106 protein-coding genes, 3 tRNA genes and 1 riboswitch (2 of these 110 only partly in view) are annotated in these 114,083 nt (G+C 64.3%); of the genes, 33 read left to right on the top strand and 76 right to left on the bottom strand.

The features are described from left to right. Window positions 1-1,122, top strand: the 3' portion of a protein-coding gene (locus QGV54_RS05910) for a mandelate racemase/muconate lactonizing enzyme family protein (RefSeq protein WP_281017767.1). The gene continues 78 nt to the left of window position 1, outside the view; the window shows 1,122 of its 1,200 coding nt (coding positions 79-1,200); the start codon falls outside the window, past its left edge; its stop codon occupies window positions 1,120-1,122. A 94-nt stretch (window positions 1,123-1,216) separates the two neighbouring features. Continuing rightward, window positions 1,217-2,461: a hypothetical protein gene (locus QGV54_RS05905; protein ID WP_281017768.1), complete on the top strand. Its 1,245-nt coding sequence runs from the start codon at window positions 1,217-1,219 to the stop codon at window positions 2,459-2,461. 3 nt (window positions 2,462-2,464) lie between these two features. Here QGV54_RS05905 and QGV54_RS05900 read toward each other — a convergent pair whose 3' ends face one another. The 7 genes from QGV54_RS05900 to QGV54_RS05870 form a co-directional block, all read right to left on the bottom strand. After that, a complete protein-coding gene (locus QGV54_RS05900) occupies window positions 2,465-3,514 on the bottom strand; it encodes a hypothetical protein (RefSeq protein ID WP_281017769.1) in 1,050 nt (349 codons plus the stop codon). Then, window positions 3,511-4,140, bottom strand: a complete 630-nt coding sequence (locus QGV54_RS05895) for a DJ-1/PfpI family protein (RefSeq protein ID WP_281017770.1) — start codon at window positions 4,138-4,140, stop codon at window positions 3,511-3,513. The genes QGV54_RS05900 and QGV54_RS05895 overlap by 4 nt, the downstream gene beginning before the upstream one ends. Window positions 4,141-4,183: 43 nt before the next feature. After that, entirely contained in the window at window positions 4,184-4,471 is a 288-nt protein-coding gene (locus tag QGV54_RS05890) for a DUF1971 domain-containing protein (protein WP_281017771.1), read from the bottom strand. Continuing rightward, window positions 4,455-4,904: a group III truncated hemoglobin gene (locus tag QGV54_RS05885; RefSeq protein WP_281017772.1), complete on the bottom strand. Its 450-nt coding sequence runs from the start codon at window positions 4,902-4,904 to the stop codon at window positions 4,455-4,457. Before QGV54_RS05885 ends, QGV54_RS05890 begins: the two co-directional genes overlap by 17 nt. 2 nt (window positions 4,905-4,906) lie before the next feature. Then, window positions 4,907-5,365: a hypothetical protein gene (locus QGV54_RS05880; RefSeq protein ID WP_281017773.1), complete on the bottom strand. Its 459-nt coding sequence runs from the start codon at window positions 5,363-5,365 to the stop codon at window positions 4,907-4,909. Between the two features lie 63 nt (window positions 5,366-5,428). Continuing rightward, entirely contained in the window at window positions 5,429-5,869 is a 441-nt protein-coding gene (locus QGV54_RS05875; protein WP_281017774.1) for a MarR family transcriptional regulator, read from the bottom strand. A 62-nt stretch (window positions 5,870-5,931) separates the two neighbouring features. Beyond that, window positions 5,932-7,095 carry a hypothetical protein gene (locus tag QGV54_RS05870; protein ID WP_281017775.1) on the bottom strand — a complete coding sequence of 388 codons (1,164 nt, stop codon included), beginning with the start codon at window positions 7,093-7,095 and terminating at the stop codon, window positions 5,932-5,934. 138 nt (window positions 7,096-7,233) lie between these two features. Between QGV54_RS05870 and QGV54_RS05865 the strand changes: the two genes are divergently transcribed. Beyond that, the gene (locus QGV54_RS05865) at window positions 7,234-7,680 is read left to right on the top strand and encodes a GNAT family N-acetyltransferase (RefSeq protein WP_281017776.1); all 447 of its coding nucleotides are present in this window, start codon (window positions 7,234-7,236) and stop codon (window positions 7,678-7,680) included. Window positions 7,681-7,695: 15 nt separating this feature from the next. Here the strand turns inward: QGV54_RS05865 and QGV54_RS05860 are convergent, their stop codons facing one another. Genes QGV54_RS05860 through QGV54_RS05850 form a run of 3 tightly spaced genes read right to left on the bottom strand, consistent with a single transcriptional unit; the run spans window position 7,696 to window position 9,592 of the window. Continuing rightward, window positions 7,696-8,160, bottom strand: coding sequence for a hypothetical protein (locus QGV54_RS05860; protein WP_281017777.1), 465 nt, complete (start codon window positions 8,158-8,160; stop codon window positions 7,696-7,698). After that, window positions 8,160-8,468: a rod-binding protein gene (locus QGV54_RS05855; protein ID WP_281017778.1), complete on the bottom strand. Its 309-nt coding sequence runs from the start codon at window positions 8,466-8,468 to the stop codon at window positions 8,160-8,162. The genes QGV54_RS05860 and QGV54_RS05855 overlap by 1 nt, the downstream gene beginning before the upstream one ends. Beyond that, on the bottom strand, window positions 8,468-9,592 hold the full coding sequence (locus tag QGV54_RS05850) for a flagellar basal body P-ring protein FlgI (RefSeq protein ID WP_281017779.1): 1,125 nt from the start codon (window positions 9,590-9,592) through the stop codon (window positions 8,468-8,470). Before QGV54_RS05850 ends, QGV54_RS05855 begins: the two co-directional genes overlap by 1 nt. A 207-nt stretch (window positions 9,593-9,799) precedes the next feature. Between QGV54_RS05850 and QGV54_RS05845 the strand changes: the two genes are divergently transcribed. After that, entirely contained in the window at window positions 9,800-10,216 is a 417-nt protein-coding gene (locus tag QGV54_RS05845) for a flagellar assembly protein FliX (RefSeq protein ID WP_281017780.1), read from the top strand. 119 nt (window positions 10,217-10,335) lie between these two features. Further along, window positions 10,336-10,752 carry an RNA polymerase-binding protein DksA gene (gene dksA, locus QGV54_RS05840; protein WP_348637628.1) on the top strand — a complete coding sequence of 139 codons (417 nt, stop codon included), beginning with the start codon at window positions 10,336-10,338 and terminating at the stop codon, window positions 10,750-10,752. Between the two features lie 50 nt (window positions 10,753-10,802). On the opposite strand, the gene QGV54_RS05835 is transcribed toward dksA, so the two are convergent. Further along, on the bottom strand, window positions 10,803-13,268 hold the full coding sequence (locus QGV54_RS05835; RefSeq protein ID WP_281017782.1) for a penicillin-binding protein 1A: 2,466 nt from the start codon (window positions 13,266-13,268) through the stop codon (window positions 10,803-10,805). A gap of 139 nt (window positions 13,269-13,407) precedes the next feature. After that, window positions 13,408-14,583, bottom strand: a complete 1,176-nt coding sequence (locus QGV54_RS05830; protein WP_281017783.1) for an N-acetylmuramoyl-L-alanine amidase — start codon at window positions 14,581-14,583, stop codon at window positions 13,408-13,410. A gap of 615 nt (window positions 14,584-15,198) precedes the next feature. Here QGV54_RS05830 and QGV54_RS05825 point away from each other — a divergent pair. Further along, the gene (locus tag QGV54_RS05825) at window positions 15,199-17,991 is read left to right on the top strand and encodes a ribonuclease E/G (RefSeq protein WP_281020082.1); all 2,793 of its coding nucleotides are present in this window, start codon (window positions 15,199-15,201) and stop codon (window positions 17,989-17,991) included. A 187-nt stretch (window positions 17,992-18,178) separates the two neighbouring features. Here the strand turns inward: QGV54_RS05825 and QGV54_RS05820 are convergent, their stop codons facing one another. The 4 genes from QGV54_RS05820 to QGV54_RS05805 form a co-directional block, all read right to left on the bottom strand. Then, window positions 18,179-19,201 carry an aspartate-semialdehyde dehydrogenase gene (locus tag QGV54_RS05820; protein WP_281017785.1) on the bottom strand — a complete coding sequence of 341 codons (1,023 nt, stop codon included), beginning with the start codon at window positions 19,199-19,201 and terminating at the stop codon, window positions 18,179-18,181. Window positions 19,202-19,345: 144 nt separating this feature from the next. Further along, entirely contained in the window at window positions 19,346-19,744 is a 399-nt protein-coding gene (locus QGV54_RS05815) for a nuclear transport factor 2 family protein (RefSeq protein ID WP_348638772.1), read from the bottom strand. Between the two features lie 25 nt (window positions 19,745-19,769). Continuing rightward, on the bottom strand, window positions 19,770-20,534 hold the full coding sequence (locus QGV54_RS05810) for an SDR family NAD(P)-dependent oxidoreductase (protein WP_281017787.1): 765 nt from the start codon (window positions 20,532-20,534) through the stop codon (window positions 19,770-19,772). Beyond that, entirely contained in the window at window positions 20,531-21,205 is a 675-nt protein-coding gene (locus QGV54_RS05805; RefSeq protein ID WP_348637629.1) for a DUF6134 family protein, read from the bottom strand. Before QGV54_RS05805 ends, QGV54_RS05810 begins: the two co-directional genes overlap by 4 nt. A gap of 140 nt (window positions 21,206-21,345) precedes the next feature. Between QGV54_RS05805 and QGV54_RS05800 the strand changes: the two genes are divergently transcribed. Then, window positions 21,346-22,314: an alpha/beta fold hydrolase gene (locus QGV54_RS05800; RefSeq protein WP_281017789.1), complete on the top strand. Its 969-nt coding sequence runs from the start codon at window positions 21,346-21,348 to the stop codon at window positions 22,312-22,314. Here QGV54_RS05800 and QGV54_RS05795 read toward each other — a convergent pair. From QGV54_RS05795 to QGV54_RS05760, 8 genes are all read right to left on the bottom strand, one after another. Further along, window positions 22,275-23,183, bottom strand: coding sequence for an alpha/beta hydrolase (locus QGV54_RS05795; protein WP_281017790.1), 909 nt, complete (start codon window positions 23,181-23,183; stop codon window positions 22,275-22,277). The genes QGV54_RS05800 and QGV54_RS05795 overlap by 40 nt on opposite strands. Window positions 23,184-23,187: 4 nt before the next feature. Further along, window positions 23,188-23,589 carry a DUF1330 domain-containing protein gene (locus QGV54_RS05790; protein WP_281017791.1) on the bottom strand — a complete coding sequence of 134 codons (402 nt, stop codon included), beginning with the start codon at window positions 23,587-23,589 and terminating at the stop codon, window positions 23,188-23,190. Between the two features lie 112 nt (window positions 23,590-23,701). Continuing rightward, complete coding sequence (locus QGV54_RS05785; RefSeq protein WP_281017792.1) at window positions 23,702-24,874, bottom strand: ABC transporter substrate-binding protein; 1,173 nt, start codon at window positions 24,872-24,874, stop codon at window positions 23,702-23,704. 107 nt (window positions 24,875-24,981) lie between these two features. After that, entirely contained in the window at window positions 24,982-26,856 is a 1,875-nt protein-coding gene (locus QGV54_RS05780; protein ID WP_281017793.1) for an AMP-dependent synthetase/ligase, read from the bottom strand. Between the two features lie 73 nt (window positions 26,857-26,929). After that, complete coding sequence (locus tag QGV54_RS05775) at window positions 26,930-27,703, bottom strand: ABC transporter ATP-binding protein (RefSeq protein ID WP_281017794.1); 774 nt, start codon at window positions 27,701-27,703, stop codon at window positions 26,930-26,932. Window positions 27,704-27,706: 3 nt separating this feature from the next. After that, the gene (locus QGV54_RS05770) at window positions 27,707-28,465 is read right to left on the bottom strand and encodes an ABC transporter ATP-binding protein (RefSeq protein ID WP_281017795.1); all 759 of its coding nucleotides are present in this window, start codon (window positions 28,463-28,465) and stop codon (window positions 27,707-27,709) included. Then, complete coding sequence (locus tag QGV54_RS05765; RefSeq protein ID WP_281017796.1) at window positions 28,462-29,637, bottom strand: branched-chain amino acid ABC transporter permease; 1,176 nt, start codon at window positions 29,635-29,637, stop codon at window positions 28,462-28,464. The genes QGV54_RS05770 and QGV54_RS05765 overlap by 4 nt, the downstream gene beginning before the upstream one ends. A 4-nt stretch (window positions 29,638-29,641) precedes the next feature. Beyond that, window positions 29,642-30,526 carry a branched-chain amino acid ABC transporter permease gene (locus tag QGV54_RS05760; RefSeq protein ID WP_281017797.1) on the bottom strand — a complete coding sequence of 295 codons (885 nt, stop codon included), beginning with the start codon at window positions 30,524-30,526 and terminating at the stop codon, window positions 29,642-29,644. A gap of 181 nt (window positions 30,527-30,707) precedes the next feature. Between QGV54_RS05760 and QGV54_RS05755 the strand changes: the two genes are divergently transcribed. The 5 genes from QGV54_RS05755 to QGV54_RS05735 are packed head-to-tail and all read left to right on the top strand — an operon-like array spanning window position 30,708 to window position 35,092. Continuing rightward, window positions 30,708-31,604 (top strand): MBL fold metallo-hydrolase, encoded by an 897-nt coding sequence (locus tag QGV54_RS05755; protein WP_281017798.1) that lies wholly within the window; start codon window positions 30,708-30,710, stop codon window positions 31,602-31,604. An 11-nt stretch (window positions 31,605-31,615) separates the two neighbouring features. Beyond that, complete coding sequence (locus tag QGV54_RS05750) at window positions 31,616-32,662, top strand: hypothetical protein (RefSeq protein ID WP_281017799.1); 1,047 nt, start codon at window positions 31,616-31,618, stop codon at window positions 32,660-32,662. Beyond that, window positions 32,659-33,435 carry an alpha/beta fold hydrolase gene (locus QGV54_RS05745; RefSeq protein WP_281017800.1) on the top strand — a complete coding sequence of 259 codons (777 nt, stop codon included), beginning with the start codon at window positions 32,659-32,661 and terminating at the stop codon, window positions 33,433-33,435. The genes QGV54_RS05750 and QGV54_RS05745 overlap by 4 nt, the downstream gene beginning before the upstream one ends. After that, complete coding sequence (locus tag QGV54_RS05740; RefSeq protein ID WP_281017801.1) at window positions 33,432-34,655, top strand: acyl-CoA dehydrogenase family protein; 1,224 nt, start codon at window positions 33,432-33,434, stop codon at window positions 34,653-34,655. The genes QGV54_RS05745 and QGV54_RS05740 overlap by 4 nt, the downstream gene beginning before the upstream one ends. Further along, window positions 34,655-35,092 (top strand): DUF3429 domain-containing protein, encoded by a 438-nt coding sequence (locus QGV54_RS05735; protein ID WP_281017802.1) that lies wholly within the window; start codon window positions 34,655-34,657, stop codon window positions 35,090-35,092. Before QGV54_RS05740 ends, QGV54_RS05735 begins: the two co-directional genes overlap by 1 nt. Before the next feature lie 10 nt (window positions 35,093-35,102). On the opposite strand, the gene QGV54_RS05730 is transcribed toward QGV54_RS05735, so the two are convergent. The 3 genes from QGV54_RS05730 to QGV54_RS05720 all read right to left on the bottom strand — a co-directional run bounded on the left by QGV54_RS05730 (window position 35,103) and on the right by QGV54_RS05720 (window position 39,234). Beyond that, a complete protein-coding gene (locus QGV54_RS05730) occupies window positions 35,103-36,581 on the bottom strand; it encodes a M81 family metallopeptidase (RefSeq protein WP_281017803.1) in 1,479 nt (492 codons plus the stop codon). Window positions 36,582-36,685: 104 nt separating this feature from the next. After that, a complete protein-coding gene (locus tag QGV54_RS05725) occupies window positions 36,686-37,408 on the bottom strand; it encodes a Bax inhibitor-1/YccA family protein (protein ID WP_281017804.1) in 723 nt (240 codons plus the stop codon). Window positions 37,409-37,641: 233 nt separating this feature from the next. Next, entirely contained in the window at window positions 37,642-39,234 is a 1,593-nt protein-coding gene (locus QGV54_RS05720) for a trimethylamine methyltransferase family protein (RefSeq protein WP_281017805.1), read from the bottom strand. A gap of 263 nt (window positions 39,235-39,497) precedes the next feature. Between QGV54_RS05720 and QGV54_RS05715 the strand changes: the two genes are divergently transcribed. Together QGV54_RS05715 and QGV54_RS05710 are read left to right on the top strand one after the other, a co-directional pair. Next, window positions 39,498-40,205 carry a B12-binding domain-containing protein gene (locus QGV54_RS05715; RefSeq protein WP_281017806.1) on the top strand — a complete coding sequence of 236 codons (708 nt, stop codon included), beginning with the start codon at window positions 39,498-39,500 and terminating at the stop codon, window positions 40,203-40,205. Between the two features lie 163 nt (window positions 40,206-40,368). Beyond that, window positions 40,369-41,022: a DUF1638 domain-containing protein gene (locus tag QGV54_RS05710; RefSeq protein ID WP_281017807.1), complete on the top strand. Its 654-nt coding sequence runs from the start codon at window positions 40,369-40,371 to the stop codon at window positions 41,020-41,022. Here QGV54_RS05710 and QGV54_RS05705 read toward each other — a convergent pair. Then, a complete protein-coding gene (locus QGV54_RS05705) occupies window positions 41,006-41,914 on the bottom strand; it encodes an alpha/beta hydrolase (RefSeq protein WP_281017808.1) in 909 nt (302 codons plus the stop codon). The genes QGV54_RS05710 and QGV54_RS05705 overlap by 17 nt on opposite strands. Window positions 41,915-41,918: 4 nt before the next feature. Beyond that, on the bottom strand, window positions 41,919-43,178 hold the full coding sequence (locus QGV54_RS05700; protein WP_281017809.1) for an LLM class flavin-dependent oxidoreductase: 1,260 nt from the start codon (window positions 43,176-43,178) through the stop codon (window positions 41,919-41,921). 80 nt (window positions 43,179-43,258) lie between these two features. On the opposite strand from QGV54_RS05700, the gene QGV54_RS05695 reads away from it, so the two are divergent. Then, the gene (locus QGV54_RS05695) at window positions 43,259-43,966 is read left to right on the top strand and encodes a haloacid dehalogenase type II (protein ID WP_281017810.1); all 708 of its coding nucleotides are present in this window, start codon (window positions 43,259-43,261) and stop codon (window positions 43,964-43,966) included. A 128-nt stretch (window positions 43,967-44,094) separates the two neighbouring features. Here the strand turns inward: QGV54_RS05695 and QGV54_RS05690 are convergent, their stop codons facing one another. Continuing rightward, on the bottom strand, window positions 44,095-44,694 hold the full coding sequence (locus QGV54_RS05690) for a PAS domain-containing protein (RefSeq protein ID WP_281017811.1): 600 nt from the start codon (window positions 44,692-44,694) through the stop codon (window positions 44,095-44,097). Window positions 44,695-44,962: 268 nt separating this feature from the next. Here QGV54_RS05690 and QGV54_RS05685 point away from each other — a divergent pair, with 268 nt between their 5' ends. Further along, window positions 44,963-45,202, top strand: coding sequence for a hypothetical protein (locus QGV54_RS05685; protein ID WP_281017812.1), 240 nt, complete (start codon window positions 44,963-44,965; stop codon window positions 45,200-45,202). A gap of 215 nt (window positions 45,203-45,417) precedes the next feature. Next, window positions 45,418-45,909, top strand: a complete 492-nt coding sequence (locus QGV54_RS05680; RefSeq protein WP_281017813.1) for a glycine zipper 2TM domain-containing protein — start codon at window positions 45,418-45,420, stop codon at window positions 45,907-45,909. Window positions 45,910-45,928: 19 nt separating this feature from the next. Here QGV54_RS05680 and cofD read toward each other — a convergent pair whose 3' ends face one another. From cofD to QGV54_RS05650, 6 genes are all read right to left on the bottom strand, one after another. Beyond that, window positions 45,929-46,870 (bottom strand): 2-phospho-L-lactate transferase, encoded by a 942-nt coding sequence (gene cofD / locus QGV54_RS05675; protein ID WP_281017814.1) that lies wholly within the window; start codon window positions 46,868-46,870, stop codon window positions 45,929-45,931. After that, window positions 46,867-47,634 carry a coenzyme F420-0:L-glutamate ligase gene (gene cofE, locus QGV54_RS05670; protein WP_281017815.1) on the bottom strand — a complete coding sequence of 256 codons (768 nt, stop codon included), beginning with the start codon at window positions 47,632-47,634 and terminating at the stop codon, window positions 46,867-46,869. The genes cofD and cofE overlap by 4 nt, the downstream gene beginning before the upstream one ends. Before the next feature lie 28 nt (window positions 47,635-47,662). Further along, a complete protein-coding gene (npdG, locus tag QGV54_RS05665; RefSeq protein ID WP_281017816.1) occupies window positions 47,663-48,337 on the bottom strand; it encodes an NADPH-dependent F420 reductase in 675 nt (224 codons plus the stop codon). Window positions 48,338-48,395: 58 nt separating this feature from the next. Beyond that, on the bottom strand, window positions 48,396-49,496 hold the full coding sequence (locus QGV54_RS05660) for a TIGR03032 family protein (RefSeq protein ID WP_281017817.1): 1,101 nt from the start codon (window positions 49,494-49,496) through the stop codon (window positions 48,396-48,398). A gap of 114 nt (window positions 49,497-49,610) precedes the next feature. Beyond that, window positions 49,611-51,995 (bottom strand): DUF2309 domain-containing protein, encoded by a 2,385-nt coding sequence (locus tag QGV54_RS05655; protein ID WP_281017818.1) that lies wholly within the window; start codon window positions 51,993-51,995, stop codon window positions 49,611-49,613. Between the two features lie 16 nt (window positions 51,996-52,011). Beyond that, the gene (locus QGV54_RS05650) at window positions 52,012-53,577 is read right to left on the bottom strand and encodes a proton-conducting transporter membrane subunit (RefSeq protein ID WP_281017819.1); all 1,566 of its coding nucleotides are present in this window, start codon (window positions 53,575-53,577) and stop codon (window positions 52,012-52,014) included. Between the two features lie 98 nt (window positions 53,578-53,675). Between QGV54_RS05650 and QGV54_RS05645 the strand changes: the two genes are divergently transcribed. After that, window positions 53,676-54,557 (top strand): LysR family transcriptional regulator, encoded by an 882-nt coding sequence (locus QGV54_RS05645; RefSeq protein ID WP_281017820.1) that lies wholly within the window; start codon window positions 53,676-53,678, stop codon window positions 54,555-54,557. 113 nt (window positions 54,558-54,670) lie between these two features. After that, window positions 54,671-55,231 carry a hypothetical protein gene (locus QGV54_RS05640; RefSeq protein ID WP_281017821.1) on the top strand — a complete coding sequence of 187 codons (561 nt, stop codon included), beginning with the start codon at window positions 54,671-54,673 and terminating at the stop codon, window positions 55,229-55,231. Window positions 55,232-55,234: 3 nt separating this feature from the next. Here QGV54_RS05640 and QGV54_RS05635 read toward each other — a convergent pair whose 3' ends face one another. The 12 genes from QGV54_RS05635 to ccoN all read right to left on the bottom strand — a co-directional run bounded on the left by QGV54_RS05635 (window position 55,235) and on the right by ccoN (window position 66,447). Beyond that, window positions 55,235-56,641, bottom strand: a complete 1,407-nt coding sequence (locus tag QGV54_RS05635) for an amidase (protein WP_281020081.1) — start codon at window positions 56,639-56,641, stop codon at window positions 55,235-55,237. Next, complete coding sequence (locus QGV54_RS05630) at window positions 56,634-56,843, bottom strand: hypothetical protein (RefSeq protein WP_281017823.1); 210 nt, start codon at window positions 56,841-56,843, stop codon at window positions 56,634-56,636. Before QGV54_RS05630 ends, QGV54_RS05635 begins: the two co-directional genes overlap by 8 nt. Window positions 56,844-56,885: 42 nt before the next feature. Beyond that, window positions 56,886-58,061 carry an NADH:flavin oxidoreductase/NADH oxidase gene (locus tag QGV54_RS05625; RefSeq protein WP_281017824.1) on the bottom strand — a complete coding sequence of 392 codons (1,176 nt, stop codon included), beginning with the start codon at window positions 58,059-58,061 and terminating at the stop codon, window positions 56,886-56,888. Between the two features lie 5 nt (window positions 58,062-58,066). Next, complete coding sequence (locus QGV54_RS05620) at window positions 58,067-58,543, bottom strand: nuclear transport factor 2 family protein (protein ID WP_281017825.1); 477 nt, start codon at window positions 58,541-58,543, stop codon at window positions 58,067-58,069. A 126-nt stretch (window positions 58,544-58,669) separates the two neighbouring features. Further along, on the bottom strand, window positions 58,670-58,810 hold the full coding sequence (ccoS, locus tag QGV54_RS05615) for a cbb3-type cytochrome oxidase assembly protein CcoS (RefSeq protein WP_281017826.1): 141 nt from the start codon (window positions 58,808-58,810) through the stop codon (window positions 58,670-58,672). After that, window positions 58,807-61,053 carry a heavy metal translocating P-type ATPase gene (locus tag QGV54_RS05610; RefSeq protein ID WP_281017827.1) on the bottom strand — a complete coding sequence of 749 codons (2,247 nt, stop codon included), beginning with the start codon at window positions 61,051-61,053 and terminating at the stop codon, window positions 58,807-58,809. The genes ccoS and QGV54_RS05610 overlap by 4 nt, the downstream gene beginning before the upstream one ends. Further along, window positions 61,053-61,538: a FixH family protein gene (locus QGV54_RS05605; protein WP_281017828.1), complete on the bottom strand. Its 486-nt coding sequence runs from the start codon at window positions 61,536-61,538 to the stop codon at window positions 61,053-61,055. The genes QGV54_RS05610 and QGV54_RS05605 overlap by 1 nt, the downstream gene beginning before the upstream one ends. Before the next feature lie 4 nt (window positions 61,539-61,542). Next, the gene (ccoG, locus tag QGV54_RS05600) at window positions 61,543-63,036 is read right to left on the bottom strand and encodes a cytochrome c oxidase accessory protein CcoG (protein ID WP_281017829.1); all 1,494 of its coding nucleotides are present in this window, start codon (window positions 63,034-63,036) and stop codon (window positions 61,543-61,545) included. A gap of 6 nt (window positions 63,037-63,042) precedes the next feature. After that, a complete protein-coding gene (gene ccoP / locus QGV54_RS05595) occupies window positions 63,043-63,912 on the bottom strand; it encodes a cytochrome-c oxidase, cbb3-type subunit III (protein WP_281017830.1) in 870 nt (289 codons plus the stop codon). Next, the gene (locus QGV54_RS05590; protein ID WP_281017831.1) at window positions 63,909-64,088 is read right to left on the bottom strand and encodes a cbb3-type cytochrome c oxidase subunit 3; all 180 of its coding nucleotides are present in this window, start codon (window positions 64,086-64,088) and stop codon (window positions 63,909-63,911) included. Before QGV54_RS05590 ends, ccoP begins: the two co-directional genes overlap by 4 nt. Window positions 64,089-64,093: 5 nt before the next feature. After that, window positions 64,094-64,819 carry a cytochrome-c oxidase, cbb3-type subunit II gene (ccoO, locus tag QGV54_RS05585; protein ID WP_281017832.1) on the bottom strand — a complete coding sequence of 242 codons (726 nt, stop codon included), beginning with the start codon at window positions 64,817-64,819 and terminating at the stop codon, window positions 64,094-64,096. A gap of 11 nt (window positions 64,820-64,830) precedes the next feature. Further along, window positions 64,831-66,447 (bottom strand): cytochrome-c oxidase, cbb3-type subunit I, encoded by a 1,617-nt coding sequence (gene ccoN / locus QGV54_RS05580; protein WP_281017833.1) that lies wholly within the window; start codon window positions 66,445-66,447, stop codon window positions 64,831-64,833. Window positions 66,448-66,656: 209 nt separating this feature from the next. Between ccoN and QGV54_RS05575 the strand changes: the two genes are divergently transcribed. After that, entirely contained in the window at window positions 66,657-67,112 is a 456-nt protein-coding gene (locus QGV54_RS05575; protein WP_281020080.1) for a hemerythrin domain-containing protein, read from the top strand. Here QGV54_RS05575 and QGV54_RS05570 read toward each other — a convergent pair. Both QGV54_RS05570 and QGV54_RS05565 read right to left on the bottom strand, forming a co-directional pair. Continuing rightward, a complete protein-coding gene (locus QGV54_RS05570) occupies window positions 67,099-67,827 on the bottom strand; it encodes a Crp/Fnr family transcriptional regulator (protein ID WP_281017835.1) in 729 nt (242 codons plus the stop codon). The two genes, QGV54_RS05575 and QGV54_RS05570, sit on opposite strands and share 14 nt — an antisense overlap. Before the next feature lie 116 nt (window positions 67,828-67,943). Beyond that, the gene (locus QGV54_RS05565; protein ID WP_281017836.1) at window positions 67,944-68,969 is read right to left on the bottom strand and encodes a proline racemase family protein; all 1,026 of its coding nucleotides are present in this window, start codon (window positions 68,967-68,969) and stop codon (window positions 67,944-67,946) included. A 123-nt stretch (window positions 68,970-69,092) separates the two neighbouring features. Between QGV54_RS05565 and QGV54_RS05560 the strand changes: the two genes are divergently transcribed. Both QGV54_RS05560 and QGV54_RS05555 read left to right on the top strand, forming a co-directional pair. After that, entirely contained in the window at window positions 69,093-69,863 is a 771-nt protein-coding gene (locus tag QGV54_RS05560; RefSeq protein ID WP_281017837.1) for an enoyl-CoA hydratase/isomerase family protein, read from the top strand. A gap of 79 nt (window positions 69,864-69,942) precedes the next feature. After that, a complete protein-coding gene (locus tag QGV54_RS05555) occupies window positions 69,943-71,076 on the top strand; it encodes an aromatic ring-hydroxylating dioxygenase subunit alpha (protein WP_281017838.1) in 1,134 nt (377 codons plus the stop codon). Window positions 71,077-71,250: 174 nt separating this feature from the next. Here the strand turns inward: QGV54_RS05555 and QGV54_RS05550 are convergent, their stop codons facing one another. The 21 genes from QGV54_RS05550 to QGV54_RS05450 all read right to left on the bottom strand — a co-directional run bounded on the left by QGV54_RS05550 (window position 71,251) and on the right by QGV54_RS05450 (window position 95,105). After that, window positions 71,251-71,928: a dimethylsulfonioproprionate lyase family protein gene (locus tag QGV54_RS05550; protein ID WP_281017840.1), complete on the bottom strand. Its 678-nt coding sequence runs from the start codon at window positions 71,926-71,928 to the stop codon at window positions 71,251-71,253. Between the two features lie 108 nt (window positions 71,929-72,036). After that, window positions 72,037-73,545: an AAA family ATPase gene (locus QGV54_RS05545; protein WP_281017841.1), complete on the bottom strand. Its 1,509-nt coding sequence runs from the start codon at window positions 73,543-73,545 to the stop codon at window positions 72,037-72,039. After that, complete coding sequence (locus QGV54_RS05540; RefSeq protein ID WP_281017842.1) at window positions 73,532-74,539, bottom strand: zinc-dependent alcohol dehydrogenase family protein; 1,008 nt, start codon at window positions 74,537-74,539, stop codon at window positions 73,532-73,534. The genes QGV54_RS05545 and QGV54_RS05540 overlap by 14 nt, the downstream gene beginning before the upstream one ends. Before the next feature lie 133 nt (window positions 74,540-74,672). Next, window positions 74,673-75,308: a glutathione S-transferase family protein gene (locus tag QGV54_RS05535; RefSeq protein WP_281017843.1), complete on the bottom strand. Its 636-nt coding sequence runs from the start codon at window positions 75,306-75,308 to the stop codon at window positions 74,673-74,675. A 399-nt stretch (window positions 75,309-75,707) separates the two neighbouring features. Continuing rightward, window positions 75,708-76,922 (bottom strand): hypothetical protein, encoded by a 1,215-nt coding sequence (locus QGV54_RS05530; RefSeq protein ID WP_281017844.1) that lies wholly within the window; start codon window positions 76,920-76,922, stop codon window positions 75,708-75,710. Window positions 76,923-76,972: 50 nt separating this feature from the next. Then, complete coding sequence (locus tag QGV54_RS05525; RefSeq protein WP_281017845.1) at window positions 76,973-77,356, bottom strand: hypothetical protein; 384 nt, start codon at window positions 77,354-77,356, stop codon at window positions 76,973-76,975. Between the two features lie 206 nt (window positions 77,357-77,562). Further along, window positions 77,563-77,638: transfer RNA gene (locus QGV54_RS05520), tRNA-Lys, on the bottom strand. A 136-nt stretch (window positions 77,639-77,774) separates the two neighbouring features. Beyond that, complete coding sequence (gene tgt / locus QGV54_RS05515; protein WP_281017846.1) at window positions 77,775-78,911, bottom strand: tRNA guanosine(34) transglycosylase Tgt; 1,137 nt, start codon at window positions 78,909-78,911, stop codon at window positions 77,775-77,777. Then, window positions 78,908-79,945, bottom strand: a complete 1,038-nt coding sequence (gene queA / locus QGV54_RS05510; RefSeq protein WP_281017847.1) for a tRNA preQ1(34) S-adenosylmethionine ribosyltransferase-isomerase QueA — start codon at window positions 79,943-79,945, stop codon at window positions 78,908-78,910. The genes tgt and queA overlap by 4 nt, the downstream gene beginning before the upstream one ends. Continuing rightward, window positions 79,942-80,445 (bottom strand): pantetheine-phosphate adenylyltransferase, encoded by a 504-nt coding sequence (coaD, locus tag QGV54_RS05505; RefSeq protein ID WP_281017848.1) that lies wholly within the window; start codon window positions 80,443-80,445, stop codon window positions 79,942-79,944. The genes queA and coaD overlap by 4 nt, the downstream gene beginning before the upstream one ends. A 41-nt stretch (window positions 80,446-80,486) precedes the next feature. Further along, window positions 80,487-83,255: a DNA gyrase subunit A gene (gene gyrA / locus QGV54_RS05500; protein ID WP_281017849.1), complete on the bottom strand. Its 2,769-nt coding sequence runs from the start codon at window positions 83,253-83,255 to the stop codon at window positions 80,487-80,489. Window positions 83,256-83,464: 209 nt separating this feature from the next. Further along, window positions 83,465-83,540 (bottom strand) — tRNA-Val (locus QGV54_RS05495). Between the two features lie 162 nt (window positions 83,541-83,702). Further along, window positions 83,703-83,975, bottom strand: a complete 273-nt coding sequence (locus QGV54_RS05490; protein WP_281017850.1) for an HU family DNA-binding protein — start codon at window positions 83,973-83,975, stop codon at window positions 83,703-83,705. Window positions 83,976-84,179: 204 nt separating this feature from the next. Further along, a complete protein-coding gene (gene lon / locus QGV54_RS05485) occupies window positions 84,180-86,591 on the bottom strand; it encodes an endopeptidase La (protein WP_281017851.1) in 2,412 nt (803 codons plus the stop codon). Window positions 86,592-86,717: 126 nt separating this feature from the next. Beyond that, window positions 86,718-87,983 (bottom strand): ATP-dependent Clp protease ATP-binding subunit ClpX, encoded by a 1,266-nt coding sequence (clpX, locus tag QGV54_RS05480; protein WP_281017852.1) that lies wholly within the window; start codon window positions 87,981-87,983, stop codon window positions 86,718-86,720. A gap of 179 nt (window positions 87,984-88,162) precedes the next feature. Further along, window positions 88,163-88,798, bottom strand: a complete 636-nt coding sequence (gene clpP, locus QGV54_RS05475) for an ATP-dependent Clp endopeptidase proteolytic subunit ClpP (protein WP_348637630.1) — start codon at window positions 88,796-88,798, stop codon at window positions 88,163-88,165. A 137-nt stretch (window positions 88,799-88,935) separates the two neighbouring features. Then, window positions 88,936-90,351, bottom strand: a complete 1,416-nt coding sequence (gene tig / locus QGV54_RS05470) for a trigger factor (protein WP_281020079.1) — start codon at window positions 90,349-90,351, stop codon at window positions 88,936-88,938. Between the two features lie 165 nt (window positions 90,352-90,516). Continuing rightward, a tRNA-Leu gene (locus QGV54_RS05465) sits at window positions 90,517-90,601 on the bottom strand. A 181-nt stretch (window positions 90,602-90,782) separates the two neighbouring features. Further along, window positions 90,783-92,186 (bottom strand): malonyl-CoA decarboxylase, encoded by a 1,404-nt coding sequence (locus QGV54_RS05460; RefSeq protein ID WP_281017856.1) that lies wholly within the window; start codon window positions 92,184-92,186, stop codon window positions 90,783-90,785. A gap of 41 nt (window positions 92,187-92,227) precedes the next feature. Then, window positions 92,228-93,697, bottom strand: a complete 1,470-nt coding sequence (locus QGV54_RS05455) for an NAD(P)H-hydrate dehydratase (protein WP_281020078.1) — start codon at window positions 93,695-93,697, stop codon at window positions 92,228-92,230. A gap of 1 nt (window position 93,698) precedes the next feature. Then, a complete protein-coding gene (locus tag QGV54_RS05450) occupies window positions 93,699-95,105 on the bottom strand; it encodes an amidase (protein ID WP_281017858.1) in 1,407 nt (468 codons plus the stop codon). A gap of 100 nt (window positions 95,106-95,205) precedes the next feature. Between QGV54_RS05450 and QGV54_RS05445 the strand changes: the two genes are divergently transcribed. From QGV54_RS05445 to QGV54_RS05430, 4 genes are all read left to right on the top strand, one after another. Further along, entirely contained in the window at window positions 95,206-96,351 is a 1,146-nt protein-coding gene (locus QGV54_RS05445) for an FAD-dependent oxidoreductase (protein ID WP_281017859.1), read from the top strand. Beyond that, complete coding sequence (locus tag QGV54_RS05440) at window positions 96,348-97,385, top strand: cyclase family protein (RefSeq protein WP_281017860.1); 1,038 nt, start codon at window positions 96,348-96,350, stop codon at window positions 97,383-97,385. Before QGV54_RS05445 ends, QGV54_RS05440 begins: the two co-directional genes overlap by 4 nt. A gap of 101 nt (window positions 97,386-97,486) precedes the next feature. Then, window positions 97,487-98,713, top strand: a complete 1,227-nt coding sequence (locus QGV54_RS05435; RefSeq protein WP_281017861.1) for an MFS transporter — start codon at window positions 97,487-97,489, stop codon at window positions 98,711-98,713. Window positions 98,714-98,940: 227 nt separating this feature from the next. Beyond that, the gene (locus QGV54_RS05430) at window positions 98,941-101,037 is read left to right on the top strand and encodes a sodium-translocating pyrophosphatase (protein WP_281017862.1); all 2,097 of its coding nucleotides are present in this window, start codon (window positions 98,941-98,943) and stop codon (window positions 101,035-101,037) included. A gap of 195 nt (window positions 101,038-101,232) precedes the next feature. Here QGV54_RS05430 and QGV54_RS05425 read toward each other — a convergent pair whose 3' ends face one another. The 3 genes from QGV54_RS05425 to QGV54_RS05415 form a co-directional block, all read right to left on the bottom strand. Beyond that, window positions 101,233-101,982 carry a YebC/PmpR family DNA-binding transcriptional regulator gene (locus tag QGV54_RS05425; protein WP_281017863.1) on the bottom strand — a complete coding sequence of 250 codons (750 nt, stop codon included), beginning with the start codon at window positions 101,980-101,982 and terminating at the stop codon, window positions 101,233-101,235. Window positions 101,983-102,133: 151 nt separating this feature from the next. Next, window positions 102,134-103,699: a cisplatin damage response ATP-dependent DNA ligase gene (locus tag QGV54_RS05420; RefSeq protein WP_281019887.1), complete on the bottom strand. Its 1,566-nt coding sequence runs from the start codon at window positions 103,697-103,699 to the stop codon at window positions 102,134-102,136. After that, complete coding sequence (locus QGV54_RS05415) at window positions 103,699-104,742, bottom strand: ligase-associated DNA damage response exonuclease (RefSeq protein ID WP_281017864.1); 1,044 nt, start codon at window positions 104,740-104,742, stop codon at window positions 103,699-103,701. The genes QGV54_RS05420 and QGV54_RS05415 overlap by 1 nt, the downstream gene beginning before the upstream one ends. An 85-nt stretch (window positions 104,743-104,827) precedes the next feature. Between QGV54_RS05415 and QGV54_RS05410 the strand changes: the two genes are divergently transcribed. The 4 genes from QGV54_RS05410 (at window position 104,828) to QGV54_RS05395 (ending at window position 109,785) form a co-directional block, all read left to right on the top strand. Then, entirely contained in the window at window positions 104,828-105,880 is a 1,053-nt protein-coding gene (locus tag QGV54_RS05410) for a 3-carboxy-cis,cis-muconate cycloisomerase (protein ID WP_281017865.1), read from the top strand. Between the two features lie 162 nt (window positions 105,881-106,042). Further along, the gene (gene ggt, locus QGV54_RS05405; protein ID WP_281017866.1) at window positions 106,043-107,659 is read left to right on the top strand and encodes a gamma-glutamyltransferase; all 1,617 of its coding nucleotides are present in this window, start codon (window positions 106,043-106,045) and stop codon (window positions 107,657-107,659) included. Between the two features lie 142 nt (window positions 107,660-107,801). Continuing rightward, entirely contained in the window at window positions 107,802-108,329 is a 528-nt protein-coding gene (locus tag QGV54_RS05400) for a PAS domain-containing protein (RefSeq protein WP_281017867.1), read from the top strand. Window positions 108,330-108,360: 31 nt separating this feature from the next. Next, a riboswitch (SAM riboswitch) is annotated at window positions 108,361-108,438 on the top strand. Between the two features lie 54 nt (window positions 108,439-108,492). Beyond that, window positions 108,493-109,785, top strand: a complete 1,293-nt coding sequence (locus tag QGV54_RS05395; protein ID WP_281017868.1) for a PLP-dependent transferase — start codon at window positions 108,493-108,495, stop codon at window positions 109,783-109,785. A gap of 60 nt (window positions 109,786-109,845) precedes the next feature. Here QGV54_RS05395 and QGV54_RS05390 read toward each other — a convergent pair whose 3' ends face one another. Beyond that, on the bottom strand, window positions 109,846-110,793 hold the full coding sequence (locus QGV54_RS05390; protein ID WP_281017869.1) for a LysR family transcriptional regulator: 948 nt from the start codon (window positions 110,791-110,793) through the stop codon (window positions 109,846-109,848). Window positions 110,794-111,049: 256 nt separating this feature from the next. On the opposite strand from QGV54_RS05390, the gene QGV54_RS05380 reads away from it, so the two are divergent. The 3 genes from QGV54_RS05380 to QGV54_RS05370 are packed head-to-tail and all read left to right on the top strand — an operon-like array spanning window position 111,050 to window position 113,349. Then, window positions 111,050-111,565 (top strand): glutathione S-transferase family protein, encoded by a 516-nt coding sequence (locus tag QGV54_RS05380; RefSeq protein ID WP_348638771.1) that lies wholly within the window; start codon window positions 111,050-111,052, stop codon window positions 111,563-111,565. Window positions 111,566-111,612: 47 nt separating this feature from the next. Beyond that, window positions 111,613-112,602 (top strand): CmcJ/NvfI family oxidoreductase, encoded by a 990-nt coding sequence (locus QGV54_RS05375; protein ID WP_281017870.1) that lies wholly within the window; start codon window positions 111,613-111,615, stop codon window positions 112,600-112,602. Between the two features lie 33 nt (window positions 112,603-112,635). Then, window positions 112,636-113,349 carry an SDR family NAD(P)-dependent oxidoreductase gene (locus QGV54_RS05370; protein ID WP_281017871.1) on the top strand — a complete coding sequence of 238 codons (714 nt, stop codon included), beginning with the start codon at window positions 112,636-112,638 and terminating at the stop codon, window positions 113,347-113,349. A 30-nt stretch (window positions 113,350-113,379) separates the two neighbouring features. Here the strand turns inward: QGV54_RS05370 and polA are convergent, their stop codons facing one another. Beyond that, window positions 113,380-114,083, bottom strand: the final stretch of a protein-coding gene (gene polA, locus QGV54_RS05365) for a DNA polymerase I (RefSeq protein WP_281017872.1). 2,089 nt of this gene lie beyond the right edge of the window; 704 of the gene's 2,793 nt are visible here — the last part of the coding sequence; its start codon lies beyond the right edge, outside the window; its stop codon occupies window positions 113,380-113,382.

Raw genomic sequence — 114,083 nt, 5'->3', positions numbered from 1 at the left:
GGCACGGAAGGCGTCGGCGAGATATTCTATGGTGCCCGCGCTGCCGCTGCCTATGTTCATGAGACAGCCGCAGAAGTGCTGCTCGGGCGCGACCCGCGCCAGATCAACGGCCTGTTCCAGGCGCTGCAGCCCTATGTCGGCTACTCCGGATCGGGGGCGGAGACCCGCGGCCGCTCCGCCATTGATCTGGCGCTGCACGACCTTGCCGGACGGGCCGGCGGACTGCCGATCCACCAGTTGCTCGGCGGCCTCAGCCGTCCCTGCATCCGCGTCTACAACACCTGCGCCGGCTATCGCTATGTCCGCAGCACACCGCGGCAGGAGACCGGCAACTGGGGCATCGGCGGCGATGCGGAGGGACCGTACGAGGACCTGGAAGGCTTTCTGCACAACGCCGGTGCCCTGGCCGAGAGCCTGCTGTCGGAGGGGATCACCGGCATGAAGATCTGGCCCTTCGACTTTGCCGCCGAGCGCACGGGCGGGTACGACATCAATACTGCCGAACTGGATCGCGCCATCGATCCGTTCCGCAAGATCCGCGCGGCCGTGGGCGACCGGATCGACATCATGTGCGAACTGCACGGCCTGTTCAGCCCACCGACCGCCGCACGCATCGCGCAGGCCCTGGAACCCTATCGCCCCTACTGGATTGAGGATCCCGTCCGCGCCGACAACCTGTCCGGCTACGCAGCGGTGCGCCGTGCCACCAGTTCCATGATCACGGCCTCCGAGACCGTCGGGGGCCTGCGCGACTGGTCGCGTCTGATTGCCACCGGCGACATCTCCGTCGTCATGCCCGACCTCGGCTGGTGTGGCGGACTGACGGAGGCGCGGCGGATCGCGGCGCTGGCAGACGCCGCCGGTCTGCCCATCGCGCCGCACGACTGCACCGGGCCGCTGCAGTTCGCGGCCTCCGTGCATCTTGTGCTGTCACAGCCGAACGCGCTGATTCAGGAGTTCGTCCGCGCCTTCTACACGGGCTGGTACAACGAGATCGCGGAGAACCTGCCCGAAGTGCGCAATGGCATCGTGCATCCGCCCTCCGGCCCCGGCCTCGGCACCCGACTGAAACCCGGCACCTTCGCGCGTCCCGACGCCAACGTGCAGACATCCGCGCTCTGACCCCTGCCCCCGGGAATGTGACCGTTGCGCCAGCGCCGGGCATCCAGCCATGGCAGACTCGATTTCACCCATGTACCGGTCGGGAGAATAGCACGTGACCCTGTTTCGCAGCCTGTTGCTGCCTGCCCTCGCCCTGCTGTTTCTGGCTGGCACCGCCCAGGCCTATCAGGCCCGCACCTTCGACAGGAACGCGGATGCGGTGATCAAGCATCTGATGACCCTGCCGGTCTTCGAGGGCGCGCGCATCCGCGAGGCGCAGGTGCCCTGGGACCCGACAACCCTCCGGGTCCAGATCGGGCCGGAGAACGGGGAGACCGTCGGCGCCGTGCTGTTCAGCCGCGACGGCGCGCTGGCCGGGCTGCGCATGGAGATTCCGCTGCTGCCGTCCGCCGATCCCGGCCTCTACGCCTTTGCCGACATCGCCGCGCTGCTGGAGCCGCAACTTGCCGGGCTGGATCACGCGCGGGAGGTCTCGGCGCGCGAAGCGGTGAAACGCTGGGCCGGGGAACTGGGCCTGGAGAGCTGGATGCGGCCGCGCTTCGGGGCCTACCGGATCGAGCGGCGCGTCGGCGCGACCATGTTCGTGTTCGAGGGCGTGCCGCTGAACCGGTTCTGGGTCTCCGTCACCCCTGTCGGGCCGGCACACCCGGTGGCCGACGATCTGCTCCCCTACATCCCCGAAGCGGCCAGGGGCAGCGCCATGCCGATCCTGACGGCTATCGAGCGTGGGGAATACAAGCTGGCTGAACGGCTGGTGATCCCCCATGCCGAGGCCGGAGCCCCCTGGGCCCTGCTGATCCAGGCCGACTATGGCCGCCCCGAAGGGGATCGCCAGCAGATGTCCAGGCTGATCAACGGCAAGCTGGAACGGGCTGCGGAAGGCGGCTTCGTGCCGGCGCAATATGTCCTCGGCACACCGGACTCCAGGGTGGCTGAGGCCTGGCTCACCCGCGCCGCCAATGCCGGCTATGGCCATGCCATAGCGCTGAAGGCCCGCCGCCTTTACAGCACCGGTCGCGCTGACGACCCCGGCGCGCGCTGCGACGAGCTGGCGGCGCTGCAGGGCAATGCCATGGCCCAGTTGCGCACGCTCTACCGCTATGCGGAGGGGGGCGGCGACACGGACACCGCCTACTTCTGGTCCCGTGTGGCGCTGGAGACCTTCGGCGAGAGCGCCAGCTACACCTCGGAGCGCTATATCCTCAATACCCTCGGCGTGCTGCGCAGCCGTCTGGATGCGAACCAGCGCGAAACGCTGGAGGATGACGCCGCCAACTGGACGCCGAGCAGCTTCGAGACACTGAAGCCCCGCTACGACGAACTCGGCTGCCTGAAATAGCCCTCAGACGAAGGTCAGCAGGCGCCTCGGCGTCTCGACGATGATGCGGTCGATCTCGGCCTCCGAGAAGCCGCGACGGCGCATGATCGGGACCACGTTCTGGAAGATGTGGCCATAGCCGTGACCGCCGAACTGGCTGAGGCGGGTGCGGTAGCAGATGTCGTGGGAGATCACGATCTGATCCAGGTGCCCCCGGTCGATCAGCCGCCGCATCCAGCGCAGCCGTTCCGCATCGTTGGGCAGGTCGATCCTCGGATTGAGGTTGTAGTAGGACTGTTCCTGCCCGAACAGGTCCAGTTCGATGATGCAGCCTGTGTCGGCCAGCCGGAACAGCCGCTCGTCATCGAAGATTGTGCGGTCGATATGGCTGATGATCAGGCGGCTCATGTCACCACCACGCGCGGCAACGAACTCCGCGACCTCCTGCGGCTGGTCCGGGTCGCGTCCGGGATGCACGTTCAGCGCCGCGCCGGTCTCACCCTGGGCGATCAGCGCGCCCTGCATCACCCGCTTCTCCAGCTCCGTCCAGGGTGACTGGCAGCCGATTTCCCCGATGATCCCGGCGCGGATATCCGTGCCCCAGGCACCCAGCGTGACCTGATCGACCATCTCCGCGGCGAAATCATCGATGCTGCGGTCCCGGTTCGCCGGATCCTGATACTCGTCGACATAGTGGCCGCAGCCCATGACGATATGGGTGTCGGTATCCTGCGCGATGCCGACCAGCCCCTCCGGTTCCGGTTTCAGACCGCCAACCGTCAGTTCCACGATGCTGCGCCCGCCTGCCTGGCGCATGGCCCGGACTTCCGTCGTTGCCACTTCCCGGTCGAAGAAGACGTAGTTGCCGGGGGCTTTCTTGTTGCCGTAGTTGATCTGCCAGCAGTTGCACAGGCTGATCTCCGGCCCCTGATCCGGGTCGGACTTCATCGTCGGAGTGCGAATGTCCCACAGCAGATGCTCATGCATCAGGGTCGGGCCAAGCTCGGCCGGGTCGATCAGGCCAAGCACCGTCTGGGCCTTGCCCCTCAGTTCATCGCGCGAAAGCCGGCTCATACCGCGTTCTCCAGTCCCGAATTGCTGGCATTGTCACCATAGATGCGACCGTCAGGATAATATTCGGCATTGTGCTGGACGGAACCCGCCGCCGCCTCCCCGTCGATCTCGGCGATGAAGCCCAGGGTGAGGTCCATGCCGGCCGAGACACCCGCCGATGTCCAGATGGTGCCGTCGCGCACCCAGCGCTGCGTCACCACATCCACCCCGAGGTCCCGCAATCCATCCATGCCCTTCCAGTGGGTCGTTGCCTGTCGCCCGGACAGCAGACCGGCGGCCTGCAGGATGAAGGCCCCGGTACAGACGGACAGAACGTGCTGGCAGGTCTGCGCCTGCGCCCGCACCCAGTCCACCAGCACCTGGTTCTTCATCTCGTCGAAGGCCGAGAAGCCGCCGGGCACAAGCAGGTAATCCAGCGGCGGGCAGTTGGCGAAGGAATGTTCCGCAGCCGTGGCAAGGCCCTTGGCGCAGGTCACCGGGCCGCCGTTCTGGCTGACCGTCAGGCAGGATGGACCGCCCGCATAGTCGCGCCACATGGTGGCCATTTCCCAGGGTCCGATCAGGTCCAGTTCCTCGTACCTGTCGAACATCAGGAAACCGAAACGTCGTCCGTCGCCCTCAGCCATCGTCACCACCTCCCCAAGTGTGTGCAGACAGGATAGTCGCAGATCAGTCCTGAGGCATGGAAAGAAACTCGACACGGAACCGCACGGGACCGCAAAGCCCGACCCGGTGCGGCACCGTCGGTTCGATCACGCCGAATTCTCCGGCGCTGATCCGTTCGACGTGCTCAGGGGGGCCGGGGATGATGTAATCCAGCGCCCCCTGCTCCACCACCAGCCGTCCCCAGACGCCCGGTTTGGTGTCGTGCAGGCCGAGCAGCTTCGCCGGAACCGAAGTCTCGTCGAAGACCCGGGTCTCCCCATGCTTGCGCAGACCTTCAGGCAGAATGGTCATGCAGGGGGCCGCCGAATCCGGGCACGCCGAACAGCACCAGCTTCAGGCTCTTCGCGATGCGGTTGGCCCTTACCATGAAGTGCTCGACGGCTTCAGGGGTGGGCGCGGTGTCATCCAGTGTCTCGCGGAACAGGCCGAGCCAGACGTCGAAGTGCCGTGCCTCGATCTCCGGGTGCCTGGCATGGGCGGGCACCGGCTGCCCGAAATAGCGCCCCGCGCCCCAGGCGACGGAGGCCCAGAAATCCTTCAGCTTGGCCAGGTGGTGGTCCCAGTTGTCGCCAATCGCATTCTCGAAGATCGGCCCGATCTCCGGGTTCTGCCGCACCCGCGCGTAGAATGTGTCCACCAGCAGGGAGACATAGTCATCGTCGATCCCCATCGCCTGGATCGGGTCAGGCACGGGTCCGGGGTCAAGTCGTGAGCGGGCAGCCATTCCTAGAGCGCCTCCGGCAGTTCGCCGGGCTTGCAGCTCTGTGGTGCAAAGCGGTGGGAGCGGGCGAACATCCAGGGGCGCTGTCCGAAATCGTCCCTGCCGGAGCGGTAGAAGATGCTGCGGGCGTCGAAACGCGCCGTGCAACTGCAACTGTGCTGGGCATCCGGCTCGGTGCCGCGATAGAGCGTCACCGGCATGACCGCATCCACCGCGTTCCGGCGATAGAGGTACGCCGGATCAAAGCGCCACTCCGCCGTGCCGCGACCGACCTGGTCGCCATTGGCGGCAAAGACGCGGCAGTCGAGCCGCATCGCGTTGATGTTCAGGGCATGGCTGCGGTAATCCAGATGGATTGCAAGCGGAAAGGCCGTCGCCTTCTCCAGCGGTTTCGCCGAAGCCGCTCCGGTGGCCAGCGCCAGGGCACCCAGCAGTGCGAGGAATGTCATCAGCGTGCGTTGCATCAGCACCTCCTGTACTGCCTCATCATCTGGTGGCGGGGCCGGTTGAGGCAAGGTCGCTGCCGATCACTTCTTTGCGGCATCCGGCTGGCCCGGGGCCTTCGTGTGGCGGTTGTTGTCCAGCCAGTGCTTCAGGCGGAACAGGGGCGCCTTCAGCTCTTCCAGATCGTCATCGCTCCAGTCGCCGAAGATCAGGTGGGTGTCCGGGCGCAGCCGGACCAGCGCCGCCATGTGTGCCGCCCTGCCCGCATCCGTGACCGACAGCAGTTTGCGGCGGCCATCCTCCGGATCGTCCTCCGCCGCAAGGAACCCCTTCGCGATCAGCTTCTGCGCCGTCTTGGTGATCCCCGGCTGCGGCGCCTGGAAGGCCTGCGCCATCTGTCCGACGGTTTTCACGGGCGGCGGCACACCGACGAAATGGTTCAGCATGGTGAACTGTGGCGGGGGCAGATCCTCCCCCAGCGCCTCCGTCGCGCGGGTGCCGAGCAACTGGGCGCAGATGCCCACTGACGTGAGCAGCCCCCAAAGGAGCCGCTCACGTTCAGTCAGACTGTCCGGGCCGGAATCACTCATGCGGCAACGATAGCATGAACCGGCCGACGGGGACTCGGACCGGGACGCTCGGCGTGGCCGAAGCGGACCAGCATCTGCACGTGCTGCGGGGCCTCGACGCCGACCGTGCGGTAGAAGTCGCGTTGCAGGTCCGTCATCTCCGGATATTCCTGAAGCAACTGGCTCATCGGATGCATCGCGACCCCGGCTGCCGTGGCCGCCAGGTTGAGCCACAGATACCGCATTCCCGCAACCAGCTGGGACTGCCGCGAGTTGTCGGGTGTCACCAGCCAGCCGAAGGCCATCGCTGACTGGGCCTGGTCACGGGCCATGTCCAGTCCGACCTGAAACGACTGGGTGCCGGGGGTCAGGATATCTTCCTTCGAGACGAAGCCGAGCCGGGTGCCCCACCACATCATGGGGCCGAGCAGGTCGATGCCATCGGGGTTCGCGGCAACCTCCGCCGGGCCGATCCGCATCCGGTCAACACTCTCCTTCAGGGTCCGGGGGGTCTCGATCTCGGTCACAAGCGCCTGCTGGGTGAGGTCACGCAGCACCTGTCGCCGGGCCGGATCGCCGGTGGTCCGGAACCGGAACCCGTCGCCGGCTTCCGCCGCAACGACAGCAAGCTTGCTGTCTTCGACCGGACGCGTGGTATCGAAGGTTTCCTTGACGCTGCGGCGCGCACGATGATGCGCGAACAGGGGATCCGGTCGCAGGGCGGAATCGCGGATCAGGCGGATGTCAGCCACCGGCCGGTCATCCAGCCGATCCTGCGGGAATGCGCCGTTCGGCAGCAGGTTCATGTCCGCCCGCCAGCCTTCCGCCGCCGCCGCCATGCGGAACAGTTCCAGAAACGTCCCCTGCCCGATCAGGATCTGCCGCCCGTACGGGTCCGTGTCCGGCAGCAGGCGGTCCAGGTCCACATGCAGGCTCAGCCGGTCATCGCCATGCAGGCGGATCGACCAGGACTGCATGTTGTGCGGGTTCGGGGCCAGCATGGCCGTCGCCGCCGCACGCAGGCGCGGATCGGTCAGGGCCTCCGTCGGTCCCTGCCAGGGGGCAATGGCCGAATCCGGCATGCCACCACGGCTGCCGGCCCAGGTGATACCGCCTGCCCCAAGGGCCGCCACCGCACCGCCGATACCGAAGATGCGGATGAACTGTCGTCTGGTCGCCATGATGCTGCTCCATTTGAATTCCTGGGAATGTAAATAACATTCCTTGGAATTTATTCAAGCATGCGACGGCAGAAATCTTTGCCAGCCCGAAACCGGCGCACTACCGTCCCCTTTTTCCGGAAGGTGGAGGGCAGTCCCATGTCAGAGGTTCGGGCCATAAGACGAGAGGACGAGACTGCCTGGCGCGCGCTCTGGGCGGGTTATCTGGCGTTCTATGAAACGGAACTGGATCCGGCGATCACGGATCACACCTGGTCGCGCCTGTTCGACCCGGATTCGCCTCTGACGGCCCTCGTCATCACACAGGATGAAACCGTTCGCGGATTCGCCATGCTGGTCCCGCATGAGGGCACCTGGACCCGCAGCCCGATCTGCTATCTGGAAGATCTCTATGTCGAGGATGGGCAGCGTGGCGGCGGTCTGGGGAGAAAGCTGCTCGACGGCTGCCTCGACCTCGCGCGCGAACGCGGCTGGTCACGCTTCTACTGGCATACCAACGCCGACAACCACCGGGCACGAAGGCTCTATGACAGCTATCTGCCGGCCGACGACAATGTGCGGTACCGCATCACCCTGATCGAGTGACCGGCTGGCGTCGCCTCAGATGGTGCGGTTCACGCTCAGCGCGGTCGGGCGCTGGTAGGCATTGCGCGCCATGGTGACGGTGGCACCGCGCCCGCTCGCGCCATAGCCGTCCACCTGTTTCTGGCCCCGGTTGGCCTGTTCGGAGATCGACTGCACCAGTCCCTCCGTGATCGACTTCAGCCGCACGACACGCCGCGCATGCCCGGCCATCGACCTCTCGAGGCGCTTGCCGACATCCTGCAGCGCCTCCCTGTCCTGGGGCGAGAGCTGTTCGCCCGCGGCCCGCGCCTGCTTCAGCGCCGTCACCTTGATGCGATAGTCACTCACCAGACCTTCCTTGCGGGCTTCGGTCTCCGACAGGCGTTCGGGATGCCGGGCGTCCAGGAACCCGTTCTCCCTGTCGATCAGTTCGATCAGTTCCGATGCCGTATTGAACAGGGCGGAGAGCCGGGGGTCCTTCAGTCGCTTGCGTTCCTGCATCATCCTGCCTCCTGCGCTTTCAGGATTTCCTTGTAGATGGCGTCTGCGATGCCGATGCCGCCCATCTCCGTCATGGCCTTGCCGTACTGTTCGGCGACCATGGATTGGTAGGCTGCTTCGCCGTGGCCACCGCCCATGACGCTGTCCGGATCGATACCCATCTTCATGCTGGAAAGCATGGTGGAGAGGAACATGGCCTCGAACGTCTCGGCGGTCTCGCGCGCCTGCGCCTGCCGGTGGGCCTGCATCTCGCCATGTGTCTGAAGCTTCGGGCCTGTCGTCGGCTGGATACTACTGATCGGATCCATCACATCACCTCGATTTCGGCCTGCAGGGCGCCTGCGGTCTTGATGGTCTGCAGGATGGAGATCATGTCGCGCGGGCCAATGCCCAGCGCATTCAGCCCATCCACCAGTTCCTGCAGGCTGACGCCCGGGTTCAGCACGGTCAGCTTGGAGTCCTCGCCTTCGTCGATGGTGATGGAGGTACGGTCCACGGTCTCCGTCTCGCCCTGGGTGGAGAAGGCGTTCGGCTGGCTGACCTGCGGCGCCTCGGTCACGGAGACGGTCAGGTTGCCCTGGGCGATGGCCACTTCATCGACACGCACATCCTTGCCCATGACGATCACCCCGGCCTTCTCGTCGATGACGATCTTGGCAGTGGTATCGGTCTCGATGCGCACCTGTTCGATCTCCGCCAGCAGGCCAACCATGTTGGCGCGCTGCTCCTGACGGATGCCCAGAACAATGGTCGTCGGGTCGATGGCCTTCGCCTGGGTCCGGCCAAGCTGGGCGTTGATCGCCTTCTCGATGCGCAGTGCGGTCGTCAGGTCGGGGTTCCGCAGGCTGAGACGCATCTGCTTCATCTGCACCAGTTCGAAACCGGTCTCGCGCTCCACGATGCCGCCGCTGGAGATGCGCCCGACGGTGGGGATGTTCTTGGTGATGGTCTGGGCGTTGCCCGTCGCCGTGAAGCCGCCCACCACGATCGGCCCCTGGGAGACCGCATAGACTTCGCCGTCCGCACCGAGCAGCGGCGTCACCAGCAGCGTGCCACCGAGCAGGCTTTCCGCATCACCCAGCGAGTTGACCACGACATCGATGCGGGAGCCCTGGCGGGCGAAGGCGGGCAGGTCGGCAGTGACCATGACCGCCGCGACATTCTCCGTATTGATGTTCTGGTCCCGGGTATTGACGCCCAGCCGTTCCAGCATGGCCTCCAGGCTCTGCTGCGTGAACGGAGAGTTGCCCAGGGTGTCGCCCGTGCCCTGCAGACCGACGACAAGGCCGTAGCCGACCAGCGGGTTGTCGCGAATCCCCTCGAACTCCACGACATCCTTCAGCCGCACATTGGCGGCATTGGCCGGAACCATCAGGACACTTGCGGCGATCACCAGGATCAGCAGGCGCAGGATCGTGTGTCGAAGGGGCATCTGTTTCATTCCTCACATTCTGCAGGTGGGTCCCTGAAAGCGAGCATCATGCCAGTTCCGATGTGTTTGTTTTCAGTGACTTGGACTGGGAAGACCGTGCCTGCAGGCCAAATCTGCCGGGTCAGGTGGGCAGCAATTACCGGTCGCAAGACTTTGTTTACCCTGAGCGCGCAGAGTGCAGTGCATGAACCGGATCAGGACCAAGCCATGAAGATCGAGCGCAAGAGCCCCGCAGGCCCCTCATCGGTCGCGCGCGCACCGCGTCGGGGATCGACAGGCACGGAAACCTTTCAGGTACCGCAGACTGCCGGTGGCAGTTCGGAGACGGCGGCCATGACCGGCCTGTCCGGCGCCACCGCGCCCGGGGCCGTGGTCATGGCACAGGTCGACGACGCCCCTGATCGGCGGCGTCAGCACAATGCGAATCGCGCCGGCGACATGCTGGATCGGCTGGACGAGCTGCGTCTCGGACTGCTGGAGGGGCGTCTGTCATCGGGCGTGCTGAACCGCCTGTCCGAACAGCTCGCCAGCCATCGCGAGCAGGAGAATGACCCCCAGGCCGCAGAAATGCTGGACGCGATCGATTTGCGCGTTGCCGTCGAGCTCGCGAAATTGCGCCGCTAGATCAGCTTGTTGCCCGAAATCCCTGTCATCTGACTGACATATGAAAAGGGGCTTGTGGCCGAATGTCACTGCCCCCTATATTGCGCCCGCTTCGGCCAGTTCAGCAGTTGAGGACGGACATGGGGATCCAGATACCCGACAATTACCGACCGAGCCCGCAGGAACCGTTCATGAATCCGGTTCAGAAGGAGTACTTCCGCAAGAAGCTCCTTCGCTGGCGGGAAGACATCCTGAAGGACTCTCAGGAAACAATCCGGACGCTGCAGTCGGAGACACAGCCCGTCTCCGATCTGAACGACCGGGCATCAACCGAATCCGACCGGTCGCTGGAGCTCAGAACCCGTGACCGGCAGCGCAAGTTGATCTCGAAGATCGACGCGGCACTGCTGCGGATCGAGAATGATACCTACGGCTATTGTGACGACACCGGCGAACCCATCAGCCTGAAACGGCTGGAGGCCCGGCCCATCGCCACCCTGTCGCTTGAGGCGCAGGAGCGTCACGAACGTCGCGAGAAGTCCTACCGCGACGAATAGGTGACCCGGTCTGCCCGTGCTGAGCCTTGCAGCCAGTCGGGCAGGACCGTTCAGTACACCCCGTCGGTCGCTTTCGAACCGACGGCCCGCCGTTCCGGAATCGGCAACGCCGTGTCGTCCGTGATGTTGTCGGTCGCCGTTTCGGGCTGGATCGTTGCGCCGGTCAGCGCAGGCGCGTTGCGCGGATTGGGCTCCATTCCCGGCGCGAAGGCTTCCCAGATGATCTGTTCATCGCCAACGCGGGCCGGTTCGCCTGTCCGCGCATTGATGCGGATCAGGCGGACATTCTCGGGTACCCGGAAGGGCAGCCCCGGCTGATCGGCCAGTGCCTCCGCCATGATCGTCTGGAAGATCGGCGCGGCGACGCTTGAGCCGGTTTCCTGTCGGCCCAGAGGCTCCGGATTGTCGAAGCCCGTGAAGACACCGACGGCAAGATCGGGCGAGAAACCGATGAACCAGGCATCCCTGCTCTCGTTCGAGGTGCCGGTCTTGCCGGCCAGTGGCTTGCCGACCTGCGCGATGCGGGCGCCGGTCCCGCGGCGCACGACGCCTTCCAGCATCGACACCATCTGATAGGCGGTCTCCGCCCCGACGACGCGCGGCCTCTCGTCGGGCAGCAGGGGCTCGGGCTGGTGCTGCCACTCACGCACCAGGCAGGTATGGCAGTCCCGGGTCTCGTGCCGGAAGATCGTCCGGCCGGTGCGATCCTGTACCCGGTCGATGATCGTGGGCCGGATACCGCGTCCCCCATTGACCAGCATCCCGTAGGCTGCAGTGAGCTTCAGCAGCGTGACCTCACTGGAACCCAGCGCGTTCGCCAGGGTCCGGGGCAGGTCATCGTAGATGCGGAACCGTTCCGAATAGTCACTGACCACGTCCATCCCGACCTTCTGCGCCAGCCGGACGGTCATCAGGTTGCGCGATTTCTCGATGCCGAGGCGCAATGTGCTCGGCCCGTAGAACCGGTTGGAATAGTTCGACGGCTTCCACTTGCCCTGCCCGCCGCCCTGATCGATGACGAAGGGCGCATCGAGCACCAGCGATGCCGGGGTGAACCCATGCTCCAGCGCCGCCGCATAGACGAAGGGCTTGAAGGCGGAACCGGGCTGGCGCGCGGCCTGTGTCGCGCGGTTGAACTGGCTGCGCTCATAGGCGAAGCCACCGACCAGCGCCAGCACCCGCCCCGTGTGCGGGTCGAGCGCGACGACACCACCGTCGATGCGCGGCATCTGGCGCATCTGCGGCTTGTCCGGATCTTCCGTGTCCGGCCCGATCAGCACCACATCGCGGACGGCGAGCACATCGCTTGCGGCCTCCGGCGAGGCGCCGACCAGGCCGTTGCGCAGGGGCTTGCGGGCCCATTTCAGACGTTCAAGCGGCAGGTCCACGCGGGTCTTGTCGATCAGACCCAGCTCGGCCCCGTCACGGTCGACCGCCAGCACGACGGCAAGTTGCCAGTCCTCGGGCATCCCCGCAGGGGGACTGACAGCCGCCAGCCGGGTCGGCCAGTTGTCCATCGCTTCCAGCTGTGTCAGCGGGCCACGATAGCCATGGCGGCGGTCATAGAGGATCAACCCCTCCCGCAGGGCATCACGGGCGATCTCCTGCAGCCGCGGGTCCATGGTGGTCTGGACCGACAGGCCGCCGTCATACAGACCGTCCTCGCCAAAGCGGTCGGCCAGTTCCCTGCGCACCTCCTCCGCGAACCAGTCGGCCTTGACGAAGTTCACGTCGCGGCCACGGCGGGCCTCCAGCGGTTCGGCCAGGGCCTCCCGCGCCGTCTCTTCGGAGATCATGTCCTGCACCACCATGCGCCCGATGACCCAGTCCCGACGGGCAACGGCGCGCTTGTGATGGCGATAGGGGTCGTAGTTGCTGGGGGCCTTGGGCAATGCGGCCAGGAAGGCGGCCTCCGCCACCGTCAGCTCGTTCAGCGGCTTGTCGAAGTAGGTCAGCGCCGCAGAGGCAACGCCATAGGACCCCTGCCCCAGGTAGATCTCGTTCAGATAGAGTTCCAGAATGTGGTTCTTGTCGAACGCCTTCTCGATCCGCATCGCCAGGATCGCTTCCTTGATCTTGCGCTCGTAGGAGACCTCGTTCGTCAGCAGGAAGTTCTTGGCCACCTGCTGCGTGATCGTGGAGGCACCGACGGGACGGCGTCCGGTACCGAGATTGCGTAGGTTCTGCACGATGGCCCGGGCCACGGCGCGAAAATCAACGCCGATGTGATTGTAGAAATCACCGTCCTCTGCCGCCAGAAAGGCATTGATGACGCGGCGCGGCGTCGACTGGATCGGCACGAACAGCCTGCGTTCGCGTGCATATTCAGCCAGCAGCTGACCGTCACCGGCATGCACCCGGGTGACGACAGCGGGCGAATATTCGGCCAGCTTCTCATGCTCCGGCAATTCCCGACCGAAGTGCCAGAAGGCATAGGCAACGAAGCCGGTCACCGCCAGCGCACCAAGTACGCCGAGCGCTGTCAGCCAGAGAAAGATCTTCCAAACAATACGCATGAACTCAGCTTGGTCCGGTACCCGATTGATGTTTCATCCGGTTGATACAGCAAACACTAGGCCAGAATCATGGCCCTGCGAAGGCAATCGGACCGTGGCCGGATCCCTGATGGGAACAGCCGGTGAAACATCAGGCGATCTAGCGCCTGAAATAGGCGTCGATGGCGTCTGCCAGACCATCGGCGATCCGCTGGCGGGTGCGGGACGATTTCAGTTGCGCCTCTTCCTGACGGTTGGTCAGGAATCCGACCTCCACCAGCACCGAGGGCACGTCCGGTGCCTTCAGCACCCTGAACCCGGCGAAACGGTGCGGATTGGAACGCATTGTGATGCGTTGCCCCAGTTCGACGACGACGGTCTGGGCCAGGGTCGCGGACTGATTCATGGTCTCGCGCTGGGCCAGGTCGATCAGGATCGAGGTCACATCGTCCGCCTCGTCACTCAGGTCCACACCGGCAATGATGTCTGAACGGTTCTCTCGTCGCGCCAGCGCCGCTGCCTCCCGGTCGGAGGATTTCTCGGAAAGCGTGTAGACCCCTGCCCCGCGTGCCGTCCGACCAGCGGCGGCATCGGCGTGCAGCGAAACGAACAGGTCCGCGTTCGCCCGGCGTGCAATCCGCACACGGTCACCCAGGCGCACGAACCTGTCCCCGTCGCGTGTCATCACGACCCGGTAGTTGCCTCGGGCGCGCAGGGCATCCCGCAGCGCCAGGCCCAGACTCAGGACAATATCCTTCTCCCGCGTGCCCCCTGCGCCGATCGCGCCCGGATCAACGCCACCATGCCCCGGATCGATGACGACCACACGACCGGCGCCGGGTCGCCGTGGCGGCAGCGGCGGCACCCCGCTGGGCCAGAAGGCCACGTCCTGTTTTTCCGCCACCGGCTTGGCGGCCGCACTCTCCTGCTTCGCGGCGGCAAAGGCCGCCCCGTCGGCAGCCCGCAGGTCGATGACCAGCCGCCACTGCTGCCCGGCCTGCGGCGGCAGGGCAAAGACCCTGTGTGCAACCACTGGCTGGTCCGCATCCATCACCAGCCGGCCCGTATTGGCCCGGAACTGACCGAAGCGCAGGTCGCGGATCAGGCCACGGGGCGGATCGGGGCGCCCCTCCAGCGCCCAGTCCGTGTCGGCAAGGTCGACAACAATCCGGAACGGATCCTCCAGCAGGAACAGATTCCACTCCGGCTTTGCACTCAGATCCAGGACCACGCGTGTGGTTGCAGCATTCTCCCCGGTGCGAATCGCGGTGATGGCGGTGGCGTATGCTGCGGACAGCGGCGCGCAAAGCAGCACGAACAGCACCGGCAGCAACATGACAGGCCAGAAGCCTGCGTACCCGGGAAAGTGCCTCCGAAGGCCGCTTCCGCTCACCTTTCGTCCCATCTTCATCAGTGGCAAAGGAGCCTTGCGTCAGGGGTTGCGGCGCACCGACCAGGTTCTTTCCGTAAGGTAGTGCACAATGCTTGCTGCAACATGCTGCAATTTGCTAGTGTCGCCATGCGAGTTTCCAGTGCCGCCGTGTTGTCCGGTTCCGACCGGCCCTGCGGCGCGGTAGGGATGAGCTCCGACGAAAGGTAATCCGGGTCAGTATCTCTGGCCACTCCCTTGTTCAATCGACCGCCCGGACGACAGGACGGTCAGGGGGTGACATGGGACCCGGTGACCAGATCGTCCCAGCCCATCCGGTCACCAAAATGATGACCGCCGCCCAGGGCATCTGGAGAGATTATTGAAACTCGGGATTTGTCTGCGCACCCGTTGGGTGGCGACGGCAGGGACTGACGGACCGCATCATGGCGAGCCGAAGGGGTTTAACCTTTTTCGGCGCCGTTCGATGTCTGGGCCCGACCTTGCAGATCCTGACATAACATATGGATGGCCCAGTACCACTGACTCGCCGGTACCGCTGCCATCCCGGAGATATGGCTAATGGCCACTCGTATGCTGGTCGATGCGGCACATCCGGAGGAAACCCGGGTTGTGATCGTGAAGGGCAATCGCCTTGATGAATTTGATTTCGAGGTCGACAGCCGCAAACCCCTGAAGGGCAACATCTATCTGGCCAAGGTCACCCGTGTGGAACCTTCGCTGCAGGCGGCCTTCGTCGAATTCGGCGGCAACCGCCACGGCTTCCTGGCCTTCAACGAAATCCACCCCGACTACTACCAGATCCCCGTCGCGGATCGCGAGGCACTGATCGCCGAGCAGCAGCGCGAGGTCGCCCGTGTGGCGGAGGCTGAAGAGGCCGAGATCGAGGAAGAGGGTGAAGGCGAGGACGATCAGTCCTCCGAGGACGGTGACGACGAGAGCCGTTCGTCCGGCAATGGCCGCAACCGGCGTGGACGCGGTCGTGGCCGCAACCGTCGGCGTGGCAGCGGCCCGACCTCCGACGAGGACTCGGATCTGGGCGTCGAGGACGTTGGTGGTGATGAGCTGGAGGAGGACATCGCGCCGCGCCGTCCGTCACAGCACAGCCGTCCCTACAAGATCCAGGAAGTCATCAAGCGTCGCCAGATCCTGCTGGTGCAGGCGGTCAAGGAAGAACGAGGCAACAAGGGCGCGGCCCTGACCACCTACCTGTCGCTCGCCGGTCGTTACTGCGTGCTGATGCCGAACACGGCACGGGGCGGCGGCATCAGCCGCAAGATCGCCAATGTCGCCGACCGCAAGAAGCTGAAATCCGCCGTGAAGGAACTGGACGTGCCGGAGGGCACGGGCGTCATCGTCCGCACCGCCGGGGCCAAGCGCACCAAGTCCGAGATCAAGCGCGACTTCGAGTTCCTGCTGCGCCTCTGGGACGACATCCGCGACCTGACCCTGCGGTCCACCGCGCCGACCCTGGTCTATGAGGAAGCATCGCTGATCACCCGCGCGATCCGCGACTTCTATTCCAAGGACATCGACGAGGTCCTGGTGGAAGGCGAGGACGGTTACCGCGTCGCCAAGGACTTCATGAAGCGGATCATGCCGTCGCACGCGAAGAAGGTTCAGCCCTATCGCGACCGCATTCCCCTGTTCCACCGCTACCAGGTGGAACAGCAGCTCGACAGCATGTACGGCAATGAGGTCACCCTGCCGTCCGGCGGCTATATCGTCATCAACTCGGCGGAGGCGCTGGTCGCCATCGACGTGAACTCGGGCAAGTCCACCAAGGGCCGGTCCATCGAGGAAACGGCGACCAAGACCAATCTGGAGGCCGCAGAGGAGGTCGCGCGCCAGTTGCGGCTGCGCGATCTGGCCGGTCTGGTGGTCATCGACTTCATCGACATGGACGAGTCCCGCAACAACCGGGCAGTCGAGCGCAAGCTGAAGGACTGCCTGCGCGTGGACCGTGCCCGCATCCAGATCGGGCGGATCAGCCACTTCGGGCTGCTGGAAATGTCGCGCCAGCGCCTGCGCCCCGGCGTGCAGGACGTCAACATGATGCCCTGCAGCCATTGCCATGGCCTCGGCGTCGTCCGTTCCATCGATTCGACGGCGCTGCACCTGCTGCGCTCCATCGAGGAAGAGGGCATCCGCGAGCGTTCAGCCGGTATCCGCATCCACATGCCGGCGGAGGTCGCGATCTACATCGTGAACCACAAGCGCCGTGCCCTGGCTGAGATCGAGGAACGCTACGGCTTCGCCGTGGAGATCGCCGCAGACATGGAACTGGTGTCCCCGGATCACCGGATCGAGCGCATCGCCGCCTCCGAGATCAGTGAGGAGATCGAGCGCCCGCAGCGGGAGACCACTGCTCCGGCGATCGAGCACGAAGATGATGAGGATGCGGCGGATCAGACCAACGCCCACAGCGACGATGACGAAGACGAGGCCGAGCAGCGGGGGTCGGATGACGATGGTGGCCGCCCGCGCAGCCGTCGCAGGCGCCGCCGGCGCGGCGGTGCCTCCTCCGATCAGGATTCGAACGGCGACAGCAGCGGCCAGGAGGCTTCTCAGGGTGATGATGCCGATGGCGGCAAGTCCGAGGAAGCCGCGTCGGGTGGCGACGATGATGACGACGGCGAGGGCAAGAACCGCCGCCGTCGCGGTCGCCGTGGCGGCCGGCGCAGGCGTGGCCGGAAGGACGACTACCAGTCGTCGAATCAGCAGAACGGCAGCAGCGATGTCGCACCGCTGGGCGATGGCGAGGTCAATGAGGAAGGTATCCAGTCTCCGTTCCTGATGGCCGCCGCAGTGCCGCCGTCCCAGGTCCAGGCCGAGATCGTTGCCGAACAGAGCAGCCCCGACGACGAGCCTGCTGACGGCACGACGCCCGACCAGGCATCGCCCGATCACGCTTCGGATGAGACCGGCAACGGTGAAGCGGAAGCAGAAGCGGGCAGTGACGACACCGTCGAACCGTCCGGTTCCGGGGACGTCGCCGATGCATCGAATGACGATGCGCCGGAAGCCTCTGCCGAGCAGGCCGAGGAAGAAGGCCAGCCCGCTGACGATGATGCCGTGCCGGAGCGGGCGCCCGAGGCTGAGGCCGAGGCCGGGACAGAGACCGAAACGGAAGTAGAGGCTCCTGCGGCGGCAGAGGCTGAGGCAGAAGTCGAGGTTGCAGTCGAGACCGAGGTGACATCGGACGCTGAGCCGGAGCCGGTCGCCGCATCTGCGGAAGAGCCGGAGACCACTTCGGCGGCAGAACCGGCACCCGAACTGGAGCCGGTCGCCGACGCCGCGCCAAAGGCCCCGGCCAAGCGCGGCTGGTGGTCACGCAAGCGCCGCGACGACTGACCCTGACAGCGAGCGGGCGCTCACGCGCCCATTCGACTGGTCGAACAGGCACCATCCTCCAATGCGTTGGGGGATGGTGTTTTTCGTTCCGGTCGCGGCCTTCAGGGTCGGCAAAGAAAAAGCCACCCCGACCTGTTGAAGGGTCGGGGTGGCTTCATGTTCCGGCCAGAGCTGGCGAGGACGCCGGTCAGGCAGCCTTCTTCAGGAAGCGGGCGCCCAGTGTCTCGGCGATCTGGACCGTGTTCAGTGCGGCACCCTTGCGCAGGTTGTCCGACACCACCCAGAGGTTCAGGCCATTGTCGATGGTCGAGTCCGCACGGATCCGGCTGATGAACGTGGCGTAATCGCCAACGCACTCGACCGGTGTGATGTACTGCTCCTCTTCCGGGTTATCGATGACCATGCAGCCCGGGGCCTCGCGCAGCAAATCGCGCGCTTCGTCCGCGGACAGCGGCTCCTCCAGTTCCAGATTTACCGCCTCGGCATGGCCGACGAAGGTCGGCACCCGCACGCAGGTCGCGGTCAGGCGGATCTTCGGGTCAAGAATCTTCTTGGTCTCGACCATCATCTTCCACTCTTCCTTCGTGTCGCCGCCATCCAGGAACACGTCGATGTGCGGGATGACGTTGAAGGCGATCTGCTTCGTGAACTTGCTCGGCTCCGCCGCCTGGTTGACGAAGATACCCTTGGTCTGGCTGAACAGCTCGTCCATCCCCTCACGCCCGGCACCGGACGTCGACTGATAGGTGGAAACCACCACACGACGGATGCGGGCGCGGTCGTGGATCGGCTTCAGCGCCACCACAAGCTGCGCCGTGGAACAGTTCGGATTGGCGATGATGTTGCGCCTGGCAAACCCGGCCAGGGCGTCGGAATTCACCTCCGGCACCACCAGCGGCACATCCGGATCCATGCGGAACGCGGAACTGTTGTCGATCACGACACAGCCCTGGGCCGCGGCCTTCGGCGCATACTCCCGGGCAATGTCGCCACCGGCGGAGAACAGCGCGATGTCGTAGCCCGTGAAATCGAAATCATCGAGGGCTTTCGTTTTCAGGGTCCTGTCGCCGAACGTGACTTCCGTACCGAGCGAGCGGCGGCTGGCAACAGCCGTCACCTCATCGGCGGGGAACATGCGTTCCTCCAGAATGTTCAACATTTCGCGGCCCACATTGCCCGTGGCACCGACGACGGCGACGCGATAGCCCATCTCCCTCGTCCTTTCGATCAGAGAATTCTGCCGCACCCGACTGATGCGGAAGTGGGCGGAGAGATACGCCTTGCCCAGGCAACAGGCAAGTGCTGCACGGCTGAAATATCCTAAGGTGCGGTCAAGCGACCGGGCAGGATCAGCCTATCCTGCCGCCGAATGGGCAGCGAAGCGCCCCCGGATCTTGCCCAGGATCCAGCCGAGCACAGGCAGTCGTTCGTACATCTGGCTGGCCGCATCCCAATAGTCGATATGCTCCGTCACACGACCGTCCGCATCGAAGACGACGACGCTGGTGCCGGTGACAATCCACTTCTCCTTGCCCAACGCGCTGACGTAACCGCTCATGGTCCAGCGCAGCCATCCTGTCTGCCCGTCCAGGCACCGCGCATCGACCACCAGGGCGTAGTCGCGGACATCGCGCAGCATCGCGGTGAACATGCGCTGCAGACGCTCATGGCCACGAAAGTCGCTGAACGGGTCCTTGAAGCGGGCATCGGCTGCATAGACATCCGGCACCCGCTCAATGTCAGCCGTCGTCATGCCCTCAAAGAAGGCGACGTAGTACTCAAGAGGATCGGCTGCGCGTTGTCCATCGGACGAGGGGGAAGTAGAGGGCATAGGGCAGACACCTCACCATTTTCAGGATCGTCGTGAAGACAAAAGGGAACCTGACCTCGAACCCGCGACCGATCACACCATCGACCAGCCGCTCCGCCGCCTGTTCGACCGGCATCAGAAACGGCATCGGGTGATCGTTGCGGTCGGTCAGCGGGGTCTTCACGAACCCCGGATTGACCACGCCCATATGGACGCCCAGCGGTTTCAGTTCGCAGTGCAGGGCCTCTGCCATGTTGATCAGCGCCGCCTTCGAAGCGCCATAGCTTGCGGCGCGCGGCAGGCCGCGATACCCGGCGACAGAGGAAACGACAAAGATGCGACCGGCCCCGCGCTCGATCATGCGCGGCAGCAGGGGCTCGAGACAGCGCGACGCGCCGACGACATTCAGGTCCAGCGTGGCGCGCATCGCCTCCGCCGTGAACGTCTGGGCTGTCGTCGGGGTATAGCTGCCGGCACACAGGACAGCCGATCCGATGGGACCAAGCTCATCCTCGATCCGCGCGACGACCGCCGCGATAGCTTCCGCATCGGTGATGTCACCGGGGAAGGCCGTGATGTCGCCCAACTGGCCCGCCGCCTCTTGCGCCAGCCTGTTCAGTTCGTCCTCGCGTCGCGCGGTCGCCGCCACGCGATAGCCGCGCCGCGCGAACTCCAGCGCCGAAGCGCGGCCAATCCCCGAACTGGCTCCGGTTATCCAGACTATTCCACTCATTCTGTACGCTCCGCCAATCCCTCGGCGGCCCTGCACTTCTCGCAGCGATACTCGATCCGTTCGCCACCCTTCGTCAGGAACCGCAGTTTCACCCACCGGCCCGCAGCGTCGTACCAGACGTCCACATCGTGCAGGTCACCCGTGTAGAGATAGCGATCCGCCATGACATATCCATGTGCGGTTTCGACCCGCTCCTGACCCTTGGCGTTGATTGAAACGCTGGCCAGATGCCCGGTCAGCGTATTGAGCACCCGCGTCTGGCCGATGATTCCCGGATGCCAGTGATTGGACGGGAACAGCGCTCCCTCCACCCGACGAAGGCCACCCGATCCATCGACCACCACTTCCCCGCCGAACCGCCGGGCGGAAACCTCCGCCTGCGTGCCGTCATCGTTCACGGACGCGTCCAGCGACTGCAGCGCGGCCCCATCCCAGACGGAACTTGACCCATATTCGAAGCGATAGGCCGTGATCCCGAGGAATTTCACGCGGGCACGGAAGTCGATCTGGACGTCGACCAGATCACCATCGCGCCGGAACTGCACGGTGTGCGTACCGATCTGGCGATCCTTGCGCCAGACACTGAACCGGATATCGGAGCCATACATGACCAGGGGGTCGAAGGCGGACCCATGCGCGGTCGCCGCACGGGCAGCACGGTCGACTGTCATCAGGACGAGAAGAACCGCGAGCAGGATCGCGGTTGCAGGCCATGAAGATGGATTTCGGCGTGGGGTCATGATTGATAAGCTACGCCGCGACCTGCGGATCGGATCATGCCCCGGGGCAAGAATGCTGGACATCTGCTGAAATGACCATTGCGCTGATCATCATCGGACTGCTGATTGTGGCGTTTCTGCTGGGCCCGCGGGCGCGGGTGCGGGATCGTGTCAGCTATGAGCGGGGGGAACTGGGTCAGGATCCGGTGGAGACCCTGGCGCGCCGGGAAGCCCGGTTCAGCGATATCCGCCCGGGACTGGACAGGGAGATCGTCTGGCGCGATCCGGCAGCCCGTGACAGACGCCCATGGGCCGTGGTCAACATCCACGGCTTCTCGGCCAGCAAGCAGGAGCTTCGCCCGCTGCCTGACATCGTGGCTGAGGGTCTGGACGCCAACCTCTACTTCACGCGTCTCGCCGGTCACGGCAGGACGGCATCGGCCATGGCGGAGCCGGACGCCGACGACTGGCTGGACGATATGGCAGAGGCGCTGGAGGTGGGGAAGCTGCTGGGTGAGCGGGTGCTGGTGCTCGGCATGTCCACGGGCGCGACCCTGGCCGCCTGGGCGGCGATGCGCGATGACATGCGTCATGACATGGACGCCATCGTGTTCATCTCACCCAACTTCGAGATCCGGCGGAACGGCACCCGCTATCTGACCATCCCCTGGGCGCGGCAACTGCTGCGGCTGTTCATGGGCCGGATCAATCCCATTCGGGAGGGCGAGAATCCCGCGTTCAGCCAGGCCTGGACCACCGGATATCCGGCCGAAGCGCTGTTGCCGATGGCGGCTGCCGTCCGTCATGTGCAACGTCTGAAGCTCGAGGAAACCAGCCAGCCCGCGCTGTTCATCCATTCACCCGACGACCAGGTGATCAGCGTGCCGCACGTGCAAGCGACGTATCAGCGTTGGGGCGGCGCACCGAAGGCCATGATCCAGGTGACCGACGCCGAGGACAAGCTGCAGCACATCATTGCCGGGGACATTGTCAGCCCGACACCGACACGGCGGCTGGCCGATCAGGTGGTGGACTGGGTGAGGTCCCTGTCCGCGAACTGAGCGATACGTGCGGAGATCTCGTCCGGGATCTGATGCGCGATCCAGTGATCGTTCTCCGGATAACGGTGCACGGTGATGTCCGGTCCGGCCTCCTGCATCCGCTCCAGGTTTTCCGGCGCGAAATAGGGATCCCCCTCCCCCCAAAGCACCATCGTCGGGACGGAAACCTGCGTCTCGGCAACCGTCCGAGGCGCCGCATCATCGCCACTCGGCGGACCCGACCTGTTGGCGCGGTAATAGTTCAGACCACCGGTCAGGGAACCCGGCAACTGCCAGTGCGCCAGATAGGCCGCCGCATCGTCCTCCGTCAGGTGCCCGGCCTTCAGTCCGGGATCGAGAATGTTGGTGCGCAGACCCGCGAAATCGTCCCGGCTGACCAGCATCTCGGCCTGTTCGGAGCGGAAGGCCAGCATGTACTGGCTGCGCGTCACCTGTTCACTGTCGGGCTGGCGCAGCAACTCGCTCATGATTCCCGGATGGGCACAGTTGATGATCACCAGACGGTCGATCAGGTCGGGACGGCGGATGGCCACTTCCCAGGCCATGAAGCCACCCCAGTCATGCCCGACCAGAATCACCTTTTCCCGCCCGTAGGCCGCGATGATACCCGCGACGTCGTCCACCAGATTGCCGATCTCGAAGCTCTCCAGATCCTCCGGCTTCTCCGTCAGGTTGATGCCCCGGCAGTCCGGCGCCACGCAGAACCAGTTGTCCGACAGGGTCTCGAGCTGCTTCCGCCAGGCGTACCAGAACTCGGGAAAGCCATGCAGGAACAGGATCATGGGGGACAGCGGATCCCCGGCCTCGGCGCAGTGAAACCGAAGGCCATTGGCCTGAACGTCAACATGGCGGATCGCATTCGTACCCATCGGATCAGTCCTCCCGGAAGCGCCCATAGGCCTGTTCGGAGGCAATGATGACATGCTCTTGGCAACCGTTGAGGCGATGGTGGTTCTGCGCCTCGTAGTCCGCCGACGTGATGAAGCTGCGGAAGGCCGCCTTCGACGGATAGCGGACCAGGGCCACGAAGTCCCAGTCGCCGAACTGCGCCGGACCGAACGACGCTCCCTTCGCATCGCCAGTCCAGATGATGCCGCCGCCGACGCCCCGGATCAGGTGGTTCACGCCCTTCGAATAGCGCACGTAGGCGTCCCAGCCACTGCCATCACCGTCCAGAGATTTCTCCCGGAACTTCATCAGGTTCACCATGACAACCGGTGTGTCATCGGCAATCCGTGCCAGTGTCTCGTCGTGCAGTTCGTCAATCGCGGCCATCATGCCCTCCCCGATAGCTGTCCCGGCTCTGCCAAGAATGGAACCGAAACGAAAACAGGGGCCGACCATGTGGCCGACCCCTGCTTTTCGTCAACAGTCGTCAGACTGTGGATCAGTAAGCGATGTTCTCGCCAATCCGTACCCAGCGACCGCCCTGAACCTGCGACAGGAAGGATTCGTTGGATCCCTGACGCTTCTCCGGACCGAAGCTCTGAACCGGACCACCGAAGATGTCGCGATAACCCTTGATCTGCTCGAAGCCCTTGATCATCGAGTCGACTGTCAGATCCTTGCCGGCGTTCTGCAGCGCGAGAACGGTCATGTCAGCAAAGATGTAACCGAGCTGGGCCGGGAAATCCGGGTTCTTGCCGAACTTCTCCTTGTAGGAGTTGTACCAGTTGCGAACCAGCGGATCCGGGTTGTCGCCATAGGCCATCTGGAAACCGGTCATCGCCATGAAGCCCTCGGTCACGCCACCCTTGGCACCGGCGGTGTAGCCGTTGTAGGTCGCGATGGAACCGACGAAATCGACATCCCAGCCCATCGAACGCGCGGTCACGTAGGGGATGATCGTGTCGGAGACGATGGTGCCCATGTAGACAACGTCACAACCGGCCTCACGCAGCTTGGTGACGGACGCGGTGAAATCCTTGTCTGTCGGCTTGTGCGCAGTTTCGGCGATCAGCGACTGGCCCATGGCCTCCGCCTGATCCTTGGCACCGAATTCGATCTCGCGACCGAAGTCCGTATCCTGGTACATCGTGCAGGGCTTGGTCTTGCCGCGGGTTTCCGCGAACAGCTTCACAGCCGCACGGATCTGATCGTAGTAGGTCGAGCCACCAGCGAACTTCAGCTTGTGGAACGGCTCGAACATCTGCCGCGCGGACGAGAACGGGAACAGGTTCGGGATGCCCGCAGCAAGCTGACGCGGCAGCACAGCGTTGTTCATCGGGGTGCCGAGCGCGGACAGCATGGTGAAGACGCGGTCACGGTTGATCAGCTTGTTGCCCGCCTGAACGGCCTTCGGCACCTGATACTCGTTGTCCTCGATCACCAGCCGGATCTTGCGACCGTGGATGCCACCTTCGGCATTCACCGCGTCGAACCGCTGACGCATGCCTTCGACAGATGGCACACCCCAGACCGCAACCGGGCCCGAAAGCGCCGTATGCGTGCCGATCAGGATCTCGTCATCGGTCACGCCGCGCTCTGCGGCCTGCGCCGCGCTTGCGATCATTGTTGCCGTGGCGGCCACTGCAGCCAGGCCAAGAAGCTTCTTTTTCATCCGATCCTCCCTGTTTCCGGCCCCGTTTGGTTCAGGACCGTTTCTGTGACACCAAGTCTATCAGAATTCCGTTTCAGACAAAGCGTTTCACCCATTTGTGGCACCAATCAGGCCGCTTCCGAATACATGCTGTCGATCAGGCTTTCGTACTTCTTCTCGACGAACTTCCGCTTCAGCTTCATTGTCGGCGTGACCTCGTCGTCTTCCGGGTCAAGCTGCTTGTCCAGCACGCGGAACTTCTTGATGGTCTCGACCCGGGCGAACTTTGCGTTCACCCGCTCGATCTCCTCCGACACCAGTTCGATGACTTCGGGTGCGCGTGCCAGCGATGCAAAGCTGGTGAAGGCGATGTTGCGTTCCTGCGCGAACTTCTCGACCATCTCCTGATCGATCATGACCAGCGCCGTCAGATACTTGCGACGGTCACCGATGACCACTGCGTCAGAGACATAGGGCGAGAACTTCAGCTCGTTCTCGATCTCCGACGGGGTGATGTTCTTGCCACCGGCGGTGATGATGATGTCCTTCATCCGGTCGGTGATCTTCACATAGCCCTCGTTGTCGATGGCACCGACGTCGCCGGTGTGCAGCCAGCCGTCGACCACCGTCTCCGCCGACTTCTCCGGCTGGTTCAGGTAGCCCATGAAGATATGGCGGCCCCGCAGCAGGATCTCCCCCTCCGGCGAGAGCTTGCATTCGGCGTAGCGGGCGCAGCGGCCGACTGTACCGAGCTTGATGTCGCCGGGCAGATTGGTGGTGGCGAGACCGGTGTTCTCCGTCTGGCCATAGAGCTCCAGCATTTCGATGCCCAGCGCCATGTACCAGCGGATCAGCTGCGGCGAGATCGGCGCGGCACCCGTGCCGACCCAGTCAACCCGTGACAGGCCGAGGACGTTGCGGACATTGCGCAGGACCAGGAAGAGGCCGATCCTGAACTTCAGCTTCTCCAGGAACGTCGGCTCCTGCCCCTCCAGCTTCTTGTCGGCGACGGCCAGGCCCCAGTCGATCGCGACCTTGTAGGCGAACTGCTGCAGCTTGGTGGCATCACGGACGGCAATGTTGATCTGCGAATAGAGCTTCTCCCAGATCCGCGGCACCGCGAAGAAGGTGGTCGGCTGGATCTCCTGGATGTTCTCGAACACCGTCTCCGGGTTCTCGACGAAGTTCGCGATATTGCCGGTATAGAGTGAGAAATAGGTCAGCGTGCGCTCCGCCACGTGGCAAAGCGGCAGGAAGGCCACGCGCTCCCCGCCGGTTTCCTGCGGCAGGATCTGGGTGCCATTGGCCATCTGGAAGCACAGGTTGTCATGGCTGATCATCGCGCCCTTGGGCGGGCCGGTGGTGCCGGAGGTATAGACCAGAATGGCCATGTCACCCGGCTCGGCCCGCTGCAGCAGTTCTTCCCAGCGTCCCGGGTTCGCATCATTGTGCGCCTGACCGCCGGCCAGAAAATCACTGAAGCTGACAACCATGGCGTCCTCGAAGGTCGCCAGTCCCTCCATGTCGAAGACCACGATCAGCTTCAGGCTGGGGCACTGTTCGCGCACGGTCAGCACCTTGTCGAGCTGTTCCTCATCCTCGACGAAGATCACGCCGGTCCGGGAGTCATTCACCAGATATTCGACCTGGGCCGCCGCGTCGGTCGGATAGATACCGGCACAGGCGGCACCGATGCCCTGAATGCCCATGTCGGTGAACATCCATTCCGGCAGCGTGTTGGACAGGACAGCCACGACATCGCCCTTGGCAACGCCATGCTTGTCCAGCGCCATGCCGACATTGCGTGCCTTGTCGCCGAATTCCGCCCAGGTGATCGCCTTCCAGATCCCGTGGTCCTTCTTGCGCATGGCGATCCTGCTCGACCAGTTCGTGACGCGATGCCAGAACATCTGCGGCACTGTCGTGGCGTCGGGATCGTCCACAAGAATCAGTTCACGGCCATCTTCGGCCATCTGTCGGGTCTCGGTCAGCCTTGCGGTCATGGTCTGCTCCGCCTTCTCCCGTTGCACGATACGGTCCGAACCTGCGCCGGGAATGAATCCCGGGGCCGTCGCCCTATCGCCAGAGTTTCTTCTTCTTCCAGCGCCGTTCGCCACGTGCGCCTTCGTCCTTCACGCCCAGGTAGAATTCCTGGATGTCCTCACGCTGGATCAGCTTCTCGCATGGGTCCTCCATGACGATCCGCCCGACCTCCAGCACATAGCCGAAATCAGCGGTCTTCAGCGCCATGTTGGCATTCTGCTCCACCAGCAGCATGGTCACGCCGCGCTCCTTGTTCAGGCGCACGATGATCTCGAAGATCTCCTTCACCAGACGCGGGCTCAGCCCCAGCGACGGCTCGTCCAGCAGCATCACCTTCGGTCGCGCCATCAGCGCCCGGCTGATCGACAGCATCTGCTGCTCACCGCCTGAGAGCTGGCCGGCCGGCTGCTCCCGCCGCTCCTTCAGGACCGGGAAGTAGTTGAAGACCATGTCGATGTCGTCGACGACACCCTTGGCATCCTTGCGGGTGAAGGCTCCCATCCGCAGGTTTTCCTGCACCGACAGGAACGGAAAGACCTCCCGCCCTTCCGGCACGTGACTGATACCCCGCCGCATCACCCAGTCGGGTTCGCGGGAGGTGATGTCCTCGCCTTCGAACGTCACCTTGCCCTTGCGCGGATCCATGACGCCCGAGATCGTCTTCAGGATCGTGGTCTTGCCTGCCCCGTTGGAGCCCAGCACCGTGACGATATCGCCTTCGTTGACCGTGATGCTGACACCGCGAATGGCCATGATCGGCCCGTAGTAGGTCTCGACGTTGGAAACTGTCAGAATGGGTTCACTCACCGTTCAGCCCCCCAGATACGCGCGAATGACCTCTTCGTTCGACTGCACCTCGGAGGGGCTGCCGAGCGTGAGGACGCGGCCATAGTTCAGTGCGAGAACGCGGTCGGAGACCCGGTTCACCAGGCTCATGTCATGTTCGACCATCAGCACGCTGATCCCCAGCAGGTCCCGGATATCCTTGATCCAGAAAGCCATGTCGCTGGTTTCCTCGACATTCAGGCCCGACGAGGGCTCATCGAGCAGCAGCAGCTTCGGTTCGGTACAGAGGGCGCGCCCCAGTTCCACCACCTTCCGCACGCCGTAGGGCAGGTTGGCGATCCGCTGATCGCGGTACCGGGCGAGGTCCAGGAACTCGATCACCTTCTCCACCTCCTCACGGTGCGCCAGTTCGGCACGCCGGGTGGAGGGCAGGAAGAAGATGTTCGCAAGCAGGGTGCCGCTGCGATGGGCATGGCGCCCGATCAGCAGGTTCTGCAGCACGGTCGCCTGTTCGAAGAGTTCGATGTTCTGGAACGTGCGTGCGATGCCCCGCCCTGCGATCAGATGCGGGGCGGTGTTGGTGATATCCTCGTCATTGAAGATCAGCTTGCCTTCGGTGGGTTCGTAGATGCGACTGATCAGGTTGAAGATCGTCGTCTTGCCCGCACCGTTGGGGCCAATGATCGTGAAGATCTCGCCCTCTTCGATCTCGAAATCGACACCATCCACGGCCTTAACGCCGCCAAAATGGATCGCCAGTTTGTCCGCCTTGAAGAAGGTCACCGCAGCCGCTCCGTCTTCACATAGGATTTCTGCCGCGCAAAGGTCGATTTCTTGTACAGCGGGAACAGATCGAAATAGGTCTTCACCTTCAGCCAGCGGCCATAGAGGCCCATCGGTTCGAAGATGATGAACAGCACCAGCAGCGCACCGAAGATCGCGGCCTCCAGACCCGGCGAATTGACGAAGCGCACCAGGCCGGCGAGGAACTCGACCCCGCCCGCACCGGCCGTCACCTCGTCACGCATGATCGGGATGAAGGACCGCAGCATGATCAGGAACGCGGCACCCAGCACCGCACCCTGAATGGTGCCGATACCACCGACGACGCAGATCAGAAGCAGTTCGATGGAAATGAAGATGTTGAACGCGTCCGGTGCCAGATGGGAGATCTGGTGCGCGAACAGTCCGCCGGCGAGGCCGGTGACGAAGGCGCTGATACCGAACGCCGTCGTCTTGTAGTACGCCAGATGGATGCCCATCGACTGCGCGGAAATCTCCGAATCCCGGATGGCAACGAAGGCACGGCCCGTCGGGCTGCGCAGCAGGTTCCGCGCGATCAGTGCGGCGAGCACCAGCACCGCGATGCAGATGTAGTAGAGCGAGACCGGTGACCAGAGTTCGACCCAGCCGACATGCAGGCCGCCGACCGAGAACCATTCCCCCTGGTACATCGCCTCCGGCTGGATGGAGAGGAAGTCAGGCGCCGCAACCGGCAGCCCGTCAAAGCCGCCGGTGACCGACGACCACTTCGACATGACCTCCTGCGTGATCAGGGCGACGGCCAGCGTGGCGATGGCCAGATAGATGCCGTGCATCCGCAGTGTGGGCAGGCCCACGGCGACACCGATCGCGCCCGCAAGCAGTCCGCCCAGCGGCAGCGAGACGAGAAACGGCACGCCGTTCTGCAGCAGGTAGGCATGCGTATAGGCACCGATACCCAGGAAGGCGGAGTGTCCGAGGCTCGCCATGCCGGTGAAACCGACGGCGATCATCAGACCCATGGCCGCGATGGAGTAGATCAGCCAGAGATTGGCCTCACCCACATAATAGACGCCTGCGAAGATCGGCAGTGCCAGCAGCGCCGCCAGAAAAATGCCGTAACCGATCAGGTCCCCATTGTGCCGCCAGAGGCGCAGGTCCTGTTCGTAGCGTGTCTTGAAAACAAAGCGCATCGGATCAGACCTTCTTCCTGCCCATCTGGGAGAAAATGCCTTCCGGCCGGACAACCATCACCGCCAGAAGCACGGAGAAGACCATGATGTCCTTGTAGCCGGGGGCGAGCAGATAATCGGAGAACTGCTCCACCAGCCCGATGATGATACCGCCCACCAGCGCACCGGGAATGGAGCCGAAACCACCCACGACCGCACCGGCGAAGGCCTTGATCGCGATGAAGCCGATGGACGGGTCCATGACGTTCGCGATCGGCATCATCATGACACCGGTAATGGCAGCGACACCGGCGGAGATGCCCCAGATCAGCGAGAAGATCAGAGCCACCGGAATGCCCATGTAGTAGGCCGCAAGCTGGTTCTGGGACGCGGCCTGCATGGCCACACCGATGCGTGTGCGCTGGAAGAACATGTAGAGGCCGGCGCAGAGCACCAGCGTCCCCACCACCGCCGCCAGCTTGCCCGCATCCAGCGTCATCGCCGCCACCTGCACGGCCTTGCCGGTGAAGGGGGTCAGGAACGCGATCTGTTCGACATTGAAGGCATAGGGCATGACGAACCGCAGCACATAGCCGATGCCGATGGTTGCCATGACGATGGAAAACTGTGGTTGGCCGATCAGACGGCGGATCACGACCACATCCAGCAGGAAGCCGAAGATGATCATGAGCACGACTGTGAGCAGGAAGCCGAGCCAGAAGTTGAGCCCGAAACCGGCAATCAGTCCGAAGGCGATGAACGCGCCGACCATCATCAGGTCGCCCTGCGCGAAGTTCACCATCTCCGTTGCCTTGTAGATCAGCACGAAACCAAGCGCGATCAGGCCGTAGATACAGCCGAGCGCCAGTCCGTTGACGAACAACGAAATATAAATCTGGACGGAATCCACGTCCCCGTATCCTCCCCTGAACCGCACATGGCGGCATTGCCAACCTTCAGAGCCACCGGTCCTGTCCCGAACCTTGTGTCGCCCCAATTCGATTACGCGGGTTTCGCCACGTAACGGCTCGGGTAGGATAGGGGCGGTTTGACGGCTGTCAATTCGTCAACGACAGGGGGAGGACACAAACTTGGCCTATGCAATACCGTTCGTCCGGGAACTGGACTTCGAATACGGGGAGCTTGCGGAGCTGAGCCCGCTGGTCCGCAGGGTGATCTGCAACAATCCGGGCGGGTTCACATTCCATGGCACCGGCACCTACATCATCGGACGCGGCAAGGTTGCCATCGTCGATGCCGGGCCACTGGACGAGCGACATGTGGAGGCCGTGCTGCGCGCGGTGGAGGGGGAAACGGTGACACATCAGCTGATCACCCATACCCACATCGACCACAGCCCGGCCGCGCGGCTGGTCAAGGACGCGACCGGGGCGCAGACCTGGGGCTACGGCCCGCACGGCGGCGATCGCGGCGGCCCGAAGGTGGAAGAAGGCGGCGACCATGACTTCGCGCCGGATCACGTGATTCGGGATGGCGACGTCATTGAAGGTGACGGCTGGTCGGTGGAGGCGGTCCACACGCCGGGCCATACCTCGAATCACATCTGCTTCGGACTGCGGGAGGAGAAGGCGCTGTTCACCGGCGATCACGTCATGGGCTGGTCCACGACCGTGGTCTCGCCGCCGGACGGCAACATGACCGACTACTTCAACTCCCTCGACAAGCTGCTGGAGCGCGATGACCAGCGCTATTACCCGACCCACGGCGCGCCCATCGAGAACGTGCACGACTTCGTGCGGGCCTACCGGGCGCACCGGCAGTTGCGCGAAAGCCAGATCCTGGACCTGCTGAAGGGCGGTCCCAGGACCATTCCGGCAATGGTCGCCACCATGTACGCCGATGTGCCGAAGAACCTGCATCCGGCCGCAGCCCGGTCGGTGCTGGCGCATCTGATCCACATGGTTCACGACGGTCGGGTGGCGGTGGACGGCACAGCCGACGCCCAGGCCACCTACCGCGTCGCCTGAGGAGAGAAGCCATGCTGCGTGAACGCATCGAAGCCAGGTGGATCGACGCCTTTGCCGAGACCTTCCGCCTCTGCGAGGTGAAGCCGGGCGAGGTCTGCGCCATCCTCTCCGAGAGCCAGAGCCGGAAGGTGAATGTGGATCTGGCGGAACTGGCGCTGCAGCGGATGGGGGCGGAGGTCTTTCATGTCGTCCTGCCCTCCCCCCGCCAGACGGCCCCGGCCCCGGTACGCTCGACCGGTGCATCGGATGCGATTCGCGGGCTGGAACCGGTCATCGGCGCGCTGGGCGCTTCCGGTTTCGTCGCCGACTGCACGGTGGAGGGGCTGCTGCATGCACGGGAGCTGCCGGCGATCCTGAAGGGCGGCGCACGGGTTCTCATGGTTTCCAACGAACATCCGGAACTGCTGGAACGCCTGACACCGACACCGGAACTGGAAGCCAAGGTGAAGACCGGCATCAGGATGCTGCGTGACGCGAAGCAGATGCGCGTGACCTCGGCTGCCGGCACGGACCTGACAGTCGATGTGGAGAAGGCGCCGGCAGGCGGTGGCTGGGGCTTCAGCAAGCGCGCGGGCACCATCACCCACTGGCCCGGCGGCCTGTGCCTCTGCTTCCCCGCACCTGGCTGCGTCAACGGCACCATCGTCATGAACACCGGCGACGTGAACCTGACGTTCAAGCGCTACATCGACCGCCCGATCCGCCTGACGATCGAGAACGACTACATCACCGACATCTCCGGCGATGGCGTCGATGCCGCCCTGTTCGACAGCTACATCGCGGCCTGGGGCGACCGGGAGGCCTATGCCGTCAGCCATGTGGGATGGGGCATGAACCCCGCGGCCCGCTGGGACTCCCTGACCGCCTATGACCGCAGCCAGGTCAATGGCACGGAACTGCGCGCCTTCGCCGGGAACTTCCTCTATTCGACCGGCGCCAACGAGGTTGCGGGCCGCCACACGCTCGGCCACTTCGACCTGCCGATGCGGGGACATACCATCAGCCTGGACGGTACGGTGGTGGTGGAGAACGGCGTGCTGCAGGGTGAGCTTGCATGAGCACCGTTCCAACCTTCACGGATAGCGGGTCGGGACCGGCCATCATCTTCCTGCATGGCATCGGCGGCAATGCCGGGAACTGGCAGCCGCAGATCGACATCCTGTCCTCGCGCTACCGCTGCATTGCCTGGAACGCGCCGGGTTACGCCGATTCCCCGGCCCTGCCGGATATGACCTTTCCCGCGCTGGCCGACGCACTTGCGCGACTTATGGATCATCTAGGACTCGAAAGGGCGGTGATCTGCGGCCTGTCCATGGGGGGGTATGTGGCGCAGGAATTCCTTGCCCTGCATCCGGAAAGGGTGCGTGCCGCGATCCTGATGTGCACCAGCGCCGCCTTCGGCAAGCCGGGGGGCGATTTCCAGCAGAAGTTCCTCGCCGCGCGCCTGAAGCCGATGGATGAGGGCAAAACCCCCGCCGATATCGCGCCCGCGCTGGTGGCGGGCATGGTCGGCCCCAACGCCGGGCCGGAGGTTGGTCGGGCCCTGACGGAATCCATGAGCATGATCAGCCCCGAGACCTATCGCCAGGCGCTGAACTGCCTCGTCACCTTCGACCGGCGGGACGCGGTGAAGCAGATCGCCGTGCCGACCTGTCTGATTGCGGGGGAAGAGGATACGACAGCCCCTGCCACGGTCATGGAGCGCATGGCGGCGCGCATTCCGGGCAGCCGCTTCCACGTCATCGGCGGTGCGGGCCACATCGCGAATCTGGAAGCACCGGAGGAGACCTGCCGCCTGATCAGCGGTTTCATGGAGGGACTTCCGACATGAGCATGTGGGCCGACTTCGATCTTACCGACCGGCAGCGTGAACTGGTCGGGCTTGCCACGGAACTTGGTCCGACCTTCGCCTCGCGGGCACCGGAGATCGACCGCGATGCCCGCTTCCCGCACGAGAATTATGCCGACATGCGCGACGCCGGGCTGCTGGCGCTCTGCATCCCCAGCCAGTACGGCGGCCTGGGGGCCGACTACCGGACCTATTTCCTTGTCGCATCCGAGATCGGTCGCCACTGCGGTGCGACCGCGCTGACGCTGAACATGCATTCCTGCTCCATGCTCTGGTCCGGGCCTCTGGCCGACGACCTGCCGATGACGGACGAAGAGCGGCGCGGACATCAGGAGCGCCGGGCCGCGCTGTATGATCTGGTGCTGCATGAGAAGGCGATCTTCGCCCAGCCCTTTTCCGAGCCCCATACCCAGGCGGCGACCGGCAAGGCCCCCTTCGGCACCACGGCGCGGAAGGTCGACGGCGGCTATGTCGTCACGGGAAAGAAACATTTCGCCTCCCTCGCCGGGGCCGCGACGCATTACTCGGTGCTCTGCACTGAGGAACGCGAGGGCAGCGACCTCGACCCGAAGGACACCATCATGCTCGCCGTGCCGGGCGATGCGGAAGGGTTCTCGGTCGTCGGCGAATGGGACACGCTCGGCATGCGCGGCACGGTCTCGAAGAGCCTGGACATCGACGGGGTCTTCGTGCCCGACGCGCATCAGATCATGCCGCGCGGTGTCTACTACAAGGCCGCGATCCAGTGGCCGCACATGTTCCTGACCCTGACCCCGGCCTACATGGGCATCGCCCAGGCCGCCTATGACTTCGTGGTGGCCTTCCTGCGGGGCGAGGTGGAGGGGGCGAAGGGCGTGAAACGTGGCAGCCCGATCAAGCAGTTCGCGGTAGCGGAGATCCGCATCAAGCTGGAGCAGATGCGCGCGCTGTTCCTGGAGGCCGCGACGGATGCCCGCTTCAACCCGTCGAAGGACGCCCGGATGCGGGCCTATGTCGCCAACTACACCATCATGGAGACGGTGAACGACATCTGTCGTCTGGCGATCCGCACCTGTGGCGGCACCTCCATCATGAAGAGGTTCCCGCTGGAGCGGCTCTATCGCGACAGCCGCTGCGGCGCGCTGATGCTGCCCTGGTCGGCGGAAGCCTGCCTGGAGCGGCTGGGCCGGGAATGCCTGTACGAGCGCGGCGAGAGCGACTGATGGCAGGCATTCCGCCACTGCCGCTGCTGCTGTCGGTCCTCGGCCTGATTCCCTTCGTCGGCGGCGTGGTGGCCATCGAGTTCGCGGAGGGCGGCTGGAAGGGCTGGGCGATCTATTCCCTGCCCGTCTATGGCGCGATCATCCTGTCGTTCCTGGGCGGCACCACCTGGGGCTTCGCCCTGGCCGATACACAGCAGCGGCGGGTGTCCCTGCGCCTGATCATCGCCATGGCACCGAGCATCGCCGCCTGGCTGATCCTGTTCCAGCCCCCGGTCAACCGGATGCTGTCGCTCGCCGCCTGCCTGGTGATCTGGGCGGCGGTCGATCACCTGATGGTGCGCCACGACCTGCTGCCCCGCTGGTACCCGAAACTGCGCTGGCCGATCACCCTGATCGCCGCCGCGTCGCTGGTCGTCGGATCGCAGCAGATCGGATAGGCCGACCGCTTCAGCGTTCGTTGATCAGGTCCAGCGGGTAGACCGGCCTGCGGACGTTCTCGTAGTTCAGCAGGCTGTTGTCGGAAGTGGTGACCCCCACGCCGTCCAGCGTCAGGGTCGCCTTGGCAAGCGGCGCGAATCCGGCGCGATAGTGAATGCGGGATTTCAGCAGCAGATAGCGCTTGTGCAGCGGGTCGATGCCGACGGAGGTGAAGACGCCGGTATCCCACGGCTCGTGATGCTGTGACACGACCACGATCTGCATGCCGCCGGTCTCCAGCACCGCCGTCGGTCCCATGCGCACGGTGACACCCGTGTACATCGGCCCGCGACAGACCCATTCACCATCGGTCAGGGTGCGCACCTTGCCGGTCAGTTCCAGCGGCGCGCCCGCCCGGTCGATGGCGGGCATGTCGGTGCGCCCGCCCAGGGTCAGGGTGATGGTCGATCCGACACCCGCCGCCTGCATCCGTTTCACGGCCTCCGGATCACATACGGCGGCAACGGCCACATCCTGCAGCCCCTGACGCAGCACCTCCGCGATCACGGTCATCACGTCCTGTGTACCGCCAGAGCCCACATTGTCGGCGTGGTCGAGCAGGATCACCGGCCCGTCCGTCAGTTCCTTCGCCTCGCTTACCGCTTCTTCCAGTGGCCGATGCGGATAGATGAAGGCTTCGCGCTCGGCCCATGCGGCGGCCATGATCTCGTCGCGCACCTGTTCCGCCAGCGCCAGATCGTTGTCTGTCACGATGACGACCGAAGTCCCCGCGTCCGGCATGTCAGCCAGCGCGAAACCGCCGAAGACCGTCGCGGCCAGCACGCCGGGGCGCTGCTCCGCCGCCCGGGCCATGGCGATCAGGCTCTTCATCGGCTCATCGTCGGTGCCCTGCATCAGGGTCTGCGACAGCAGTGGCAGGTTGCCCCAGCGCATGACCGGCGTGACCTCTCCATCCAGCATCCGCAGCAGCACGTCACCGATCTGCTGCCCCATCTCATGCATGTCCACATGCGGGTAGGTCTTGTAGCCGATCAGGGCGTCGCAATTGTCGACCATGGCATCGGTCAGGTTGCAGTGCAGGTCGCAGGTGACCGCGATGGGCACGTCCGGGGCCACGGCACGGATGCGGCGCAGCAACTCCCCCTCCCCATCGAAGGTATGCTCCGCCACCATCGCACCGTGCAGGTCCAGCATCACGGCATCGCAGCCGTCCGCCACCGCATCAACGATTGCCCCGGCCATCAGCTCGTAGGCGTCCCGCTGCACCTTGCCCGACGGCATCGCCTCCGCCGCCACCGGGGTCACGATCTCCGCGCCACGCGCCCGCGCCAGGTCCAGATAGGCGGCAAACGGCATCCCGGTGCCGTCATAGGCCGCCAGCGCCTCGTCCCCCAGAAAGCTGCCCCAGCCGGTGAAGCGTGCCCAGTCGGTCACCACGGGCGAGAAGGTGTTGGTCTCGTGTTTCATCATGGCAATGACGATGCGCATGGGTGTTCCCCTCCCCCGGTTCGAATCCGTCGTGCATTCTACAAATGAAAAGGCCCGGTGGCGAACCACCGGGCCTTTCCCGATCAGACTGGCAGTCGCGAAGCCTATTCGCGGTCGCCCAGCAGATGCATCAGCATCATGAACAGGTTGACGAAGTTCAAGTACAGCGCCACCGCATCGAAGATCGCGGAGCGGACAGCCACATCGCCTTCCATCCGGTGCTGGATGTAGGTCGACTTGATCCGCTGCGTATCGAAGGCGGTCAGGCCCGCGAAGATCAGCACACCGACCATCGAAATGACCATCTGCATCATGGAGGATTCCATGAAGATGTTCACGACGGAGGCGATGATCAGGCCGATCAGGCCCATCATCAGGAAGCTGCCCATGCCGGACAGGTTCTTCTTGGTGGTATAGCCGAACAGGCTGAGACCGGCGAAGGAGGCTGCGGTGATCATGAACACGCGCACGACCGAAGCATCGGTATAGGCGATGAATATCGTCGACATCGAAACGCCGAACATCGCCACCATCAGCCAGTAGAGCGCCTGCATCACCGGGGTGCTGAGCTTGTTCTGGGCGAAGGACATCACCAGAAGGATGCCGATCGGAGCCAGCATGACGACGATGCCGAGGCCGGAGCCGAAGATCGCCTGCATCATCGACGGCGAACTGGACACCAGCAGCGCCACGACGCCACTGACGAGGAGCCCCGACGCCATGTAGTTGTAGACGCCGAGCATGTACTTGCGCAGGCCCTGGTCTAGTTCGGCGGCCTGAGCGCCACTGGCCGTTGCGCCATAGCGCTGGTCAGCATTGGTTGCCATTTTTGACAAACTCCCTGTGAGTTGAATTCGTACTGGGAATGATATTGGCCCATAGCCCCCGTGAATCAAGGAAAACCGGAACATCCATCGAACATGTGCGCAGTTTTGATAGTTTTTTTCTATCAACCGGATGAACGGCTCTCCTGTCAGCCTGTCCTGAACCCGAACGCCTCGGCCAGGGCGCGGCTGTAATACCTGTCCCCCAGCGTCATCGCCGTCCGGTCACTGTCCTTTCAGGCAAAGGCGTCGGGCATCGAATCCTTCTTGCGGCGGATGAAGTCGTTCAGCGCCTCGTCGATCGAGGGATCCAGCGCCGGTGCCTCATAGGCGTCGAGCCACTTGCGGACCAGGTCACGGCCGCGGTCCTCCAGCCGACGCTCGCCCTCCGCCGCCCATTGCTCGTAGGAATTGTTGTCGGTCAGCGGCGACAGGTAGAATGCCGACTTGAAATTGGCCTGCGTATGGGCGCAGCCGAGGTAATGCGCGCCGGGACCAACCTCCCGGATCGCGTCCATGGCCTGCCCGTTCGGTGACAGGTCGATCCCGTCCGCGAAGCGCTGCATCATGGCAAGCTGGTCGCAGTCGAGCACGAACTTCTCGAACGAGGAGACCAGCCCGCCCTCCAGCCAGCCCGCGCTGTGCAGTGCGAAGTTGACACCGCCCATGACGGTCGGGATCAGCGTCGCCTGGCTTTCGTAGGCCGCCTGCGCATCCATCACCTTGGAACCGCAGAGTGCACCACCGGAACGGAAGGGCACCCCGATACGCCGCGCGAGCTGCGCCGCGCCGTAGAGGATCAGGGCCGGTTCCGGGGTCCCGAAGGTGGGCGCGCCGGACTGCATCGACATGGAGCTGGCAAAGCTGCCGAAGATCACCGGGGCACCGGGGCGGCAGAGCTGCGTGAAGGCCATGCCGGCCAGCGCCTCGGCCAGGGTCTGGGTCAGAACACCGGCCGGTGTCACAGGGGCCATCGCGCCGGACAGGATGAACGGCGTCACGATGCAGGCCTGATTGGCGCGGGCGTAGGTCTTCAGCGCCCCCAGCATTGTGTCGTCGAAGACCATCGGCGAGTTGGCGTTGATCAGCGACACCAGCACGCAGTTCTGGTCGACGAAATCGGCGCCGAACAGCATCTGCGCCATTTCCACCGTGTCCGCCGCCCGGTCCGGGTGGGTGACGGAGCCCATGAAGGCCTTGTCGGAATAGCGGATGTGGCTGTAGATCATGTCCAGGTGACGCTTGTTCACCGGCACGTCCACCGGCTCGCAGACTGTCCCGCCGGAGTGATGCATCGACGGCGCCATGTAGGCCAGCTTCACGATGGTCCGGAAATCCTCAATGGTCGCGTAGCGCCGCTTGCCGTCCAGATCGCGCACGAACGGCGGCCCATAGACCGGGGCGAAGACCGTGTTGTTGCCACCGATCTCCACATTGCGCTCGCTGTTGCGGGCATGCTGGGTGAAGGTCGCCGGAGCCGTCTCGATCAGCTTGCGGCAGAGACCGCGTGGAAACCGCACCCGCTCTCCGTCCACATCGGCACCGGCATCGCGCCACATCTGCAGCGCCTCCGGGTCGTCGCGGAATTCGATGCCGATCTCCTCCAGCACCGTCTCGGCATTGTATTCGATCAGTTCCAGCCCCTCGTCGGTCAGAACCTCGAACGGCTTCAGCTTGCGCGTGATGAAGCGCTGCTTCTCCATGCCACCGCCACGACGGCCCTCGCGCCGGTTCTCGGCGCCGCCACCACGTCGACCGCGCCTGCGCCCCGTGCTCTCAGCGCCATCGGCCGTAACGGCTGCGTCGTCGTTGCTGCTGTCAGTTGCCATGGCCGAAAACCCCCCGATTCAAGGAAACAGACTGAATGGGCCACCCCATCCGTTCATCCTGAGTATAGACAGCGCGCACGGGTGGCTTGCCAGTTCGCGTCACTGCGCCGCCGCGCCGGGAACAGCCACGATCGTTCGGTGCGTGACCCGCGTCGCAAAGAACGACGCATCCTGTCGTAATCGACACACCGGATCAGGCGCGGCTTCGCCATATTGACCAACAGCTTGACCCATATCGTGGTTGCGTGCGGAGAACTGTTGCCATGGCCGATGAAGACGATGATGTCGTCCTGTCCGAACTGGACGATGCCGAGCTCGTCCAGCAGATGCATGACGACCTCTACGACGGTCTGAAGGAAGAGATCGAGGAAGCCGTCAACATCCTGCTGGAGCGTGGGTGGGCCCCGTACGACATTCTCACCCAGGCGCTGGTGGAGGGGATGCGGATCGTCGGCATCGACTTCCGTGACGGCATCCTGTTCGTGCCGGAGGTGCTGCTGTCCGCCAATGCCATGAAGGCCGGCATGTTCATCCTGCGCCCGCTGCTGGTGGAAACCGGCGCGCCGAAGGTCGGCAAGATGGTGATCGGCACCGTGAAGGGCGACATCCACGACATCGGCAAGAATCTGGTCGGCATGATGATGGAAGGCGCCGGCTTCGAGGTCATCGATCTGGGCATCAACAACCCGGTCGAGAACTATCTCGACGCGCTGGAGGAGCACAAGCCCGAGATCCTGGGCATGTCCGCCCTGCTGACCACCACCATGCCCTACATGAAGGTCGTGGTGGACACGATGAAGGAAAAGGGCATTCGCGACGACTATATCGTCATGGTCGGCGGTGCCCCGCTGAACGAGGAGTTCGCGGAAGCTGTCGGCGCGGACGCCTATTGCCGCGACGCGGCTGTCACGGTCGAGACGGCGAAGGAACTGATTGCCCGTCGCCACAACCAGCTCTCGTCCGGCAACTGAGACATCGGGCACGCCTGCCATCCCTGACCGGGGCCGGAAAGGCATGACCTGAACAGGAAACTGCAACAGACAGGGGCCGGTTGGGTCCCTGCGCGGAAGCGGTGACGCAATCATCGCACGACAGGGTTTGACTTCCATTTCTCATGAACCGGAAAGCAAGACCATGGCAGACACCACTCGCCCTCCCCGATCAGCACGACCGCGGTGCGGCCCTGATCTGAGCGAACAGGCACAGGACAGGACCCTGATCATCGCCTGTGGCGCGCTTGCGCGCGAGATCGGCTCCATCATCGGGCGCAACGGCCTGTCGCATCTGGCGCTGCGCTGCCTGCCTGCCACCCTGCACAACACGCCGGAGAAGATCCCGGAGGCCGTGCGCGAAGCCGTGCGTGCCGCGCGCGGGAACTATGGCCGCGTTGTCGTCGGCTATGCCGACTGCGGCACCGGCGGCCTGCTGGACAAGGTCTGCGCGGAGGAAGGTGTCGAGCGCATCCCGGGACCGCACTGCTACGCGTTCTATTCCGGCAACAGGGCCTTCGAGGCTGCCGGTGACGACGACATGACCAGTTTCTACCTCACCGACTTCCTGGTCCGGCAGTTCGATACGCTGGTCATCCGGTCCCTCGGCCTCGACCGCCATCCGGAACTGCGGGACATGTACTTCGGCAACTACGAGAAGGTGATCTATCTGGCCCAGACGCAGAGCGCGGAACTGGACCGTGCAGCCGAACTGGCGGCGGAGAAGCTCGGCCTGGCCTATGAGCGTCGTCAGGTCGGTCTGGGCGACCTGGAGCAGTTCATCACCGAGGTGAACTGAGCGCCCTGGCGTCGAGAATGGCCCGGGCAAATTCCTCCGGGGCTTCCTGCGGCACATTGTGACCGATGTTGGCTAGGATCCTGTGTTCATGCGGCCCGGTGAACCTGCGCGCATGGTGGGCGGTGCCTCCCGTGCCCAGCACCCCGTCACTGTCGCCGTCGATGGTGATGGACGGGACGGTGATGTCCGGCTGCTCCGCCAGCCGTCGCTCGATCTCCGCCACCGCCGGATCGCCCGCGACGAGACCGTAGCGGTGACGGTAGGAATGGATGACGACCTCAACGAAGTCCGGATTGTCGAAATGCGCCGCCGTGGCGTCGAAGGTCGCCTGGTCAAAGGCCCACTTCGGCGACCACAGCCGCCACAGCAGGTGGCATATGTCCCGACGGTTCCGGGTCAGCCCGGCCCGCCCCCGCTCCGAATGGAAGTAGTACTGGTACCAGTAGGCGTACTCATCCACGGCGGCTGCCGGCTCCATGCTGCGCGCGATGTTCTGGATGTTGTAGCCATTCACGGAAACCAGCGCCGACACCCGCTCCGGCCAGAGTGCCGCCACCACGCAGCCGGCCCGTCCACCCCAGTCGTAGCCACCAAGTACGGCCTGTCCGATCTCCAGGGCGTCCATCAGTGCCCGCAGATCCGCGCCGAGTGCCGCCTGCTCGCCTGACCTGGGCGTGTCCGGGTCACGGGACCGCGTCGGACCATATCCACGCAGGAACGGCACGATCACCCGCGCGCCCTCCGCCGCGAGCAGCGGCGTCACATCGCCATAGCTCTCCGGGCCATAGGGAAACCCGTGCGAGAGGATGACCGGCCAGCCATCAGCCGGGCCGGTCTCCACAAAGGCAATCTCCAGCGATCCCGCCCTGACGGACGACAGCTTCGTCTCCACGACCTCAGGCGGCCGCGCCGCGGTTGACCTGAACCGACTTGACCGATGCCTTGACGACCGGAATCTCGTCGTCGCTGAGTTCCGGCATCCGCTTCTTCCGTGCCAGGGCCGCTTCGATGTACGGCGCGAGTTCCTTTGCCTTTGCCGCTTCCTTCTCGGCCTGCCTGGCCTTGAACTCGGGCAGGACCTCATCAGCAAACAGGTTCAATGAAGCGCAGATCTGCTCATGCGTGTTGCGGCCCGCCTGCTGCAGCAGGATGATCTGATCGACACCAGCGGCCTCAAAATTCCGGATATGGTCACGGAAGTCATCGGGCGTGCCGATACCGGGCGCATGCAGCAACCGGGCGGCATCATTCTCGCCCGCCGCGGCGGCAACCATCTCGTCTTCACGCACCTTGCGCTGGGCCTGGAAATCCTCCCAGATCGTCGTGCGTCCCGGCTTCACGTCCTCGGCCACGAGCTGGCGCATGGCAAAGCCGAAGAACTCGAACCCTTCCTGCCCCTGCCGGATCGCGGTTTCGCGGTCATGATGCAGCGAGAAGGCCGAGACCATGGCGATATTGGCGTTGACCGCATGACCGATGGGGACACATTCCTCCGACTTGATGATGTCGTAGTAGATCTTTGACCAGCTCTGCGCCTCCTCCGGGTCGAGGAAGCTGAAGGCCAGGGCGCCGACACCCAGTTGTGCCGCCACGCGGATCGTGTCGCGGTTGGTGCAGGCCATCCACATGGGCGGATGCGGCTTCTGCAGCGGCTTCGGCACCACGTTGCGGCAGGGTACCGAGAAGTTCTCGCTCTCGTAGCCGGGATAGGGGTTCATCACCATCATGTTGGCAACCTGCTCGGCCGCCTCCAGCGCCATGTTGCGCTTCTCCTTCGCCGGGATGCCGAAGCCATGCAGTTCCAGGCGTGTCGCGCCTTCGCCGATGCCGAACTGTGCCCGCCCGTTGGACACCAGGTCCAGCGTCGCGATCCCCTCCGCCGTGCGGGCAGGGTGATTGTAGTTGGGAATGACCTGGCGAATGCCGTGACCGATCCGGATGTTCTGCGTCCGCCCTGCCGCAGCCGCCAGAAACACCTCCGGCGAGGCGCAATGGCTGTATTCCTCCAGGAAATGATGCTCGACGGCCCACGCGTAATCGATCCCCAGACGATCAGCCAGCTCTACCTGTTCCAGCGCGTTCTGGAACAGTCTGTGCTCGTCCCCCTCGTTCCAGGGCTTTGGCAGTTGCAGTTCGTAAAAGACGCCGAATTGCATGATAGTCTCTCCCCAACATTCATGATTTACCCAAGGGTAGCAGAACACACCCACGGGTCAAAGACGCCGGAGATACTGACATGTCACATCCCAGGGCCCTTCTGTTCGACGTATTCGGCACGGTCGTGGACTGGCGCAGTTCTGTGGCGCGCGAGATCGAGCGCATTGGCGAGCAGAAGGGATTTTCGGTCAACGGTCATGACTTCGCGCTCGCCTGGCGGAAACTCTACCAGCCGGCCATGGCGCGGATCAGACAGGGCAACCGGGGCTTCGTGCCGCTCGACATCCTGCATATGGAGAACCTGCGCGACGTGCTGGTGGAATTCTCCATTGATTGCCTGTCAGAGGCCGAGATCGACGACCTGAACCGCGTCTGGCACCGCCTGGACGCCTGGGGGGACTCCGCAGGTGGCCTGAACCGCCTGAAGTCACGCCACATCGTGGCCACCTGCTCCAACGGCAATATCGCGCTGATGGTCAACATGGCCCGGCGCGCGGGCCTGAACTGGGACGTGATCCTCGGCGGTGAAGTGGCGCAGGCCTACAAGCCGGATGCCGAAGCCTACCTGCGCTCCGCCGCCTTCCTGGGCCTGAAGCCGGAGGAATGCTGCATGGTCGCAGCCCACAATGAGGATCTGGCCGCCGCCCGCTCCTTCGGCCTGCAGACAGCCTATGTCGAGCGGCGCAACGAGTTTGTCACCAGCGGCGGCAAGCCACGCCCCCCCAGCCAGGACTGGGAATGGGTCGCCAGTGACTTCATCGATCTGGCTGAGAAGATGGGCTGCTAGGTCGTTCCGTCGCCTGGTTCAGGGCGACCGACGGAAATGCTGAGGAAATCCGGTTCGCGGTGTCGTCCGGTCCGGGTCTCGTGACCTGCGTGTTGCTGCTTTGGGTCCGCGCGGTTGCCGGTCACAAGTCAACTGTCCGCATCCTGGCCTCCGGCGACTTCCGGCGCGGTCAGGCGCCGGAAATCCGGCAGTCCTGCACCGATGTCGAAGTGGACCTCATTCTCTATCTCGAGCGTCATCAGCATGTCCTCCTCCGGGTCGCGGTAGCCTTCCTCGTGAATCGTGTTCGACTGGTAATAGATCAGCCGCACTGCACCGGAATTGTCCCGCATCGGCAGACCGATGGACTCGTTGAGTATCTGCTTGCCCGCTGATGTCCGCGCGCGCAGGTGTGCCAGGATTCCGCAAGGCTGCTCGCACATCACGAACAGGGAGCGGGAGGCATTCTCCTTGCGCCAGTCCTCGACGAAATCGAGATAGTTGGTTCCCGTGATCTCGGTTCCATATTGTTCGCGGACACCGGTTCCGGCCAGGTGCACCCTGATGAAGTCCGGAGAGATCAGTTCGTGGATCACATAGGTGGAAAGGATCGGTCCCTGCGTGCAGGGATCGAAATCCTGACGCGTCGGCACCAGCCCCTGCCGGGGCAGGCTGAACCAGTAATTCGCGAATGCCAGGCTGCGCCTGTCGCGAATGTCCAGTGTCGACAGAATGTCAGCGGAATCCATGAGACGCGCCTTGTCTGCGGGACCGTCGGAAGCCGGGCCAACTGCGGGACCAGCGTCCGTCATGGTAACAGGCAAATGCAGTGCGAACACGCCCGGGATGTTTCCGGTGGGAGATTCTTGTTACTTCCGCGTGCCGTCGCGACTATGATGTCATGTCAGCTAGAAATGTCAGTATCCTGATCCAGCGTGTTTCCGAGGCTCGGTTCCCCAGACGGGGGGCTTCTTCGTTTCCATACTGAGTTCACGACCAGTCACTGGAGAAGCACCTATGCAGCGTTCGACCCCCAGCAAGGCCGAAGAGAAACTCGCGCTGGAAGAGCGCAAGGCGCGGCAGATGATCAAGGACAAGGAAACTGCACGCGTTGCGCGCAATGCCAAGGTCGAGAAGCTGAAGGCATTGCGGATCGCCAAGGAAGCCGAAGAGCTGAAGGCGAAGGAAGCCGAGGCAGCGGCGGCCCCTGCCCCGCGCAAGCGCAAGGCCCCGGCAAAGAAGAAGACCGCAGGCTGACCCCTGCCCCGGCGGAGACCGTGCGGCCTGCTGTGACCAGACTGTGACCGCCCTTGAATCGACACAATCTCGACCGACATAGCGCCTGCTATGGTTGTCGGAGTTGATTGGCGAAATCCGGTCGGCTGCTGCACCATTGCAGGATCGGGTGACTGGCTCCGGCCCGTCGCGCAGCTTGCCCGTCAGGGTTCCCATTCGAAGGGGTAGTTTTCGTCATGAATGTCATTCGCGTCACCACTGCTGGTCTGCTGATGCTGGTTCTGGCCGCATGCAGTGGCATCCACTCGAACGAGACCTACAAGCGCGGCGAACTTGGCCGCGCCGCCTCCATCGAGAAGGGCACGATCGTCAGCGTCCGCAGTGTTGACGTCGAGGGTACGCGATCAGGCGCCGGTACGGTCGGTGGTGCGGTTGCCGGTGGTGCCATCGGCTCCCAGATCGGCGGCAGCGGCGTCGTTCGTGTCGCCAGCGCGGTAGGCGGCGCCATCATCGGTGCAGTTGCCGGTTCCGTGGCCGAGGAGGGCATTACGTCCGGCACCGCGACGGAGTTCATCATCCGCAAGGAGAACGGCGACACCTTCGTGATCGTGCAGAACGATGGCGAGGAGATGAAGGCCGGGCAGCCTGTGCTGATCATCTATTCCGACAAGACCCGCATCGTGCCTGACCAGGGTCAGGAAATCACGACAGCCAAACCGGCGTCCTGACACCGGTTGGCGCTGGCTCTCATCCCAGCGCCAGCACCCGCCGGGCCAGCGCGATCCGGTCATCGATGGAGCGCATGACTGTCGGCGTGACCGGCGCCTGGATCCCCAGGGCGGTCACGGACCCGACCGAACCTGCGTCAGCCGTATCCAGCACCAGATGGCTGACGATGTCCCGGTAGCGTCCGGCGACCGCAACAACGCTGGGGTCGGTCCCCAGTTCCCGGAACATCTTGGCCGTCGGTCCCTTGATGGCGTCTCCGCCGACAATGGGTGAAACGGCCACGACCGGGGTTCCCCCGTCACGCAAGGTCCGCAAACGGTCCCGCAGGCCGCTCAGATACAGGATCGGGTCGATGGAAATGAACGGGTTCGATGGCCCGATGATGACCATCGCCGGGTTCTCCAGCGCAGCGGCAACCTCGGCGGTCGGTGCCTGCGGCGCGCCACCGTGCAGGGTGAAACCGGTCACGGCGGGTGCTGCGCGCAGACGCACGAAGTAGTCCTGGAACGCCACGGGGCCATCGGCTGTTTCGATGATGGTCGGTGCGACCGTATCGGTCATGGGCAGGATGCGCGGCCCGATCCCGAGCGCCCCGGCCAGTGCTGCCGTGACTTCGGTCAGCCCTTCTCCGGCCCGCATGCGCCGCGTGCGCTCCACATGCATGGCGAGATCCCGGTCGCCGAGGAAGAACCAGTCCGGTCCCCCCAGTTCACGCATCGCGGTCATGAAGCCGTCGCTCTCGTCCTGCCGTCCCCAGCCCTGCGCCAGGTTGGCGCGGTCGGACAGGGTATAGACCAGCGTGTCGATGTCCGGGCAGATGCGCAGGCCCAGATGGTCGAAGTCATCGCCCGTATTGGCGATGATCGCCAGGTCCTCGGGCGGCAGCACCCTGGCCAGTCCCAGCGCCAGTTTGGCCCCGCCGACGCCGCCGGACAGATAGGTGATGCCGCTGCCGTTCATCGAAACAGATCCATCAGCGGGTGCCGCACCAGCTCATCCGCCGTACCGTGACGACCGGCAAGCTGCATGCCGCGCATGATCACGACAGGCACGCCCTCCGCGCCCTGCCCCATGACCAGGGAGGCGGCGGCGGCGACCTCGTCCGCGATACCCAGTTCGCTGGCCTGCAGTTCCCGCCCGTCCCGGTCGATCTGCCCCCGCAGATCCTGCATCGCGGGCACCCCGGCCACGCCGATGGCGATACCGGCACTTCCGACCCGCCAGGCCCGACCGGGACTGTCATTGACAACCACGCCAAGTTCACATGCGGCAAGCCGCTGCAGGTCCGCGCGCAGCCGCTGCGCGCTGCCGTCCGGGTCCACCGGCAGCAGCAACAGCCGCTCCCGCCCCTGTCGGTCGCGCGGCACATTGGAGGCATCGATACCCGCATTGGCCAGCACATGCCCGAGCCTGTGGCGGACGATCAGCACGCCGGGGCGATGGCGCACGACCTCAGACGCCTCGGACAGCACCACCTCCACCTGGCGCGGATCCTTGGCACACTGGGCGGCGATACGTATGGCACGGTCGGAGGGTCGGACCTCATCCAGCACGACATAGCGATCCTCCGCCTTGGATATCACCTTCTGCGCCACCGCGACGATGTCACCATCCCGCAGTCCGTCAGTCGAGGCGTTGGCGGCATCGTGGATCATCGCTGCCAGATCAGCCCCGGGCAGAACCTCCGGCAGTCCCTCCAGCCCGATCAGCTCAAGTCGCCGCATCGCGGGTCGATTCCTGGTCCGGGTCCGCTCAGTCCATGTCCGGCAGATTGGTGATGCGGATACCGGCACCGGGACTCTTGTAGCGCTTGTTCATGAAGATCAGCACGGATGTCAGCGCCTCGGCCACCGCCGCATTGTCGATGGGACCGACATGAAATCCACGCATGCCGCAGGCTTCCACCAGTTCGACCACCTGCTCCCGCGCCGCGACGACATTGCCCGCCACCAGCACATCACAGTCCGGATCATGCTCCAGATCCGCCAGATGATCGGCGGCAACGTTCTGGAAGGCGGAAACGACCTGCACGTCCGGTCCCAGGAAGTCCTGCGCGGCCTTGCCGGCGGAACCTTCGGGCGGCATCTGGACGCGGCTGACCTTCGGCGGCACCAGGGGCACGGTGACATCGACGACGATCTTGCCCTGCACCGCGTCCTTCACCGATTCCAGCGTCGATCGGTGGTTGGAGAAGGGGACGGTCATGACCACGATCTGCCCGGCCGCCGCGGCGGCGACATTGTCCATGCCCTGCACGCCCGAGCCAGGAAAGCGTTCGTTGAGCGCGCCGGCCGAGGTTTCCGCCTTGTCGGCGGTACGGCTGCCGATGATCACCGGATACCCGGCCCGCACCCAGCGGAGCGCCAGGCCGCCGCCAAGGTCGCCGGTGCCGCCGAGAACGGCGATCGAAGGTTTGCTGTCAGTCATTGTGTCGTCCTGTGATCCGGTCGTTGAAATTCAGAAGCGCCGCCCTGGGGCCGGCTGTTCAGCCGTCCCATTCCGTGTCATCGACAGTCAGGATACGGCGAATCTCGTCGCTGACGAAGCCGATGGCCATGGGCCGCTTGACGCCGGGCAGGACGGTCACGTCGTAGAGTTCCTCCACCACGCCGTCGATGCGCAGCCAGTGGACCACGTCCCCGGTGCGCAGGTCGATGACATAGATCGCGCAGCGCGGCTCCGCGTCAGCCTGCGTCAGCTTCTCGTCCAGCGGCAGACCGCTGAAGGTGCGGTTCTCGCGCGGCTTCGACAGGCCCAGCACGGCGTAGTCGCCAATCATCGTCAGGCCGCGCAGGAAACCGGGGCAGAAGGCCACGGGCACGAACTTGCCGGTATCCATGTCGATATGGCCGAACTCTCCGGTGCCGGCATTCGACAGCCACAGCTTGCCCTGATGCCAGCGCGGGCTGTGCGGCATCGACAGCCCATCGGCAATGATCTCGTTGCTGTCCACATCCATGACAATGCCACCGTCCGTGCGCCGGTCGCGCCAGCCGTCGGACACGTCGGAGCGGCTGACCGCGGTGACGAAGCCCGGCTTGCCGTCGCGCATGGCAAGACCATTCAGGTGGCAGCGATCCTCCGCCGCCAGCTTCGACAGGAACGGCGGCTTCCAGATCGGCTTGAAGGAGAACCTCTCGCTGGGCTCCGCGATGCAGCCGAACAGGGTGGCGATGAAGTTGACGTTGCCCTCCGCCGTCACAACGATGTCGTGGGTGTCGATGTCGCCGGTGGTATAGCCGATCTGGGGCACATAGACCCGGTCATAGCCCTGGTGCATCTGACCGTCGGGCAGGATGTTCTCGAACCGCCAGAGCTGGTAGAGCGAGCTCATCCAGATCGTCTGGCCATCCGCCCACATGCCCATGCAGCGGTTGAACGTCCGCTCGAACACCGACAGGCGGCCATCGTCACGCCGACCGACCAGGAACATCTTCCCCGCCTGATAGGTCGAGAAGCCCAGGCTCACGTTCGTCTCGCGCAGCCAGTCGCCAAACTGCCGCGACGGCGTCAGCACCAGTTTCTCACCATCTCCCGCAGCCGGAGACCCCTCCGCCGCGACCGCCGCCTCGTCTGTATCGCTCATGATCCGTCCTGCATGATCCAGCCTGCTGAGGCTGTAGCACACGGCGATGCGGGGTGGAACGGTCCAGCATCGTGACCAATGCGACAGCGCACGCGAATAGGGCCCCCATGCAGGTCACGCCGCCAGACGTGTCACGCCTTCCTCCATCCATGAAAGTCCGGACCTGTAGCGTGCATCGATGATGCCGTCCCGCAGTATGAAGAGGTGCAGCCATCCATTGTCGAACAGGTTCCGCACCTCCGGGTGCCGTTCCAGGATGGCAAGGATTGCCTCACGCGGGGCCTCGATCATCACTGTCAGGCGAAGCGGTTCATGCGTCAGCTTCTCCCCGTCATGCACCGACTGCCAAGGCAGTCCGGGACGCAGGCGACCGCTGTTCCCCTCGATCACGCCGATACCACCGACGACGTTGTGAATCAGCTTGTTGCCGCCGCCGAACACCTCCGGCGCAACCGATGAGCCGTAGTACTGGAGGCTGATCCAGCTCGCGACAACCACTGGCGCGGTCAGGATGAGTTCCAGCGTCGCAAACCCTTCATCAGCCTGCCAATCGTAGGTGTGCAGGAACGCCCGGCCGGCAAGGTCCCGGCTGGCCGTCACGCTGCGCGGTGCCGCAACGAAGGCCGCGCATCCGGCCAGACCCCACTCCGGGCGCACCTCCGCCCAGTTGCAGGCCCGCGCGGCAATCGTGTCGGCGGTGGCCCCGGGCAGCCTGGCCGCCCGCTCTGCCCGCGCAACGCGCCCGGCCTGCACCATCCATTCCCGGACCCGGCCCAGGTCTTCCCTGCGGCCAGCCGCGATTCCATCATCATGGATCGTGATCTCGTCGGTCGTGGTGTTGTGCAGACCGGCGACGAACAGGGTGTCCTCGGGAACGGAAATACCGCGCTCCTCCAGACCTGCGCGCGCCTCCGGGTCATTCAGCAACGTCGCGAGCAGCCGCGCCGACACCTCGCCGGTATAGCCGCCGCAGGCGCCGCAATGGTACGCACTGGCGTGAGGATTGTTGGTCACCTGCGCGCCGTGCCCCAGCAGCAGGACGACCTTCCCGTGATTTTCCGTCATGCTCATGGCCTTGAGCACTGTGGCGGCCGTGTCGGCCTTCTGTGCTGCCGTCATCCCGCCAACGACCTGCGGCGCAGGCTCTGCAGGCGCCGTGCCGCCCCCCTTCCCGAGCGCGTCCTTCACCAGCTTTGCCGCATAGAGCGGCCCCACGGACTCGACGAATGCGAAGGAAGACACGGCGGCCTGCCGGAACCGGCCCCAGGCCCGGCTGGTGCGGGCAGCGATCCGAACGCTTTGCTCATCCGCCGGATCGGTGTGGGAGGTGGTTTCCACCGTGGGGTTCAGCAGTACCGGCAGATGCGATTCCACCACGTCGGAGCCATGGGCCCGGTGCGCCAGCGGCAGCCCGAAGAAGCCCGCGAAACCGATGGTCTCGATCTCCCGATCCAGCCCCTCGAGGGCACGGCGAAACACCTCCGAGCGGACATCGATGCAGAAGGCCGTCTGCAGGAACGGACGCCCCGCTGTGGCCACCGCACCGTCGAGTGCCCGGGCCAGTGTGCGCTGATGCGCGCGGTCGGCGGCATCCTGCAGGATCGCCTGGATCACGTGATCCCCGGTCGGCGTGACAGGGGCATCATGCGCGGCCACGGTCAGCGCCCACGCATCACCGATCTCCGGCACATGGGCCAGCAGGGCCTCCTCCCAGATCAGCCGGATCGCCAGAATGTCAGCCAGTGTGCGGTCACTCTCTCCGGCAAGCTCCGCCTTCCACAGCAGCCAGCGCGCATGCTGCGACCAGCCACCGACATCGATCAGCAGCCGGTGAAAGACCGTCTCGCAAGCCTTCCCGGTCAGACCAAGGGCATCGGCGGCGTGCAGGATCGCCCGCTCCGACGTGTCGGGCGCGCGAGTGACAAGCGCGCAGAAGCCATCAAGGCCCGCGATCTCCGGCGTCAGGTCATGGACCGCCCATGCGCGCCAGGCGGCATAGGCGTCCGATCCCGGTGCCGGGGTCCAGAGGGCCTGTCCCTGATCAAAATGACCTGCCGCCCAGTGTCCGAAGGTCTTCTCGATGACCGACGGCCAGTCGATGCCGGTTGCCTGGGCCGCCAGATCCGCCACGGTCGGAAACACCTCCGGATCCGGATCAGCGTCCGGTTTCATCGCTGCTTCCTTGAGCACAACCAGATCGGAAGGCTTCAGGGCTGACGGAGACGCCTCCAACGCGTCGTAAAGGTCCTGATCGGTGATCCGCCCTTCGCTGATCGCAGCGGCATATGCGCTGCGGGCCTGGGAAACCCGGACACCCGCAACCCGCTCCAGCCGCGCCGAAGTGGTGGCCAGATCCTCCCCCGTCTGTCCGATGAACGGATTGACCGCGACCGTGGCTTCGAGCGGGAATGCGGGCGGGATCGCACGCACGGCGGCTTCGGCGGACTTCAGGATTTCATCCATCTGCCCGGAGGCAGTCTGGGAATGCGCTTTGAACATCTTGATCTCCATCATCTCAGTTGGTCCTGCCGACGCGGAAACCGCCGATTGCGCGGTCCAGCAGGGCATTCAGGTAGAGGCCGTTCGCCAGGTGGACCCGCAGTCCCGCAGTCGCCGGGTGATGCGCCCACAGGGGGAACAGGGCCTGGGCAAAGGCAACCAGTCCGAAGGACAGCACCGCCAGGACGACAAGGCCCCATTCAAGCGGACCGGGAACCGGCGCCGCAGGCAGGTGTGCGCCCCAGATGGCGTCCGCCGTGGCCTGGAAGGTGAAGTAGGCGAACGCCGCCGCGAGGGATGCGAGCACGGTGCGCTTGGTGAGGGCGGCGGGCGCGAGATCGGCCAGTCCCTGCGCCACCAGATAGGCGACACCGAAGATCAGTATCCCGCCGAGAGCGAGCGCCTGGGCGGTCTTCGGCCCGGTGACCGCCATGAACAGGCCCGCGATGATGCCATAGAGAACGATGGCCAGGCCGAACGACCGGAGCACGGCACCGAGGCGGGGCACGGCCACCGGCCCGGGCCGGCGGAGGCTCGCGACCGCACCGACTGCCTGACCCGAGGACAGGAAGGCATGGGCCTTGTAGAGGGAGTGGGCCACGATGTGCAGCAGTGCCAGCGCCCACAACCCGAGCCCGCACTGGAGCAGCATGAACCCCATCTGCGAGACCGTGGACCAGGCCAGCGCGGTCTTCACGGCGCTCTGGGTCAGCATCACGGTGGCACCGAACAAGGCGGTGAACCCGCCGATCATCACCAGCGCGGCCATGGCACCGGAACTGAGCTGCACCAGGTCAGCGACCGTGATCAGCAGGACACCGCCGGAATTGATGATGCCCGCGTGCAGAAGGGCCGAGACCGGTGTCGGGGCCTCCATGACCTCCGTGAGCCAGCCGTGGACCGGAAAGGCTGCTGTCTTCAGAATGGCCGCCAGGACAATCAGGGCAATCGGCAGCATCATCGCCAGGGTCAGACCTTCAGCCGTTGCAGCGGCAGCGAGATCCCCCAGGTTCGCGGTTCCATGGATGGCGAACAGCATCGCCCCGGCGACCAGAAGCGTCAGATCGCCCGCGTGCCAGACAAGGGCAAACTTGGTCGCCGCCCGCCGCCCCTCGGGACGATCCGCGTAGAAGAGAAGAAGCCGCCTCAGGCTCAGTCCGACGCAGGCCGTGGAGAGGATGAGGACGTCGAGGCTGCCCGACTGGACGAAGATGAGAACGGAGGCGAGCGTCACCAGCATCAGGCCGTGGAACGCGCCCTCCCGCTGCTCCCCATCCAGATAGGTGCGGCTGTAGCGCATCACCACCCATCCGATGAACGCAACCAGCAGCGTCATGGTCACGCTGAGCAGATCCGCACGGAGGCCGAGCAGGCCGGTCTCTGCCAGAACGGCGAACGCCGAAGGACCCGATACGATGAACTGCACCATGCCGCCCATCGCCAGACCAAGCGCCAGCAGCGCGGCAGCCTCGGATAGGAACGTCAGTCGCCCGGGCCGACGGCCAGGACGGGCCAGCGCAAGGGCAGCAACCAGCAGAAGGGCCAGCGGTGCGAGAAACGACAGGGACACGGCAGACGTCATGGGTGTTCTCCGGCAAATTCGACTGGCGGAGAACTAGCGGTCACCGATCATAAATAATATTTCATATATTCGCTTCATTCATTCTATATTATCGAATTATGGCATCGCTCAACCTTCACCATCTGCGCCTCTTTCGCGCCGTGGCCCGCGACGGGACCCTGACCGGTGCCGCCCGCATTCTCAATATCTCGCAGTCGGCGGTCTCCACCCAGATCAAGGCCCTGGAGACTGCACTCGGCCATGACTTGTTCGAACGGCGTGGCAGGAACCTTGTCCTCACCGAAGCCGGGCGCATCGCGCTGGACTACGCGGAGGAGATCTTCCGTGCCGCCGAGGAACTGACCGTATCCCTCGCGTCGTCCGGCAGACGGCGTCAGGCCTTGCGGATAGGCGCGCTGGCCACCCTGTCCCGCAATTTCCAGATGGCGTTCCTCGAACCGATCATCGGTCGCGAGGACGTGGAGATCATGCTGCGATCCGGTTCGCAGGAAACCCTGCTGCGCGGGCTTGAGGCCCTGTCACTGGATATCGTGCTGACGAATCTTGTCCCCGCACGGGACAAGCTCAGCCCCTACCTTGTGCAGCGCCTCGATGAGCAGCCGGTTAGCCTGGTCGGAACGCCGGCACGCCTGGCGTCGGGGCCGGAGACAGTCGCCGAGATCCTGGCTGGCAAGCCACTGATCCTGCCGACACCCGAATCCTCGCTGCGTGCCGGATTCGATGCCATGGTCGAACGTCTCGGCATCATGCCCAGAATAGCGGCGGAGGCGGACGACATGGCCATGCTGCGCCTTCTCGCCAGTGCCGACGCCGGGATCGCGGTGATCCCGCCGATCGTCGTTCAGGACGAACTGGCCACCGGCAGACTGGTCGAAATCGCCCGACTGGAGGAGATCACCGAAGTCTTCTGCGCCGTCACGATCCGAAGGAAATTCCCCAACCCGCTGCTGGAGGAACTGCTGTCACCCGCCAGCCCGTAGAGGCTGCGTTCCCGAACGGACCTCTTGCCAATTCATTGCCTGATACTCGACGGGAATGGCAACATGGCCGAAGCGCACTCACGGTTCCCTAGATATTTTAGGCAGGTCAGGAATTGAGCTGGCGTATTGCAGATATTGGCGGCGATCCTGAAGTGATCCGGAATCTTTCCGGGCGCTATTTCTATCGTTTGGCCAGAATCACCTGGTCACGGCCAACGGTTTGGAGACCGGAAAATGCGCGCCCACCGATTCCGCAGGAATGGGCCGAGCACGGGGGAATCTACTGTCTTCTCAGAGACCATCATGCCCAAAAGGCCCGCCGCAGGATTGCCTATGTTGGCAAGGCAATCTCCTTCAGGAAGCGGCTGACACGAAAACATCACATGTTCGAGCATCTGGTGAACAGGCAAGGTGACACCCTTGTCTCGCTTGGTCGCATCCACTTTGAACGCATCCAGCCAAGCCCCGGATACTACGAAGAGATCGAACAGATCGTTGCCTGGACGGTTTGGCATCACCTCGAAAATGGTGCGGGTCTGGAAACGGTTCCAGGCTTCCGCGGGCAGACGGGTCGACCATTTGCACCCTGGGTAATCATCAACGAAGGCTATCGCTTCAACGGGCAGATGCCTCGACGACTGGTCTATCCGGCAATCGGGTTCAGCGACGGATAGGGTTCAATAATCCGGCCTTTTCCGATGCCAGTCGGTTGCCTGCTGGTAGGCGTGGGCGACGTTGAGCACCGTTGCCTCGTCGAACGGACGCCCGGCGAACTGGATGCTGGCGGGCATGCCGTCTTCTGCCAGGCCGCAGGGGATGACGACGGCGGGCTGGCCGGTCAGGTCGAAGGGTTCGGTATTGCGCAGGATGGCGCCGAAGACGGCTTCCTCCGTGCCGTTGATGTCCACCATCTCCTGCCCCAGCGGCGTTGCGGTATGGGCGATGCCGGGGGTGGCGAGCACGTCCACATCGGCCATGATCCGCGCGACCTCCGTCCCCAGCAGGGTGCGGTAGCGCTGGGCGTGCAGGTAGTCCTTGGCCAGCATCTGGTCACCGATCTCCAGGAAGGCCCGCACCTGCTCCGTATAGAGGTCCGCACGGTCGTCCAGGGTGTCGTCGTGATAGGCCGTGGCCTCGGAGATGTAGATGGCCATGGCGGCGGCGGCTGACGCCTCGATATGGGGAATGTCGACCTCCACCAGTTCCGCGCCCATGGCGGCGAGTTCTGCCAGCGCGGCATCGACAAGGCTCACCACCTGTCCCTGCGCCTGATCGAAGAAGTAGCGGCGGGGGATTCCGATGCGCAGGCCGCGTATGTCGCCGGTCAGGGCTGCCGGGTAATCCGGCACGGGCCGGTCGGCGGAGGCGGCATCGCGCGGATCGTGCCCGGCGATTGCGCCCAGGAAGATCGCGGCATCCATCGCGGAGCGTGCCAGCGGCCCGGCATGGTCCATCGACCAGCAGAGCGGCAGGATCCCGGCCCGGCTGACCCGGCCATAGGTGGGTTTCAGGCCGGTCAGGCCGCAGCAGGCGGCGGGCATGCGGATGGAACCGCCGGTGTCGCTGCCGGAGGCGACAGGGACCAGCCCGGCGGCCACGGCGGCACCCGAGCCACCGCTGGAACCGCCGGTGATCCGATCCGTGTTCCAGGGATTGCGGGTGGGGCCGAACATGGAGCTCTCGTTGGTCGGTCCATAGGCGAACTCATGCGTGTTGAGCTTGCCCAGCATTACCGTTCCCGCCGCCGCCAGCAGCGCTGCAACGGTGGAATCCTCGGTCGGGACATTGTCGGCCAGCACGCGGGATCCACCGGTCGTGCGCACGCCTGCCGTCGCATAGAGGTCCTTGTGACCCAGCGGGATACCATGCAGCGGGCCGCGATAGCTGCCGGACTGAATCTCCGTCTCAGCCGCCTTGGCCGTGGCGCGCGCGGCCTCCGGCGTCACGGTGACGAAGGCGTTCAGCCCCGCGTTCGCCTGGTCGATTCGGGCCAGGAAGGCATCCGTCACCTCGACCGGTGAAACATGTTTCGCGGCGATCAGCGCGCCCAGTTCGACGACATCCAGTCGGGTCAGGTCAGTCATTGGAGGTGCCCTCCACCGGGGTGAAGACGGGAGCCGGTTCCACGTCCTTCAGCGGCAGGGCGCGGAGCTGTTCCATCATGCCGAGGATGGGTTCCAGCGCTTCGGCATAGGCCGCCGCGCGCTCCGGTTCAAGCGGGTGGCCCGCATTCTCGCGCGCCACTGCTGCTACGGTTTCTGCCGTGATCGGTTTGCGTTCGCCCATCTGCCCAGCCCCTTCAGTCCTGTCATGTATCGTGCCGTGGTATCAGCCGGCAGCCTTCTTCAGGTTCTCCGTATCCGAATCCCCGGCCCGGCCACCGAACATGCCCTTCGACCGCATGGCCAGCCAGTGACCGTACTGCACCGGCCAGTCGTCGAAGGCATCCGGTTCGCCCAGCGCAAGCGCGGCATGGCGTGCCCAGTAGGGATCATGCAGCACTTCACGGGCCAGCGCCGTGAAATCAGCGGCACCGGAGCGCAGGATGGTCTCCGCCTGCGCGGCATCGGTGATCAGCCCGACGGCCTGGGTCATGATCTCCGCCTCGCGCCGGATCGTCGCCGCATGGCCGACCTGATAGCCGGGCGTCGAGGGTGGCAGGGTGTTCTCGCCATAGCCCGCGATACCGCCGGAGGAGCAGTCGATGACATCGACCCCCAGCGCCTTCGCCCGCCTGGCCAGTTCCACCGAATCCGCAATGTCCCAGCCATCCCGCTTGCCATCGACGCAGGAGATGCGGAGGAACAGCGGCTTCTCCGCGGGCCAGGCGGCGCGCACGGCCTCCGTCACCTCCAGCGTGAAACGCATCCGTCCGTTGCGGTCACCACCGTAGGCATCGCTGCGGCGATTGGAGAGCGGGGAGAGGAAACTGTGGCTCAGATAGCCATGGGCACTGTGGATCTCCACCATGTCGAAGCCGAGTTGCTCGGCGCGGCGCGTGGCATCGACCCATTTGTCCACCATGTCCGCGATCTCGCTGACGGAGAGCTCGTGCGGCACGATCCAGCCCTCGTCGAAGGGCACCGCGCTGGCGCCCACTGTCTCCCACGGCACCTCGCCCTTCGCGATCTCGCGTGGTGAGAGCGGACAATCCCCCTCCCACGGGCGGCTGATGCTGGCCTTGCGTCCCGCGTGGGCCAGCTGGACACCGATGGCCGCGCCACGGGCCTTCACCTGCTGCACGATGGGACGCATCGGTTCCATGTGCGCGTCGGACCAGAGGCCGCTGTCGCCCCAGGTGATGCGGCCCCGCTTCTCGACCGCCGTCGCCTCCATGATCACCAGCCCGGCACCGCCCATGGCAAACTGGTTCAGGTGCGTCAGATGCCAGTCGTTCAGCATGCCATCGACCGCCGAGTACTGACACATGGGTGCGATGACGACGCGGTTCTTGAAGGTCTGCCCGCGCACCTGGATGGGGCTGAACAGTGACGTGCGGGCCATTGCGATCAGTCCCCGCGCACGATTTCGGTTCCGGCCCAGCTCTCCAGGCTCGGAACGTTGAAGTTCACCAGGAAATCGATCTTCGAGAACAGCCACTTGCCATCGCGGCGAACGTAGGTCTCGTCATAGTCCCCCAGGATCCAGCGGCTGACCTTCTGGCCATCCTCCATCATCGTGCAGGGCATCAGGATGCGCCACTTGCCGGTCGCGGTGTCGCCGTCAACGTCAATGACGAAGTTCATCGCCAGATGGGCGGCAAAGACGATCTGGGCGGAGATGCCGCCGAAGAATTCCTCGATGGCCGCGCGACCATCGTGATGACCGAAGACGGCGCTGGTCCAGACCGCCTCATCCACGAACAGCGGCCCCAGCCTGTCCGGCAGATAACCCAGATCGCATTCGTTCATGTAGACGTGTTTCAGCTTCTTGATTGCCTCGATCGACTCGAGACGGTCAACGCGTGCAGCCAGATCTTCGCTCATGTCCGGAACTCCCTTGATGCGGGACCGGAACAGTCAGGTTTTCCAGCCGCCGTAGATACAAGAGTGAGTACCCGGGGCGATGAGAGTCAACGAACAACCCCTTGTTGCAGGGCGAACCGACGCCTCTCAGTCGTCGTCCAGCAGGATGCGTTCGGCCGCACCGTCCGGGTCATCGAACTGGCCGGAGCGCAGCGCCCAGACGAAGGCCGCCAGCCCCAGACCGCCGAGCAGCAGCGCCACGGGCACGAGATAGAGGAGCACGTTCATGCCGGAGCCTCCTGACTCTCCCGGACCACCTTCGGCGCACCGCCGGTCCGGCGCAATGACAGGCCCGGCAGGCGCAGGCGCAGGGCATTGAGCGTGACCACAAGGGAAGATGATGACATGGCAATGGCCGCGACCAGGGGCGACGCGCCGCCGAGCACCGCAACCGGCACGGCGACAAGGTTGTAGGCCAGGGCCAGGCCGAAGTTCTGCACGATCAGTGCACGGGCGCGCCGGGCGATCCGCATGGCCTCCGTCACCGCGTCCAGCCGTTCGGAGAGAAAGACGATGTCGGCCGCCGCCCGCCCCAGGTCGGAGGCACTGGCCGGTGCCATGGAGACATGCGCCGCCGCCAGGGCGGGGCCGTCATTGATACCGTCTCCAACCATCAGGGGCCTCTGGCCATCCACCACAAGCGCCTGAATCGCTTCGATCTTGTCTTCCGGGCGCTGTTCCGCGCGCCAGTCGGCAATACCCGCAGCCTGCGCCGTATCCGCGACCGCCGTCGCATTGTCACCCGAGATCAGCAGCGGCGCGAAGCCATCGGCCTGCAGCGCCGCAATGGTCTCCACCGCACCATCGCGCAGGGTATCAGCCAGGACCGCATGGCCCTGCGGCACGCCATCAATGGACAGCCAGAGTTCCATGCCCGAGGGAACGGTAACGCCGTTGCCGGGACCGGCAAACGCACGGCTGCCCAGCCGGACCAGACGCCCGTCCGTCGTACCCGACATGCCCTGTCCCGGGTGTTCCGTGACCGCCGTCAGAACCGGGGCCGGGGCGGAAGTGGCGCCCTGCCCGGCCAGCATGGCCTGTGCCAGCGGATGGCGGCTGTGCGCGGCAAGCGCCTGCGCAAGGACCATGGCTGACGGGGGCAGATCGCATCGGAGGATATGCGGCTTGCCGCTTGTCAGGGTCCCGGTCTTGTCCAGCACCACACGCCGCGCCTCCGCCAGTCGCTCCAGCGCCGTGCCGTCCTTGATCAGGATGCCCTTGCCGAACAGGACACCGCTCGCCACCACCTGAACGGCGGGGACAGCCAGACCCAGGGCGCAGGGACAGGTGATGATCAGCACCGAAACGGCGATCCAGAGCGACTGTCCCCAGTCACCACCGGTCGCCAGCATCCAGCCGATGAAGGTCAGCAGCGCCACCAGATGGACCGCAGGCGCGTAGATCTGCGCGGCGCGATCGGCGAGGCGCAGGTAGCGGGCGCGCCCGCTCTCCGCTTCCTCCATCAGCCGAACGACCTGGGCCAGGAACGTATGCTGTCCCACCGCTGTCGCCCGCAGTGTCAGCGGGTGCGTCAGGACAAGTGTTCCGGCCTCCACCTGATCACCGGGACCAAGCGTGACGGGCATGGATTCGCCGGTGACGATGGAGCGGTCCAGGTCGCCCTGTCCTTCGATGATCTGGCCATCGACGGGCGCACGCTCCCCTGCCGCGACACGGATCATGTCACCGGCATTGACCGTCTCGACCGGCACGCGCTGCTGTCCGCCATCCACCAGCAGGGTGACATCGGACGCCATCAGCGAAAGCAGTTGCCCGACCGTGTCCCGGGCTCTGGCACGCACGCGGTGGTCCAGGTAGCGTCCCACAAGCAGGAAGAAGAGCAGCATCACGGCTGCATCGAAGAAGGCTTCCTCGCCCCCCGAGATCGCGGCGTCGAGGCTGAGGCCACCGGCCAGCAGCACGGCCAGCGAGATCGGCACATCCATGTTCAGGCTGCGCCCCTTGACCGCGCGCCATGCCGAACGGAAGAAGGGGCGGCCCGCAAACAGGATCGCCGGCAGGGCGATCAGGGCAGAGATCCAGTGAAACAGGTCGCGCGTCGCACCTTCCGCACCCGACCAGACGGAGACGGAGAGCAGCATCACGTTGCCGGCGGCAAAGCCCGCCACCGCAAGCGCGAACAGCAGTTCCCTGCCCTGCCTGTCCTGGGCGGCCGAACCGGCCTCCGCCGCGCTGAAGGTCCGGCAGTCATAGCCCAGTCCCTCCACCGTCGGGATGACGTCGTCCCCGGCGGCCCCGGCGCCGAGGCCGACCCGCAGGCGGCGCGTCGACAGGTTCAGCCGCGCGCTCTCGACCCCCGGCAGACCGCTCACCGCACCTTCGATGCGGGAAATGCAGCCCGCGCAGTGAACACCGGGAATGATCAGTTCCAGGGTATTGCCTTCCATGCTGCGCGGTGCCGTCTTGCGCGGCGCCGGGGCGCAGGCGGCACCGGAGGTGCAGCAGCTCATCAGTCCTCTCCGACCCTGATCTGGAAGATCCGCCGGAACCGCTGTCCGTCCGCATTGGTGGCCGTCAGGTCCACATCCCAGAAACCGGCCCCCAGGGGCAGTTCCGTCGTGTAGCTGCCGGAGCCTGTCCTGGTCAGCACGACAGCACGGTCGTCACGGGCGGTCACCGGGCGTCCTACCCGGCCCGTGACCTCCAGGTCGCGCAGCGGCATGCCCTGCGCATCGCGATAGGTCAGGGACAGCTCACCATCATTCCAGACCAGCGCCACGGACCAGTTCAGGGCTGCCTGTGCCCGGGCCTCGTCCTGGTCCCGGTTGAAGTTCTGGCTTGCGACATAGCTGTTGCGCACCACCAGCCCGTTGTCCGTCCTCAGTGCCATGGTCATCAGCACCATGTTGACGGCAATGATCACACCGAAGAACGCGAGGACATAGATCAGCATCCGGCGTCCGGTGAACGGCTTCTCGACATGCACTGCACTCATTGCCTTACTCCTCCGGTGCCCTGAAGATCGCGCCATAGTGCGCCTGCTCGATGCCGGTCAGGTCCGTGACCGAGAAGCGGAAGCTGTTTGCGCCGGGTTCGACCGACTCACGGGGCACGGCAACATAGACCTGCAACTGCTGCACCTGATCCGCGTCCAGCACGAATTCGCGTGTACGGCTTGGCCAGAGGTCATCGCCAACCACAGTCATCAGCGCATCCGGCAGATCCGAGATCTGCAGCAGGACACGGCGTTCCCGCTGCTCCATGTTCAGGATCTTCACGGTGTAGCCATTGCGGATGCTGCCGTCGGAAAGCACCACATACTGCGGATTGCGGTCGCGCAGGACGTTGATGTCCAGCCTGTCGCGGGTGAACAGGACGAACAGCATCGCCAGGCCGATGCAGGACCAGAGCGTTGCATAGAGCAGCGTGCGGGCGCGGAAGATGGTCTTCTTCAGCGGCAGGGCGGGACGCCCGTCGGCATTGGCCTCGTAGCTCTTCAGTGTGGTGTAGGAAATCAGGTCGGGCGTGCCGCCGGTCCGCGCCATGATGCTGTTGCAGGCATCGACGCAGAGCGCGCAGTTGATGCATTCCAGTTGCTGGCCGTCGCGAATGTCGATGCCCATCGGGCAGACCGCGACACACTGGTTGCAGTCGATGCAGTCCCCCAGCTGGGACGCGTCGGCCGACTTGCGGTGGCGGCCACGCGGCTCCCCCCGCCAGTCCTGATAGGTCACGGTCAGCGAGTTCTCGTCCATCATCGCCGCCTGGATGCGCGGCCAGGGACACATGTAGGTGCAGACCTGTTCGCGCATGAAGCCGCCGAAGACGAATGTCGTGGCGGTCAGCACACCGACGGTGACATAGGCGATCGCCGACGCCTCCAGCGTGAACAGCTTCACGAACAGGGCCGGCGCGTCGGCAAAATAGAAGACCCAGGCGCCGCCTGTCGCGACCGCGATCAGCAGCCAGATCAGGTACTTGGTGAACCGCTTGCGGATCTTCGCGGCGTTCCATGGTGACTTGTCGAGACGGAAGCGGGCGTTCCTGTCCCCCTCCAGCCAGCGTTCCACATGGACGTAGAGATCAACCCAGACGGTCTGCGGGCAGGCATAGCCGCACCAGGCCCGTCCCAGCACCGAGGTGACGAGGAACAGCCCGATCCCGGCCATGATCAGCATGCCCGCGACGTAATAGAATTCCTGCGGCCAGATCTCGATGAAGAAGAAGAAGAACCGGCGATGCTCCAGGTCCACCAGCACCGCCTGGTCGGGCATGCCGACACCACGGTCCCAGCGCAGCCAGGGGGTCACGTAATAGATGGCCAGCAGGACACCCATGATCCACCACTTCAGCCGCCGGAAGGTTCCGGCGACCCGCATGGGGTGGATCGATTCCCGTGCCTTGTAGAGGGAGCGGTGCTGGCGGCTGTTGACCGCCTCCACCTCGATCCGTGCGACGCCATCAACCGCTACATTGGCATCCTTGCTGGCCACAGGTTGCTACTCCCCGCCACCGAGAGAATGGACATAGATGGTGAGCTGCTTGATCGTCACCGGGTCGAGCTTGTCCCCCCAGGCGGGCATGACGCCGTGACGCGGGGCGTGGATCTGCCGGGCAATGTCAGCCTCCGTGCTGCCGTAGAGCCAGATGGCATCCGCGAGGTTCGGCGCCCCCTGTTCACGGTCACCCTTTCCGGCATCACCGTGGCAGGCGGCACAGTTGTCCGCATAGAGCTCGGCACCCTCCGCTGCCAGTTCCGCGTCATGCGGCTGGCCGGCGAACGCAAGGACCCGGTTCGCCACCGCCTTGACCTGTTCCCTGTCCAGAATGCCGTCGCGCCCGAAGGCCGGCATTTCCGAGAAGCGGGTCTCATCGTCACCGGGGTGACGGATGCCATGCCGCAGGGTGGTTGCAATGTTCTCCAGATCGCCGCCCCAGATCCATTCGTCATCGTTCAGGTTCGGATAACCGGGAGACCCGGCCGCCCCCGACCCATGACACTGCGAGCAATTCACGGCAAAGGCCGCACGGCCACCGTTGATCGCGAACTGCAGCATGTCGGCATCCTGGCGAATCTCGGCGAGCGGCAGGCTATCGACCTTCGAGATCATCTCCGACTGGGCAGCGCGGGCATCCTGGATGTCCTGATGCACGGCGGCACGGCTGGAATAGCCAAGCACTCCGGGTGTCGCCTCCGACACCATGGGCACCGCAGGATAGAAGATCATGTATCCGAAGGCCCAGACAATGCAGGCCAGGAACGTCCAGAGCCACCAGCGTGGCAAGGGATTGTCCAGTTCCCGAATGCCGTCCCACTCATGACCGGTGGTGTCGACGCCGGTCACCTCGTCTGTCTTTTTCTCGCTCATTTGCCAGGCTCCCGCACGTCAGGCTTCCGATCATCCTTGAGGGGCAACTCCGCACATTTCCGGAAATGGCTTCCGGCACCGGGGCGGAACAGCACCGCAACCGCAACGACGAAGGTCAGGAACAGAAAGACCAGACCCCAGGTATCGGCCAGATGCCGCAGTGTTTCGTGATCCATCATGCTCACCTGAAATTTTCATCGGCGCGGTAGGCGGAGAAGTCCACCAGGGTGCCGAGCATCTGCATGTAGGCGATCAGCGCATCCATCTCCGTCAGGGCACGCGGATTGCCGTCGAAATCACCCGTCTGGGCCTTGGGGTAGCGGGCGAGCAGCCCGTCCCAGTCGGCATCCGGATCGGCCTGGTCCCGGATGTCGGCCTCCGCTGCCTCGATCATGGCATCGTCGTAGGGGACACCCACCGCCCGATTTGCCTTCAGGTGCGCGACGATATCATCTGTCCTGAGTTCGGATGTCAGCAGGAACCTGTATCCGGGCATGACCGATTCCGGCACGACGGAACGGGGATCCGTCAGGTGCTGGACATGCCATTCGTTCGAATAGCGCTGCCCGACCCGGGCCAGATCGGGTCCCGTGCGTTTCGACCCCCACTGGAAGGGATGGTCGTACATGCTCTCCGCCGCCAGGCTGTAGTGGCCATAGCGCTCCACCTCATCCCGCATGGGACGGATCATCTGGCTGTGACAGTTGTAGCAGCCCTCCCGCACGTAGATGTTGCGCCCGGCCAGTTCCAGCGGTGAATAGGGACGCACCCCCTCCACCTTCTCGATCGTGTTCTGCATGTAGAACAGAGGCGCGATCTCGACGATGCCGCCGATGGAGACGACAAGCAGGCTGAGCACCAGCATCAGGGTGGCGTTCTTTTCGATGCGTGAATGATCGAATTTCATCGGATCCTCCCTCAGGCTGCCGAGTTGGCGGTTGCGGTTGCCGGGACGTCGCTGGCGACGGCGCGGATTTCAGGCGTGCCCTTGATGGTCCGCCAGACGTTGTAGACCATCAGGAAGGCACCGCTGATGTAGACCAGACCGCCGAACGCCCGGATGACGTAGAAGGGATGCATGGCATTGACCGTCTCGGCGAAGCTGTAGACCAGGAAGCCGTTCGGGTCGTACTCGCGCCACATCAGGCCCTGGGTGATACCGCTGACCCACATCGCCGCCGCGTAGATGACGATGCCGATGGTCGCCAGCCAGACATGCCAGCTGACAAGTCGCAGGCTGTAGAGGCCGGCCCGGTTCCAGAGCCGTGGCACCAGGAAGTAGACCGCACCGAAGCTGATCATGCCAACCCAGCCGAGCGCACCGGAATGCACGTGCCCGATGGTCCAGTCGGTGTAGTGGCTGAGCCCGTTCACCGCCTTGATGGACATCATCGGCCCCTCGAAGGTCGACATGCCGTAGAAGGCGACCGCGACGACCATCATGCGCAGCACGGGATCGGTACGCAGCTTGTCCCAGGCCCCCGACAGGGTCATCAGGCCATTGATCATGCCGCCCCAGCTGGGCATCCACAGCATGATGGAGAACACCATTCCCAGGGTCTGCGCCCAGTCCGGCAGCGCCGTGTAGTGCAGGTGATGCGGACCGGCCCAGATGTAGAGGAAGATCAGCGCCCAGAAATGGATGATCGAGAGGCGATAGCTGTAGACCGGCCGTTCCGCCTGCTTCGGCACGAAGTAGTACATCATGCCGAGGAAGCCCGCGGTCAGGAAGAAGCCGACTGCGTTATGGCCGTACCACCACTGGGTCAGCGCATCCTGCACGCCGGAGAAGGCCGAATAGCTCTTGGAACCCAGGAAGGAAACCGGCACCGCCAGATTGTTCACCAGATGCAGCATGGCGACGGTGACGATGAAGGCGAGATAGAACCAGTTGGCAACGTAGATGTGCGGTTCCTTGCGCTTGAACAGCGTGAACAGGAAGACCAGCAGATAGGCCACCCACACCAGCGTCAGCCAGATGTCGACGTACCATTCCGGTTCCGCATATTCCTTCGACTGGGTGACACCCATGACGTAGCCGGTGGCCGCCAGCACGATGAAGAGCTGATAGCCCCAGAAAACGAACCAGTGCAGCCCGCCCAGCGCCAGCCGGGTGCGGCAGGTCCGCTGCACGACATAGAAGCTGGTGGCGAGCAGCGCGTTGCCGCCGAAGGCAAAGATCACCGCAGAGGTATGCAGCGGCCGCAAGCGTCCGAAACTGGAGAAGGAATATCCGAGATTGAGCTCGGGGAACGCCAGTTGCAAGGCGATGACCAGCCCGACCAGGAAGCCGACGACCCCCCAGAACACGGTCGCGATGACGCCGAAACGGACGACGCCGTCGGCATAGCTGTTCTCCGTATCCTCCTGCGACGGCCTGTCGAGCCGTTGCAGCAGCGCGACGATCGCAACCAGACTGGCCGCGACAATGACCCAGGCATGGGCCTGGAACAGTGCGTCGTGTCCCCGCGCCGCACCGAATAGACCTGCCACGGCGGCGAGGCCCAGCAGGATGATCAAGACTACATTGCCCATGGAAGTTCCCTCTGCTTCCGCTCCGAACGGGAGCTGCATGCCGAGAGCAGTAGGTGGGGGCCGGTCCCGACGCCTTGATCTGGATCAATTCACAACCACGCGCGTGTGAGACACTTGCATCAATCGACCACGCAGCGGGCGTCGCTGCCCTCCAGGAACTGGCTCAATCAATGGACCAAAAACTGCCATTTTCTCCACTGAAACAGGCGATGACTGCGCAGATGACGGCGGAGGCCGACAGCGAATCCAGTTTCCGTGCGGAACACGATCTGATCCGCGCTGTCTGCGACAGGCTGGAGGCCATTGCCGATGCCCTGCCCGTCGTCCCCCGGCGCGAAAGTCTCTCGGAACTGATCACCCTGCTGCAGTTCGGCATTCCCGCCCATTGCCGGCACGAGGAAGCCGCACTGAAGGAGGCGCTGGGCCGCAGCAAGGAAGGACAGGCATGGCTGAGGCAGGCCGCCGGTCTGATCATCGAGGAGCACCATGACAACGAAACGATCATGCTGGAACTGGCCGAGGCGCTGGAAGAATATGGCACCCGGCAGGACCCGGCCCGCGCCGACGCACTCGGCTATCTGATCCGGCACTTCTTCAGCCAGATGCGCCGCCACATGGCATGGGAGGATCAGGTGATCGCGGAACTGCGCCTTATTCGCCGCTGACCTCGGTCAGGCGTTGCATGTCCAGCACCGAAAATTCCCGCGTCGCATGCAGTTGCAGCACACCGTCGGACTTCAGCCGTCCGATCTGGCGGCTGACGGTCTCGATCGTCAGGCCCAGATAGTCCGCGATCTCCGACCGGCTCAGCGGCATCTGAAAGCGGATCTCGTCACCGCCATTGTGATGGGCACAGCCGATCATGGGGGACCGTCGGGCGATCATGTACAGGAAACTCGCGACCTTCTCGGCCGCCGTCTTGCGTCCCAGCAGCAGCATCCAGTCGCGCGCGGCATCCAGTTCGTCCAGCGTGTCCTGGAACAGCCGGAACTCCATGTCCGGCTTCTCCTTCAGGATCTTCTCGAACGCGGGCTTCGGGAAGATGCAGAGCTCCACCTCGGTCGCGGCTTCGGCGAAATAGGGGCTGCGGTCCTTGAACGCCCGGCCCAGGAAATCAGGCGGAAACTGCAGGCCGACGATCTGCTGGCGTCCGTCGCTCAACAGCTTGGTCAGCTTGACTACGCCGGTCACGATATTGCCGAACCAGTTGATCGTGTCGCCCGCGCTCAGGATCGGCTCACCGGGTTGCAGCACGCGCTGTCGCGAAATGGCATTCATCATCGCCAGTTCTTCGTTCGACAGCGCGCCGCAGACCGCACGATGACGGATCGCACAGATATCGCAGCGCGTGGTGGTGATTTTCGGTGGTGCAACCTGCATGGGAACATCCTCCGGCGGAAACATCGGAACAGCATGGCATCATAACGAGCCTTCTGCCCCATTATCAGGCATTTGCGCCCACGCGACACTCTGCCCGTTCGCCCCCCGAACCACAACTACACGCCCCAGGTATCCTTCAGCCGATACCCGCGCGGCCAGGGGTCGGCGGGATCAAGCATGTGCTGATGCGTGCCGGTGATCCAGCCCCGTCCGGAAATCTCCGGGATGATCGCAGGCCTGTCGCCGACAATCGTGGTGTCGGCAATGCGTCCGGTGAAATGCGATCCGATGATCGATTCGACGGTCAGCGTGTCACCGGTCCGCATGCCCCCCTGTGCATGCAGTATCGCCATCCGCGCCGACAGCGCGGTGCCGGTCGGGGAACGGTCGATCTTGCCCGGCTGGATCGCCACGGCAGAGCGGGCATGCAGGCCCTGCCCCCGCCGCTCCAGCGGTCCCGCGAACAGGCAGAAGGAAATGTGCCGCCAGTCGGGGTTCTGCGGATGATGGAAGCCCAGTTGCGCGTTTGCGGCATTGGTCAGCCTGATTCCCATCTCCGCCAGCGCCCGCGCTTCCTCCGGCACGATGGCGAAGCCCAGTCCGGCGGCATCGACGACCACGAAACTGTCGCCGCCAAAGGCCGTGTTGACCGTGATCCGGCCAAGACCAGGAACCTCCAGCACGACCCCTGCCCTGTCCATGAAACTGGGCAGATTGCGCACCGTGATCCGCTCCGCCTTGCCGTCCCGGCATTCGGCCCTGACCCGCACCAGTCCGCCCGGAGCCTCCAGCGTCAGATGCGTGACGGGTTCCTGCATCGGGACCAGACCGGCGTCCAGCAGGACCGTCGCGACGCAGATGCTGTTGGAGCCGGACATGGGCGGTGTGTCCTCCGGCTCCATGATGATGAAGGCCGCATCGGCCTCCGGGTGCTTCGGCGGCACCAGCAGATTGACGTGGCGAAAGACACCGCCACGCGGTTCGTTCAGCACGAAGTCGCGCAGCACCCCATCCCGCGCGATGAAGTCACGCTGTTGCCAGAGGGTCTCCCCCGGTGGCGGCGCGACTCCGCCGACGATGACATCGCCCACCTCCCCCTCCGCATGGGCGGAGATCACGTGGATCACCTTGCTGCTGCGCATGTTGTCCCGTTCCGCCTCCCTGCCCTGGTGCCGATGCATCCCGCCTGCGCGTGGCGCACCGTTGAGCCGCGCGCCCATTGATGGAAGACTGCCGCGATCCGGCGCACAAGGGGGAGCAGTCGCATGGCCCATGAATTCATCATCACTGAAGTGGCCGACGGTGTCGCCACCGTCACCTTCAACCGGCCGGACGCGCTGAACGCGCTGACCATCGATCTGCTGACGGAGGCTGGCGACGCCCTGTCCGGCCTTGCGGCGCGCAATGATGTCTCTGTGGTCGTGCTGACCGGCGCGGGCCGGGCCTTTTCCGCCGGTGTCGACCTGAAGGCACTGCAGGCCAGTGGACAGGACGTCAGCGCCGGAGACGTCGGCACCGAACTCAACAGCGCCGCGCGTCGGGTGCAGAAACTGCTCTCGGAGATGCCGCAGGCGACGATCGCCAAGGTCAACGGCTTCTGCTTCACGGGCGCGCTGGAGATCATGCTGGCCTGCGACATCACCATCACCGCCGATGAGGCGAAGTTCGGCGACACGCACGCCATGATCGGCCTGCGCCCGACCTGGGGCATGACCCAGCGACTGTCGCGCAAGGTCGGCATGATGCGCGCCAAGGAGCTTTCCTTCACCGCCCGCACGATCACGGGAACGGAGGCGGCCAGCTACGGCCTGGCCCTTGAATCCGTTCCCCGCGCTGAACTGGATGCCCGCGTTGATGCACTGGCTGCCGCGATGGCCGCCAACAGTTCGGGCTCCATCGCCGCCTACAAGGATCTCTACCAGCGCTCCGAGAATGCCGGACTGGATGACGGCCTGACCTACGAGGCGGAAACCACCTACGAGATCACCGATGTGCGGGAGCGCATGGCCGCCATCCTGTCGCGGCTGAAGGGCTAGGACGCATCACACCATTCCTTGGCGGGTGCGGGGTGCAATGCTATCTGTCTGTTCATGACGGAGGTTCGGGGAGGAACTGATGGGACATTTGCTGAACGACGCTGATCTGATTGACCGGATCTTCAGTCACATCGACGGCAAGACGACGGATGCTGGCACCCAGGTGTGGCGGGAGCCGGTGGAGAACTACCGGTCCCGGGAAAGGTTCGACGCCGAGATCGAGGTGCTGCGCCGCATACCCGTCCCCTTCTGCCCCTCCGCCGCCCTCAGCGAACCGGGGTCATACATCGCGCGCACGGCCGCACGCACGCCACTGCTGGTGGTCCGTGGCGACGACGGCGTGGCCCGCGCCTTCCGCAATGCCTGCCGCCATCGCGGCATGGCCGTGGCGCGGGGGGAGGGCTGCCAGCGGTCCTTCGCCTGCCCCTATCACGCCTGGACCTATGGCCTGGACGGCAGCCTGAAACATGTGCCCGGCGAAGACGGTTTTCCCGGTCTGGACAAGGCGGACAACGGGCTGGTGCCGGTGCATGCGGTGGAGGAACGCGGGGGACTGATCTTCGTCACCCAGGACACGCCGCTGTCGGACGGGGCACTGGGCGAGATGCCAGATCTGCTGGAACCCGGGCAGGAAGTCTTCAACTCCATCAGCTTCACCGATGAATCGAACTGGAAACTGATCGGCGAGACCTCGATGGAGGGCTATCACATCAAGGCCCTGCACAATAAGTCGTTCTACCCCTACGGCTTCGACAACCTGAATGTCGTCGAGACCTACGGGCGCAATTCCCGGATCGTCTTTCCCTTCCGCCGGATCGAGAAGCTGCGACAGATTCCGCGGGAGGAACGACGCCTGAAGGGCATGGTGACCGACGTCTACCAGCTGTTTCCGAACACGCACATTTCCTACCTGACGGATCACGCGATGCTGGTGATTCTGGAGCCGGTCAGCCCGACCGAGACCCAATGGGTGATCTATCAGGTCACCCTGAAACCGGAAGACGGCAAGCCGATCGATGTCGAGGTCGCCCGCCGCGACGCCAACTTCGTGCAGGACACCGGCCTGATCGAGGATCGCGACGCAGCCCACACGATCCAGACCCACATGGAAAGCGGCGCCAACAGCCATCTGACGTTCGGCCACTTCGAGCAGGCGATCGGTCACTTTCACCGGAACCTGACCGCGCACGTGGATATGCTCGATCAGGGCTGATCCGGAACGCGCCCGCGCAGTGTCCGGTGATGTGCCCGCCGCACCACCATCACCGAGATTTCGGTATGGGCGGCCAGGTGGCGGACATTCGACGAGATCAAATGATCGAGGAATCCCGGAACATGGCGTCCTCCGTGACGTGTTTCCGACCCGACGGACGGGCCGGAATGGCTTTCAGGACCGCCGGAAAGACATCACCTGCCCGGCCAGCTTTTCGGTCGGCCCATGCCAGGCGTAGGCCAGCAAGGCCGGCTCATGATCCGCGACGGTGATCCGGTGACGATGGTCCGGCGGGTTGTATATCAGCGACCCCGGCGAATAGACGCCCTGGTGATTCTCGCTGACCGAGCCTGAAAGACAGACATAGCTTTCGGTGATGCCGTCATGGGCATGCGCCGGATAGGTACAGCCGGGCGCGAACAGCACCAGGCCGAGAATGACCTGCTCCGTGATGACCGGACCGGACGGTCCCGTGATCTCCGCATAGGCGTACTTCTGCGACAGCCCCCTCGGCATGCGGCCATAGCCATACTGCCAGCTCAGTTCATCCTGCACGGCCATGATCGCCCGGATGCAGGACGCATGGCGTTCCGCCAGCCCCTCGTCCAGGGCCCGCCGCATGTGACTGACGACCGGCTTGCGCTCCGGCAGCGGAAAGGTCATCGGCGCATTCGCCTGTATCACCTTGTTGATCGCCTCCCGCACCGTGCGCTGATGCGTCCGGATCTTCGAACTGCCGCCCGCGGACAGGAACCGGTAGAGCTCATAGTACTCACGCAGCAGATAGACCCAGTCAGGCCGCTGCGTGAGGCGGATGGTCTCTTCGGTATTGGCTGAAGTCTCGGAAGTCATGGTTCAACAATCCGCAGGAATTCGATCCCGGACACTTAAGTCACGAACGCATGTGTTCCCATCGAAAAATGCGCCCCCCTGACGAATGCCGGAATCCGGGACCCGGCATCAGGCGGGGAGCCCGAGCACTGCCAGCGCCGCCTCCAGGGTGGCGGAACTGTCACGGTCGGACCGTAGCGTCTGCCAGCCCTCGACTTCACCGATCTTCGGCTGTCGCCGCATGACCTGCTGGTCGGCATCGGATGCATCCGTGCCCCGCCCGGCGATCCGCTCGGCCAGGGTCTCCTCCGCCCCGACAAGCCAGAAGCCGTGGAACGCCGCCCCCCCGTCGCGTGCAATGGATTGTGCGATGGCACGCTGTTCAGGCTTCAGCATCGTCGCGTCGACAATGACACTCGCGCCTGCGCCCAGCGCCCGCCCGGCGTCGTCCGCCAGCCTGCGATAGACTGCAGCCGTGATCTCCGGGCGATAGGCATCCGCCCCCAGCGTCTCGTCGGGGCGGCAGACGAGCATGCGCTTGCGGATCTCGTCCGTGCGCAGGATGACCACATCCGGTGCGTGAGCGATCCGGGGTGCCAGCGCCTGGGCAAGTGTCGACTTGCCGGTGCCGGAACGGCCCCCGATTGCGATGACCTGCGGGGGCCGAGGCGCCGCCAGCAGATCCTCGGCGAGTGCCAGATATTCTGCCGCAGCGGTCTGCCCGGCAGGCGAAAGCACGCCGACCAGGGCCCGCACAGCCGCGCGCACCGAAAGGAACAGCCGCAACGCGGGCATGTCCGCATAGTCCCGCGTCGCCACAAGATATCGGCTGAGGAAGACAATCGCCGGTTCATCCTCCCCACGATGGCGCAGGTCCATCAGCGCGAAGGCCGCGTCATAGAGCACATCGACGTGACTGAACCGCGGCTCGAACTCGATGGCGTCGAACAGCACCACCTCGCCCCGGAAGCGACAGGCATTGTTGAGGTGCAGGTCACCGTGACCGTGGCGCACGGCACCCCGACGGGCCCGTGCCGCCAGCCTGGTTGCCAGCGCCCCGGCAACCGGAAGTACCTTCGCCCGCCAGCGCCCGAAAGCGGCACGGAGCCCGTCCGGCACGGCATGGTCGAGATTGGTGATCAGATCATCGAGCGTCATCGCAAAGGCGTCCCGACCTGATTGCGGGCGCACGACCTCGGCGGTCAGATGCAGGCCCGCCACGGCGTCGGCGAATTCCCGGACGGTCTGAAGATCCAGCCTGTGTTCCGCCGCCATCCGGTCCAGCAGGTCCGCCTGTTCGAAGCGGTGCATCCGGACAAGATACTCGACCGGCGCAGTCGGCGGACCGAGCCAGAGTTGCCCGTCCCGCTCATTGACGGCCACGACATCGAGATACATCGCCCGTGCTGTCCGGGCATTCACCACCAGTTCGGCCTCGCAGGCCGCCTTGCGCTGCGCCAGGGTGCTGAAGTCCACGAAGTCGAGACTGACAGCCTTCTTCATCTTCCAGGCATAATCGCCGGCCAGGAAGATGTGCGAGATATGCGTCTCGATATGCTCGACGGGTCTACCGCCGTGCGTATCCGCCCGCATCATGAAGGCGACGGTCGCAGCCTGGTCCGTTTCAGGTGTGTTCATGGCGCGCCTGCCCGCACATCAGAACGGCTGCCCCGGAAATCTGTCCTTCCCTGAGTGCCGACAGAGCCGTGTTCGCGTCCTCCAGCGGATATCGCGTCACCTCGGTGCGGATGCCGGCCTCCGCCACGGTCCCGAAGAAGTCCGTCGCGTCGGCACGGGTCAGATTGGCCACGGAGCGGATCACGCGCTCGCCCCAGAGATCCTGATAGGGAAAGCCGGGAATGTCGGACATGTGGATGCCACCACAGACGACGGTTCCCCCTTTCGCCACGGCCCGCAGGGCGACAGGCACAAGCGCGCCGACAGGGGCGAAGATGATCGCGGCGTCCAGTGGCTCCGCCGGTATCTCGTCCGATCCGCCCGCCCAGACGGCGCCGAGCCGCCGGGCCAGACCCTGGGCATCGGAATCGCCGGGCCGCGTGAAGGCGAAGACCTCGCGTCCCTGCCAGCGCGCCACCTGGGCGACAATATGGGCCGCGGCACCGAACCCGTAGAGCCCGAGCCGCCGGGCCTCCCCGGTCATGCCCAGCGACCGGTGCCCGATCAGCCCGGCACACAGAAGAGGCGCGAGATGGGCGGGGTCGGCATCATCAGGCAGTTTCACCACGAAGCGGGCATCGGCAAGGCATTGTTCGGCGAACCCGCCGTTGCGCGTGTAGCCGGTGAAGACGGGCGTATCGCAGAGGTTCTCCGCACCCTTCAGGCAATAGCGGCAATGCCCGCAGGTGCCGCCAAGCCAGGGCACCCCGACCCGCTGGCCAACCGTCAGCCCCTGGACAGCCGCGCCCATTGCCGCGACACGACCGACGATCTCGTGGCCCGGCACCAGCGGCAGCTTTGCCTCGGTCAGATCGCCATCGACGATATGCAGGTCGGTCCGGCAGACGGCGCAGGCTTCCACATCCAGCAGCACATCGTCAGGACCGGGAACCGGTGTCGGCATCTCCGCCAGCCGCAACGCCTGTTCGGGCGCATCCAGCACCATCGCCTTCATGCCTGCACCTCCATTATGGAACCCGGCTCGATCAGCTCAGGTCATGAAAGGTGCCTGCATCTTGCCACTGATCAGGTCAGGGCACAGTGAGGACAATCGCCACACCGCCCTCCGCATCCGGCCTCAGAAGCACCTACGCCGGGGGCGTCGCCTCCGGCCCCGCGATCTGCATGGCCTTCTGGTACGCGGGCCGGGCACTGATCCGCTGGAAATAGGCATTGGTGTTCGGCAGATCCGCCAGGGTCCGGCCACCGGAGGCAAGGATGTTGCCGAAGTTGTAGACGACCATCATGTCCGCGCAGGTGAATTCGTCACCTGCCAGATAATCGTGCTTCGCCAGCGTCTGCTCCAGATAGTCGTAATAGCCTGACCAGCGGCGGTGCAGCAGTTCCTTCACGATCGGCGTCGATTCGCCCGTCGGGTTGGCTCCCATGGCAAGCTGCGCGAAATACAGGCCCAGGGCATTGTTGTTGAACTGCATCCAGTAGAGGTAGTCGAAATAGTTCGGCTGGTCGGGGTTCACGGTGAACCGGCCCCCGGCATGCGTGCGGCAGACATATTCCAGCACCACCGCCGATTCCGTCAGCACGCGACCGTCATCCTCGATCACCGGCGCGGTCGCCGCCGGATGCAGGTTGAAGTACGCGTCCGGCATCAGCCGGTTCGCCTTCCGGTGATGCCACTTCAGGTCATAGGGAAGACCGAGTTCCTCCATCAGCCAGACCACGCGGTCGGACTGCGATACGCCAAGATGATGAATGGTGATCAACTGATTTTCCCCAAATGCCTGCCAGGTTCAGCCCCGATGATAGCCGAACGGGCACCAACTGAAAGGGATGAACCCTGTTGGGTTCGAACCAACGAACTACGGAGTAGAAGCAGCCAAGTAAGCAGCACTCCCAACAAAATTCCTGCAATACCAGAAACTGCAGATATGAAAGCGGTCGAAACGGGGAACTGCCAACGCCAATCCTTCGCCAGATCCAAGGCCCTGGAGTGCAGTTCAACGGCTGTTTGGATGAGAGACGCCACCTCCCCTTGTGACAATGGTCTCACCCCGCGGGAGTATCATCAACGGTCAACAGAGAACCAAACCTGAACTGTGCAAACCTTGAATCGCGGATTCAAAGGGGAGCAGGTCAGGGACCGTTCATTTCGTCGATCTGGCCTACTTGTGAGCGAAAAACAGTCCCATAGGTGACTTCTTAAGTTCGACGTGAGCATCTCTCAGACTACGGAACCGTTCGGGTAGTTCTCTCAACTTGGGTGCATCGACCACTTGATTGATTGCAAATGCTGCAACCCCGAAGGTCGGTGTACCAGTTGCAATTGCCGCAAGCTCAATTGTCCCCGAAACGAGCCAAGAACCGAGATCGTTTCCCGCGAAATTCATATTCTTCTGACGAAGTTCTCTGATTCTTTCTTTATGCCTCTCAAAAGCGTCTTGCACGTTATCAACGATCTTATCACTGGGCCTGAAAAAAGAATCCGGTCTGGTCGCAGCAATTTCACTGACACCTTGTGACAACATCTCACGGATTTCGTCAAAAGCGCCCTGCTGGCGCATCTCTATGAGTGCCGCTGGCGGAATGTTGCCAAGCCATTGCATATCCGTTTCCGCAACACGTTGCAGCCCTCTCACCATATGTAAATTCGCCTCCGCGCTTTCGGTCAATGCCGAATTATACTCCAACTTCCAGCTAAAGTACTTCCAAGATGTGGCCGCATCAATCAAAGGCGTGCCCATAAGATAGCGAATCTTGAGCAATATGTCAGTCGACTGCATCATTCTTCCCATGCATTGCGAAGCAACCAAGCCGCCAGAATTAGTGCCAACAGGCAACAATTCAGCATTATACTTAATCGAACGACGAATTTGCTGCTCCAATGGCTCTGTCCAATCGATATCAAAAAGCAACCGATCTCTATCAACAAGCTCTTTCACGACGCTTTCCGGCGTGTCCAAACTATTTGCAAATTCAAAAAATTCTTCAACTGAATTAAATTTACGACCAAAAAGATATTCCGCGTGGATCAAGGCATCTTTCTCCGCCAACCCTTTTAAGAATTTCACCTCTTCTTCATCTACTGAAGACCTAAATGGTGTGATGATAACTATCGGATTATCCAAATCGGCAAGAGCTAGGTCACGATACTGCATCAGGTTAATCGCGTGCTTTATTAAGTAATAAACTTGCCGTTCTGGAGTCGCGCGTTCAAAAATGTGGCGGGTATGCCAAAATGGGTCAGACAGAACAATTGTATCAACATACAAGCCCGTGCTGCTTGCAATATTGCGCTGGTAGGAGGGGAACAGATCACCGCCAAAAACCGCCTTAACCCCAGTCAATTCCTGAACATGATAATGTGAGGAATCGGTCAATGACGACCAAAATTCCTCTAGGCCCTCCAGCAATCTTGGAATCTGTGGGCTTATGTTGACAACAACACTCGGTTGTCCAGATACCATCTTCGCAAATGAATGTGCATCGTACTTTTTTGTCGAGCTTCTCTTAAAAATAATCCAAGATTTTCTTCAATACAACAAAAATATAAATGAGCAATCTCTTCCAAAGAAACTGCGTCTTTCGCATCTTGGCGATTCTTGACAACAGCTGCCATCATTGCCATTGAACGTACGCGACCATCGACGGTTGATAGATCGATTTTGCCGTCTGCGCGGTACCGCACTGCTCCCAAGCTTCGCTCAAAATCAGCAGCCAGATGCTCAGCGATGTGTATCTTGCCTTCCTCAAACTGCGTACGCAGCACCTCTAGCCGCCAACGCAGTTCTTCGTCGTAATCTTCTTCGGCCATGCATTTCCCTGCCTGAATGAAATTTGTTGTTCAGTATGCTCCGGTCCCCAAGTCTGGACCACCGGCATCTGGAATTCTATGGGGGTCAAAGCACTATCCGAACCGAGACAGCCTCAAGAAGCCTTTTGCGTTACACAAAAAAGGAAACTTTGAGGGCGGCCTTGAGCGCGAGTAAGATCAATAATTTGATAAATTATTGAAAAATATGGTGAGCCCTGTTGGGTTCGAACCAACGACCTACTGATTAAAAGTCAGTTGCTCTACCGGCTGAGCTAAGGGCCCCCATGGGGTGTGCGGGAGGGACCGGAGGGGGCTCCGGTGTCGCGGCGGGCGGACGATAGGCGGGGTGGGGAGCGGGGTCAAGACTGTCCGGGCGCTGCCGTGGCGTCATCCGGCGACTGCGGGTCGGGGCCTGTCCTCAGTCCCTTGGCGGTATGTCGCCCATGGCCTGTTCCTCGGAGAAGGCGGCTGCCATGTTGTCCATGCGGCCAGCCAGGATCGCGGTGCGCATCTGCTGCATCAGGGTCTGATAGTAGGTCAGGTTGTGCCAGGTCAGCAGCATGGCGGCGAGGATCTCCTTCGCCTTGATCAGATGGTGCAGATAGGCACGGCTGTGGTCCTGGCAGGCGGGACAGGGACATTCCTCGTCCAGCGGGCGCGGATCGCTGCGGTGGCGGCTGTTGCGCAGATTCACGGTGCCGCGCCGGGTAAAGGCCTGACCGTTGCGCCCCGACCGGGTGGGGGCGACGCAATCGAACATGTCCACGCCGCGCTGCACCGCGCCGACCAGATCGTCGGGCTTGCCGACGCCCATCAGGTAACGCGGGCGGTCATGCGGCAGGGCGGGGGTGGTGAAATCGAGGGTGCGGAACATCTCCTCCTGCCCCTCCCCCACCGCCAGCCCGCCCACGGCATAGCCGTCGAAGCCGATGTCGGTCAGGGTGCTGGCGGACTGCAGCCGCAGGGTCTCGAAGGTGCCGCCCTGCACGATGCCGAACTGGCCATAGCCGGGCCGGGCGCGGAAGGCGGTGCGGCAGCGTTCCGCCCAGCGCATCGACAGTTCCATCGATTCCCGCGCCTGCTGCTCCGTCGCCGGCCAGGGCGTGCATTCGTCGAAGGCCATGGTGATGGTGGCGTCGAGCTGGTCCTGGATCAGGGTCGAGCTTTCCGGGGTCAGACGCACATGCGCACCATCGACGTGGCTGCGGAATGTCACCCCGTCGGCGTCGATTTTTCTCAGCCCCGCCAGCGACATGACCTGGAACCCGCCAGAATCGGTCAGGATCGGTCCCGGCCAGTTCATGAAACGGTGCAGCCCGCCCATTTCCTGCACCAGCTCCGACCCGGGCCGCAGCATCAGGTGATAGGTATTGCCGAGAATGATCGTGGCGCCGGTCTGCTTCACGGCGGCGGGGGTCATCGCCTTGACCGTACCTGCCGTGCCGACCGGCATGAAGACCGGGGTCTGGATCGGGCCATGGGCGGTCTGCAGCACCCCGGCGCGGGCCATGCCGTCGGTCGCCTGCACGTCCATACCGAAGGTCGGCGCGTTCATGCCGACACCCGGTGCAGCAGGGTCGCGTCGCCGTAGGAATAGAAGCGATAGCCCTCCGCGATCGCGGTGGCATAGGCGGCCTGCATCCGCTCCAGACCGGTAAAGGCGGAGACGAGCATGAACAGGGTCGAGCGGGGCAGGTGGAAATTGGTCATCAGCATGTCCACGGCGCGGAAGGCATATCCGGGCGTGATAAAGATATCCGTCGCCGCATGATAGGGCCGGATGGTCCCGTCCTCGTCCGCCGCGCTCTCCAGCAGGCGGAGCGACGTGGTACCGACCGACACGATCCGCCCCCCCGCCGCGCGCGCTTCATTGATCCGGGCCGCGGCCTCCGCCGTGATCTCCCCCACTTCCGCATGCATCCGGTGCTCGGTGGTGTCATCAGCCTTCACCGGCAGAAAGGTGCCCGCCCCCACATGCAGCGTCACGCGCGTGCTGTCGATGCCCCGCGCCGACAGCTCCGCGAACAGCCCGTCGGTGAAATGCAGGCCCGCCGTGGGGGCAGCGACGGCACCGGGGCGGTCGGCCATGATGGTCTGATAGTCCGCCGTATCGCGGTCATCGACGGCCCGGCGCGAGGCCACATAGGGCGGCAGCGGCAGCTCACCGACATGGTCGATGGCAGCCATGAGGTCGGCGTCCTGGCGGTCGAAGCGCAGCACGACCTCCCCCGCGTCCCGCTTCTCCAGCACCTCGGCGGAGAATTCATCGGCAAAGAGCACCCGGTCACCGACGCGCAGCCGCTTCGCCGGCCGGGCAAAGGCGGCCCAGCAGTCGGGCCCGAGATTCATGTGCAGCATGATCTCCACCCGTGCCTGGCCACGCTGGCCCCGCAGGCGCGCGCGAATGACCCGCGTGTCGTTCACCACAAGATGGTCACCCGGGCGCAGCAGGTCCGGCAGGTCGGCAATGGTGGCGTGCGCGACGCCGTCCGCCGTCACCTCGAGCAGGCGCGCGGCGGTTCTGGGCTCGGCGGGCCGAAGCGCGATCCGCTCCGGCGGCAGGTCGAAATCGAAGAGATCGACCCTCACTTCTTCCGCGCGGCGACCTTGGCTTCCAGCAGGCCCGCGACATGGGCGGAGACGAAGGGTTTCGCATTGCCATCCAGCATCGCGATCTCCTTCACCAGCTTGGAGGCAATGAACTGGTGGCTGTCGGACGCCATCAGGAAGATGGTCTCCACGTTCGAATTCAGGCGCAGGTTCATGCCGACCATCTGCATCTCGTACTCGAAGTCGGACACCGCGCGCAGGCCGCGCACGATGGCACGGGCACCGAGTTCCTCGGCGAAGTGCATCAGCAGCCCCTCGAACGGACGGACCTCGACCTGGCCGTCGAACTCCCTCACCTCGTGCTCGACCATCTGCACCCGCTCCTCCAGAGAGAACAGCGGTCCCTTGCCGGCATTGATGGCGACGCCGATGACCAGGCGGTCCACCAGCCGCGCGGCACGGCGGATGATGTCGAAATGACCCAGATGGATCGGGTCGAAGGTGCCGGGATACAATCCGACGATTTCACGTTCACTCAACTCTGCTCTCCCCTTCAGAGATTGGTGACGGCGATCCGGTATCAGGTCTCCACCTGCCCCTCACTTCCGCCGTCGTTCTCGTCCTCGTCTTCCTCGCCTTCATTCTCCGCCTCCGAAAGGCGGGTGACGGAGACGACCTGTTCCTTGTTGCCGACATCGAACAGACGCACACCCTGCGTATTGCGCCCAGCCAGGCGTACTTCGTCAACCCGGATACGGATCAGCTTGCCGCCATTCGTCATCAGCATCATGTGGTCGGTGTCTTCCACCGGACCCGATGCAACGACGCGTCCGTTGCGTCCACTGGTGACGATATTGACGATGCCCTGCCCGCCACGTCCGGTGACGCGATATTCATAGGCGGAGGTACGCTTGCCGAACCCGTTCTCGGTAATGGAGATCAGCAACTGTTCCGCGGCGCCCAGTTCGGCAATCCGTTCCGAGCTCAGCGAAACCTCGCCCTCGTCACCGTTGTCCTCGTCCTGCGGCTCCGGCGTCTCACCATCGACGTCCGCCTGTTCACCCCGGCGGATCATGCTCTGGTGCTTCAGATAGGCGCGGAATTCCGCAGGCGTGCCATCGACATGGCGCAGCACGCTCATGGAAATGACCTGGGCATCATCGACCAGGCGGATGCCCCGGACACCGGTGGAGTCGCGCCCCTTGAAGACCCGCACATCACTGGCGCGGAAGCGGATGCACTTGCCGCTGCCGACGGCGAGCAGGATGTCATCCTCCTCCCCGCACAGGCGGACATTGACCAGCGCATCATCCTCGTCCAGCCGCATGGCGATCTTGCCGTTGGACTTCACGTTGGAGAAATCGGACAGCAGGTTGCGCCGCACGTTGCCGCTGCGGGTCGCGAACATGACCTGATGGTTCTCCCAGTCCGCCTCATCCTCCGGCAGCGGCAGCAGGGTCTGGATCACCTCCCCCGGCTCCAGCGGCAGCAGGTTCTGCATCGGCCGCCCCCGACCGTTCGGCTGCGCCAGCGGAATGCGATAGGTCTTCATCTTGTAGACCTTGCCGGCGGAGGAGAAGAACAGCACCGGCGTATGGGTGTTCACCACATGCACCTTGGTGACGAAATCCTCGTCCCGCGTGGCCATGCCGGAACGGCCCTTGCCGCCACGGCGCTGCACCCGGTAGGTCGAAAGCGGCACCCGCTTGATGTAGCCCTTGTGGCTGACGGTCACGACCATGTCCTCACGCTGGATCAGGTCTTCCTCGTCATGTTCGAACTCGATATCCAGGATCTCGGTCCGGCGCGGCGTGGCGAAGCGTTCGCGCACGTCCGCCAGTTCCTCCCGCAGGATGTCCATCAGACGCGCCCGGCTGGAGAGGATGTCCAGATAGTCGGCGATCTTCTCGCCCAGTCCCTTCAGTTCGTCCCCGATCTCGTCCTGGCCCAGCGCGGTCAGGCGGTTCAGCCGCAGGTCCAGAATGGCGCGGGCCTGGGTTTCCGACAGACGATACTTGCCGTCGATGACCTTGTGGGTCGGATCGTCGATCAGTTCGATCAGCGCACGGACATTCTCCGCCGGCCAGACGCGGTCCATCAGTTCATCGCGTGCGGATGCCGGATCCGGCGCGGCGCGGATGATGCGGATCATCTCGTCGATGTTCGCCACCGCGATGGCCAGACCGACCAGTACATGGGCACGGTCACGTGCCTTGCCCAGCAGATGACGGGTCCGACGGGCAATGACCACTTCGCGGAACCGGACAAATGCCTCGATCATGTCCCGCAGGTTCAAGACTTCGGGACGCCCGGCCAGCAGCGCCAGGCTGTTCACCGGGAAACTCGTCTGCAGCGGGGTGTAGCGGTAGAGCTGGTTCAGCACCACCTCGGGGATCGCATCGCGGCGCAGTTCGATGACGACCCGTACGCCGTCGCGATCCGACTCGTCGCGCAGTTCCGAAATTCCCTCGACCCGCTTGGCCTTCACCGCTTCGGAGATCTTCTGGATCATCGCCGCCTTGTTCACCTGATAGGGAATCTCGGTGACGATGATCGCCTCGCGGTCCTTGCGGATCTCCTCGACCGTGCTGCGGCCGCGCATGATGACGGAACCCCGCCCCTCGGTCAGCGCGGCGCGGCTGCCTGCACGGCCCAGGATCTGGCCGCCGGTGGGAAAGTCCGGCGCCTGCACGAACTCCATCAGTTCCTCGGCGGTCAGCGCCGGATTCTCCGCGAACGCCAGACAGGCGTCGATGACCTCACCCAGATTGTGCGGCGGAATATTGGTGGCCATGCCGACGGCGATACCGCCCGCACCATTGACCAGCAGATTGGGAATGCGCGACGGCAGCACGATGGGTTCCTTGGTCGTGCCGTCATAATTGTCCTGGTAATCGACCGTATCCAGGTCGATATCCTGCAGCATCGCCTCCCCCGCCTTGTCCAGGCGAATTTCCGTGTACCGCATGGCCGCAGGCGGGTCGTTGTCCATGGAGCCGAAGTTGCCCTGGCCGTCCAGAAGCGGCAGACGCATGGAAAAATCCTGCGCCATGCGCACCATCGCGTCATAGATCGCCTGGTCACCGTGCGGGTGATAGCGGCCCATGACCTCACCGACCACGCGGGCGGACTTGCGGTAGGCCTTGTCGGAGGTGAATCCGTTCTCGTTCATCGAATGCAGGATGCGCCGGTGGACCGGCTTCAGACCGTCCCGCGCATCAGGCAGCGCGCGGGAGACGATGACGCTCATCGCATAGTCGAGGTAGGAGCGGCGCATCTCCTCCTCGATCGTGATTCCGGAAATGTCCGACGGAAATTCCGGCGGAGGAGTGCCCTGTTCGGTTGCCAAGAAATAGGTCCTCAGGATCGCCCGGAGCGTGTCCACACCCTTGATCGGGTTGGTGTTTCGACGATGCCCGACTGGCGGGCCGCACGGGGCTGTGAATCTTGTTCTGTTACAGGGATTTATTACCCTGTGAAGACGGTCGGGGCAAGCCGCCGCGACCCACAAAACCGCAATATTCAGCGGCTTGAGGCATTATCAGGTGCAGGATGTGGTGGTGGGCGGTGACAGGTTCGAACTGCCGCCCCTCTCGGTGTAAACGAGATGCTCTACCAGCTGAGCTAACCGCCCCTCAATTCACCCTGCAGGACGCTTCAATCCCCCGGGAGAGGGTATCGCGCTCCGGCAAGCAATCGCCGGGCTCCGGGCCAACGGCCCCGGAAAGACAACGCCGACCACTTTCACCAGACAAGGGAAAGGGTCGGCGCGCCTTCGTCGTCAATCAGGACAGGATCAGTTGACCGCGTCCTTCAGAGCCTTGCCAGCCTTGAACTTCGGCTGGTTGGAAGCCGGAATATCGATCTCGGCACCGGTCTGCGGGTTACGGCCCTTGGAGGCGGCCCGCTTGGCGACCAGGAAGGTGCCGAAGCCGACCAGACGAACTTCGTCGCCCTTCGCCATCGCGCCTTCGATTGCTGCCAGCGTTGCGTCAACTGCGTTGCCCGCATCGCGCTTCGAGAGTTCCGTCGCTTCCGCGACTGCTGCTACCAGCTCATTCTTGTTCACAAGGCGTCCCCTTCATCAATTGCCGGTCAGGTCGTGATTCCGCGGCAAGAATAGGCGGCGACCCTTGGCCCGTCAAAGGGAAAGGCGGAGAAATCCCAAGGATTCTCCGCCTTTGCAAATCATGCACTTAACGTTGCATTTCAGTGACGCGGCAACGGCACGCGTTGCTGTCAAGCCTGCATGCCAGGCTGCCCGATCATCGAATCAGTGGGTGACGACACCTTCCCGATCCGGATCACCACGGCGGGCGGCAAGCTGCTCGGCCTCGTAGGCGGCCTCATCCCACTCCACCGCGCTCAGCGGCTCGGTCAGCGCACGTGGCAGCACATCGTCAATGGTCCCGACAGGAACGATCTCCATGTCCTTCTTCACGTTGGCCGGAATATCGTCCAGATCCTTCTCGTTGTCCTTCGGGATCAGCACGGTCTTGATACCGGCACGGTGTGCCGCCAGCAGCTTTTCCTTCAGGCCGCCGATGGGCAGCACGCGACCACGCAGGGTCACCTCCCCGGTCATGGCGATGTCGCGCCGTACCGGCACGTTCGTCAGAACCGAGACAATGGACGTCACCATGGCGATACCGGCGGACGGGCCGTCCTTCGGCGTCGCCCCCTCCGGCACGTGGATGTGGATGTCCTTCTTGTCGAAGGTCGGTGGAATGACACCGAAGCCAAGGGCGCGGGACCGGACGAGCGAGCGTGCCGCCTGAATCGATTCCTGCATCACCTCGCCAAGCTTGCCGGTGATGGTCATGCGGCCCTTGCCGGGCAGCATCACCGCCTCGATCGACAGCAGTTCGCCACCGACTTCGGTCCAGGCCAGACCGGTGGTCACACCGACCATGTCCGTTTCCTCGATCTCGCCGAAGCGGAAGCGGCGGGTGCCGGCATACTTGTCGAGATTGCGGCTGGTGATCTTCACCGTCTTCGCCTCACCCGTGACGATGGCCTTGACCGACTTGCGGGCAAGCTTCGCCATCTCGCGTTCCAGGTTACGCACCCCGGCCTCACGCGTGTAATAGCGGATGACGTCGCGGATCGCGTTGTCGGTGATATCCCATTCGCCCTTGCGCAGGCCATGGTCCTTGATCTGCTTCGGCAGCAGGTGCCGCTTCGCGATCTCCAGCTTCTCGTCCTCGGTGTAGCCGGAGAGGCGAATGACCTCCATGCGGTCCAGCAGCGGCTGCGGCATCCGCAGCGTGTTGGCGGTACAGATGAACATCACGTCCGACAGGTCGTAGTCGACCTCCAGATAATGGTCCGCGAAGGTGTGGTTCTGTTCCGGATCCAGCACCTCCAGCAGGGCCGAAGAGGGATCGCCGCGGAAATCGGCGCCCAGCTTGTCGACCTCATCCAGCAGGAACAGCGGGTTGGACGTCTTCGCCTTCTTCATCGACTGCACGATCTTGCCGGGCATGGAACCGATGTAGGTACGACGATGACCGCGCACCTCCGCCTCGTCACGGACGCCGCCCAGCGACAGCCGCACGAAGTTCCGGCCCGTCGCCCGGGCAATCGACTTGCCGAGCGAGGTCTTGCCGACACCCGGCGGACCGACGAGGCACAGGATCGGACCCTTCAGCTTCTTGGCGCGCTGCTGCACCGAGAGATATTCCAGGATGCGTTCCTTGACCTTCTCCAGACCGTAGTGATCGTTGTTGAGCACGATCTCGGCGGCATTCACGTCGCGCTTCACGCGGGACTTCTTGCCCCACGGAATCGAGAGCAGCCAGTCGAGATAGTTCCGCACGACCGTGGCCTCGGCTGACATCGGGCTCATCGCCCGCAGCTTCTTCATCTCCTGATCGGCCTTCTCGCGGGCTTCCTTGGACAGCTTGGTCTCCTCGATCCGCTGCTCCAGTTCCGACAGCTCGTCGCCGCCGTCATCGCCCTCGCCCAGCTCCCGCTGGATCGCCTTCATCTGCTCGTTCAGGTAATACTCGCGCTGGGTCTTCTCCATCTGGCGCTTCACGCGGCCACGGATCTTCTTCTCGACCTGGATCACCCCCAGCTCGCCTTCCATCAGGCCGCTGATCTTCTCCAGACGCTCCGCAACCGAAAGGGTTTCCAGCAGGACCTGCTTGTCGGCCAGCTTCAGCTGCAGGTGCTGCGCCACCGTATCGGCCAGCTTGCTGGATTCCTCGATCTGCTGGACGGTTGCCAGCACCTCGTTCGGAACCTTGCGCGAGACCTTCACATACTGCTCGAACTGATCCAGCACCGTGCGGCCCAGGGCCGACACGGTGTCGGCGCCGCCCTCGTCCTCGGTCAGGGTGCGGGCGGTCGCCTCGAAATATTCCGGATTCTCGATGAAGTCGGTCAGTTCCGCGCGACGGCGGCCCTCGACCAGAACCTTCACGGTGCCATCAGGCAGCTTCAGCAATTGCAGGACCGTGGAAATCGCGCCGTAGCGATAGATGTCACGCTCCCCCGGGTCATCGACGGTCGCATCCTTCTGCGCCACCAGCAGGATCTCCTTGGACCCCTGCATGACGGCCTCAAGGGCACGGACGGAGCGGTCGCGACCGACAAACAGCGGCACGATCATGTTCGGGAATACGACAATGTCACGGAGCGGAAGGACCGGCAGCGTCACGATGTTCTCTGCGTCAGACACACAATTCTCCTTTACGCGCGGGCCGCACCGCCCTCACCGGAGCGGCGGTCCCTGCGTCATCATCTATGCAATTGGTTTCATGCTTCAAGCACTGCACGCGCGCGCAGTGCGAATGGCAGACCCGGATCAGGCGCTGTTGTCCATCTCTCCGGCGCGATCCGCGTAGAGTTTCAGGGGTTTGGCCCGACCCTCCACAACCTCGCCGTTGACGACAACCTGTTCGACCCCATCCATGGACGGCAGGTCGTACATCGAATCGAGCAGGATATTCTCCAGAATCGATCGCAGTCCACGCGCACCCGTCTTGCGGGCAATCGCCTTCTTGGCGATGCCGGTCAGGGCATCCTCGGTAAAGGTCAGGCCGACACTCTCCATCTCGAAGAGCTTCTCGTACTGCTTCACCAGCGCATTCTTCGGCTTCGTCAGGATCTCGACCAGCGCTTCGGTGTCGAGGTCACTCAGGGTGGCCAGAACCGGCAGACGTCCGACGAATTCCGGGATCAGGCCGAACTTCAGCAAATCCTCGGGTTCCACCTCGGCCAGCACTTCACCCGTCTTGCGGTCATCGGGGCTGCGCACATCGGCGCCAAAGCCGATGGACGTGCCCTGCCCGCGGGCGGAGATGATCTTGTCGAGACCGGCAAAGGCACCGCCACAGATGAACAGGATGTTGGTCGTGTCGACCTGCAGGAATTCCTGCTGCGGGTGCTTGCGTCCACCCTGCGGCGGAACGCTGGCGACCGTGCCTTCCATGATCTTCAGCAGCGCCTGCTGCACACCCTCGCCCGAAACGTCGCGGGTGATGGACGGGTTGTCTGACTTCCGGCTGATCTTGTCGACCTCGTCGATATAGACGATGCCGCGCTGCGCCCGCTCGACATTGTAGTCGGCAGACTGCAGCAGCTTCAGGATGATGTTCTCCACATCCTCGCCGACATAGCCCGCTTCCGTCAGCGTGGTGGCGTCGGCCATGGTGAAGGGCACGTCCAGGATCCGGGCCAGCGTCTGGGCCAGCAGCGTCTTGCCGCAGCCCGTCGGCCCCATCAGCAGGATGTTCGACTTCGCCAGCTCGACATCGCCGTTCTTGCCGGAATGGTTCAGGCGCTTGTAGTGATTGTGGACCGCGACGGACAGCACGCGCTTGGCCACGAACTGGCCGATCACGTAGTCATCCAGCACCGTGCAGATTTCCTGCGGGGTCGGAATGCCGTCCCGCGTCTTAACCAGCGATCCCTTGTTCTCCTCACGGATGATATCCATGCAGAGTTCCACGCATTCATCACAGATGAAGACGGTGGGACCGGCGATCAGCTTGCGCACCTCATGCTGGCTCTTCCCGCAGAAGGAGCAATACAGGGTGTTCTTCGAGTCGCTGCCGCTCAGCTTGGTCATTTCAGCTCCAGTCTTCTCAAGGCCATCCTCATTCTAGACAGCCGCTCGTCCGCCGTTCAACCCCACCGAAGTGCTGCACCCCGGCGAGGTAGCATGCAGGTGACGGTGATCAAGGCTGCCGACAATGCTGACCCGGTACGGATCAAGGTTCGGTTAACAGCCCCGAAAACAGCCCGCGATCAGCTTTCCGGCGTATCCGTCGGCACCGCGCGGTGCTCCACCACTTCATCGATGAGGCCATATTTCACGGCATCCTGTGGTGTCATGAAGTTGTCACGGTCCATCGAGTTTTCAACCGTCTCGATGTCCTGACCGGTGTGATGCACATAGATCTCGTTCAGGCGCTGACGCAGGGCGATGATCTCACGGGCGTGAATCTCGATGTCCGATGCCTGCCCCTGGAACCCGCCCGACGGCTGATGGATCATGATGCGGGAATTCGGCAGGCTGAAACGCATGCCCTTCTCCCCCGCCGTCAGCAGCAGCGATCCCATGGAGGCGGCCTGCCCGATGCAGAGCGTCGCCACTTTCGGGCGGATGTACTGCATGGTGTCGTACATCGCCAGGCCGGAGGTCACGATGCCGCCCGGCGAGTTGATGTAGATGGAGATTTCCTTGGTCGGGTTCTCCGCCTCCAGAAACAGCAGCTGCGCCGTCACCAGAGAAGACAGGCCATCGTGCACCGGCCCGACGATGAAGATGATCCGCTCCTTCAGCAGCCGGGAATAGATGTCATAGGCCCGTTCGCCCCGGTTGGTCTGCTCCACGACCATCGGGACAAGGGTGTTCATGTAAACGTCACGGGGGTCCTGCATCTCGGCTCCTCGAAGGTTGGAAAGCCCGCAGCGGCAGGTCGCGAACGCCGCTGCGGGAAAAAGACAGATGCCCTATATGGCGCTGATTCACGCCAAGGCAAAGCCCCCTTGGTGGTTCCCCGTCAAACGATCGCCGATCAGGCCGATTCGTTCTCTTCGTCCGGATCCCTGGTCAGCTCCTCGATGGAGACGGCCTTCTCCTCGACCTTCGCCATCTCGACGATGAAATCGATGACCTTGTCCTCGAACAGCGGCGCACGAAGCTGCATCATCGCGTCAGGGTTCTTCTGGTAATATTCCATCACCATCCGTTCCTGACCGGGGAAGTTGCGGGCCTGCTCCATGATGGCGCGGTTCACTTCCTCGGGGCCGACTTCCAGCTTGTTCTGGCGACCGATCTCGGCCAGCACCAGGCCGAGGCGCACGCGACGCTCGGCAATGCCGCGGTATTCGGCCTTCTTCTCGTCGTCCAGCCCCTCGTCGACCGGCTTCTCGTCATGCGCATGATCGTGATCATGGTCGTGATCGTGATCGTGATCGTGATCGTGATCGTGCGCTTCCCCGGCCTGGCTGTCATCAGCCTGGCCGTCATCGGCCTTGGCCTGACGAACGATCTGGCCGTATTCCTCCTCGACCATGCCTTCCGGCACGCCGAAGTCATGGCGGTCGGCCAGCAGGTCCAGCACGGTCCGCTTCAGACGCATGCGGGCGACCTGGCCGTATTCCTCGGCAATGCGGTCACGCATGATCTGCTGCAGGGCTTCCAGGTTCTCGAGACCCAGGTTGGTGGCCAGCGTGTCGTCGATCTTCGCCTCGGCTGCCGTGCGGATCTCCTTCAGCTTGATCTCGAACACCGCTTCCTTGCCGGCCAGGTGCTCGGCACCATACTCCGCCGGGAAGGTCACGTTGATGTCGCCCTCGTAGCCGACCGACTTGCCGATCAGCTGCTCCTCGAAGCCCGGAATGAACTGGCCGGAGCCCAGCACCAGCGGCACATCCTCACCGGCGCCACCTTCGAACGGCTCGCCATCCAGCTTGCCCAGGAAGTCGATCAGGGCCTGGTCACCTTCGGCAGCCGGGCGGTCTTCCTCGATCTTCTCGTAGTTCTTCTGGTCGGCGGCCAGACGCTCCAGCGCTTCCGTGACCTTGTCCTCGTCGACCTCGGCCTTCAGGCGCTCGACTTCCAGCGCCGACAGGTCGGTGATCTCGAACTCCGGAATGACTTCGACGGCCATCGTGTATTCTAGGTCCGCACCTTCGTCGAAGCTCTTGATCTCGATCTTCGGCTGCGCGGCCGGGCGCAGGTCATTGTCTTCCAGCGCCTTCTGGCTGCTTTCGTTGACCGCTTCCTCCAGCACCTCGCCCAGGACGGACTTGCCATAGAGCTGACGGATCAGCCGGGGCGGCACCTTGCCGGGGCGGAACCCCTTCATCTGTACCTGCTTGCCGAGCTCACCCAGCTTTGCACCCATCCGTTCCTCGACCTCAGCGGCGGAAAGAACAATGTTGAACTCGCGTTTCAGGCCTTCCGCCGAGAGCTGTTCGATCTGCATCGAAACCTTATCCCTTGTTATCCATGCCGCACCCCGATGGTGCTGCCTGCCCGTCATGCGGGCCACGTACCCGGCCCCGGTCCGAATGATCGGGGCGTCAAATTTCCTCACTCCCGCGGTGCAACCCGGAACCGGTAACCGGTCAGGCAACCCGAAGTGCAGCGATGGTGCGGGCGGAGGGACTCGAACCCCCAAGACTTTCGTCACCAGGACCTAAACCTGGCGCGTCTACCAGTTCCGCCACGCCCGCTTGAACCACGCGCCTGCGGAGCCGTACCGCGCCGTGGCCGATCCCCTGCCGCCTATGCCTTCATCGCCGCGGCGGAGCCATACGCGGGAGCGCGGGACACGTCAAGCGCACACCAGCGTTTCCGCCGTCAGAAGGCACACTGAATTTCAGGGAATCCGCGTCCGCGCCGTCGCCACCCGGCCTACTTCGCCAGTCGCGTCACGGAAGAGGCCGCGGCGATGCGGCCCTCCCCGCGATAGGCCTCGTGGTTCCGCTCGATGTGATCCAGATTGTAGAGGTAGTTGACCATCATCCCCGCAGACTGGCGCAACCCGGACGAGGACCGGTCGCCCAGCCAGTTCAGCCGTTCGATCCGCGCGCCATTGTTCAGATGGAACCGCGCCACGGGATCAAGCGGGCGGTCACGGCTGTCCTTTTCCCTTGCCAGATAGCGGGCGCAGAGCGCCATCAGGGGTTCCTTCACCGCCCCCTCGATATCATGGTCGTTGGGCCACTTGGGATCGCTGATCAGCTTGCGGAAGGCCTCGTTGGCGGAGCCGGTGCGGGCGATTGCCTTGATCAGGCGGGCCTGCGCATCCGACAGGAGTTCCGCGTCGGACTCCAGTTGCTGGTCCAGCCATTTCCGGAAGCCGGGGATCGGCGACAGCGTGGCGAATGTCTTCACGTTCGGCATGCGCTGGGACAGGCGATCCACGACCCGCTTGATCAGGAAGTCGCCGAAACCAACCCCGGCGAGGCCGCGCTGACAGTTGGAAATCGAATAGAAGATCGCCGTGTCCGCCATCTCCGGATCGGTTGCGGGGGCCATCTCGTCCAGCAGGTCATGTACATTGTCGGCGATGCCGTTGACCAGTGCCACCTCGACAAAGATCAGCGGTTCATCGGGCATGTTGGGATGCATGAAGGAGAAGCATCGCCGGTCGGAATCCAGCCGGTTCTTCAGGTCGGCCCAGGACTGGATCTCGTGCACGGCCTCATAGGCAATCAGCTTCTCCAGCAAAGACGCCGGGGAGTTGAAGGTGATCTGCGCCATTTCGAGGAACCCGACATCGAACCAGGCCCGCAGCAGGTCCTGCAGGTCTTCCTCCACCCCCCGCAGTTCCGGATGGTCACGCAGCAGCCGCAGGAGATCGGCGCGCATGTCGACCAGGAACTTCACACCGCGATCCAGACTGTTGAACTGTCGGAACAGGTCCACCCGTGGTGCCACGAGGTTCCGGCGCAGCGCCCGTCGTGCCCTGATCCGGTCCGCATCATTGTCCGCTTCACCGAGGCTGGTCGCAGCCTTGTCCACCGCCGCCTCATCAACGTCGAAACGCTCCGCCAGCAGCTGGAAGAAACGCAGCCGCCCCTCGCTGTCGAGACTCAGATAGGCACGGCCGAGTTCCGCGGCCCGCAGACGGGAGGAAACGGCACCCCCCCGACCTTCGAGACAGGCCCCTATCTGGGCCGAAATCACCGCGAGATCATCACCGGCCAGATCGGCACTGACGGACAGTGGCCGGACACCGGCCAGCGCGTCGCCACGCCAGTCGCGCAATCGCGACAGGGTCCGGGACCAGAAGTTTCCGGTGGGTCTGTTCATCGTGCTGGCCTCCGGCTCGTGCGACCGTCGAACGGTGCGTTTCAGTCCTGTCGCCGCAGCTGTTGCCAGACCGCTGGCAGGCTCGGCGCCAGATCCTCTGCGATCAGTCCCGGACCTGCAACCGTCGCTGCTGCGCCATGCAGCCACACTGCCATGCAGGCCGCCTCGAACGGCGATACATCCTGCGCCAGCAGACCGACGGCAATGCCGGCCAGCACGTCGCCCGAGCCCGCTGTCGCAAGGTCCGGCGGCGCGTTGCAGTTGATCGCGGCACGCCCGTCCGGAGCGGCAATGACCGTATCCGGCCCCTTTGAAACAATTGTTGCACCGCTGCGGCGTGCGGCGGCACGCGCATCCTCCAGCTTGTCGCCCGTGACCGTGAACAGCCGGGCGAACTCTCCGGCATGGGGCGTCATGATGCAGGGGGCGGTGATGCGCAGGAACAGTCCCTTCGGATCATCGGCGAAGACGGTGATCGCATCCGCGTCGAAAACGGTTGCACGATCCCGGTCCAGAGCCGCCAGCGCGAAGGCCCGTGTGCGGGCATTGACCCCGTTGCCCGGCCCGACCAGCACCGCGTTGCGACGCGGGTCGTCCAGCAGCCTGGCCCAGTCCTGCGGGGTGTCCGCCGGTTGCAGCATCACCGCCGTCAGATGGTTGGCGTAGACCATCGCGGCACTGCGCGGCGGCACGGCTGTCACCAGACCGGCACCGGCCCGCAAGGCGGATATGGCGGACAGCCGCGCGGCACCGCTGCTGAGCATGCCACCGCCGACCACCAGCGCGTGACCGCGCCCGAACTTGTGGCCCTGCGCCGACGGCACGGGCAGGCAATGGTGCCAGAGTTCCGGCCCGTTCACCCAGCACCTGGACACGATCTCCTCAGCGGCGGTCGCGGGAATGCCGATGTCGATCACCACCACCTCGCCGGCGCGCGCGCGCGCCGGCATCAGCAGATGTCCCGGCTTGCGCAGGTGAAACGTGACCGTCAGGTCGGCATCGAAGCTGGCACCTTCGGCCAGGCCACTGTCTCCCGACACCCCGCTCGGCACATCGACGGCAACGACGATGCGCCCCTTCGCGGCCTCCGCCAGTTCGGCGGGGATGCCGTCCAGCCCACGGGTCAGACCGGCACCGAACAGGGCATCGACAACCAGTTCCGCCCCGCCCAGACAGTCCGCGTGCAGCGGCTCCACCGGTCCATCCCAGCGCCGGGCCATGATCGCCGCGTCACCCTTCAGCTTTTTCTGGTCGCCCAGTGCCGCGACACGTACCGGCCAGCCCGCGTCCGACAGATGGCGGGCGATCACATAGCCGTCGCCGCCATTGTTTCCCGGGCCACAGAGGATGACACAGGGCATGGCAGCCCAGCGGTCCGTGATCGCGCGCGCGGCGCCGCGTCCAGCGGCCTCCATCAGCACCTCCCCCGACACGCCATGCGCCACGGCATGGGCATCGGCGGCGTACATCTGCCGGACGGACAGCAGCGGCTCCGCGTTCTGCGGCGTCATCTCAGAGCTCCGGGCGGTGGTGCCGATACAGCGGTTTCGCATCCTCGTAGGCCTGGGCCGCGCGCAGCACCGTCGCATCGTCGAACATGCGCCCCACGATCTGCAGGCCGATGGGCAGACCATCCGTCGTGAAGCCGCAGGGCACCGAACAGGCCGGCTGCTGCGTCAGGTTGAAGGGATAGGAGAAGGGCGTCCAGGCAACCCAGCTGTTCTCCGCGTCCTCCGCCCAGCCTTCCGGCACCAGCCGGTCAACATCGAACGCCGGCACGGCCAGGGTCGGGGTCAGCAGCAGGTCATATTTCGACATGAAGACCTTCACCGCCGAACTGAAGGCGGCACGGTCCCGCTGTGCATCCATGTAGTCACCCAGACTGATCCCGGCGGCGTCATCCAGTACCTTCGACAGACCGGGATCGAGCTTTGCACGCTGGTCCGGCGGCAGGTCGCGCAGGGCGCCATAGGCCCCCGACTGCCAGAGCGTGTTGAAGATGCCCACGGGGTCATCGGTGAACGGATCGCATTCCTCCACCTCAGCGCCCATTTCGGCGAACAGCCGCGCGGCCTCCGCAACGCTGGCCGCCACTTCCCCGTCAACAGTCGCATGGCCCAGCGCCGGGCTGTAGGCGACCTTCATACCCTTCACGCCACCGGAAAGGGCCGCCAGGTGAACGGGACCGGAGGGCTGCGTGTACCAGTCCTGCGTATCCTCCCCCATCATGACATTCAGCATCAGCACCGAATCCGCGACTGTCCGGGTCAGCGGCCCGGCGTGGGCCAGCGTGCCCATCGGGCTTGGCGGAAAATAGGGCACCCGGCCAAACGACGGCTTGTGACCGAACACCCCTGCGAAGCCCGCAGGAATGCGGATGGAACCGCCGCCATCGGTCCCTAGATGCAGCACACCCATCTCCGCCGCCGCGGCAGCAGACGCACCGCCCGAGGAACCACCGGGAGTACGATCCGTGTTCCAGGGGTTGCGGGTAGGGCCTTCCGCCGGGCTGTCGGTGACACCCTTCCAGCCGAACTCCGGCGTGTTGGTCTTGCCCAGGATCACCGCACCGGCATTGCGCAGGCGCGCGACCGTCGGCGCATCCTCCGGGTCCGGTGTGTCCGGTGTCGTCAGAGAGCCCTTGCGGTTGCTCATCCCCTTGACGGCGAACAGGTCCTTGATGCTGGTCGGCACCCCGTCGATCGGCGACAGCGGCGTGCCTTTCAGCCAGCGCTCGGTCGAGCGCGCGGCGGCAGCCATGGCTTCCTCCCTGTCGAGCACACGGAAGGCGTTCAGCCGACCATCGACCGCATCGATCCGGTCGAAAACCGCGCCGGCAACCTCGACCGGGCTGAACTCCCCCTTCTCGTAACCCACAGCCAGGTCGCCCGCTGTCTTTCTGATCAGTTCGTCCGCCATCTTGGCCCCTCTCCGGTTCCTGCCTCTCGTCGCTGATGCATTGTCACGCAGGCGATGCCGTCCGACAATGCACCCTTGTCGTGGAAGGGGGCTGCATCGAATGACGGACGTCAGGATAGCCATTGTCGGCGGCGGCATGGCGGGCGCATCGGCCGCCTGCCTGATCGCGGAGGAATCGGGCAACGGCGCGGATATCGTGGTGCTGGAGCGGGAATCGCAGCCCGGCTATCACACCACCGGCCGCTCCGCCGCGATGTACACGGAAGTCTATGGCAACGATGTCATTCGCGCCCTGGTCCGTGCCGGCCGGGACTTCATGGAACACCCTGCCGAACGCTACGCCGACCATCCGCTGCTGACCCCGCGCGGCGCGCTGATGGTCGCGAACAGCGGCGAGGCGGAACGGCTGGATGCCTTCATGGAGGAAATGCAGCGCCCGGACGTGCTGACCCGCGTCGATGCCGCGCGCTGCAGGGAAATCTGCCCGGCGCTGCGTCAGGACCAGCTTTCGGGTGGTGTCCACGAACCGCTGGCCATGGACATCGACGTGCACGGCATGCTGCAGGGCTTCGTCCGGGTCTTTCGGGGCCTCGGCGGGCGAATCATCGGCGACGCGGCTGTCACGGCCATCGAACGCGGCGGCGATGGTTTCCGTATCGCGACCACCGCAGGCGAATTCCGGGCGGAGATCGTCATCAACGCCGCCGGAGCCTGGGGCGACGAACTGGCCGCGATGGCCGGGGCCGCACCCGTCGGGCTGGTGCCGAAGCGGCGCACGGCGATCACCTTCGACCCGGCGCCGGGCACTGATGTCAGCAGCTGGCCGCTGACGTTCGAACTGGGCGGCGGCTGGTACTTCAAGCCTGATGCCGGGCGCATTCTCGCCTCCCCCGCCGACGAGACACCCTCCGCGCCCTGCGATGCGCAGCCCGACGAGATGGACATCGCCATCTGCGTCGACCGCATCCAGAATGCCACTGACCTGCAGGTCCGCCGTCTGGCCAGCAGCTGGGCCGGACTGCGCTGCTTCGTGGACGACCATTCGCCCGTGAACGGTTTCGACGACGCGGTCGAAGGTTTCTACTGGCTGGTCGGCCAGGGCGGCTATGGCATCAAGACCTCACCGGCCATGGGCCGCGTCGCCGCCGCACAGATCGCGGGCAAGCCGGTACCGGCCGATATTCTGGACCAGGGACTGTCAGTCGACAGTCTCTCGGTCCATCGCTTCAGGGGAGAGAACGGATGAGCACGACACGCTGGAAGAACCGGCCGGAAGGGTCGAACTGGGGTAACTTCGGTGACGATGACCAGCTTGGCCGCATCAACCTGATCACGCCGGAGAAGGTGCGTCAGGGTGTAGCCGAGGTGCGGGAGGGCCGGACCTTCTGCCTCAGCCTGCCGCTCGACTATCCCGGCGGCAACATGCTGAACGAACGCCGCCACCCGCCGCACCGCCAGCCGACATTCCTGGGCGACAAGCCCTACATCAACTTCCCTCTGCGCAACATCGACGGGCAAAACACCGATGTGGTCAGCGACGATCAGGTGACGATCTGCCTGCAGTATTCCACCCAGTGGGACGCGCTTTCCCACGTCGGATCCTTCTTCGATGCCGACGGCGATGGGGAGGCAGAGAAGGTCTACTACAACGGCTTCCGTGCCGGTGAACATGTTGTCGGCCCGAAGTCCTGGGACGGGGAGGACAGCGACGCGCAGCTTTTCGGCGCCAGGTCCCTCGGTATCGAGAACTTCGCCTACCATGGCATCCAGGGTCGCGCGGTGCTGGTGGATCTGGAGGCACATGTGGGGCGGGAGCGCGTCTACGTCGGCCACGACCGGCTGATGCAGATCATGCAGGATGACGGCGTCGTCGTGGAACCGGGCGACATGCTGCTTTTCCGCACCGGCTTCGCCGACGAGATCCTGTCGATGAACCGCCAGCCGACGAAGGAGCGGCTGGAGAACAGCTGTGCCGTGCTGGATGGCCGCGACCAGAAACTGCTCGACTGGATCACTGATTCAGGCGTCGCCGCCCTGATCGCCGACAACTACGCCGTCGAAGGCATTCCTGCACAGCCGAAGGAAGGCCCGCGCCCTGCCCTGCCGCTGCATCACCATTGCCTGTTCAAGCTGGGCCTGCCGCTGGCGGAACTCTGGTTCCTGTCGGAACTGGCCGACTGGCTACGCGCCAACAACCGTAACCGCTTCCTGCTCACCGCACCGCCCCTGCGCCTGCCCGGCGCAGTCGGCAGCCCGGCAACGCCGATAGCGACCGTCTAGGCGGGCGCGGCGGCTGCAGGGGCCAGTCTCATTCCACGCAACCCAACTGTGCAAAATTGGTTTGGCGGCAGGCGCGGTGACTGCGTATGTTCCCGGCCATCATGACAAACACATCCCCAGAGGCTGAAGTCCCCGCCGGTTTCAGCAGCATCCGCCGCAACGTCATCCTGCTTTCGATCTGCCAGGCGCTGTTCACCTCCACCTCCGCGATCATGATCGCGCTGGGTGGACTGATCGGGTTCAGCCTGGCGGAGGACAAGGCACTGGCGACACTGCCCGTGACTGCCGTGGTCGCAGGCACGGCGCTGATGACAATTCCGGCGGCGATGCTGATGGGACGTGTTGGCCGACGCGCGGGCTTCATCTTCGGCACGATGCTGGGCACGGCAGGAACCCTGCTGGGGGTGGTGGCGCTGTACCAGGCCAACTTCTGGCTGTTCTGCTGCGCCACCGGGCTGGTCGGCATGTTCTCCGCCTTCGGACAGCAGTATCGCCATGCCGCAGTGGACATGGCCCCGCCGCTGTTGCGCGGCCAGGCGGTTTCCCTGGTGATGGCCGGTGGTGTCGTCGCCGGTTTCCTGGGGCCGGAGCTGGCCAAGTGGACCAAGGACATGATCGAGCCGATCACCTTCGCCGGCAGCTACATCGCGGCGTCCGGCCTGACGGTCCTATCGGCGCTGATCCTGATGGGCCTGCGAATCCCCAAGCCGGTTCGCCATACCGCCGCAACGCGTGGCCGCCCGTTCTGGGAGATCGCGAAGCAGCCGGTCTTCTGGGTCGCCGCCGGTTCCGCCATGGCCGGATTCGGGGCCATGAGCCTGATCATGACCGCCACCCCGCTGGCCATGGTTGCCTGCGGGCATGACTTCAACAGTTCCGCGACCGTGATCCAGTGGCATGTGGTCGGCATGTTCGCCCCCAGCTTCTTCACCGGCATCCTGATCCGGAAATTCGGTGTGCTGCGCATCATCGCGGCCGGTGCGGTACTGAACATGATCTGCATCGCGACAGCCCACTCCGGTCTCGAGTTCCTGCACTTCTGGAGCGCACTGATCCTGCTGGGCATCGGCTGGAACTTCATGTTCGTCGGCGGCACCACCCTGCTGGCCGAGGCACATACCCCGGCGGAGGCCGCGCGGGTCCAGGGCATCAACGACTTCATGGTCTTCGGTGTCGTCGCGGTCAGCTCCCTCAGCTCGGGCCAGTTGCTGCACGCCTTCGGCTGGGACGTGGTCACCACAGCCGCCCTGCCGATGATCAGCCTTGCCCTGCTGGCCACCCTGTGGCTGGCCCTGCACCGCCGCCGCATGGCGGGCGCCGGAGTCTGAAGCGGACCTGCAGGTGATCTGCCATGCGGGACGACGTCACCGCACCGCCTTGCATGGTGCGCCGCACTTTGGCATAAGCCAGCGCAACTGACCTGGCGGGAGCTTGCCGGGATGGGGTCCGCGTGGCGGATTCGGTGCTGCTCCCGATCACCAGAACATCAGTCTCGCAACGGTCCGGCGCCATGCCGGGTCTCTCACGCGTCTTTGACACAGGGGACAAGAAGAAAATGACAGCAATGCTTTGGGCCGTGATCGGCTGCGGCGTGCTGGCGCTGATCTACGGCATCGTCACGGCGAAGAGTGTTCTCTCCTCTTCGGCCGGCAATGCCCGGATGCAGGAAATCGCCGGCGCCATCCAGGAAGGCGCTTCCGCCTACCTCAATCGTCAGTACAAGACCATCGCCATCGTCGGTGTGGTCGTCACCATCGTGCTCGGCCTGCTTCTGGGCTGGCTCGTCGCCATTGGCTTCGTCATCGGCGCGGTACTCTCCGGTGCCACCGGCTTCATCGGCATGAACGTTTCCGTTCGCGCCAACGTCCGCACCACCGAAGCCGCCCGCCAGAGCCTGGGCGCTGGCCTGTCCGTCGCGTTCCGCGCCGGTGCCGTCACCGGCATGCTGGTTGCCGGTCTGGCCCTGCTGGCCTGTGCCGGTTACTACGGCGTGCTGCTGAGCATGGGCATTGAAGGCCGTCCGCTGATCGACAGCCTGATCGCACTGGGTTTCGGTGCGTCCCTGATCTCCATCTTCGCCCGTCTCGGTGGCGGCATCTTCACCAAGGGTGCTGACGTCGGTGCCGACCTGGTCGGCAAGGTCGAGGCCGGTATCCCCGAGGATGACCCCCGTAACCCGGCGGTGATCGCCGACAACGTCGGTGACAATGTGGGCGACTGTGCCGGCATGGCCGCTGACCTGTTCGAGACCTATGCCGTGACCATCGTCGCGACCATGGTCCTGGCCTCGATCCTGTTCATCGGCTCCACGGCGGAAGCCGCGATGATGTACCCGCTGGCCATCGGTGCCGTCGCCATTCCGGCGTCGATCATCGGGACCTTCTTTGTCCGCCTGGGTTCGTCCAACAACATCATGGGCGCGCTCTACAAGGGCTTCATCGTCTCGGCCGTGCTGTCGGCAATCGCCTTCTACCCGGTCACCGAGTTCATTCTCGGCACCGGCGCCATCGAAGGCGTGGCCTTCACCGGCATGGACCTGTTCTGGTGTGCGCTCACCGGTCTGGTGATCACCGGCCTGCTCATCTGGGTGACCGAGTACTATACCTCGACCGAGTATCGCCCGGTGCGTTCGGTGGCCGCGGCCTCCGAGACCGGTCATGCGACCAACATCATCCAGGGTCTGGCCATCGGCATGGAATCGACCGCGATCCCCGCGATCATCATTTCCGCCGGTATCATCATCACCTACAGCCTGGCGGGCCTGTTCGGCATCGCCATCGCCGTCACCGCCATGCTGGCGCTGGCCGGCATGGTTGTGGCCCTCGACGCCTACGGCCCGGTAACGGACAACGCCGGTGGCATCGCGGAGATGTCGGAACTGGACGATTCGGTGCGTAACACCACTGACGCCCTGGACGCCGTCGGCAACACCACCAAGGCCGTCACCAAGGGCTATGCCATTGGTTCCGCCGGTCTGGGTGCACTGGTGCTGTTCGCCGCCTACACGCAGGACCTGCTGTACTTCGCTTCCAGGCCCGACCTGTATCCGTACTTCGAGGGTGTCGTCCCCGATTTCGGGCTGTCCAACCCGTTCGTCGTGGTTGGCCTGATCATGGGCGGCCTGCTGCCGTTCCTGTTCGGCGCCATGTCCATGACCGCTGTGGGTCGTGCAGCCGGTTCCGTGGTCGAGGAAGTGCGTCGCCAGTTCCGTGACGACAAGGGCATCATGGCCGGTACGTCCAAGCCGGACTACAGCCGTGCGGTCGATCTGCTGACCAAGTCCGCCATCAAGGAGATGATCATCCCCTCGATGCTGCCGGTCCTGGCCCCGATCGTCATGTACTTCGTCATCCTGGCCGTATCCGACAAGGCGTCCGCACTGGCCGCCCTTGGCGCGATGCTGCTGGGCGTGATTGCCACGGGCCTGTTCGTCGCCATCTCCATGACCGTTGGTGGCGGTGCCTGGGACAATGCCAAGAAGTACATTGAGGACGGCAACCACGGCGGCAAGGGTTCCGAGCCGCACAAGGCCTCCGTCACCGGTGATACCGTCGGCGATCCCTACAAGGACACCGCCGGCCCCGCCGTCAACCCGATGATCAAGATCACCAACATCATCGCGTTGCTGCTGCTGGCCGTTCTGGCCCACTGATCCCGTCTGCCGGTGCCGCCCTTCCTGGGCGGCACCGGTACCGGTTCGGTGTTTCGGACAAGATCAGGGGCGTCGCAGCAATGCGGCGCCCTTTTTCGTCAAGCCCACAAGACCGTCCTGCAGGGGCGGCAGAAACGAAAAAGGGCCTCGCAGTTCCCTGCAAGGCCCTGTTCCGAATACTATCAGCGATGTGCTTCAGGCGGAGAGTTTCGCCATCACCTCGTCATCCACCTCGAAGTTCGAGAAGACGCGCTGCACATCGTCATTGTCGTCCAGCACATCGATCAGCTTCAGCAGGGTCGCGGCCTTGTCCTCATCCACCGGGGTGGTGTTCTGCGGGCGCCAATCGAGGCCGGCACGTCTGGCTTCGCCGAAGCGGGCCTCCAGCGCATCGCGGACGCTGTTGAAGCTTTCGATGGCGCAGATGATCTCATGGCCGTCATCGCTGGTGGCAACATCGTCGGCGCCGGCCTCGACCGCCGCCTCGAACATCTCGTCGGTCGTGGCCGTATCCGCCGGATACTCAACGACGCCCTGCCGGTCGAACATGAAGGAAACGGAATTGGTCTCCCCCAGCGCACCGCCGTGCTTGGAGAAGGCGGAGCGCACTTCAGAGGCGGTGCGGTTGCGGTTGTCTGTCAGTGCCTCGATGATCACGGCGACGCCGCCGGGGCCATAGCCCTCGTAGCGGATCTCCTCGAAATTGTCGGCGGCCCCATCGCCCGTAGCGCGCTTGATCGCCCGGTTGATGTTGTCGTTGGGCATGTTTTCCTTTCGCCCGGCGATGATCGCGGCGCGCAGGCGCGGGTTGGCGGCGGGGTCATCGCCACCTTCCTTGACCGAGACGGTGATCTCGCGCGCCAGTTTCGTGAACAGCTTGGCGCGCTTCGCATCCTGCGCGCCCTTGCGGTACATGATGTTCTTGAATTGTGAATGACCTGCCATGGGGTTCAGGCTCCGCGTTCCGCAATGATGACAAGGGGCGCGCTGCATCGTCCGCGCACGCGGCTTCTCATAGCAGATAAGCGGGTATCCGGGTCAAGCTTGCCGAGCGCGTCAGACCCCGACGACAGGCCCCGGCCACAGGATCAGACAATCAGGCGATCAGTCGTTCCAGGGTTTCCACGTGATCAGCCTCCGCCGCCGGCTTGTCCCAGCGGATGCGGGCGATCCTGGGAAAGCGCATCGCCACCCCCGACTTGTGGCGGCGGGACCGGTTGACCCCGTCGAAGGCAATCTCCAGCACCAGGCTCTGTTCCACGGCGCGGACCGGGCCATAGCGATCCACCGTATTGTTGCGCACGAAACGGTCCAGTTCCTTCAGTTCCGCATCCGTGAAACCGAAGTAGGCCTTGCCCACCGGCACCAGCGCGTCGCCGCGCCAGGCCCCGAAGGTGAAGTCCGAATAGAGCGACGACCGCCTGCCGTGCCCGCGCTGCGCATACATCATCACGCAATCGACGCGGTGCGGTTCTCGCTTCCACTTGAACCACAGGCCACGGGGGCGTCCGGCCTGATAGGGGCTGTCGGCGCGTTTCAGCATCACCCCCTCGATGGCCGGATGCGGTGGATCGGCCCTCGCCTCCGCCAGCCGGTCCCAATCGGTCGCCGGGACCAGCGGCGACAGGTCCAGCCGCGGCGAGGCATGACGCGCCACCCAGTCCGCCAGCACCTGCCGCCGTTCGGTGAACGGCAGGTAACGACAGTCCCGATCGGCATCGAACAGTATGTCGTAGAGCCGGATGCCCACCGGATGCTCCGCCTGCAGTTTCGCACCCACCGTCTTGCGGTTCAGCCGCTGCTGCAGATCGTTGAAACTGCCGATCCCGTCGGGACGCATCACCAGCAACTCCCCGTCCAGCACGGCGTCGCCTGCCAGCGTCTGCATCAGGTCCGGGAAGGCCGTGGAGATGTCGTCGCCGGTACGTGAGAACAGACGCCCCTCCCCGCCCCGCAGCACCAGTTGCACGCGGATGCCGTCCCATTTCCACTCGGCCCGGAAGTCGGCCAGGTCGAGTCGGGACTGCTCCCCCGCCTCAAGCGGATGCGCCAGCATCAGGGGACGGAAGGTCATGGCCTCCGCCAGCGAAGGGCGTTCCGCGCGCCCCTCCAGCCAGTCGAACAGGGCCGTGTAGGGCGGCTCCACCGCGTGCCAGACTTCCTCGGTGGCCGACAGGTCAGCCTCCCCCAGCCGTGTCAGGGCGGTGCGCGCCAGGCGACCCGAGACGCCAACCCGCAGCCCGCCGGTGATCAGTTTCAGCAGCGCCCAGCGCCCTGTCGGATCCAGCCGGTCGAGCCATCCCGCGACCAGATCCGGCACCTCTCCACGCTTCGCCGCCCCCAGCGCCCCGATGATCTCCGACAGGCGCGGGGTGGCATTCGCGGTGCGGTCCTGCGGCCAGAGCAGCGATACGGTCTCCGCCAGATCGCCAATGTAGTCATAGGAAAGGCGAAACAGTTCCGGGTCTGTCCGCTCCGCCACCAGTTCGCGGATCATCGACGGGCGGGCGGCACGCAGCTTCAGATCGCCAGCCAGGGATGCCAGCGCATAGCCACGGTCCGGATCGGGTGTCGACTTCAGGTACGCGGCGATCAGATCCAGCCGGACATTGCGCCCCGGAGCGGTGGACAGCCGGTCGAGCAGTTCGGCAAAGGCCTGCATCAGCACCCGGCCTCTTCCATCTCCGTCTCCGTGTCGCCGTCTTCCTCCCGCCCGACAAGGCTGAGGGCGCGGGCTTCGAGACCAAGGGAGCGGGCGTAGTGCACCAGCGCGTCTTCCCGCCCGTGTGTCACCCAGATCTCCCCGGCCTCCACGTCCCGGATGGTCGCTGTCAGTTCGTCCCAGTCCGCATGGTCGGAAATGATCAGCGGCAGCTCGGCACCGCGCTGGCGCGCGCGGGCACGGATGCGCATCCAGCCGGAGGCCACGGCGGTGACCGGATCAGGCATCCTCTGCGACCAGCGATCCGCCAGGGCGCTCGGCGGGCACAGGACAATCCGCCCGGTCAGCGCCTGCTTCGGCAATCCCGCGACCGGTGCCAGATCACCCAGGTCAACGCCAAGCCGCTGATAGAGAGCACAGAGTTTCTGCAGCGCCCCGTGCAGATAGATCGTGTCGCTGTAACCGGCTTCACGCAGCAGGGCGATGACGCGCTGCGCCTTGCCCAGGGCATAGACACCCACCAGATGACAGCGCTCCGGCGCGGCGGCGACGGAGGCCAGCAGGCGACCGACTTCGGCACTAGCGGGGGGATGGCGGAAGACCGGCAGGCCGAAGGTCGCCTCCGTGATGAAGGCATCGCAGGTCACGACCTCGAACGGTGCGCAGGTCGGGTCGCGACTGCGCTTGTAGTCACCGGAGACGACGATGCGTTCCCCGCCATGCTCCAGCACGACCTGGGCGCTGCCGAGCACGTGACCGGCGGAGACCAGTCGCACCGAAACGTCCCCGATCCGCGTGACCTCGCCATAACGCACCCGCTGGAACGAGCGACCGGCATTGCTGCCATAGCGAGCCTCCGCAATCGCGATCGTCTCGTGGGTGGCGAGGACATGATTGTTACCGGGACGCGCATGGTCCGCATGTCCGTGGGTGATGATCGCCCGCTCCGCCTTCCGCATCGGGTCGATGTAGAAATCCCCCGGAATGCAGTACAGGCCGCCCGGTCGCGGTTCCAGCCAGTTCAGGCGCTTCCCCTCTGCCATGCCTGTCCTTGCCCTCTCCGCGTTGATTGCACCAGCCAACCGGCTGCGCCATGCTTCCGCTCCCACGATACAGGAGGTCGCTTCCTTGGCCATCAGCGCACTTGATCATCCCCTGCTGGCGGGCCTGCTCGGCGACCCGGATATCGACGCATGGTTCACGCCCGAAGCCGAGATCGCGGCCATGTTGCGGTTCGAGGCCGCGCTGGCCCGCGCCGAAGGGGCATGTGGCGTCATTCCCGAAGCGGCGGTCACGGAGATCGTCGGGCTGATCAACGGGTTCAGCCCCGACATGCCGGCCCTGGCTCAGGCGAGCGCCCGTGACGGGCTGATCGTGCCGGCACTGGTCAGCCAGCTTCGCGCCGCCGTCTCCGAACCCCACCGCACTTTCCTGCATTTCGGCAGCACTTCGCAGGACGTGATCGATACCGCGCTGGTGCTCCGCCTTGGTCCCTGCCTGGATATTCTGGAGGACCGTCTGGGGGACATTCTGGCGGCACTGGAGACCTTCTCGGCAGCCCATGGCGCGCAACCGCTGATGGGCCGGACCCGCATGCAGCAGGCCATCGCGATCCGGTACGCGGACCGGCTGGAGAGTTGGATCACGCCTCTGCGGGAAGTCCTGGAGGATCTGGCGATGGTCAGGACTTCCGCCCTCCGGCTTCAATGCGGCGGCGCCGCAGGCACGTTGGACAAGCTGGGCGATGCTGGGCACAGGGTCGCGGCCGCGCTGGGGCGGGAACTGGACCTGCCGGTCCCGGCGCGGCACTGGCAGACCAACCGCCGGGGCCTGATCTCACTGACGAACTGGTGCGCGGCCGTCACCGCGGCGCTGGGCAAGATCGGCCTGGACGTGACGCTGATGACCCAGAACGAGATCGGCGAGCTGCGGGTGATCAGCGGCGGCGGCTCCTCCGCCATGCCGCACAAGGTGAACCCGATCAATGCGGAGGCATTGGTGACGCTCAGTCGATTCGTCGCCGTGCAGTCCGGCGGCATGCAGCAGGCGGCGGTCCACGAACAGGAACGGTCCGGCATTTCCTGGACGCTGGAGTGGATGCTCCTGCCCCAGATCGTTGCCGCCACGGGTGTTGCCGGTCTGCGCGCGAAGGCACTGCTGGGCAGCATCACCATGCCCTGACACCGCGTGATGACCCAGACGGTTCGTTCGGGAGCAAGCGATGGAATGACACTGGTCCTGCCCGTCTGACCACTTGACCCGCAGCCCGGAATGCGTTTGCCGCGCTTGTCGTTGCAGTGCGCTTGTGATTGGCTTCCCTGCAAATAACGGGGGAGGAAGACAATGGCCGCAAGAGCGACATCCATGATCGTTGCCGCACAGCCGGAGGCTGCCGAGGCAGGGGCGGAGATCCTGAAACGCGGTGGCAACGCCATCGATGCGGCAATGGCTGCGGCGCTGGTCCAGGGTGTCGTTGACCCCCAGATGTGCGGCATCGCCGGTTTCGGTTCCTGCCAGGTCTACATGCCGGACCGGGATGTGCTGACCTTCATCGACTTCCACGGCAAGACCCCGAAGAAGGCCACGCCGGACATGTGGGAAGACATCATCGTCGGCGAGACACGGGACGGTTTCGGCTTCGTGCTGGAGGGATTCGTCAACGACCTCGGCTACCAGGCGATCACCACACCGGGCAGCCTGAAGGCCTATCATGAGGCCGTGACCGAATTCGGCACCATGGACTGGGCCGACATCTGCGCCCCCGCCGTGGCGCAGGCGGAGGAAGGCTTCGTCGTCCGCCCGCATGTGCAGTTCTGGTGGGATTCCGGCAGCAGCTACGGTCGCGCCGACGTCACGGACCGCCTGCGGTTCTCCGCCACCGGGCGTGAGGCCTATTTCAGGGGAGACGGCACGACCAAGCGCGTCGGTGACCGGGTCAACAATCCGGACCTGGCCAGGACACTTTCCCTGATCGCCCGACACGGTCCCGACATCTTCTACAAGGGCGAGATCGCGGAACGCATCGCGGAGGACTTTGCCGCCAATGGCGGGCTGCTGGGCTACGACGACCTCGCTGAATACACGTCCACCCGCAACCGGCCGATCGAGATCGACTACCGCGACTGGCATCTGACCACCAACCAGCCGCCCGGCGGCGGCATCATGCTGGCCGAGATGATGAACATCCTGGAGAATTTCGACCTCGCCGGGATCGGTCACAACACGGTCGAGTACCTGCGTGTCGTCGCGGAGGCAATGAAGGTGGCGACCGCCGACAAGGACGGCCACGTGGGCGACCCCGCATTCTACGATGTGCCCATCGAACGCCTGACCTCCAAGGCCTATGCCGCGGAAGCCGCGGCGCGGATCAGGGCCGGAGAGAAGCATCATGTCGAGCGTATCGGCATGGAGGAATCGAAACAGACGACGCATGTGGCCGTCATCGATGCCCAGGGCAATGCGGTCACCATGACCCACTCCCTCGGCATGCCATCCGGCGTGATCACCGACGGGCTGGGGTTCATGTACAACGGCTGCATGGCCGTCTTCGACCCACGGCCGGGCCGGGCCGGGTCGATCGCGCCGGGCAAGGCCCGCTTCAGTTCCGTATGCCCCACGTTCGGATTCCGCGACAACAGGCTGGAGCTGGCCATTGGCGCACCGGGCGGCACCCAGATCGCCATGGGCGTGATGCAGGCCACCCTGAACGTCATCGACCATGGCATGACGATGACAGAGGCGGTCTCCGCACCCAGGTTCTCCGCGACATCCGACATCATCGACGTGACCAACCGGATCCCGCGCTTCGTGCAGCGCGAACTGGAGGCCGATGGCTACGAAGTCATGCGCAATCCGCTGACGTTCGACATTGCGGCAGTGCATGGCATCAGGGTCAGGCCGGACGGCAGCTTCGACGGTGCCGCCGATCCCGGTCATGACGGCGTCGCGATCGGCGTCTGAATCATCCTGATTGCCGCATGATGGATTTTCGTGCTGCAATTGTCGCGGCCAACAGTCTCGGCGGGCGGCGAAGGGACTCGTCAGGGAACGAATTGGCATTTGAAGCGAGATGATGCCTCGCTTGCACAGGAAAGGCGCAATCGTGCTGGACAGAGGCCACCTGCGACCACAACACCTGACCTTGCTTGACTACTGGAGCGGTCTTGAGGCCGGTGGGCGGTTGCCGTCCCGTTCGGCTGTGAACCCGCTTGATCTCCCGCGCCTGCTCAAGAATATCGGACTGATCGACGAGATGCAGGAAGTCGGCGGCAACTACCGCTATCGCTATCGCCTGGTCGGAACCCAGATGAACCACATCACCGGCATGGACTTGACCAACCGCTGGCTGACCGAGGTCAAGTCAGGTGAGCTTGTGGCCCTTCTGGAAAGCCTCTATGCCGAATGCGTCGTCGGAAGAACGCCCGTGTTTTCCCGAACGACAATGCAGTACTCCGATGATCGCGAACTGGAAACGGACCGACTGCTGCTGCCCCTGGCGACCGACGGCACCAATGTGGACATGTTGCTGTTTTCCAACCTGTTCCGTTCGTCCAGCATGACCTTCGGACTCAAGCCCTTTCATTCGGACGATGTCGTCTGGTTGGAGGAGAGCCTGCGCCTCGCCGCGTGAATGCTTGACAGCTCTGACTGATCTTCCCTAGTTTCCCGACCGCGCCGATTTGAGCCAGCTTGCGGGCGCGTTAAACAAATTCCGCTAAAGAGGTGTACTTGCGTCCCGTTCGGGATGTCACCGCCTCCGCTGGCATTATGCGAAGCCGTGAGGACGCAAGACCATGAGCCTGTCATCCAAGAATCCCGAAACGATCGTGCTGCATGCCGGTCACCGCGCCGACCCGACCACCGGGGCCGTTGCCGTGCCGATCTATCAGACCACATCGTACCAGTTCCAGCATACCGAACATGCGGCGAACCTGTTCGCGCTGAAGGAACTCGGCAACATCTACACCCGCATCATGAACCCGACCTGTGACGCGCTGGAACAGCGTGTCGCGGCGCTGGAGGGCGGTGCCGCGGCGCTGGCCGTTGCTTCCGGTCAGGCAGCGAGTGCCATGGCGATCCAGAACCTGGCCCGCGCAGGCGACAACATCGTCTCCTCCACCGACCTCTACGGCGGGACATGGAACCTGTTTGCCAACACGCTGAAGGACCAGGGCATCGAAGTCCGTTTCGTGGACCCGGAAGACCCGGAGGCCTTTGCCCGCGCCACGGATGAACGCACCCGCGCCTACTATGCGGAAACCCTGCCGAACCCGAAGCTGAGCGTGTTCCCGATCCGCGAAGTGGCGGAGATCGGTCGCCCGCTGGGCATTCCGCTGATCGTGGACAATACGGCGGCACCGATCCTGTGCCGTCCGTTCGACCACGGCGCTGCCGTGATCGTCTATTCCACCACCAAGTACATCGGTGGTCATGGCACCTCCATCGGCGGCCTGATCGTCGACGGCGGCAACTTCGACTGGGACGCGGTACCGGAACGCCAGCCTGCGCTGCACACGCCCGACCCGAGCTATCACGGCGCGGTCTGGGTCGATGCCGTCAGGCCGCTGGGTCCGATTGCCTATGTGCTGAAGGCCCGCGTGACCCTGCTGCGCGATACCGGCGCGGCCATGAGCCCGTTCAATGCCTTCCAGTTCATTCAGGGTCTGGAGACACTGCCGCTTCGCATGCGTGCCCATTGCGACAACGCAGTGCGCGTCGCGGACTTCCTGAAGAACCACCCGAAGGTGGAAAAGGTCATCTTCCCCGGACTCGCCGAAGGCAAGGCGAAGGTACGGGCCGATACCTATCTGAACCGCGGTTTCGGAGGCCTGTTGGGCTTCGAGATCAAGGGCGGCAAGGAGGCCGGTTCTGCGTTCATCAATGCGCTGGAACTGTTCTATCACGTGGCCAATATCGGCGATGCGCGCAGCCTGGCCATTCACCCGGCGACGACGACGCATTCGCAGCTAACGGCGGAGGAGCAACTGGCCTCCGGCGTGTCCGACGGCTACGTCCGCCTGTCGATCGGTATCGAGCATATCGACGACATTCTGGCGGACCTGGAACAGGCACTCGCCAAGGCCTGATCCGCGCGACCTGAAAGGCTGCCCCTGCGCATGATGCAGGGGCAGCCAACCGGGGTGGTCTCAGTGACCGCCCGGTATGCTGCCTGATCCGGCCCCGGTATCGAACGCCGCTGCCGCCGCCACGATCTCGTTGCGCAGCCAACGGTGCGGCGGGGATTCGTGCAGGCGCGGGGGCCAGTAGATGTCACAGCGGAAGCCCTCCACAGCGACAGGCAGTTCGAAACGCACGAGATCACGCCACATGGAGAGGATCAGCCGCTCCGGCATGGCGCCGATCAGATCGGTCTGCTCCAGCAACGCGCCAACGACCGAGAAGCCCGGAACCACCAGCGCAATCTTCCGCTTGCGTCCGATCGCGGCCAGGGCGTCGTCGGTTGGTCCCGATGCGTACCCCCGGAACGGGGCGACCAGCAGATGCGAATGGTCACAGAATGCATCGATCGAGACCCTGCCGGACGCGACCAGCGGGTGCCCTGCCCGGGCAACACCGACGTAGCGTTCGTCAAACAGCTTCATCGCGTGCAGCCCCGAAGGCGCGAACTGCGGCACGGTGAGGGCGAGTTCGGTCCGTGCCTTCCGCATGTCGGTTTCCAGGGACGCGGCATCAGCCGGACGAACAACAATCCGCAATCCCGGCGCGGAGGCCCGCAGGCGCCCCAGCAACCCCGGCATCACCAGCGCCAGGGCATAGTCCGTGGCGGCTATCGTCACCGTCCCCTCGAAGCTCGCGGGCTCGAAGAAGGCGGGCGATACCAACGGCTCCAGACTGGCAAGGGCGGCGCGAACAGCGCCCTCCAGTTCCTCGGCGCGCGGTGTCGGCGCGACACCCCCGGTGGAGCGCACGAACAGCGGATCGCCAAAGAGGCTCCGCATCCGCGACAGTTGCCCGCTCATGCCCTGCTGGGTCAGTCCCAGTCGCTCGGCAGCGCGCGAGACATTGCGTTCCGTCAGCAGGGCTTCGAACGCCAGCAGCAGTCGCACGTCCAGTCGGGCAATATCACGGTTCATTGTGGCAGATACCATTTTCATCTGTTGGACCGATGATGAACTGTTCTTCACGCTTTTGAAGCCCAAAAAGGAATGACACCGGCACAGGCGCCCTTCCCTGAATGCCGGTGCGTGACAGGAGGAAATGATGGAGATACTTGCCGATCCGATCACGGTGAATTGCCTCAAGGTACTCGCCGGACTGAAACTGATAGGCACCGACTACAGCCTGACCAAGATCGACTAATTCCAGGGCGAACAGAAAAGCCCCGAGTACATGGCGATCAACCCCAATGCGTCGATCCCCGCCATGCGCGACGGCGATCTGGTGCTGTGGGAATCCAACGCCATCCTACAGTATGCTGCCGACAAGTCGGGCAATGCGCAGGCCTATCCCACCGACCTCAAGACCCGTGCGGACGTGAACCGCTGGCTGCTGTGGGAATGCGGCGCCTGGTTCCCGAGCTGCTATGTCTATCTGGTCGAGAACTGCGTGAAGCCGCTGCTGGGGGCGGAGACCGACCCGGCGGTCCTGGAGGCGGAAGCGGAGAACTTCCACAAGCTGGCGGGAATCCTGAACACGCGGCTTGGCGAAAACCCATGGGTCTGTGGCGATCAGCCGACAATCGCAGACGTGGTGGTGGCCGCGCCCATGCACTTGCATGGCTGGCAGAGGCTGCCCCTTGATCGCCATGCCAATGTGGTCAAATGGATGACGGAGCGGGTGGAAACCGCACCCTGGTGGCAGGACACGCATGTCGGTGAGGGTTTCGCCCTGCCGGACGCGGCCTGATCGCGGAAGGACGCGGTCTGCCCGGAACAGAGGAGCCTGATCGGAGAATGGCATTGACGATGGAACTGGATACAACCGCAGTGCGTCCCGGGGCATTCAACTACATGGCCGGGTCATCGGAGCCTTCGCTGTATCGCAACGGCAAGGTTCTGACGCGCCGCGATCTGGACGGCAGCGACAATGCCTGGATCGGTGTCGACCTGGTGGAGACGGACATGCCCGTCACGGACGCCCGCCAGCTCGGCGCCGGTCGGCAACCCACGCTGCTGCACAATGGCTTCGAGCTGCAGGCGAACCGGCTGCGTGATCCCGATCTCGACTTCTTCAGCCACGACAGCGTGCTGCGGAACTACTACCCGGACTGCGAGGAAGTCGTGCGCCAGGCCACGGGCGCGGCGGTTGTCGCGGCCTTCGACCACAACGTACGTTCCGCCACCGGCAAGAAGAGCCGGAAGCGCATCGACGGTGGCCAGCAGGTACAGGGCCCGGCCCGCGTGGTGCACGGCGACTATACCCTGACCAGCGCCCCGCAGCGCCTGCGGGACCTGACGCGGCCGCCGGGCGCGAACGACACCATCCGCAGCCTGCTGCCCAAGGGGCAGGCCCTTCTGGATCGCGACAGGACCGAGCATGCGATCAGGGACGGGCGTTTCGCCATCATCAATGTCTGGCGCAACATCGTGGCGGAGCCTGTCGAGACCGATCCGCTGGCGCTCTGCGATGCCGCGACGGTCAGGCCGGAAGACCTGGTGGTCTTCGAGATCCACTACAAGGACCGTGTGGGAGAGAACTACTTCGCCAGACACGCCGAGACCCATGGCTGGTACTTCTACCCGAAGCTGACGCGGGACGAGGCCTTGCTGATCAAGCAGTGGGACTCAGCGGGTGAACTGGCCCGATCAGAGGGCAAGACCGGCGACGCAGCCGACAAGCCCTGCACCTTCAGCTTTCACAGCGCCTTCCGGGACCGGACTACCCGGCCCGATGCCCCCGACCGCTGGAGCATCGAGGTGCGATGCGTGGTCCTCTATGACTGACCGGCACGCGCACGGGAAGAAGGTGACATCCACATGCTGAAACCTGACGGACGGGTCGTCATGATCTCCGGCGCCAACCGGGGAATCGGTCTTGCCGCCGCGCGCGTACTCTACGATGCGGGCTTCAGTCTCAGTCTTGGTGCGCGCAAGCCGGAAGCCTTTCGCGACCTCATCACCGGCTGGGATACCGACAGGGTCATCACTGGCCGCTACGAGGCCCAGGACCAGCAGACGCATCAGGACTGGATCGATGCCACCGTCGGTCACTTCGGGCGAATTGACGGTCTGGTGAACAACGCGGGAATTCTGGAGAGCATTTCCGTTGAGGAGGGCTCCGACGCGGATCTGGATCGCATGTGGGCTATCAACGTCAAGGCGCCGCTGTCGATGACCCGGAAGGCATTGCCCCATCTGCGGCGTTGCGGGGCCGGGCGCATCATCAATGTCGCCTCGCTGGCGGGCAAGGTCGTCTACGACAGTGGTATCGGCTATTCGATGACCAAGTTCGCCGCCGTCGCCCTGTCCCACGCAACCCGCCATGCGGGCTGGGACGACGGCGTGCGCTGCACCGCCCTGTGCCCCGGCTACGTGGCGACGGACATGACGGCGAAGGTGGAGAGCGTGCCGCAGGAGGAAATGATCCCTCCCGGCGACCTGGCCCAGATCGTTCTCACGATCCTGTCCCTGTCGAACGCCGCCTCCGTCGCGGAGATCGCCGTCAATTGCCGCGATGGCCTGACCGCCTGACCGCAAGTTCCTCAGATCAACAAAGGTCTATCAGTGCGCGTCGGCCCAACTGTGGCCCTGCCCGGCCTCGGCCACCAGGGGCACTGACAGGCGTGCCGCGCCTTCCATGATCCGGCGCACCGTTGCAATGGTCGCCTCGACCTCCGCATCCGGGGCCTCGAAGATCAGTTCGTCATGCACCTGCAACAGCATCCGCGCCTTCAGTCCGGCCTGCGCCAGCCCGTCGGGAATGCGGATCATGGCGCGCTTGATCACGTCCGCCGCCGTGCCCTGGATGGGCGCGTTGATCGCCGCACGCTCCGAGAAGCTGCGCATCGCCGGGTTCTTGTCCTTGATGCCGCGCAGGTGAATCCGCCGCCCGAACAGGGTCATGACGGAGCCCGCTTCCCGCGCCTCCGCCTTGGTGCGGTCCATGTAGTCCTTCACGCCCGGATAGCGCTCGAAATAGGCGTCGATGAACTGCTTCGCCTCCCCCTGCGGGATCTGGAGCTGGCGCGACAGTCCGAAGGCCGAGATACCGTAGATGATGCCGAAGTTGATCGCCTTGGCCCGGCGGCGGGTCGCCCCGTCCATGTCCTCCAGCGGGACGCCGAAGACCTGGGACGCGGTCAGGGCGTGAATGTCCACACCATCCGCAAACGCCTGTTTCAGGGAGTCGATTCCGGCGATGTCGGCCAGGATGCGCAGTTCGATCTGGCTGTAGTCCGCGGAGATCAGGGTATGCCCCTCCTCCG

Origin of the sequence: Minwuia sp. IMCC3060 (genome assembly GCF_029909435.1) — a bacterium.
Lineage (GTDB): Bacteria > Pseudomonadota > Alphaproteobacteria > Minwuiales > Minwuiaceae > Minwuia.
This window is presented reverse-complemented; position numbering and strand designations above follow the sequence as displayed.

Coding starts and splice junctions, on each gene's coding strand:
- QGV54_RS05390 (WP_281017869.1), bottom strand. CDS start 110,793: ATGAACCGTGATATTGCCCGACTGGACGTGCGACTGCTGCTGGCGTTC.
- QGV54_RS05460 (WP_281017856.1), bottom strand. CDS start 92,186: ATGAACAGACCCACCGGAAACTTCTGGTCCCGGACCCTGTCGCGATTG.
- QGV54_RS05590 (WP_281017831.1), bottom strand. CDS start 64,088: ATGGATCACGAAACACTGCGGCATCTGGCCGATACCTGGGGTCTGGTC.
- QGV54_RS05900 (WP_281017769.1), bottom strand. CDS start 3,514: ATGAGCCGGCTTTCGCGCGATGAACTGAGGGGCAAGGCCCAGACGGTG.
- ccoP (WP_281017830.1), bottom strand. CDS start 63,912: ATGAGCGAGAAAAAGACAGACGAGGTGACCGGCGTCGACACCACCGGT.
- ggt (WP_281017866.1), top strand. CDS start 106,043: ATGGCCGCAAGAGCGACATCCATGATCGTTGCCGCACAGCCGGAGGCT.
- QGV54_RS05450 (WP_281017858.1), bottom strand. CDS start 95,105: ATGGCGGACGAACTGATCAGAAAGACAGCGGGCGACCTGGCTGTGGGT.
- QGV54_RS05570 (WP_281017835.1), bottom strand. CDS start 67,827: ATGCAGGTTGCACCACCGAAAATCACCACCACGCGCTGCGATATCTGT.
- QGV54_RS05845 (WP_281017780.1), top strand. CDS start 9,800: ATGAAGATCGAGCGCAAGAGCCCCGCAGGCCCCTCATCGGTCGCGCGC.
- QGV54_RS05795 (WP_281017790.1), bottom strand. CDS start 23,183: ATGGGTACGAATGCGATCCGCCATGTTGACGTTCAGGCCAATGGCCTT.
- QGV54_RS05420 (WP_281019887.1), bottom strand. CDS start 103,699: ATGCAGGCCTTTGCCGAACTGCTCGACCGGCTGTCCACCGCTCCGGGG.
- QGV54_RS05660 (WP_281017817.1), bottom strand. CDS start 49,496: ATGAGCGATACAGACGAGGCGGCGGTCGCGGCGGAGGGGTCTCCGGCT.
- QGV54_RS05435 (WP_281017861.1), top strand. CDS start 97,487: ATGACAAACACATCCCCAGAGGCTGAAGTCCCCGCCGGTTTCAGCAGC.
- QGV54_RS05880 (WP_281017773.1), bottom strand. CDS start 5,365: ATGCAACGCACGCTGATGACATTCCTCGCACTGCTGGGTGCCCTGGCG.
- QGV54_RS05625 (WP_281017824.1), bottom strand. CDS start 58,061: ATGGCCCGCACGTCACTGTTCAGCCCCATCCAGGTGCGCGGGCAGACC.
- QGV54_RS05850 (WP_281017779.1), bottom strand. CDS start 9,592: ATGCCCCTTCGACACACGATCCTGCGCCTGCTGATCCTGGTGATCGCC.
- dksA (WP_348637628.1), top strand. CDS start 10,336: ATGGGGATCCAGATACCCGACAATTACCGACCGAGCCCGCAGGAACCG.
- QGV54_RS05745 (WP_281017800.1), top strand. CDS start 32,659: ATGAGCACCGTTCCAACCTTCACGGATAGCGGGTCGGGACCGGCCATC.
- QGV54_RS05550 (WP_281017840.1), bottom strand. CDS start 71,928: ATGACTTCCGAGACTTCAGCCAATACCGAAGAGACCATCCGCCTCACG.
- cofE (WP_281017815.1), bottom strand. CDS start 47,634: ATGCGGCGACTTGAGCTGATCGGGCTGGAGGGACTGCCGGAGGTTCTG.
- QGV54_RS05810 (WP_281017787.1), bottom strand. CDS start 20,534: ATGAGTGGAATAGTCTGGATAACCGGAGCCAGTTCGGGGATTGGCCGC.
- QGV54_RS05545 (WP_281017841.1), bottom strand. CDS start 73,545: ATGAACACACCTGAAACGGACCAGGCTGCGACCGTCGCCTTCATGATG.
- QGV54_RS05815 (WP_348638772.1), bottom strand. CDS start 19,744: ATGACGACGGCTGACATTGAGCGGGTGCCGGATGTCTATGCAGCCGAT.
- QGV54_RS05780 (WP_281017793.1), bottom strand. CDS start 26,856: ATGACCGCAAGGCTGACCGAGACCCGACAGATGGCCGAAGATGGCCGT.
- ccoN (WP_281017833.1), bottom strand. CDS start 66,447: ATGGGCAATGTAGTCTTGATCATCCTGCTGGGCCTCGCCGCCGTGGCA.
- QGV54_RS05735 (WP_281017802.1), top strand. CDS start 34,655: ATGGCAGGCATTCCGCCACTGCCGCTGCTGCTGTCGGTCCTCGGCCTG.
- QGV54_RS05430 (WP_281017862.1), top strand. CDS start 98,941: ATGACAGCAATGCTTTGGGCCGTGATCGGCTGCGGCGTGCTGGCGCTG.
- clpP (WP_348637630.1), bottom strand. CDS start 88,798: ATGCAGGACCCCCGTGACGTTTACATGAACACCCTTGTCCCGATGGTC.
- tig (WP_281020079.1), bottom strand. CDS start 90,351: ATGCAGATCGAACAGCTCTCGGCGGAAGGCCTGAAACGCGAGTTCAAC.
- QGV54_RS05690 (WP_281017811.1), bottom strand. CDS start 44,694: ATGGATTCCGCTGACATTCTGTCGACACTGGACATTCGCGACAGGCGC.
- QGV54_RS05860 (WP_281017777.1), bottom strand. CDS start 8,160: ATGCAGGAACGCAAGCGACTGAAGGACCCCCGGCTCTCCGCCCTGTTC.
- QGV54_RS05605 (WP_281017828.1), bottom strand. CDS start 61,538: ATGAGTGCAGTGCATGTCGAGAAGCCGTTCACCGGACGCCGGATGCTG.
- QGV54_RS05620 (WP_281017825.1), bottom strand. CDS start 58,543: ATGAGCGAAGATCTGGCTGCACGCGTTGACCGTCTCGAGTCGATCGAG.
- QGV54_RS05370 (WP_281017871.1), top strand. CDS start 112,636: ATGCTGAAACCTGACGGACGGGTCGTCATGATCTCCGGCGCCAACCGG.
- tgt (WP_281017846.1), bottom strand. CDS start 78,911: ATGAACGCGCCGACCTTCGGTATGGACGTGCAGGCGACCGACGGCATG.
- QGV54_RS05425 (WP_281017863.1), bottom strand. CDS start 101,982: ATGGCAGGTCATTCACAATTCAAGAACATCATGTACCGCAAGGGCGCG.
- ccoO (WP_281017832.1), bottom strand. CDS start 64,819: ATGAAATTCGATCATTCACGCATCGAAAAGAACGCCACCCTGATGCTG.
- QGV54_RS05440 (WP_281017860.1), top strand. CDS start 96,348: ATGAGCACGACACGCTGGAAGAACCGGCCGGAAGGGTCGAACTGGGGT.
- QGV54_RS05785 (WP_281017792.1), bottom strand. CDS start 24,874: ATGAAAAAGAAGCTTCTTGGCCTGGCTGCAGTGGCCGCCACGGCAACA.
- QGV54_RS05800 (WP_281017789.1), top strand. CDS start 21,346: ATGACCATTGCGCTGATCATCATCGGACTGCTGATTGTGGCGTTTCTG.
- QGV54_RS05855 (WP_281017778.1), bottom strand. CDS start 8,468: ATGGATCCGATCAGTAGTATCCAGCCGACGACAGGCCCGAAGCTTCAG.
- QGV54_RS05630 (WP_281017823.1), bottom strand. CDS start 56,843: ATGGGCGAACGCAAACCGATCACGGCAGAAACCGTAGCAGCAGTGGCG.
- QGV54_RS05525 (WP_281017845.1), bottom strand. CDS start 77,356: ATGGCCGAAGAAGATTACGACGAAGAACTGCGTTGGCGGCTAGAGGTG.
- QGV54_RS05885 (WP_281017772.1), bottom strand. CDS start 4,904: ATGGCTGCCCGCTCACGACTTGACCCCGGACCCGTGCCTGACCCGATC.
- QGV54_RS05560 (WP_281017837.1), top strand. CDS start 69,093: ATGGCCCATGAATTCATCATCACTGAAGTGGCCGACGGTGTCGCCACC.
- QGV54_RS05575 (WP_281020080.1), top strand. CDS start 66,657: ATGACTGCGCAGATGACGGCGGAGGCCGACAGCGAATCCAGTTTCCGT.
- ccoS (WP_281017826.1), bottom strand. CDS start 58,810: ATGAACGTGCTCCTCTATCTCGTGCCCGTGGCGCTGCTGCTCGGCGGT.
- QGV54_RS05650 (WP_281017819.1), bottom strand. CDS start 53,577: ATGACGTCTGCCGTGTCCCTGTCGTTTCTCGCACCGCTGGCCCTTCTG.
- QGV54_RS05750 (WP_281017799.1), top strand. CDS start 31,616: ATGCTGCGTGAACGCATCGAAGCCAGGTGGATCGACGCCTTTGCCGAG.
- clpX (WP_281017852.1), bottom strand. CDS start 87,983: ATGACCAAGCTGAGCGGCAGCGACTCGAAGAACACCCTGTATTGCTCC.
- QGV54_RS05540 (WP_281017842.1), bottom strand. CDS start 74,539: ATGAAGGCGATGGTGCTGGATGCGCCCGAACAGGCGTTGCGGCTGGCG.
- npdG (WP_281017816.1), bottom strand. CDS start 48,337: ATGACTGACAGCAAACCTTCGATCGCCGTTCTCGGCGGCACCGGCGAC.
- cofD (WP_281017814.1), bottom strand. CDS start 46,870: ATGAACGGCAGCGGCATCACCTATCTGTCCGGCGGCGTCGGCGGGGCC.
- QGV54_RS05380 (WP_348638771.1), top strand. CDS start 111,050: ATGGCGATCAACCCCAATGCGTCGATCCCCGCCATGCGCGACGGCGAT.
- QGV54_RS05710 (WP_281017807.1), top strand. CDS start 40,369: ATGGCAGACACCACTCGCCCTCCCCGATCAGCACGACCGCGGTGCGGC.
- QGV54_RS05830 (WP_281017783.1), bottom strand. CDS start 14,583: ATGTTGCTGCCGGTGCTGTTCGTGCTGCTTTGCGCGCCGCTGTCCGCA.
- QGV54_RS05445 (WP_281017859.1), top strand. CDS start 95,206: ATGACGGACGTCAGGATAGCCATTGTCGGCGGCGGCATGGCGGGCGCA.
- QGV54_RS05825 (WP_281020082.1), top strand. CDS start 15,199: ATGGCCACTCGTATGCTGGTCGATGCGGCACATCCGGAGGAAACCCGG.
- QGV54_RS05730 (WP_281017803.1), bottom strand. CDS start 36,581: ATGCGCATCGTCATTGCCATGATGAAACACGAGACCAACACCTTCTCG.
- QGV54_RS05695 (WP_281017810.1), top strand. CDS start 43,259: ATGTCACATCCCAGGGCCCTTCTGTTCGACGTATTCGGCACGGTCGTG.
- QGV54_RS05635 (WP_281020081.1), bottom strand. CDS start 56,641: ATGACTGACCTGACCCGACTGGATGTCGTCGAACTGGGCGCGCTGATC.
- QGV54_RS05805 (WP_348637629.1), bottom strand. CDS start 21,205: ATGACAGTCGACCGTGCTGCCCGTGCGGCGACCGCGCATGGGTCCGCC.
- QGV54_RS05790 (WP_281017791.1), bottom strand. CDS start 23,589: ATGGCCGCGATTGACGAACTGCACGACGAGACACTGGCACGGATTGCC.
- QGV54_RS05700 (WP_281017809.1), bottom strand. CDS start 43,178: ATGCAATTCGGCGTCTTTTACGAACTGCAACTGCCAAAGCCCTGGAAC.
- QGV54_RS05870 (WP_281017775.1), bottom strand. CDS start 7,095: ATGGCGACCAGACGACAGTTCATCCGCATCTTCGGTATCGGCGGTGCG.
- QGV54_RS05375 (WP_281017870.1), top strand. CDS start 111,613: ATGGCATTGACGATGGAACTGGATACAACCGCAGTGCGTCCCGGGGCA.
- QGV54_RS05680 (WP_281017813.1), top strand. CDS start 45,418: ATGAATGTCATTCGCGTCACCACTGCTGGTCTGCTGATGCTGGTTCTG.
- QGV54_RS05415 (WP_281017864.1), bottom strand. CDS start 104,742: ATGGCAGAGGGGAAGCGCCTGAACTGGCTGGAACCGCGACCGGGCGGC.
- QGV54_RS05895 (WP_281017770.1), bottom strand. CDS start 4,140: ATGGCTGAGGGCGACGGACGACGTTTCGGTTTCCTGATGTTCGACAGG.
- QGV54_RS05395 (WP_281017868.1), top strand. CDS start 108,493: ATGAGCCTGTCATCCAAGAATCCCGAAACGATCGTGCTGCATGCCGGT.
- QGV54_RS05720 (WP_281017805.1), bottom strand. CDS start 39,234: ATGGCAACTGACAGCAGCAACGACGACGCAGCCGTTACGGCCGATGGC.
- QGV54_RS05685 (WP_281017812.1), top strand. CDS start 44,963: ATGCAGCGTTCGACCCCCAGCAAGGCCGAAGAGAAACTCGCGCTGGAA.
- QGV54_RS05455 (WP_281020078.1), bottom strand. CDS start 93,697: ATGACGCCGCAGAACGCGGAGCCGCTGCTGTCCGTCCGGCAGATGTAC.
- QGV54_RS05865 (WP_281017776.1), top strand. CDS start 7,234: ATGTCAGAGGTTCGGGCCATAAGACGAGAGGACGAGACTGCCTGGCGC.
- QGV54_RS05725 (WP_281017804.1), bottom strand. CDS start 37,408: ATGGCAACCAATGCTGACCAGCGCTATGGCGCAACGGCCAGTGGCGCT.
- QGV54_RS05555 (WP_281017838.1), top strand. CDS start 69,943: ATGGGACATTTGCTGAACGACGCTGATCTGATTGACCGGATCTTCAGT.
- QGV54_RS05715 (WP_281017806.1), top strand. CDS start 39,498: ATGGCCGATGAAGACGATGATGTCGTCCTGTCCGAACTGGACGATGCC.
- QGV54_RS05610 (WP_281017827.1), bottom strand. CDS start 61,053: ATGAGCTGCTGCACCTCCGGTGCCGCCTGCGCCCCGGCGCCGCGCAAG.
- QGV54_RS05820 (WP_281017785.1), bottom strand. CDS start 19,201: ATGGGCTATCGCGTCGCCGTCGTCGGTGCCACGGGCAATGTGGGCCGC.
- QGV54_RS05890 (WP_281017771.1), bottom strand. CDS start 4,471: ATGACCATTCTGCCTGAAGGTCTGCGCAAGCATGGGGAGACCCGGGTC.
- QGV54_RS05565 (WP_281017836.1), bottom strand. CDS start 68,969: ATGCGCAGCAGCAAGGTGATCCACGTGATCTCCGCCCATGCGGAGGGG.
- QGV54_RS05655 (WP_281017818.1), bottom strand. CDS start 51,995: ATGTTCAAAGCGCATTCCCAGACTGCCTCCGGGCAGATGGATGAAATC.
- QGV54_RS05765 (WP_281017796.1), bottom strand. CDS start 29,637: ATGCGCTTTGTTTTCAAGACACGCTACGAACAGGACCTGCGCCTCTGG.
- QGV54_RS05645 (WP_281017820.1), top strand. CDS start 53,676: ATGGCATCGCTCAACCTTCACCATCTGCGCCTCTTTCGCGCCGTGGCC.
- QGV54_RS05740 (WP_281017801.1), top strand. CDS start 33,432: ATGAGCATGTGGGCCGACTTCGATCTTACCGACCGGCAGCGTGAACTG.
- QGV54_RS05835 (WP_281017782.1), bottom strand. CDS start 13,268: ATGCGTATTGTTTGGAAGATCTTTCTCTGGCTGACAGCGCTCGGCGTA.